The 114171-nt window shown below is 59.4% G+C and carries 104 protein-coding genes and 3 pseudogenes; 33 read left to right on the plus strand and 74 right to left on the minus strand.

Features of this window, described 5'->3' with window-relative positions; all coding sequences use genetic code 11:
- From ACKLKD_RS04405 to hrpA, 3 genes and pseudogenes are all read right to left on the minus strand, one after another.
- Positions 1 to 387 (minus strand): annotated as a pseudogene (locus ACKLKD_RS04405) (hypothetical protein); the annotation flags it as partial.
- 124 nt (positions 388 to 511) lie between these two features.
- Positions 512 to 1189 carry a hypothetical protein gene (locus ACKLKD_RS04410; RefSeq protein WP_117140942.1) on the minus strand — a complete coding sequence of 226 codons (678 nt, stop codon included), beginning with the start codon at positions 1187 to 1189 and terminating at the stop codon, positions 512 to 514.
- Between the two features lie 240 nt (positions 1190 to 1429).
- Positions 1430 to 5332: an ATP-dependent RNA helicase HrpA gene (gene hrpA, locus ACKLKD_RS04415; RefSeq protein ID WP_087805470.1), complete on the minus strand. Its 3903-nt coding sequence runs from the start codon at positions 5330 to 5332 to the stop codon at positions 1430 to 1432.
- 204 nt (positions 5333 to 5536) lie between these two features.
- On the opposite strand from hrpA, the gene azoR reads away from it, so the two are divergent.
- The 3 genes from azoR to nadS all read left to right on the plus strand — a co-directional run bounded on the left by azoR (position 5537) and on the right by nadS (position 7003).
- A complete protein-coding gene (gene azoR / locus ACKLKD_RS04420; protein ID WP_002902889.1) occupies positions 5537 to 6142 on the plus strand; it encodes an FMN-dependent NADH-azoreductase in 606 nt (201 codons plus the stop codon).
- 242 nt (positions 6143 to 6384) lie between these two features.
- Positions 6385 to 6717 (plus strand): type II toxin-antitoxin system RelE/ParE family toxin, encoded by a 333-nt coding sequence (locus ACKLKD_RS04425; RefSeq protein ID WP_087805472.1) that lies wholly within the window; start codon positions 6385 to 6387, stop codon positions 6715 to 6717.
- A 1-nt stretch (position 6718) separates the two neighbouring features.
- Positions 6719 to 7003: a NadS family protein gene (gene nadS, locus ACKLKD_RS04430; RefSeq protein WP_025713684.1), complete on the plus strand. Its 285-nt coding sequence runs from the start codon at positions 6719 to 6721 to the stop codon at positions 7001 to 7003.
- Positions 7004 to 7035: 32 nt separating this feature from the next.
- Here the strand turns inward: nadS and paaY are convergent, their stop codons facing one another.
- The 13 genes from paaY to paaA all read right to left on the minus strand — a co-directional run bounded on the left by paaY (position 7036) and on the right by paaA (position 18178).
- Entirely contained in the window at positions 7036 to 7632 is a 597-nt protein-coding gene (gene paaY / locus ACKLKD_RS04435; RefSeq protein WP_025713683.1) for a phenylacetic acid degradation protein PaaY, read from the minus strand.
- A 9-nt stretch (positions 7633 to 7641) separates the two neighbouring features.
- The gene (gene paaX, locus ACKLKD_RS04440) at positions 7642 to 8568 is read right to left on the minus strand and encodes a phenylacetic acid degradation operon negative regulatory protein PaaX (RefSeq protein WP_025713682.1); all 927 of its coding nucleotides are present in this window, start codon (positions 8566 to 8568) and stop codon (positions 7642 to 7644) included.
- Between the two features lie 91 nt (positions 8569 to 8659).
- The gene (gene paaK, locus ACKLKD_RS04445; protein ID WP_008805116.1) at positions 8660 to 9976 is read right to left on the minus strand and encodes a phenylacetate--CoA ligase PaaK; all 1317 of its coding nucleotides are present in this window, start codon (positions 9974 to 9976) and stop codon (positions 8660 to 8662) included.
- Positions 9977 to 10002: 26 nt separating this feature from the next.
- Complete coding sequence (pcaF, locus tag ACKLKD_RS04450; protein ID WP_087805474.1) at positions 10003 to 11208, minus strand: 3-oxoadipyl-CoA thiolase; 1206 nt, start codon at positions 11206 to 11208, stop codon at positions 10003 to 10005.
- Entirely contained in the window at positions 11208 to 11630 is a 423-nt protein-coding gene (gene paaI / locus ACKLKD_RS04455; protein WP_080897151.1) for a hydroxyphenylacetyl-CoA thioesterase PaaI, read from the minus strand. The genes pcaF and paaI overlap by 1 nt, the downstream gene beginning before the upstream one ends.
- Positions 11620 to 13041 (minus strand): 3-hydroxyacyl-CoA dehydrogenase, encoded by a 1422-nt coding sequence (locus ACKLKD_RS04460; protein WP_087805476.1) that lies wholly within the window; start codon positions 13039 to 13041, stop codon positions 11620 to 11622. The genes paaI and ACKLKD_RS04460 overlap by 11 nt, the downstream gene beginning before the upstream one ends.
- A 3-nt stretch (positions 13042 to 13044) precedes the next feature.
- Positions 13045 to 13833 carry a 2-(1,2-epoxy-1,2-dihydrophenyl)acetyl-CoA isomerase PaaG gene (gene paaG, locus ACKLKD_RS04465; RefSeq protein WP_087805478.1) on the minus strand — a complete coding sequence of 263 codons (789 nt, stop codon included), beginning with the start codon at positions 13831 to 13833 and terminating at the stop codon, positions 13045 to 13047.
- A 2-nt stretch (positions 13834 to 13835) separates the two neighbouring features.
- Entirely contained in the window at positions 13836 to 14603 is a 768-nt protein-coding gene (gene paaF / locus ACKLKD_RS04470) for a 2,3-dehydroadipyl-CoA hydratase PaaF (RefSeq protein WP_087805480.1), read from the minus strand.
- A complete protein-coding gene (gene paaE, locus ACKLKD_RS04475; RefSeq protein WP_025713677.1) occupies positions 14600 to 15670 on the minus strand; it encodes a 1,2-phenylacetyl-CoA epoxidase subunit PaaE in 1071 nt (356 codons plus the stop codon). Before paaE ends, paaF begins: the two co-directional genes overlap by 4 nt.
- A gap of 7 nt (positions 15671 to 15677) precedes the next feature.
- Positions 15678 to 16175 carry a 1,2-phenylacetyl-CoA epoxidase subunit PaaD gene (gene paaD / locus ACKLKD_RS04480; RefSeq protein WP_025713676.1) on the minus strand — a complete coding sequence of 166 codons (498 nt, stop codon included), beginning with the start codon at positions 16173 to 16175 and terminating at the stop codon, positions 15678 to 15680.
- An 11-nt stretch (positions 16176 to 16186) separates the two neighbouring features.
- On the minus strand, positions 16187 to 16942 hold the full coding sequence (gene paaC, locus ACKLKD_RS04485; protein WP_087805482.1) for a 1,2-phenylacetyl-CoA epoxidase subunit PaaC: 756 nt from the start codon (positions 16940 to 16942) through the stop codon (positions 16187 to 16189).
- 7 nt (positions 16943 to 16949) lie between these two features.
- The gene (paaB, locus tag ACKLKD_RS04490; RefSeq protein ID WP_004224492.1) at positions 16950 to 17237 is read right to left on the minus strand and encodes a 1,2-phenylacetyl-CoA epoxidase subunit PaaB; all 288 of its coding nucleotides are present in this window, start codon (positions 17235 to 17237) and stop codon (positions 16950 to 16952) included.
- Between the two features lie 11 nt (positions 17238 to 17248).
- Entirely contained in the window at positions 17249 to 18178 is a 930-nt protein-coding gene (paaA, locus tag ACKLKD_RS04495) for a 1,2-phenylacetyl-CoA epoxidase subunit PaaA (RefSeq protein WP_025713674.1), read from the minus strand.
- A 286-nt stretch (positions 18179 to 18464) separates the two neighbouring features.
- On the opposite strand from paaA, the gene paaZ reads away from it, so the two are divergent.
- Both paaZ and tynA read left to right on the plus strand, forming a co-directional pair.
- A complete protein-coding gene (gene paaZ / locus ACKLKD_RS04500) occupies positions 18465 to 20510 on the plus strand; it encodes a phenylacetic acid degradation bifunctional protein PaaZ (RefSeq protein ID WP_087805484.1) in 2046 nt (681 codons plus the stop codon).
- Between the two features lie 279 nt (positions 20511 to 20789).
- A complete protein-coding gene (gene tynA / locus ACKLKD_RS04505) occupies positions 20790 to 23057 on the plus strand; it encodes a primary-amine oxidase (protein ID WP_025713672.1) in 2268 nt (755 codons plus the stop codon).
- Positions 23058 to 23059: 2 nt separating this feature from the next.
- Here tynA and ACKLKD_RS04510 read toward each other — a convergent pair whose 3' ends face one another.
- From ACKLKD_RS04510 to ACKLKD_RS04540, 7 genes are all read right to left on the minus strand, one after another.
- Positions 23060 to 24043, minus strand: a complete 984-nt coding sequence (locus tag ACKLKD_RS04510; RefSeq protein WP_165931802.1) for a zinc-dependent alcohol dehydrogenase family protein — start codon at positions 24041 to 24043, stop codon at positions 23060 to 23062.
- 22 nt (positions 24044 to 24065) lie between these two features.
- Entirely contained in the window at positions 24066 to 24884 is an 819-nt protein-coding gene (locus ACKLKD_RS04515) for a phytanoyl-CoA dioxygenase family protein (protein ID WP_032754209.1), read from the minus strand.
- Between the two features lie 24 nt (positions 24885 to 24908).
- On the minus strand, positions 24909 to 26081 hold the full coding sequence (gene argE, locus ACKLKD_RS04520) for an acetylornithine deacetylase (RefSeq protein ID WP_375547487.1): 1173 nt from the start codon (positions 26079 to 26081) through the stop codon (positions 24909 to 24911).
- Positions 26059 to 26733, minus strand: a complete 675-nt coding sequence (locus tag ACKLKD_RS04525) for a DUF1028 domain-containing protein (protein ID WP_080897156.1) — start codon at positions 26731 to 26733, stop codon at positions 26059 to 26061. The genes argE and ACKLKD_RS04525 overlap by 23 nt, the downstream gene beginning before the upstream one ends.
- Positions 26730 to 27164, minus strand: coding sequence for a RidA family protein (locus ACKLKD_RS04530; protein WP_023279978.1), 435 nt, complete (start codon positions 27162 to 27164; stop codon positions 26730 to 26732). The genes ACKLKD_RS04525 and ACKLKD_RS04530 overlap by 4 nt, the downstream gene beginning before the upstream one ends.
- Positions 27165 to 27188: 24 nt before the next feature.
- Positions 27189 to 28448 (minus strand): flavin-containing monooxygenase, encoded by a 1260-nt coding sequence (locus tag ACKLKD_RS04535; protein WP_025713668.1) that lies wholly within the window; start codon positions 28446 to 28448, stop codon positions 27189 to 27191.
- Between the two features lie 168 nt (positions 28449 to 28616).
- Positions 28617 to 29531, minus strand: coding sequence for a LysR substrate-binding domain-containing protein (locus tag ACKLKD_RS04540; protein ID WP_025713898.1), 915 nt, complete (start codon positions 29529 to 29531; stop codon positions 28617 to 28619).
- Positions 29532 to 30019: 488 nt separating this feature from the next.
- Here ACKLKD_RS04540 and ACKLKD_RS04545 point away from each other — a divergent pair, with 488 nt between their 5' ends.
- From ACKLKD_RS04545 to ACKLKD_RS04560, 4 genes are read left to right on the plus strand one after another with little or no spacing between them, the layout of a single operon-like run.
- A complete protein-coding gene (locus tag ACKLKD_RS04545) occupies positions 30020 to 31540 on the plus strand; it encodes an amino acid ABC transporter permease/ATP-binding protein (protein WP_023279975.1) in 1521 nt (506 codons plus the stop codon).
- 26 nt (positions 31541 to 31566) lie between these two features.
- Positions 31567 to 32439, plus strand: coding sequence for a phytanoyl-CoA dioxygenase family protein (locus tag ACKLKD_RS04550; RefSeq protein WP_023279974.1), 873 nt, complete (start codon positions 31567 to 31569; stop codon positions 32437 to 32439).
- 23 nt (positions 32440 to 32462) lie between these two features.
- On the plus strand, positions 32463 to 33293 hold the full coding sequence (locus ACKLKD_RS04555) for an ABC transporter substrate-binding protein (RefSeq protein ID WP_023279973.1): 831 nt from the start codon (positions 32463 to 32465) through the stop codon (positions 33291 to 33293).
- Positions 33294 to 33298: 5 nt separating this feature from the next.
- Positions 33299 to 34030 carry a class II aldolase and adducin N-terminal domain-containing protein gene (locus ACKLKD_RS04560; RefSeq protein WP_025713901.1) on the plus strand — a complete coding sequence of 244 codons (732 nt, stop codon included), beginning with the start codon at positions 33299 to 33301 and terminating at the stop codon, positions 34028 to 34030.
- 17 nt (positions 34031 to 34047) lie between these two features.
- Here ACKLKD_RS04560 and ACKLKD_RS04565 read toward each other — a convergent pair whose 3' ends face one another.
- Positions 34048 to 34938, minus strand: a complete 891-nt coding sequence (locus ACKLKD_RS04565; protein ID WP_025713902.1) for an oxidoreductase — start codon at positions 34936 to 34938, stop codon at positions 34048 to 34050.
- 124 nt (positions 34939 to 35062) lie between these two features.
- The gene (locus ACKLKD_RS04570; protein ID WP_087805488.1) at positions 35063 to 36562 is read right to left on the minus strand and encodes an aldehyde dehydrogenase family protein; all 1500 of its coding nucleotides are present in this window, start codon (positions 36560 to 36562) and stop codon (positions 35063 to 35065) included.
- A 235-nt stretch (positions 36563 to 36797) separates the two neighbouring features.
- On the opposite strand from ACKLKD_RS04570, the gene feaR reads away from it, so the two are divergent.
- A complete protein-coding gene (gene feaR, locus ACKLKD_RS04575) occupies positions 36798 to 37700 on the plus strand; it encodes a transcriptional regulator FeaR (RefSeq protein WP_080897159.1) in 903 nt (300 codons plus the stop codon).
- Here the strand turns inward: feaR and ACKLKD_RS04580 are convergent, their stop codons facing one another.
- The 3 genes from ACKLKD_RS04580 to ACKLKD_RS04590 are packed head-to-tail and all read right to left on the minus strand — an operon-like array spanning position 37701 to position 40853.
- On the minus strand, positions 37701 to 38024 hold the full coding sequence (locus ACKLKD_RS04580) for a YdbL family protein (protein WP_012541948.1): 324 nt from the start codon (positions 38022 to 38024) through the stop codon (positions 37701 to 37703). It lies immediately after the preceding gene.
- A 7-nt stretch (positions 38025 to 38031) separates the two neighbouring features.
- The gene (locus tag ACKLKD_RS04585; protein ID WP_004140145.1) at positions 38032 to 38217 is read right to left on the minus strand and encodes a YnbE family lipoprotein; all 186 of its coding nucleotides are present in this window, start codon (positions 38215 to 38217) and stop codon (positions 38032 to 38034) included.
- Complete coding sequence (locus tag ACKLKD_RS04590; RefSeq protein ID WP_087805490.1) at positions 38214 to 40853, minus strand: YdbH family protein; 2640 nt, start codon at positions 40851 to 40853, stop codon at positions 38214 to 38216. The genes ACKLKD_RS04585 and ACKLKD_RS04590 overlap by 4 nt, the downstream gene beginning before the upstream one ends.
- A 206-nt stretch (positions 40854 to 41059) precedes the next feature.
- Here ACKLKD_RS04590 and ACKLKD_RS04595 point away from each other — a divergent pair, with 206 nt between their 5' ends.
- The 3 genes from ACKLKD_RS04595 to hslJ all read left to right on the plus strand — a co-directional run bounded on the left by ACKLKD_RS04595 (position 41060) and on the right by hslJ (position 43260).
- Positions 41060 to 41560: a DedA family protein gene (locus tag ACKLKD_RS04595; RefSeq protein ID WP_025713906.1), complete on the plus strand. Its 501-nt coding sequence runs from the start codon at positions 41060 to 41062 to the stop codon at positions 41558 to 41560.
- Between the two features lie 147 nt (positions 41561 to 41707).
- Entirely contained in the window at positions 41708 to 42697 is a 990-nt protein-coding gene (locus ACKLKD_RS04600; protein ID WP_002902515.1) for a 2-hydroxyacid dehydrogenase, read from the plus strand.
- 122 nt (positions 42698 to 42819) lie between these two features.
- Positions 42820 to 43260, plus strand: coding sequence for a heat shock protein HslJ (gene hslJ, locus ACKLKD_RS04605; RefSeq protein WP_042929713.1), 441 nt, complete (start codon positions 42820 to 42822; stop codon positions 43258 to 43260).
- Between the two features lie 36 nt (positions 43261 to 43296).
- Here the strand turns inward: hslJ and ACKLKD_RS04610 are convergent, their stop codons facing one another.
- Positions 43297 to 43560: a DUF333 domain-containing protein gene (locus tag ACKLKD_RS04610; protein ID WP_004140155.1), complete on the minus strand. Its 264-nt coding sequence runs from the start codon at positions 43558 to 43560 to the stop codon at positions 43297 to 43299.
- 362 nt (positions 43561 to 43922) lie between these two features.
- On the opposite strand from ACKLKD_RS04610, the gene nifJ reads away from it, so the two are divergent.
- The 5 genes and pseudogenes from nifJ to ttcA all read left to right on the plus strand — a co-directional run bounded on the left by nifJ (position 43923) and on the right by ttcA (position 50970).
- Positions 43923 to 47450 (plus strand): pyruvate:ferredoxin (flavodoxin) oxidoreductase, encoded by a 3528-nt coding sequence (nifJ, locus tag ACKLKD_RS04615; RefSeq protein WP_025713908.1) that lies wholly within the window; start codon positions 43923 to 43925, stop codon positions 47448 to 47450.
- A gap of 356 nt (positions 47451 to 47806) precedes the next feature.
- Positions 47807 to 48931 (plus strand): porin OmpK37, encoded by a 1125-nt coding sequence (gene ompK37, locus ACKLKD_RS04620; protein ID WP_025713909.1) that lies wholly within the window; start codon positions 47807 to 47809, stop codon positions 48929 to 48931.
- A 142-nt stretch (positions 48932 to 49073) separates the two neighbouring features.
- Positions 49074 to 49286, plus strand: coding sequence for a KTSC domain-containing protein (locus ACKLKD_RS04625; RefSeq protein ID WP_008805148.1), 213 nt, complete (start codon positions 49074 to 49076; stop codon positions 49284 to 49286).
- Between the two features lie 81 nt (positions 49287 to 49367).
- A pseudogene (gene uspF / locus ACKLKD_RS04630) lies at positions 49368 to 49801 on the plus strand (universal stress protein UspF).
- Between the two features lie 233 nt (positions 49802 to 50034).
- Positions 50035 to 50970, plus strand: coding sequence for a tRNA 2-thiocytidine(32) synthetase TtcA (gene ttcA, locus ACKLKD_RS04635; protein ID WP_080897166.1), 936 nt, complete (start codon positions 50035 to 50037; stop codon positions 50968 to 50970).
- Between the two features lie 45 nt (positions 50971 to 51015).
- Here ttcA and dbpA read toward each other — a convergent pair whose 3' ends face one another.
- The 3 genes from dbpA to zntB form a co-directional block, all read right to left on the minus strand.
- A complete protein-coding gene (dbpA, locus tag ACKLKD_RS04640; RefSeq protein ID WP_004151591.1) occupies positions 51016 to 52389 on the minus strand; it encodes an ATP-dependent RNA helicase DbpA in 1374 nt (457 codons plus the stop codon).
- 14 nt (positions 52390 to 52403) lie between these two features.
- On the minus strand, positions 52404 to 52580 hold the full coding sequence (locus tag ACKLKD_RS04645; RefSeq protein ID WP_369707647.1) for a hypothetical protein: 177 nt from the start codon (positions 52578 to 52580) through the stop codon (positions 52404 to 52406).
- A 334-nt stretch (positions 52581 to 52914) separates the two neighbouring features.
- Positions 52915 to 53898, minus strand: coding sequence for a zinc transporter ZntB (gene zntB, locus ACKLKD_RS04650; protein WP_008805152.1), 984 nt, complete (start codon positions 53896 to 53898; stop codon positions 52915 to 52917).
- A gap of 278 nt (positions 53899 to 54176) precedes the next feature.
- On the opposite strand from zntB, the gene ACKLKD_RS04655 reads away from it, so the two are divergent.
- The 3 genes from ACKLKD_RS04655 (at position 54177) to ACKLKD_RS04665 (ending at position 56434) form a co-directional block, all read left to right on the plus strand.
- Positions 54177 to 54920, plus strand: coding sequence for a DeoR/GlpR family DNA-binding transcription regulator (locus tag ACKLKD_RS04655; protein ID WP_087805492.1), 744 nt, complete (start codon positions 54177 to 54179; stop codon positions 54918 to 54920).
- On the plus strand, positions 54883 to 56001 hold the full coding sequence (locus ACKLKD_RS04660) for an oxidoreductase (protein WP_132312379.1): 1119 nt from the start codon (positions 54883 to 54885) through the stop codon (positions 55999 to 56001). Before ACKLKD_RS04655 ends, ACKLKD_RS04660 begins: the two co-directional genes overlap by 38 nt.
- Positions 56002 to 56239: 238 nt before the next feature.
- Entirely contained in the window at positions 56240 to 56434 is a 195-nt protein-coding gene (locus ACKLKD_RS04665) for a hypothetical protein (protein WP_025713227.1), read from the plus strand.
- A gap of 111 nt (positions 56435 to 56545) precedes the next feature.
- Here ACKLKD_RS04665 and ACKLKD_RS04670 read toward each other — a convergent pair.
- The 4 genes and pseudogenes from ACKLKD_RS04670 to ACKLKD_RS04685 all read right to left on the minus strand — a co-directional run bounded on the left by ACKLKD_RS04670 (position 56546) and on the right by ACKLKD_RS04685 (position 60073).
- Positions 56546 to 57293, minus strand: a pseudogene (locus ACKLKD_RS04670) (hypothetical protein).
- A gap of 290 nt (positions 57294 to 57583) precedes the next feature.
- Positions 57584 to 58252: a methionine ABC transporter permease gene (locus ACKLKD_RS04675; protein WP_025713225.1), complete on the minus strand. Its 669-nt coding sequence runs from the start codon at positions 58250 to 58252 to the stop codon at positions 57584 to 57586.
- Positions 58245 to 59258 carry a methionine ABC transporter ATP-binding protein gene (locus ACKLKD_RS04680; RefSeq protein ID WP_025713224.1) on the minus strand — a complete coding sequence of 338 codons (1014 nt, stop codon included), beginning with the start codon at positions 59256 to 59258 and terminating at the stop codon, positions 58245 to 58247. Before ACKLKD_RS04680 ends, ACKLKD_RS04675 begins: the two co-directional genes overlap by 8 nt.
- Positions 59259 to 59266: 8 nt before the next feature.
- Positions 59267 to 60073, minus strand: a complete 807-nt coding sequence (locus ACKLKD_RS04685; protein ID WP_025713223.1) for a MetQ/NlpA family ABC transporter substrate-binding protein — start codon at positions 60071 to 60073, stop codon at positions 59267 to 59269.
- 220 nt (positions 60074 to 60293) lie between these two features.
- Here ACKLKD_RS04685 and ACKLKD_RS04690 point away from each other — a divergent pair, with 220 nt between their 5' ends.
- Positions 60294 to 61469, plus strand: a complete 1176-nt coding sequence (locus ACKLKD_RS04690) for an aminotransferase class I/II-fold pyridoxal phosphate-dependent enzyme (protein WP_025713222.1) — start codon at positions 60294 to 60296, stop codon at positions 61467 to 61469.
- Positions 61470 to 61515: 46 nt separating this feature from the next.
- Here ACKLKD_RS04690 and ACKLKD_RS04695 read toward each other — a convergent pair whose 3' ends face one another.
- Positions 61516 to 62550 carry an NADP-dependent oxidoreductase gene (locus ACKLKD_RS04695; protein WP_087805496.1) on the minus strand — a complete coding sequence of 345 codons (1035 nt, stop codon included), beginning with the start codon at positions 62548 to 62550 and terminating at the stop codon, positions 61516 to 61518.
- An 88-nt stretch (positions 62551 to 62638) separates the two neighbouring features.
- Here ACKLKD_RS04695 and ACKLKD_RS04700 point away from each other — a divergent pair, with 88 nt between their 5' ends.
- Complete coding sequence (locus ACKLKD_RS04700) at positions 62639 to 63187, plus strand: TetR/AcrR family transcriptional regulator (RefSeq protein WP_025713220.1); 549 nt, start codon at positions 62639 to 62641, stop codon at positions 63185 to 63187.
- A 57-nt stretch (positions 63188 to 63244) separates the two neighbouring features.
- On the opposite strand, the gene ACKLKD_RS04705 is transcribed toward ACKLKD_RS04700, so the two are convergent.
- Both ACKLKD_RS04705 and ACKLKD_RS04710 read right to left on the minus strand, forming a co-directional pair.
- Positions 63245 to 64156 carry an NmrA/HSCARG family protein gene (locus ACKLKD_RS04705; RefSeq protein WP_025713219.1) on the minus strand — a complete coding sequence of 304 codons (912 nt, stop codon included), beginning with the start codon at positions 64154 to 64156 and terminating at the stop codon, positions 63245 to 63247.
- A complete protein-coding gene (locus ACKLKD_RS04710) occupies positions 64156 to 65019 on the minus strand; it encodes an MBL fold metallo-hydrolase (RefSeq protein ID WP_165931803.1) in 864 nt (287 codons plus the stop codon). Before ACKLKD_RS04710 ends, ACKLKD_RS04705 begins: the two co-directional genes overlap by 1 nt.
- A gap of 87 nt (positions 65020 to 65106) precedes the next feature.
- Between ACKLKD_RS04710 and ACKLKD_RS04715 the strand changes: the two genes are divergently transcribed.
- The gene (locus ACKLKD_RS04715; protein WP_025713217.1) at positions 65107 to 66030 is read left to right on the plus strand and encodes a LysR family transcriptional regulator; all 924 of its coding nucleotides are present in this window, start codon (positions 65107 to 65109) and stop codon (positions 66028 to 66030) included.
- Positions 66031 to 66035: 5 nt separating this feature from the next.
- On the opposite strand, the gene ACKLKD_RS04720 is transcribed toward ACKLKD_RS04715, so the two are convergent.
- Positions 66036 to 66941, minus strand: coding sequence for a LysR family transcriptional regulator (locus ACKLKD_RS04720; protein WP_025713216.1), 906 nt, complete (start codon positions 66939 to 66941; stop codon positions 66036 to 66038).
- A gap of 138 nt (positions 66942 to 67079) precedes the next feature.
- On the opposite strand from ACKLKD_RS04720, the gene ACKLKD_RS04725 reads away from it, so the two are divergent.
- Positions 67080 to 68009 carry an aromatic alcohol reductase gene (locus ACKLKD_RS04725; RefSeq protein ID WP_087805498.1) on the plus strand — a complete coding sequence of 310 codons (930 nt, stop codon included), beginning with the start codon at positions 67080 to 67082 and terminating at the stop codon, positions 68007 to 68009.
- A gap of 25 nt (positions 68010 to 68034) precedes the next feature.
- A complete protein-coding gene (locus ACKLKD_RS04730; RefSeq protein ID WP_087805500.1) occupies positions 68035 to 68241 on the plus strand; it encodes a YdgH/BhsA/McbA-like domain containing protein in 207 nt (68 codons plus the stop codon).
- 50 nt (positions 68242 to 68291) lie between these two features.
- On the opposite strand, the gene ACKLKD_RS04735 is transcribed toward ACKLKD_RS04730, so the two are convergent.
- Positions 68292 to 69170, minus strand: coding sequence for an AraC family transcriptional regulator (locus ACKLKD_RS04735; protein ID WP_087805502.1), 879 nt, complete (start codon positions 69168 to 69170; stop codon positions 68292 to 68294).
- A 158-nt stretch (positions 69171 to 69328) separates the two neighbouring features.
- Here ACKLKD_RS04735 and ACKLKD_RS04740 point away from each other — a divergent pair, with 158 nt between their 5' ends.
- Positions 69329 to 70084, plus strand: a complete 756-nt coding sequence (locus ACKLKD_RS04740) for an SDR family NAD(P)-dependent oxidoreductase (RefSeq protein ID WP_025713212.1) — start codon at positions 69329 to 69331, stop codon at positions 70082 to 70084.
- A 4-nt stretch (positions 70085 to 70088) separates the two neighbouring features.
- Here ACKLKD_RS04740 and ACKLKD_RS04745 read toward each other — a convergent pair whose 3' ends face one another.
- A complete protein-coding gene (locus ACKLKD_RS04745) occupies positions 70089 to 70682 on the minus strand; it encodes a TetR/AcrR family transcriptional regulator (protein ID WP_025713211.1) in 594 nt (197 codons plus the stop codon).
- Positions 70683 to 70755: 73 nt separating this feature from the next.
- On the opposite strand from ACKLKD_RS04745, the gene bdcA reads away from it, so the two are divergent.
- Positions 70756 to 71469, plus strand: coding sequence for an SDR family oxidoreductase (bdcA, locus tag ACKLKD_RS04750; RefSeq protein WP_025713210.1), 714 nt, complete (start codon positions 70756 to 70758; stop codon positions 71467 to 71469).
- 63 nt (positions 71470 to 71532) lie between these two features.
- Here the strand turns inward: bdcA and ACKLKD_RS04755 are convergent, their stop codons facing one another.
- The 23 genes from ACKLKD_RS04755 to tssB form a co-directional block, all read right to left on the minus strand.
- Complete coding sequence (locus ACKLKD_RS04755; protein ID WP_025713209.1) at positions 71533 to 72027, minus strand: hypothetical protein; 495 nt, start codon at positions 72025 to 72027, stop codon at positions 71533 to 71535.
- Between the two features lie 107 nt (positions 72028 to 72134).
- Positions 72135 to 72677: a type VI secretion system lipoprotein TssJ gene (gene tssJ / locus ACKLKD_RS04760; RefSeq protein WP_025713208.1), complete on the minus strand. Its 543-nt coding sequence runs from the start codon at positions 72675 to 72677 to the stop codon at positions 72135 to 72137.
- Complete coding sequence (gene tssG / locus ACKLKD_RS04765; protein ID WP_025713207.1) at positions 72655 to 73740, minus strand: type VI secretion system baseplate subunit TssG; 1086 nt, start codon at positions 73738 to 73740, stop codon at positions 72655 to 72657. Before tssG ends, tssJ begins: the two co-directional genes overlap by 23 nt.
- The gene (gene tssF, locus ACKLKD_RS04770; protein ID WP_025713206.1) at positions 73704 to 75458 is read right to left on the minus strand and encodes a type VI secretion system baseplate subunit TssF; all 1755 of its coding nucleotides are present in this window, start codon (positions 75456 to 75458) and stop codon (positions 73704 to 73706) included. The genes tssG and tssF overlap by 37 nt, the downstream gene beginning before the upstream one ends.
- 79 nt (positions 75459 to 75537) lie before the next feature.
- The gene (gene tssA / locus ACKLKD_RS04775) at positions 75538 to 77130 is read right to left on the minus strand and encodes a type VI secretion system protein TssA (RefSeq protein WP_042929516.1); all 1593 of its coding nucleotides are present in this window, start codon (positions 77128 to 77130) and stop codon (positions 75538 to 75540) included.
- Positions 77130 to 80555: an ImcF-related family protein gene (locus ACKLKD_RS04780; RefSeq protein ID WP_080897176.1), complete on the minus strand. Its 3426-nt coding sequence runs from the start codon at positions 80553 to 80555 to the stop codon at positions 77130 to 77132. The genes tssA and ACKLKD_RS04780 overlap by 1 nt, the downstream gene beginning before the upstream one ends.
- Positions 80539 to 81678 carry a hypothetical protein gene (locus ACKLKD_RS04785; RefSeq protein ID WP_012968402.1) on the minus strand — a complete coding sequence of 380 codons (1140 nt, stop codon included), beginning with the start codon at positions 81676 to 81678 and terminating at the stop codon, positions 80539 to 80541. The genes ACKLKD_RS04780 and ACKLKD_RS04785 overlap by 17 nt, the downstream gene beginning before the upstream one ends.
- Positions 81675 to 81932 carry a PAAR domain-containing protein gene (locus tag ACKLKD_RS04790; protein ID WP_002902252.1) on the minus strand — a complete coding sequence of 86 codons (258 nt, stop codon included), beginning with the start codon at positions 81930 to 81932 and terminating at the stop codon, positions 81675 to 81677. Before ACKLKD_RS04790 ends, ACKLKD_RS04785 begins: the two co-directional genes overlap by 4 nt.
- Positions 81933 to 81952: 20 nt before the next feature.
- Entirely contained in the window at positions 81953 to 84406 is a 2454-nt protein-coding gene (locus ACKLKD_RS04795) for a T6SS phospholipase effector Tle1-like catalytic domain-containing protein (RefSeq protein WP_087805505.1), read from the minus strand.
- Positions 84394 to 84915 carry a T6SS immunity phospholipase A1-binding lipoprotein Tli1-KP gene (gene tli1, locus ACKLKD_RS04800; RefSeq protein ID WP_012968404.1) on the minus strand — a complete coding sequence of 174 codons (522 nt, stop codon included), beginning with the start codon at positions 84913 to 84915 and terminating at the stop codon, positions 84394 to 84396. Before tli1 (ACKLKD_RS04800) ends, ACKLKD_RS04795 begins: the two co-directional genes overlap by 13 nt.
- Positions 84916 to 84983: 68 nt before the next feature.
- A complete protein-coding gene (locus ACKLKD_RS04805; RefSeq protein WP_025713202.1) occupies positions 84984 to 85577 on the minus strand; it encodes a DUF3304 domain-containing protein in 594 nt (197 codons plus the stop codon).
- A gap of 68 nt (positions 85578 to 85645) precedes the next feature.
- Entirely contained in the window at positions 85646 to 86176 is a 531-nt protein-coding gene (tli1, locus tag ACKLKD_RS04810; protein WP_025713201.1) for a T6SS immunity phospholipase A1-binding lipoprotein Tli1-KP, read from the minus strand.
- A gap of 67 nt (positions 86177 to 86243) precedes the next feature.
- Positions 86244 to 86774, minus strand: a complete 531-nt coding sequence (tli1, locus tag ACKLKD_RS04815) for a T6SS immunity phospholipase A1-binding lipoprotein Tli1-KP (protein ID WP_012541976.1) — start codon at positions 86772 to 86774, stop codon at positions 86244 to 86246.
- A 67-nt stretch (positions 86775 to 86841) separates the two neighbouring features.
- Complete coding sequence (gene tli1, locus ACKLKD_RS04820) at positions 86842 to 87369, minus strand: T6SS immunity phospholipase A1-binding lipoprotein Tli1-KP (protein WP_420061964.1); 528 nt, start codon at positions 87367 to 87369, stop codon at positions 86842 to 86844.
- 63 nt (positions 87370 to 87432) lie between these two features.
- Positions 87433 to 88212, minus strand: coding sequence for a DUF4123 domain-containing protein (locus ACKLKD_RS04825; protein ID WP_012541978.1), 780 nt, complete (start codon positions 88210 to 88212; stop codon positions 87433 to 87435).
- Positions 88213 to 90582 carry a type VI secretion system Vgr family protein gene (locus tag ACKLKD_RS04830; protein WP_165931873.1) on the minus strand — a complete coding sequence of 790 codons (2370 nt, stop codon included), beginning with the start codon at positions 90580 to 90582 and terminating at the stop codon, positions 88213 to 88215.
- A gap of 1 nt (position 90583) precedes the next feature.
- Complete coding sequence (gene tssH / locus ACKLKD_RS04835; protein WP_080897182.1) at positions 90584 to 93238, minus strand: type VI secretion system ATPase TssH; 2655 nt, start codon at positions 93236 to 93238, stop codon at positions 90584 to 90586.
- Positions 93239 to 93502: 264 nt separating this feature from the next.
- Entirely contained in the window at positions 93503 to 93994 is a 492-nt protein-coding gene (gene hcp, locus ACKLKD_RS04840) for a type VI secretion system effector Hcp (protein WP_002902160.1), read from the minus strand.
- A 4-nt stretch (positions 93995 to 93998) separates the two neighbouring features.
- Positions 93999 to 95705, minus strand: coding sequence for an OmpA family protein (locus ACKLKD_RS04845; RefSeq protein WP_087805969.1), 1707 nt, complete (start codon positions 95703 to 95705; stop codon positions 93999 to 94001).
- Positions 95702 to 96391: a type VI secretion system protein TssL, short form gene (gene tssL, locus ACKLKD_RS04850; RefSeq protein WP_087805971.1), complete on the minus strand. Its 690-nt coding sequence runs from the start codon at positions 96389 to 96391 to the stop codon at positions 95702 to 95704. The genes ACKLKD_RS04845 and tssL overlap by 4 nt, the downstream gene beginning before the upstream one ends.
- Positions 96388 to 97731 carry a type VI secretion system baseplate subunit TssK gene (tssK, locus tag ACKLKD_RS04855; protein WP_025713196.1) on the minus strand — a complete coding sequence of 448 codons (1344 nt, stop codon included), beginning with the start codon at positions 97729 to 97731 and terminating at the stop codon, positions 96388 to 96390. The genes tssL and tssK overlap by 4 nt, the downstream gene beginning before the upstream one ends.
- A gap of 9 nt (positions 97732 to 97740) precedes the next feature.
- Positions 97741 to 99285 carry a type VI secretion system contractile sheath large subunit gene (tssC, locus tag ACKLKD_RS04860; RefSeq protein ID WP_080897184.1) on the minus strand — a complete coding sequence of 515 codons (1545 nt, stop codon included), beginning with the start codon at positions 99283 to 99285 and terminating at the stop codon, positions 97741 to 97743.
- 42 nt (positions 99286 to 99327) lie between these two features.
- A complete protein-coding gene (gene tssB, locus ACKLKD_RS04865; RefSeq protein ID WP_025714937.1) occupies positions 99328 to 99819 on the minus strand; it encodes a type VI secretion system contractile sheath small subunit in 492 nt (163 codons plus the stop codon).
- 599 nt (positions 99820 to 100418) lie between these two features.
- Here tssB and ACKLKD_RS04870 point away from each other — a divergent pair.
- Complete coding sequence (locus ACKLKD_RS04870; protein ID WP_080897185.1) at positions 100419 to 100985, plus strand: DJ-1/PfpI family protein; 567 nt, start codon at positions 100419 to 100421, stop codon at positions 100983 to 100985.
- 197 nt (positions 100986 to 101182) lie between these two features.
- Here the strand turns inward: ACKLKD_RS04870 and ACKLKD_RS04875 are convergent, their stop codons facing one another.
- Both ACKLKD_RS04875 and ACKLKD_RS04880 read right to left on the minus strand, forming a co-directional pair.
- Positions 101183 to 102715, minus strand: coding sequence for an HD domain-containing protein (locus ACKLKD_RS04875; RefSeq protein ID WP_087805973.1), 1533 nt, complete (start codon positions 102713 to 102715; stop codon positions 101183 to 101185).
- A gap of 215 nt (positions 102716 to 102930) precedes the next feature.
- On the minus strand, positions 102931 to 103692 hold the full coding sequence (locus ACKLKD_RS04880) for an SDR family NAD(P)-dependent oxidoreductase (RefSeq protein ID WP_087805975.1): 762 nt from the start codon (positions 103690 to 103692) through the stop codon (positions 102931 to 102933).
- A gap of 108 nt (positions 103693 to 103800) precedes the next feature.
- Between ACKLKD_RS04880 and ACKLKD_RS04885 the strand changes: the two genes are divergently transcribed.
- The gene (locus ACKLKD_RS04885; RefSeq protein WP_087805977.1) at positions 103801 to 104715 is read left to right on the plus strand and encodes a LysR family transcriptional regulator; all 915 of its coding nucleotides are present in this window, start codon (positions 103801 to 103803) and stop codon (positions 104713 to 104715) included.
- 302 nt (positions 104716 to 105017) lie between these two features.
- A complete protein-coding gene (locus ACKLKD_RS04890) occupies positions 105018 to 105206 on the plus strand; it encodes a hypothetical protein (protein WP_008805199.1) in 189 nt (62 codons plus the stop codon).
- Between the two features lie 53 nt (positions 105207 to 105259).
- Here the strand turns inward: ACKLKD_RS04890 and ACKLKD_RS04895 are convergent, their stop codons facing one another.
- From ACKLKD_RS04895 to ACKLKD_RS04910, 4 genes are read right to left on the minus strand one after another with little or no spacing between them, the layout of a single operon-like run.
- Positions 105260 to 105703, minus strand: coding sequence for an ATP-binding protein (locus ACKLKD_RS04895; protein ID WP_025714189.1), 444 nt, complete (start codon positions 105701 to 105703; stop codon positions 105260 to 105262).
- 19 nt (positions 105704 to 105722) lie between these two features.
- Positions 105723 to 106061 carry an STAS domain-containing protein gene (locus tag ACKLKD_RS04900; protein WP_025714188.1) on the minus strand — a complete coding sequence of 113 codons (339 nt, stop codon included), beginning with the start codon at positions 106059 to 106061 and terminating at the stop codon, positions 105723 to 105725.
- Positions 106051 to 107247, minus strand: a complete 1197-nt coding sequence (locus tag ACKLKD_RS04905) for a PP2C family protein-serine/threonine phosphatase (protein ID WP_227686748.1) — start codon at positions 107245 to 107247, stop codon at positions 106051 to 106053. The genes ACKLKD_RS04900 and ACKLKD_RS04905 overlap by 11 nt, the downstream gene beginning before the upstream one ends.
- Before the next feature lie 26 nt (positions 107248 to 107273).
- Positions 107274 to 107528, minus strand: coding sequence for a hypothetical protein (locus tag ACKLKD_RS04910; protein ID WP_080897190.1), 255 nt, complete (start codon positions 107526 to 107528; stop codon positions 107274 to 107276).
- 106 nt (positions 107529 to 107634) lie between these two features.
- Between ACKLKD_RS04910 and ACKLKD_RS04915 the strand changes: the two genes are divergently transcribed.
- A complete protein-coding gene (locus tag ACKLKD_RS04915) occupies positions 107635 to 108069 on the plus strand; it encodes a globin (protein WP_025714185.1) in 435 nt (144 codons plus the stop codon).
- 2 nt (positions 108070 to 108071) lie between these two features.
- Complete coding sequence (locus tag ACKLKD_RS04920; protein ID WP_087805979.1) at positions 108072 to 110756, plus strand: hybrid sensor histidine kinase/response regulator; 2685 nt, start codon at positions 108072 to 108074, stop codon at positions 110754 to 110756.
- Positions 110757 to 110763: 7 nt separating this feature from the next.
- Here ACKLKD_RS04920 and ACKLKD_RS04925 read toward each other — a convergent pair whose 3' ends face one another.
- The 3 genes from ACKLKD_RS04925 to ACKLKD_RS04935 form a co-directional block, all read right to left on the minus strand.
- The gene (locus ACKLKD_RS04925) at positions 110764 to 111633 is read right to left on the minus strand and encodes an aldo/keto reductase (RefSeq protein ID WP_087805981.1); all 870 of its coding nucleotides are present in this window, start codon (positions 111631 to 111633) and stop codon (positions 110764 to 110766) included.
- Positions 111634 to 111711: 78 nt separating this feature from the next.
- Positions 111712 to 112914 carry an MFS transporter gene (locus ACKLKD_RS04930; protein ID WP_042929794.1) on the minus strand — a complete coding sequence of 401 codons (1203 nt, stop codon included), beginning with the start codon at positions 112912 to 112914 and terminating at the stop codon, positions 111712 to 111714.
- A gap of 72 nt (positions 112915 to 112986) precedes the next feature.
- Positions 112987 to 114123, minus strand: a complete 1137-nt coding sequence (locus ACKLKD_RS04935; protein WP_025714180.1) for an alpha/beta hydrolase — start codon at positions 114121 to 114123, stop codon at positions 112987 to 112989.
- Positions 114124 to 114171: the final 48 nt, after the last annotated feature.

Genomic DNA, 114171 nt, shown 5'->3' on the forward strand with positions numbered 1-114171 from the left:
GAACTGCTCGCGCATGACCATTTTTCTGATATTCCCGTTCACATTTCGGGTCTGCCTGATATATTCCCGTACCCATCCTTTATCATTATGCCAGCGGACATTATCTCTGACTATCGTTGAGTCATTCGCGGTATTAAAGGTTTTTGCTCTCTCATAACTTACCAGCCGACGGCACTGGGAAAAACGCAGCGTGCCTGCGTCGTTATTTTGCTTACCGTCAATTTGCACGCTTTGCACATCGCCGTTCAAAGGAGAAAGATAAGTGAGAATAAAAAAATTGGCATCATTAATGGCACGCTGTGCTTCATCGCAGGGCGAAGAGTCAGAAAACGGTTTACATGCCGCGACAAGAACAATGGCGGGGAGTAGCATTAGCGGTTTATACATATCATCTCGTATTAAAAGGTGGTAAATAACGTCGCGGACGGGGGCGATGACAAATCACAGGATGTCTTGCCACCGCCGCAGTGACATCGTATTACACGGCGTATGCGGCTGTTCATCTGAATTATTATCGCCAGTCATAGATGGCAAGCGCGAGCAGTTGAAAAGGCGATGTGACAATATCAACAACAACGGCCACCGGATAAAGGACGCGCGCCGCTGACAGGCCATTCTTTTTATAGAAGGTCACCGGGTAGGGCTGTTCAAAATAGCGAATAGCGCGGTTGTCCGGGATTTTGCCTTTCTTCTGGATCGTACCCTGCAACGCGTTAACAGGCAGATAACAAGGCCCGGTATTCACCCCATAGCCATAGCATTCGAAGCCATTTTTCGCGAGAACATCGCGCGTCGTTTCATCTATTATTCGCTGCCCATAGCGAAACCGGATATTACCTGAAAATTCGCTACGTGTTTTCCCCATCATAAAACTCTTCAGATCGGTAATCTTTAGCTCAGGCAAATAATTTTCTTTCAATAGATAAATCTTCGTAATTTTTTCCCCGCCGCGCTGTAGCGGGTAATCAAAGCGTTCACCAATAAATGCTACTGTGCTGTTTGCTTTCCCATCCTGGCTCAATGTGATCCCGACGAGGCTATCATTCGCATATACGTTAACTTGTGATTCCTGACCTCGGATATATTCCTTAAGACAAAGCGTGCTGCATCCTGTTATCCCTAAAATCATTACCACACAACATGTCACTTTAATGAATAATAAATATTTTTTATATATCGAGTTAGTCATCAACACTCCGTGTCCTGTTTGACTCTTTGCGAAAGGCTAAAAATACGCGAACAAAGCAGGTTACCCAAGCCACCTTCCCGATTTTCAGATTCCATTAATTCTATGACCGAGAGAAACCCTGCGGGTAACGTCAGGTACGGGGAATTGACCGCCAGGGCAGGCTTATTCGCGGCGGCGGGGAACTGTCTCCCTTCAGCAGACCCGGCAACACGGTGCCGCCGGGCCTGAGGAAGGATGTTACTACGGCGTAATCTGCTCCATCGCCTGCAGCACACGCTTGTCCGAGATAGGATACGGGGTGCCCAGCTGCTGGGCGAAGAAGCTCACCCGTAGCTCCTCGATCATCCAGCGGATCTCCCGGACATCGTCGTCCTCACGGCGGTTCGGCGGCAGCTTATTCAGCCACTGCTGCCACGCCTGCTGCACGCTCTCCACCTTCAGCATCTGCGCGCGATCGCGGTGCGGGTCGATAGCCATCTTCTCCAGACGCTTTTCAATCGCCTGCAGATAGCGCAGCGTATCGCCAAGACGGCGGAAGCCGTTGCCGGTGACAAAGCCGCGATAGACCAGGCCTGCCATCTGCGCTTTGATATCCGACAGCCCGAGCGCCATGGTCATATCCACGCGGCCCTTCAGCCGTTTGTTGATATTGAACACCGCGGTGAGGATCTGCTCGACCTGTTTGGCGATCTCCACCACTGTGTCGTTTAGCTCGGCTCGCACTTTATCGTGCAATTGACTGAAGCCCGCTTCCGTCCACACCGGGCCGCCCGCTTCGTCGATAAGCTTATCCACGCCGCAGGAGATGCAGTCGTCAATCAGATCCAGCACTTTGCCGTACGGGTTAAAGTAGAGCCCAAGCTTGGCTTTGTTCGGCAGTTTCTCGTGCAGATACTTAATCGGCGACGGGATGTTGAGCAGCAGCAGGCGACGCAGACCGCGCCACATGGCCTGCTGCTGTTCCTGTGGATTATCAAACAGCTTGATGGCCACGCTGTCGCGCTCATCCACCAGCGCCGGCCAGGCTTTCACCTTATAGTTGCCGCGTTTCTGTTCGTAACTTTCCGCCAGCGTGCCAAAGCTCCAGATATGCAGCCCGCTCTGCTCGATGCCGTCATCGGCCACCGCCGACAGCGTCTCCTGAACTTTGCCCTTCAGCGCGTCTTTCAACGCCTGCAGCGAGCGCCCTTCCTGCAGCTTCTTGTTTTTATCATCCACCACCCGGAAAGTGATTTTCAGGTGATCGGGCACCTGATCCCACTGCCAGGCCTCGCGGTCGATGGTCACGCCGGTCATCTTACGCAGCTCGCGCTCCAGCGAATCGAGCAGCGGCAGCTCGAGCGGCGTCGCCCGGCCGAGAAACGCTTCCGCATAGTTGGGAGCCGGGACGAAATTGCGCCGCACCGGCTTCGGCAGCGATTTTATCAGCGCGATGATCAGCTCGCGACGCAGGCCGGGGATCTGCCATTCAAAGCCGGCCTCTTCCACCTGGTTGAGCAGCGGCAGCGGAATATGCACCGTCACCCCGTCGGCATCAGCGCCTGGTTCAAACTGATAGCTAAGCCGCAGCTTGAGGTTGCCCTGATGCCAGAAGTTCGGGTAGTCCAGCTTGCTGACCTGCTCCGCCCCCTCTTTAATCAACATGCTCTTTTCAAAATTGAGCAAGTCTGGCGTTTCGCGGCTGGCCTGCTTCCACCAGGCGTCAAAATGACGGGCGGAGATGACGTCGTGGCTGATGCGCTGGTCGTAGAACTCGAACATTGTCTCGTCATCCACCAGGATGTCGCGGCGGCGCGATTTATGCTCCAGCTCTTCGATTTCCGCCCGCAGCTTCAGGTTTTCCCGGAAGAAGGCATGCCGCGTCTGCCAGTCGCCCTCCACCAGCGCGTGGCGGATAAACAGTTCGCGGCACAGCGCCGGGTCGATCTGGCTGTAGTTGACCTTGCGTGCGCCAACGATCGGCAGGCCGTAGACGGTGACCTTCTCCGTCGCCATCACCGCGCCCTGCGCCCGCTCCCAGTGCGGTTCGCTGTATGAGCGCTTGATCAGGTGCTGCGCGACCGGCTCAACCCACTCCGGCTCAATGCGGGCGGCGATGCGCCCCCACAGCCGGCTGGTTTCCACCAGTTCCGCCACCATCGTCCATTTTGGCGGCTTTTTAAACAAACCGGAACCCGGGAAGATGGAGAAGCGGGCGTTGCGCGCGCCGGTAAACTCCTGCTTATCGGCATCCTTCATGCCGATGTGCGACAGCAAACCGGTCAGCAACGCGGTATGGATCTCGCGATATTCCGCCGGCTCGCTGTTGATCGGCAGGCCGAGCTCTTTCACCACCTGGCGCAACTGGGTGTAGATGTCCTGCCACTCGCGCACGCGCAGATAGTTAAGAAAATCGACCCGGCACTGGCGGCGGAACTGATTCGACGACAGTGCCTTCTGCTGCTCGCCAAGGTAGTTCCACAGATTGACGAAGGCGAGGAAATCGGACTCTTTATCGTGGAAGCGGCGGTGCTTCTCATCGGAGGCCTGCTGTTTGTCCATCGGCCGCTCGCGCGGGTCCTGAATCGACAGCGCGGAGGTGATGATCATCGCTTCCCGCACGCAGCCGTGCTTCTGCGCCTCCAGCACCATGCGCGCCAGACGGGGATCCACCGGCAGTTGGCTGAGCTGGCGGCCCATCGGCGTCAGCTTATAGGCGGTGGCCTGCTCATCGGTGGTGATGGCGCCCAGCTCTTCCAGCAGGCGCACGCCGTCCTGGATATTGCGCTTATCCGGCGCTTCGACAAACGGGAAGGCGGCGATATCGCCTAAGCCCAGGGCGGTCATCTGCAGGATGACCGACGCCAGGTTGGTACGCAGAATTTCCGGGTCAGTAAACTCCGGGCGCGACAGGAAATCGTCTTCCGAATAAAGACGAATACAGATCCCTTCCGAGACGCGGCCGCAGCGGCCCTTACGCTGGTTGGCGGACGCCTGGGAAACCGGCTCGATCGGCAGGCGCTGCACCTTGGTGCGGTAGCTGTAACGGCTGATACGCGCAGTACCGGGATCGATAACGTATTTAATGCCCGGCACGGTCAGCGAAGTTTCCGCCACGTTGGTCGCCAGCACGATGCGTCGGCCGCTGTGCGGCTGGAAGACGCGGTTCTGCTCGCTGTTGGACAGGCGGGCGTACAGCGGCAGCACTTCGGTATGGCGCAGATCCAGCTTATTCAGCGCATCAGCGGTATCGCGGATTTCCCGCTCCCCGCTCATAAAGATCAGAATATCGCCGGGCCCTTCGCGCCCCAGTTCGTCAACCGCATCAAAAATCGCCTGTAACTGATCGCGCTCGGTGTCGTCCGCCTCTTCCACTATCGGCCGGTAGCGGACTTCCACCGGGTAAGTTCGCCCGGAGACTTCGATAATGGGCGCATTATTGAAATGCTTTGAGAAGCGTTCCGGGTCGATGGTCGCCGAAGTAATGATGATTTTCAGGTCCGGGCGACGCGGCAGCAGCTCTTTCAGATAGCCGAGCAGAAAATCGATGTTCAGGCTGCGCTCGTGCGCTTCATCGATAATGATGGTGTCGTACTGCATCAGCAGGCGATCCTGCTGGATCTCGGCCAGCAGGATACCGTCGGTCATCAGCTTGACCATAGTGTTGTCGCTGACGTGATCGCTAAAGCGGACTTTATAGCCGATACAGCCGCCCGGCTCCGTTTGCAGCTCTTCGGCAATGCGGTTGGCGACGGTTCGCGCCGCCAGGCGACGCGGCTGGGTATGACCGATCAGCCCTTTCAGCCCGCGCCCCAGCTCCATGCAGATTTTAGGCAACTGGGTGGTTTTGCCCGAACCGGTCTCCCCGGCGACGATCACCACCTGGTGGTCACGCACCGCCTCGAGAATTTCTTGTTTTTTCTGGCTAACCGGCAGGTTTTCCGGATAGGTAATCGCCGGGCGCGCCGCTTCGCGCAGCAGGACTTTACCGGCTGCCTGGCTTATCTCCTGCGCCATCTCCTGCAGAATGGCCTGTTGCGATTCAGGATTTTTAACCTTCTTCACACCGTGCAGACGGCGGGCAAAGCGCGTCTTATCGCGCAGCATCAGGCCGTCGAGCTGTTGATAAAGCTGGGAGAAGGTGATTTTTTGTTGTTCTGTCATAGCGTTATCGGGCAGAGCTCTGCCGGTAAAATCTCTTTTGAAGTATTGCCTTAGAGTACCACATCTGTGTCATCCGCGCCTTGTTCAAAAAATCTGAACATAGGATTCGATATATTGCGCTATCTCTGTGGCGCGATTGTGAATACAGTGTCAACAAGCACCAGGGCATTGACCCGTCAATCACATTAATAAAAGGAAACACCCATGAGCAAAGTATTAGTTCTGAAATCCAGTATTCTGGCAGGGTACTCACAATCTGGTCAGCTTTCCGACTATTTTGTTGAACAATGGCAGGAAAAACACCCGGGCGACGAGATCACCGTGCGTGACCTGGCCGCTAATCCAATCCCGGTTCTGGATGGCGAACTGGTTGGCGCCCTGCGTCCGAGCGACGCGCCGCTGACTCCGCGTCAGCAGGAAGCGCTGGCCCTTTCCGACGAGCTGATCGCCGAGCTGAAAGGCAACGATGTGATTGTTATCGCTGCGCCGATGTACAACTTCAACATCCCGACACAGCTGAAAAACTATTTTGACCTGGTGGCTCGCGCCGGCGTCACCTTCCGCTACACCGAAAAAGGGCCGGAAGGTCTGGTGACCGGTAAACGTGCGGTCGTCGTTACCAGCCGCGGCGGTATCCATAAAGATACCCCGACCGACCTGGTCACTCCGTACCTGTCCACCTTCCTCGGCTTCATCGGCATCACCGACGTGAACTTCGTGTTCGCCGAAGGTATCGCTTACGGCCCGGAAGTGGCGGCCAAAGCGCAGTCTGACGCGAAAGCGGCCATCGACAGCGTGGTTGCAGCCTAAGATTTCACTCCCACCGCCCGGTGGGAGTATTTTTTCCCCCACGCCCGTTTCCCTTTTACGAGCCGCCTCGTAAATTCACGCATCAATCCAACGCCTTAAGCATCCAGCCTGTACCATCGCTGTCGCCGCGCGAATCTGGCTCACTCCCGCTCGCTGATGGCAACCGTTGTCATGGTCAAAAACAGGAGTGCGTACTATGTACACTCAATGGTGTACATGGTACCTTAGCAAGGAGTGTTTTCGTGTGTCATGCCATTGAATTTATCGAAACGTCGCTATTTACCCGCCAGATAAAACAGCTGGCCAGCGATGAAGAGCTGAGGGCACTGCAGAGGCTACTCATAGGCAACCCGGATTTTGGCAATCTTATCCAGGATACCGGCGGGTTACGGAAAATAAGAATGGCGACAGGCTCACAGGGGAAAAGCGGCGGCGTGCGGGTGATATATTTTCTGGCAACCTGCGAGATCATCTATCTGGTCTTAGCCTACTCTAAGCACACCAAAGAGAGCCTGAGCGCAGCGGAAAAAAACGAACTCCGGAAACTGACCCGGCGACTAAAAAATGAGGTTTGAAATGGGTTACTTTGACGAGCTTAAAGCGTCTCTGGAAGAAGCTATTGAGATCAAAGACGGCAATAAGGCCCCAGCCCGGACGACGCGCTATGAAGTTGCTGATGTGAAAGCCATCCGCGCGCAGCTTAATGTTTCACAGGCGGAAATGGCAAAAGCGCTGGGTACCAGCGTGGATACCATCAAAAGCTGGGAGTCCAGGCGGCGCAACCCTACGGGCCTGGCAGCAAAAGTACTGGCGGTTATCCAGGCCAACCCGGCGTTCTTTCGCGAACTGGCTGAGCACTAATCCACTCAGCCTCTCCGGGCTGCCCTGGGAAGTTAGCGCGGCGATTTTGGCCGCAGGTTGTCATCAAATTCCAGTCGCTTACGCCCCTCTTCCACTTCCCGCAACGGCTCCACCTGGTGCAGCGTCTGCTTGCAGCGCTCCACCAGCGCCTGGTATTCACGGGTACCCTGTTTTTTCCACGCCAGCTCCTGTTCGCTCAGGGTGCGAATCGCTTTTGCCGGGCTGCCGATAATCAGATGGTTGGCGGGCATTTCGGCGTTGGCTTTGACAAAGGCCGAAGCGCCGACAATGCTGTTTTCGCCAATGACCGCCCCGTCGATAATCACCGCGCTCATCCCCACCAGCGCGTTGCGGCCAATCACGCAGCCGTGCAGGATAGCGCCGTGGCCGATGTGGCCCTCCTCTTCCACCACCGTATCCTGGCCGGGGAAGCCGTGCATGACGCAGTTATCCTGAATATTGGCGCCGTCTTTTACCACGATGCGGCCAAAGTCGCCGCGCAGGCTGGCGTTGGGTCCGACGTAGACCCCTCTGCCGAGGATCACGTCGCCAATCAATACCGCGGTTGGGTGGACGTAGCTCTCCTCCGGCACCACCGGCGTCAATCCATCAATCTGATAAATCGGCATGCAACCTCCTTATGCGCCCGGCAAACCGCCAAAGCGCTGATAATAGAGCGGGCCCGGCGCCGGAAGCTCGCCCACCGAGCTTTCCCCTTTCTCGCTAACGAACGCCAGCGCGCCGGAACTAACACGTTGATAAATATTGATACACAGCTGACGGGCGCTCTGCCCGGCCCAGTGCGCGGGCAGGAGCTCCTCCGGCAGCAGCGGATCTTTGAGCACCACCCGGCGATAGAAATGGATCAGCAGCAGCTGGATGTGGAAGCAGCGCGCCGGCGTCAGCTCTGACGGTTCGCTGTCGCGCAGCAGCGGCAGTAACGGTCGGAACAAGGCGATAAACGCCTCGTACATCTCGTTTTGTTCGGTGAGGTGCCAGCACTCCTCCACCCGGCTGCGCAGCGCTGCCCTGGAGAGCGCCAGCGGCGAATGGGCTTCAAAACAGATGACGTTTTCGGCGACGCCCGCCTCGTGGAGCAGCGACTGGACATCCGCCAGCTTTTGCGACGGCGAGGCTAACAGGCTGGGCGCCAGTGCGCCAAAACCCTGCCACAGCAGCTGCTTTTTGACGTCGGTAAGCACATTTTTTTCTAACCCTTCCGAGAGCAGCAGCAGCCAGGTGCCGTCCCATTCCGGTGCGCTGGCGCGATAGATCTTGTGTTCCGCGCGCCGGGTCAGACGTAGCCCTTTATCGCTCAGGCGATAGAAGCTGCGCCGGCCGATGCGCACCACATCAAGCCACTCTTCTTTATTGAGGCGAAACAGCGCGGTGCGCACAAAGCGCTCGCCGAAGCCTAATCCTTCCAGCAGCGCCGCGACGCTGCCCAGCCACACTTCCCCACCGCGTTGTAATAAGGCGTCGCCATACAGCGAGGCAATTAATGACGTGCCGCTGATCGGCATCGCCGTCACCGCTTGTTGAATAAAGGCGTCGAGTTTACTCATCTGATTCATTCTGTTGTTATATTTTTCCTTTATGAATCATAGCACAGGAAATTCCCCGGCTGACGGCGTCAGACCTTAGCCGGGGAGAGATTTAACCGCTAACCACCGCTTTACGCAGGTCGAATACCCGACAGGCTTTTCCTTCAGAGCGGGGAATGCTGCCGCAGTTGACGATAGTAATATCGGTAGAGATCCCGACCATTGACTTAATGCGGTGACGCAGCTGATGGCAAATCTGGCAGCGTTGTTCGTGGCTCAGCGCCAGCCCGCTCTCTTTCAGCTCAACGCGCACCGCCAGCGAATCAAGATGACCGCGGCGATTCACCTCCAGCTGATAGTGCGGCGCCAGGTGTTCAAACTTGAGGATCTCCTCTTCCAGCTGCGAGGGGAAGACGTTAACTCCGCGGATAATCAGCATATCGTCGCTGCGTCCACTGATGCGATCCATGCGGCGCATGGTCCGCGCGGTGCCCGGCAGCAGGCGCGTCAGGTCGCGGGTACGATAGCGGATCACCGGCAGCGCTTCTTTGGTCAAGGTGGTAAACAGCAGTTCGCCATGCTCGCCATCTTCCAGCGGCGTACCGTCGTCCGGGTTGACGATTTCCGGGAAGAAGTGGTCTTCCCAGATGGTCGGGCCGTCAACGGTTTCCAGACACTCCATCGCTACGCCCGGCCCCATGACTTCCGACAAACCGTAAATATCCAGGGCGGTGATCCCCAGGCGGCGCTCGATTTCCGCGCGCATCGCCAGCGTCCACGGCTCGGCGCCAAACACGCCGACCCGCAATGAACAGCCGCGGGCATCGCCGCCCATCTGGCGTTCCAGCTCTTCAATCAGATTCAGACAGTAGGACGGCGTCACCATGATCATATCCGGCTGAAAATCGCGGATCAGCTGCGCCTGTTTTTCGGTCTGCCCGCCGGACATCGGGATCACCGTCGCGCCTAAACGCTCCGCGCCGTAGTGCGCGCCAAGGCCGCCGGTAAACAGGCCGTAGCCGTAGGCGACGTGAATTTTATCTTTCGCCGTGCCGCCGGCGGCGCGCAGCGAACGGGCGACGATATTGGCCCAGTTATCAATATCGTTCTGCGTGTAGCCCACCACCGTCGGTTTGCCGGTGGTGCCGGAAGAGGCGTGAATGCGCACCACCTGCTCCATCGGCACCGCGAAGGTATCGAAGGGATAGTTGTCGCGCAGATCTTGTTTGGTGGTACAGGGGAATTTTTGCAGATCGTTTAATTCCCGAAAGTCGTCAGGGTGCACGCCGGCGGCGTCGAATTTGCGGCGATACATCGGCACATTGTCATACGCATGCTTCAGCGTCCATTTCAGGCGCTGGGTTTGCAGGGCCTGCAGTTCGTCACGCGATGCGGTTTCAATCGGATCTAATTTTGTAGTAGTTATCATTGTAGGGTACTCGCAGGTAAATTAGCTCACACTCGCTCGAGGATCATGGCAATGCCCTGACCCACGCCAATACACATCGTACACAGCGCATAGCGCCCGCCCCGGCGTTGCAGCTCAAGGCTGGCGCTCAGCGCCAGTCGCGCGCCGCTCATGCCCAGCGGATGACCTAACGCGATGGCGCCGCCGTTGGGATTCACGTGCGCCGCATCATCCGGCACGCCGAGTTGTCTGAGCACCCCCAGCGCCTGCGCGGCGAAGGCCTCATTCAGCTCTATCAGATCCATATCGTTAATATTGAGTCCGGCGCGCTCCAGCACTTTACGCACCGCCGGTACCGGCCCCAGCCCCATCAGGCGCGGTTCAACACCCGCCGTCGCCATCGCCACGATACGCGCCCGCGGCGTGAGCCCCTGTACGCTGGCCTGCTGTTCACTGGCGATAATCAGCGCCGCTGCGCCATCATTAACGCCGGATGCATTCCCGGCCGTAATGACTCCGCCTTTCCGGAACGGCGCTTTTAATAGCGCGAGTTGCTCAAGCGTGGTTTCCGGGCGCGGATGCTCATCATCGCGTACCGCGCTGACCGCCCCTTTCTTGCCGATGATCTGCACCGGCACGATCTCCTGCGCCAGAATGCCATCGCGCTGGGCCTGCGCCGTGCGCTGCTGGCTGCGCCAGGCGAAAGCGTCCTGGTCGGCCCGGCTGATATTTAACAATTCAGCTACATTCTCGGCCGTTTCCGGCATGCTGTCAGTTCCGAAGTGTTGCGCCATGAGCGGGTTCACAAAACGCCAGCCAATCGTGGTATCGAAGAGTTCCGCCTGACGCTGATAAGGTGCGCTGGCTTTTCCCATCACGAACGGCGCGCGCGACATCGATTCCACGCCGCCGGCAATCAGCAGATCGGCCTCGCCGGCTTTGATCGCCCTGGCGGCAAAACCGATCGCATCCAGACCCGAGCCACACAGGCGGTTAATCGTGGTGCCCGGCACGGTATGCGGATAACCGGCCAATAGCGTCGCCATATGCGCCACGTTGCGGTTATCTTCACCGGCCTGGTTAGCGCAGCCGAAAATCACATCATCAATCGCTGCCGGGTCGAGCCCGGGATTGCGGCTCAGCAGCTCACGCAGCGGGATCGCCGCCAGATCGTCGGCGCGGACGCCGGCCAGCGCGCCGCCGTAGCGGCCAATCGGCGTGCGGATCCCGTCACAAATAAAGGCGTCGCGCATTACACGTCTCCTGTGATTGTGCCGCCGATACGGTGCGATTTGCCGCGGAACAGGGCCACAATCTTTTGCTGTTGATTAACAATTTCGATGTCGTAGACGCCGGTCAGCTTGCCCTGCTGTTTGACTCTGGCGGTGGCGATCAGCCGGTCGCCGGCAAACGCCGGACGAAGAAAATCAATGCTCGCCGCCGAGGCCACCGCCGCCAGCCCCTGGCTGTTACAGGCGTAAGCGAAAGCGGTATCGGCAAGCGTAAATAGCTGACCGCCGTGGCAGGTTTGATGGCCGTTAAGCATGTCCGCCGAGACGGTCATGCTCATCTGCGCAAAACCGTCGTCCATTTCGATAAGTTCAATCCCCATCTTTCTGGCGCAGGTATCTTTTTCGTACATCACGCGCGCGTTGCGCCACGGATCATTGCTCATGGTGCTTCTCCATCAGCGCCTTCTGGCGCAACAGGGAACAGGGGCGATAGCGCTCCTCGCCATAATGGTGTTGCAGGTTCTCCAGCAGGTGCAGCACCCGTCGCCAGCCGAGGCTTTCTCCCCACGCCAGCGGGCCGTGCGGATAGTTGACGCCAAGGCGCATCGCGGTATCGATATCCTGCGGGCTGGCGACCCCTTTTTGCAGCGCATCCAACGCTTCGTTGATTAGCATCGCCACCGTGCGCCACACGAGTAGTCCGGGATAATCGGCGATACGTAGCACTTTCTTGCCCTGCTGCTGGAAGTAATGCACGGCCTTATCAGTGGCCGCTGGCGCGTTGGTCGCCGCTGCGGCCAGCACCACCGTATCGCTGGCGCACAGGTCATACACCACCACCGGGCGGTGGTGCTTCACACTCAGCGCCAGCGCCGTCTCGCCTGCGGTCTCCAGCAACAAGAGCTCATCTAATTCAGTGACGTTGTCACTTACAACCGTAATGGATTGAGCGCCAGTAGAGACCGACGGCAGCGCCGCGTCCGGCTGCGTCTCCGCGGGCCAGCGATAGACGCCGTGGCCGCTCTTTTTACCCAGCCGCCCGGCCAGCGCCAGCTCTTGCTGGAGGAGCGACGGCAAGTAACGGCGGTCCTGCCAGAAGGCGTTAAACACCGAACAGGTCACGGCGAAGTTGACGTCCTGGCCAATCAGGTCAGTCAACGCCAGCGGCCCCATCGGAAAACCGCCGCCGTCACGCAAAGCGGCATCGATAACCTCAGGGGCGGCAACCTGCTCTTCCAGCGCGCGCCAGGCCTCGGCGTAGAACGGACGCGCTACGCGGTTAACGATGAATCCGGGCGTTGAGCGGCAGCGTACCGGCTGTTTCCCCCAGCCGCTTACGCACTGGCACAGCTGCTCCACCACTTCTGTGGAGGTCGCAAGGCCACTCACCACCTCGACCAGCTTCATCACCGGCGCCGGATTAAAAAAGTGCAGCCCGGCCACCCGCTCCGGGTTTTTGACCCCGGCGGCGATGGCGGTAATCGAAATAGACGAGGTATTACTGGTCAACAACGTTGACGGCGCGCAGATCTCCGCCAGCTGCGCGAACAGCGCCGTTTTTACTTCCAGACGTTCAGAGGCCGCTTCGATCACTAAATCTGCATCGGCAAGCGCGGCTAAATCGTGGGCCGGATGCAGGCGCGCCAGCAGTGCGTCGGCCTGCTCAGGGGCCAGTTTGCCCCGCGCAACGCGCGACGCCAGACGCCCGGCGATACCCTCTATCGCCTGGCCTACGGCCTTACGGTTAATATCAAAAATACGCACCGGATGTCCGGCTGCGGCGGCCACTTCAGCAATACCAGCGCCCATGGTGCCGCTGCCGATCACTGCCACCGTGGATAAGGATGTTGTCATGGCCTATTTCCCGCTGAACTGTGGTGGTCGTTTGGCCAGAAACGCGCTGACCCCTTCGCGGTAATCATCGCTGCGCCCGGCCAGACGCTGATAATCGCGCTCCAGGTCCAGCTGCTCGTCGAGACTGTTGGTTTCAGAAGCCAGCAGCGCCTTTTTAATCAGCCCAAGACCAAACGTCGGTTGCGCCGCCAGATGGCGCGCCAGCTGCAGACTGGTATCCGCCAGTTCTGAATCGTCCACCAGCTGCCAGATCATTCCCCACTGCGCGGCTTGTTCCGCGCTGAGGCTGTCGCCCAGCAGCGCCAGCCCCATTGCGCGAGCGCGACCGGCCACCCGCGGCAGGAACCAGCTGCCGCCGCAGTCCGGCACCAGGCCGAGCTTACTGAACGCCATCACAAATTTGGCCGAACGCGCGGCCAGCACGATATCGCAGCCCAGCGCCAGGGTGGCGCCTGCGCCAGCGGCCACGCCGTTGACCGCGCAGATGACCGGCTTCGGCAGCGCCGCCAGACGGCGTACCAGCGGGTTATAAAAGCGTTCTACCGACAGGCCGAGATCCGGCGGCGGGCCGCTGGGGTCGACATTGCGGTCGTTCAAATCCTGGCCGGCGCAAAAGCCGCGACCGGCGCCGGTGATCAGGAGGCAACGTATGCCGTCATCGCGCTCGGCCTGCTTCAGACATTCCGCCAGTTGGTGATGCATCAGGTCGTTAAAACTGTTGAGGCGGTCCGGGCGATTGAGGGTAATGGTCATGACGCCCTGTTCCACTGCGCTGAGAATGAAAGCTTCCACGATTAGCGTCCTTTAAATTCCGGTGTACGTTTTTGTAAGAAGGCGTCGATGCCTTCGCGGCGGTCCTCGGTGGCGCTCAGCAGGCTAAACAGCTGGCGCTCCTGTTGCAGACCGGCCTGCAGGCTGACTTCCTGCGACAGGCGCAGCGACTGTTTTGCCGCCCGTAGCGCCAGCGGCGAATGGCGGGCGATGGTGGCAGCCAGTTTCAGGGCGTACTCATCGGTTAACGCCGCCGGATGGATATCGCTGACCAACCCGGCCTGCTGGGCCTGGCGGGCGTCAATACTTTCGCCGCTCAGCACCATCCGGCTGGCCAACGCCTTACCTACGCTGCGGATCAGCCGCTGGGTGCCGCCCGCACCCGGCATAATGCCGAGGGTAATTTCCGGCAGGCCAAAACGGGCGTTGTCACCGGCGACAATCAGGTCGCACAGCAGGGCCAGCTCGCAGCCGGCGCCGAGCGTGTAGCCGTTGACCGAAGCGATGAGCGGTTTAGTAAAGGCATCGATTCGCCCCCACAACCGTGGGCGAATATCATCCAGGGTGGCAGGCAGATCTTTTTCAGCCATTTCGTTGAGGTCAGCCCCGGCGGCAAAGAACCGCGGATTGCCGCTGATAACGCAGACGCTGACGCTGCCATCGACTGCCGCCGCCTCCAGCGTCTCGGCAATCTGGGTTAAGAGGGCATTGTTCAGCGCGTTGCGGGCCTGCGGGCGGTTCAGCGTCAGCTGTAGCACCCGGCCATGACGGTGGATCAGCAGGTCACTCATGCCATCCCCCGCGCGTCAAAGTCGACCACCACATCGCCGCTGGTCGGCAACGACTGGCAGCTCAGCACGTAACCCGCCGCCAGCTCATCCGCTTCCAGGCTGTAATTGGCGGCCATCGCCACTTCGCCGCGCAGCACTTTACATTTACAGGTGGCGCATACCCCGCCCTTACAGGCGAACGGCAGATCGGCGCCCTGACGCAACGCGGCATCCAGAATGCTGTCGTCTTCAGCGCTGAGGGCGATCAGCCGGTCGCGCCCGTCCTGGCGGATGGTCACCGTGCGCCCTTCCGCCTGCACGCCGGCGGCGCGCTTCACATTGCCGCCAGGTGTATTAAAGCGTTCGAGATGAATGGACTTCTCCGGCATGCCAAGTTCGCGTAGCGTCGTTTCCGCCTCATCCATCATCGCCGCCGGCCCGCAGATAAAGGCGTCATCGAAACGGCTGAAATCCAGTAAATGCGCGGAGAGCTGGCGCAGTTTGTCGCCGTCAATGCGCCCCTGTAACAGATCGCTGTCCATCGATTCCTGGCTAAACAGGTGTATCACCTGCAGGCGCTGCGGATAGCGGTCTTTTAAATCGGCCAGCGCCTGGCGGAACATCATGCTATGGCTGCTGCGGTTGCCGTAGATCAGCGTGAAGCGGCTTTGCGGCTCGGTCGCCAGCGTCGCGCTAATGATCGCCATCATCGGCGTGATCCCGGAACCGGCGGCAATCGCCAGATATTCACCCTGTCGTTCAGCCTGCGGTTGATAACCGAAATGCCCCTGCGGCACCATCACGTCCAGCTCCATACCCTGCTGGATATCGTGCTGGGCGTAGCGCGAAAAGCGCCCGCCGTCGATAGCTTTGACCGCGACGCTAATTTCGCCGGGCGTGCGGCTGCGACAAATGGAATAACAGCGGCGCAGTTCTTCGCCGCCCAGACGGGCTTTTAGCGTCAGATGCTGGCCCGGACGAAAGCAGTACTCCGCCTGCAGGGCTTGCGGGATCGCAAAAGTGATGGTCACCGCATCGCGGGTTTCCGGCTCGACTCTCGCCACCTTAAGCGAATGGAACGTCGTCATGGCAACCTCAAATACATTTAAAGTAATCAAAAGGTTCGCGGCAGCTGTCGCAGCGATAGAGCGCTTTGCAGGCCGTGGAACCGAATTCGCTAATCAGCGAGGTATGGATGCTGCCGCAGCGCGGGCAGCTCACCTCGGTGGGCATGTCCGCATGGCAGGCGTGCCCCTGGGGCGGGCTGATGCCGTACTGGCGCAGGCGCTCGCGAGCATCCTGGCTCATCCAGTCGGTGGTCCACGGCGGATCCAGCTGCAGGACGATATGTACCGGCACAAAGCCATGCTCGCTCATGACCGTGCGGATCTCGCCCAGCAGATGCTCTGTCGCCGGACAGCCCGAATAGGTCGGGGTAAAGCCAATCACCCAGCCGTCGCCGTGGCGCGCGACGCTGCGCACCATCCCGAGGTCGGTGATGGTCAGTACCGGCACTTCCGGATCCGGGATCGCGCTTAATAATCCCCAGATGGTGCGAACCTCTGCGGGAGCGATGTCGGCAAGACGTTGCATAGTCACCTCATTTACCACTGCAGTCCGGGATGCGAACGCTGCAGATACTGCATCTCCGCCAGCAGCGGGCCGAGATGTTCACTGTGCAGCCCCTGTTTGCCGCCGCTGCGGAAAGCCGCTTCCTGCGGAATCTGTAAGCCGGCGTCGAGCAGCGCCGTGTGTACCGCGCTTTGCCATTCGGCCTGCAGCTCGCGCGGATCAACCGCAATGCCCTGCTCAACCAGGCTGAGCTCCACTTCATCAGCCAGGAACAGTTCGCCGGTGAAGCGCCACAGATTGTCGACCGCCTGCTGCATTTTGCGATTTGATTCCTCGGTGCCGTTACCGAGACGCTCCAGCCAGCCGCGGCTAAAGCGCTGGTGGTAACGCACCTCTTTCAGCCCTTTAGCGGCAATGGCCGCCAGCTGCGCGTCGCGGCTGTTCACCAGACGGCTGAACAGGGCGATGTGCCAGACGTCGATAAAGAACTGGCGGGCGATAGTGTCGGCAAAATTACCGTTGGGCTGCTCCACCAGCAGCAGGTTGCTGAACTGGCGTTCATCGCGGCCAAAGGCCAGCGTATCTTCGTCGCCGCAGCCGTTAAGTTCGGCGGCATAGCTTAAAAAGTTGCGCGCCTGGCCGAGCAGGTCGAGGCCGATGTTGGCCAGCGCAAGATCGATCTCCAGCTCGGGCGCATGGCCGCACCAGGCGCCTAAACGCTGGGCCAGAACCAGACCATTGTCGCCAAGACGCAGGGCGTAGGTGGCTACGGGGTTAGGGGTATTCATCGCCGCCTCACATATGTTCCATGCCGTCCGGCACGGTATAGAAAGTCGGATGACGGTAGACTTTGCTTTCCGCCGGGTCGAAGAATTCGCCGCGCTCTTCCGGCTGCGAAGCAACGATTTCGCTGGCCTTCACCACCCAAATCGAGCAGCCTTCGCTGCGGCGGGTATAGGCATCGCGGGCGTTCTCCAGCGCCATTTGATCGTCGGCGGCGTGCAGACTGCCAACGTGGCGATGGGATAATCCCTGTTTGCTACGAACGAACACTTCATATAACGGCCAGTAAACTTTGCTCATGTTCTCTCTCCTCATGCCGCGCTGCGGGCCTGCTGTTTTTGCGCATGGGCCAACGCGGCTTCGCGCACCCACTCGCCCTCTTCCCAGGCCTTACGCTTGGCGGCCAGCCGTTCGTGATTGCAAATCCCACGGCCGCTAATCACCTCGTTAAATTCCTGCCAGTCGATTTCGCCAAAGCGGTAGTGGCCGCTGGCTTCATCAAAGCGCAAATCCGGGTCCGGGACGGTCATACCGAGGATCTCTACCTGCGGCACGGTGTTATCGACGAAGCGCTGACGTAGCTCGTCGTTGGAGTGCAGTTTGATTTTCCACGCCATACTGCGGGCGCTGTTCGGCGAGTTGTCATCGTTGGGGCCAAACATCATCAGCGCCGGCCACCAGAAGCGGTTAATGGCATCCTGCAGCATCTGCCGCTGCGCGTCATTGCCCTGCGCCAGCGCCATGCAGGCTTCAAATCCCTGACGCTGGTGAAAGCTCTCTTCTTTGCAGATTTTGACCATCGCCCGGGCATAGGGGCCGTAAGAGGTCCGGCACAGCGCCACCTGGTTGACGATGGCCGCGCCATCGACCAGCCAGCCGATCACGCCGATATCCGCCCAGCTGAGGGTCGGGTAGTTAAAAATGGAGGAGTATTTCATCTGCCCATCGAGCATTTTCTGATACAGGTCTTCCCGCGCGCAGCCCAGCGTTTCCGCGGCGCTATAGAGATAAAGCCCATGCCCGGCCTCATCCTGTACCTTAGCCAGCAGGATCGCTTTGCGGCGCAGCGTCGGCGCGCGGGTGATCCAGTTGCCTTCCGGCAGCATGCCGACAATTTCCGAGTGCGCGTGCTGGCCTATCTGCCGAATCAAGGTCTTACGATAGGCATCCGGCATCCAGTCCTGCGGTTCGATGGCCGTTTCCTGCGCGATGCGCTGGTCAAAGCGTTGTTCTTCTGTCACGTCATCACCTTTATGATTCCGATATTCACAACAAAAACATTTATGTGAATCACTTTGTTTATTGAAGGTTACATATTGGTTAAATAAAACCACAAATTTTGTTTATTCTTTTTGTGATGATAACCGCAAAACCTTTTGTAAATGGCAGATAAAACAGCGATATAAGCACAACAGCCAATTAACCACCGATCACAATGTTAATAAAATATTAAATACGGGCTTGATTTTTATGATTCATAAAAGAACTATTTATAGATATCACACGTAACATATTTGGAGATTTGCGATGCAGCAGTTAGCCAGTTACTTATCCGGCGCCTGGCAGACCGGCCGGGGCCGCGCCCGTACTATCCATCACGCCATTACCGGCGCGGCGCTTTGGGAGGTGACCAGTGAAGGACTGGATATGGCGCAGGCGCGCCGCTTCGCGATTGAACGCGGTGGCAAAGCCCTGCAGGCGATGACCTTTATTGAACGTAGCGCGATGCTGAAAGCAGTGGCGAAACACCTGCTGGAGCAGAAAGCCGAGTTCTACGCTATCTCGGCGCAAACCGGCGCCACCCGCGCCTACAGTTGGGTGGATATTGAAGGCGGTATCGGTACTTTGTTCACGTATGCCGGGCTGGGTAGTCGCGAACTGCCGGACGATATCCTGTGGCCGGAGGACGAACTCATTCCGCTCTCCAAACAGGGCGGTTTTGCCGCACGTCACGTGCTGACCTCGAAGTCGGGCGTCGCCGTACATATCAACGCCTTCAACTTCCCGTGCTGGGGAATGCTGGAAAAACTGGCGCCCACATGGCTTGCCGGTATGCCGGCTATCATTAAACCGGCAACCGCTACCGCCCAGCTCACCCAGGCGATGGTAAAAGCGATTGTCGACAGCGGCCTGGTGCCGGAAGGCGCCATCAGCCTGATTTGCGGCGGCGCGGGCGATCTTCTCGACCATCTCGATAGCCAGGACGTGGTGACCTTTACCGGCTCTGCCGCCACCGGCCAGCAGCTACGGTCGCACCCTAACCTGGTGGCCAAATCCATTCCCTTTACCATGGAAGCAGATTCGCTCAACTGCTGCGTATTAGGCGAAGATGTCGCCCCGGAGCAACCGGAATTCGCGCTGTTTATTCGGGAAGTGGTCCGCGAGATGACGGCGAAAGCCGGGCAAAAATGTACCGCTATCCGCAGAATCATTGTGCCACTGGCGCAGATTAATGCGGTTAGCGATGCACTGATCTCCCGCCTGCATAAAGTAACCGTCGGTGACCCTGCGCAGGAGGGCGTTAAAATGGGGGCCCTGGTTAATAGCGAACAGCGTCAGGATGTGCAGGATAAGGTGAATAAACTGATTGCCGCCGGCTGCGAAGCCCTGCTTGGCGGACAGGCCGATCTTAATGCTGACGGCGCATTCTTCCCGCCGACCCTGTTGTACTGCTCACAGCCGGATGAAACGCCGGCAGTCCACGCCATTGAAGCTTTTGGCCCGGTGGCGACGCTGATGCCATATCGTGACCGCCAGCATGCGCTGACTCTGGCGCGCGCCGGCGGCGGCAGTCTGGCCGGGACGTTGGTCACCGCCAGCGGCGAGCTGGCGCGCGAGTTTATCCTTGGCGCCGCGCGCGCGCATGGTCGTATTCAGATCCTTAACGAGGCGTCCTCGGCAGAGTCGACCGGCCACGGCTCGCCGCTGCCGCAGCTGGTACACGGCGGCCCCGGCCGCGCTGGCGGCGGAGAAGAGCTTGGCGGGCTGCGCTCGGTGAAACACTATATGCAGCGTACCGCGGTCCAGGGCAGCCCAACGATGCTGGCGACCATCGGCCAGCAGTGGGTGCGTGGCGCGCAGGTTAGCGAAGACCGCATTCACCCGTTCCGTAAATACTTCGAAGAGATCCAGCCTGGCGATAGCTTATTAACCCCGCGCAGAACCCTGACCGAAGCGGATATCGTTAACTTCGCCTGCCTGAGCGGCGACCATTTCTATGCGCATATGGACAAAATCGCCGCCGCCGAGTCGATTTTCGGCGAGCGGGTGGTTCACGGCTATTTCCTGATCTCCGCAGCGGCCGGGCTGTTCGTCGATGCCGGGGTCGGGCCGGTTATCGCTAACTACGGCATGGAAAACCTGCGCTTTATTGAACCCGTCAAACCGGGAGACACCATTCAGGTTCGCCTGACCTGTAAGCGGAAAACCGTTAAGCGTCAGCGCAGCGCCGATGAGAAAGCCACCGGCGTGGTGGAATGGGCGGTGGAGATTTTCAACCAGCACCAGCAGGCGGTGGCGCTGTATTCCATTCTGACCCTGGTGGCGCGCCAGCAGGGAGATTTCCCGGCGTAATCTGCAAAAAAATCGCCCGGCGGCGCTGCGCTTGCGCGGGCCTACAGACAGTCAGACCCGGTTGGGTAGGCCGGGTAAGGCGTCAGCCGCCACCCGGCAAAAAAATCGGCGCACGTTCTCAATGCCTCTGCGGAGGCATTTTTTACGTCCGTCTGGCAAAACTGACAAACAAGCTGGCAAAAGCAAACAAACGTTCCTGAGCAGCAGACTGCTAGGGTAAGCGTAACAAAGCCGACATTCGCAGCGGCAATAACAACACAACAATAAGATGAGGTCACAATGGCAAACGGCTTAATGTTTTCCCCTCGTAAAACCGCGCTGGCGCTGGCTGTCGCGGTGATTTGCGCCTGGCAATCACCGGTCTTCGCTCACGGTAGCGAAGCCCACATGGTGCCGCTGGATAAAACGCTGCAGGAATTCGGCGCCGATGTGCAGTGGGATGACTACGCGCAAATGTTTACCCTGATAAAAGACGGCGCTTACGTCAAAGTCAAGCCCGGCGCCAAAACGGCGATCGTCAACGGCAAATCCCTTGATCTACCGGTGCCGGTGGTAATGAAGGAAGGTAAAGCCTGGGTCTCCGATACCTTTATCAACGATGTGTTCCAGTCCGGTCTCGATCAGACCTTCCAGGTGGAAAAGCGCCCTCACCCGCTAAACTCGCTCTCGGCGGCGGAAATCGGTGAAGCGGTGACCATTGTTAAAGCTGCGCCGGAGTTCCAGCCGAATACCCGCTTTACGGAGATTTCCTTACACGAGCCGGACAAGGCGGCGGTATGGGCCTTTGCCCTGCAGGGAACGCCCGTTGATGCCCCGCGCACCGCCGATGTGGTGATGCTCGATGGCAAACACGTGATTGAAGCCGTCGTCGATCTGCAAAACAAAAAAATCCTCTCCTGGACGCCAGTTAAAGGCGCCCACGGGATGGTGCTGCTCGATGATTTTGTCAGCGTGCAGAACATTATCAATGCCAGCAGCGAATTCGCTGAGGTGCTGAAAAAGCACGGTATCACCGATCCTGGCAAAGTGGTCACCACCCCGCTCACCGTTGGCTACTTTGATGGCAAAGATGGCCTGCAGCAGGATGCGCGTCTGCTGAAGGTCGTCAGTTATCTGGATACCGGCGACGGCAACTACTGGGCGCACCCGATTGAAAACCTGGTGGCGGTGGTCGACCTTGAAGCGAAGAAAATTATCAAAATTGAAGAAGGCCCGGTGATCCCGGTGCCAATGGAACCGCGCCCTTATGATGGCCGAGACCGCAACGCCCCGGCGGTGAAACCGCTGGATATTACCGAACCGGAAGGCAAAAACTATACGATTACCGGCGATACCATCCACTGGCGGAACTGGGATTTCCATCTGCGCCTTAACTCGCGCGTCGGGCCCATTCTCTCGACGGTGACTTACAACGATAACGGCACAAAACGCCAGGTGATGTATGAAGGTTCCCTCGGCGGGATGATCGTGCCCTACGGCGACCCGGACGTCGGCTGGTATTTCAAAGCCTACCTCGACTCCGGCGATTACGGCATGGGCACCCTGACCTCGCCGATTGTCCGCGGCAAAGATGCGCCATCGAATGCGGTACTGCTGGATGAAACCATCGCCGATTACACCGGCAAACCGACCACGATTCCAGGCGCGGTCGCCCTATTCGAACGCTATGCCGGGCCGGAATATAAGCATCTGGAAATGGGCAAACCTAACGTCAGTACCGAGCGCCGGGAGCTGGTGGTGCGCTGGATCAGTACCGTCGGGAACTATGATTATATCTTTGACTGGGTGTTCCACGACAACGGCACCATCGGCATCGACGCCGGCGCCACCGGGATTGAAGCGGTAAAAGGCGTGCTGGCGAAGACCATGCATGACCCCAGCGCCAAAGAGGATACCCGCTACGGGACGCTGATCGACCATAATATTGTCGGCACCACCCACCAGCATATTTATAATTTCCGCCTCGACCTCGACGTGGACGGCGAAAACAACACCCTGGTGGCGATGGACCCGGAAGTGAAGCCCAACACCGCCGGCGGCCCGCGCACCAGTACCATGCAGGTGAATCAGTACACCATTGACAGCGAGCAGAAAGCGGCGCAGAAATTCGACCCGGGCACCATTCGCCTGCTGAGCAACACCAGCAAAGAGAACCGCATGGGTAACCCGGTCTCTTATCAGATTATCCCTTATGCCGGCGGCACGCACCCGGCGGCGACCGGCGCGAAGTTCGCCCCGGACGAGTGGATCTATCATCGTCTGAGCTTTATGGATAAACAGCTATGGGTGACGCGCTACCACCCGACAGAGCGTTATCCGGAGGGGAAATACCCGAACCGCTCCGCCCAGGATACTGGCTTAGGCCAGTACGCGAAGGATGATGAGTCGCTGACCAACCACGACGACGTCGTGTGGATCACCACCGGCACCACCCACGTGGCGCGCGCCGAAGAGTGGCCAATCATGCCGACCGAGTGGGCGCACGCCCTGCTCAAGCCGTGGAACTTCTTTGACGAAACCCCAACGCTTGGCGAGAAGAAAAAGTAATCTTAACCCGCGGTGAAATCGAGCAGGATTTTACCGCCTCTGCCCGGCTGGCCGGCGGCGGCAATCGCCTCCCGCCAGTCGTTCAACGCGATTCGCCGGGCCGGCGGCTGCGTGGTCGTCGGCAGGCGCTGCCAGATTTCGTCGAACGCCGCCCGCCACGCCGCCACGCTGAGTGTCGGCAGCGCCTCCCGCAGATGAAACTTGCGCACCGTCGCGCTACCGCGCGTCTGGGTCAGCGGCTGCCCGGATAACAGCCCATAGGAGATCAGGATCGACGATGCGGGCAGCACCGACAGCAGCGTATTCGCCAGTTCGCCGCCCACCGCGTCAAACACCAGATCGCTGTGCTGGCTGACCTTCTCCATCAGCGCCCGGTCGGTATCGAGGATCGGATAGATCCCGGCCTGTTCCAGGCGCGCCCGGTGCTGCGGCGAGCGAATAATCCCGCTCACCGAGCGGGCGCCCATCGCCAGCGCCCACTGTCCCAGCAGACTGGCGCAGGAGGACGATGCCGCGGTCAGCACAAGGTGTTTTCCGGCAACCGGCCAGCGCTTGAGCATCAGCATAGCCGTCAGCGGATTGATATACCCGCGGGCGGCCAGCAGATCGTCAACCGCTGGCGGCACCGGCACCAGCCAGGTCTCATCCAGATCGATAAACCGCTGCCAGGTGCCGCCTCCGCGCAGAGGCAGTACCCGCTGTCCCGCGGACAGCCGGCTGCCGTATGGCGCGGCGACCACCTCGCCAAGGCCTTCATAGCCGGCGACGGCCGGCAGTCGGGTGCGGTGGCGATAGGCGCCGGTCACGGGGATCAAATCCGAGGGATTCACCGGGGCATAGCGCATCCTGACCCGCACCCGTCCGCCCGCCAGCGGCGCCAGCGGCAGGCGTTTCAGGGTCAGCACGGCGGCCGGCGGCCCGTAGCGATCATAAACAATGGCGTCGTTGAACATCGACAGGCTCCAGACAGCGAAAGGCGGGATCATAGCAGATCCCGCCGCCAGTGGCTCACGCCCGCGGCCAAACCTGGGGGAACAGCGGGGAATCCAGCGGGTCGCCGTCCCGCAGGGTCAGCTCGGGGAACGGTGGCGATGTCACGCCACCGCGATCGGCAAACGCGGCGTCATCCCCCACCCAGCGGGCGGAGAAGACCCGTCGCGCCCGCGCGCCGGGGTTGCCGCGGGCGCCATGGACGGTGCGGAAATGGAAGGCCACCGCATCCCCCGGCTCCAGCGCCCAGCTGACGATATCGTATTCGTCCTCATGGGCGTCGATATCCGGCAGCGCGCTGAACCGGGTGTGCTCGTAAAGCTTAGTGCCATTGAAACGGGTAGGACTGAACTCCTCCTCCCAGCGATGCGACCCGCGAATGCAGCGCAGCGAAGTGGCCTCCGCCACCGGGTCCAGCGGGATCCAGAAGCTGACGTTCTGCCTGCCGGAGACGCAATAGTAAGGCTGGTCATGATGCCAGGGAGTCACCGTGCTGCCTCCGGCCGGTTTGACCAGCGTATGTTCATGGAAAAATTTCGCCGTCTGCGACTGCATCAGCGCCGCCGCGATCTCGGCGGCCGCTGACTGAAAGACAAACTCGCTAAACGCCGGGATCCGCGACCAGTTGCAGTAGTCCTGAAAAAAAGGCGGCGAACCATCTTTGGGGATCACCGTGCGCGCATGACCATACTCGCTGGGGCTGGCCATCAGCGCCGTGACCCCCTCGGCGAGGCGATCGACCCAGGGGGTAAAGACGCCTTTTAATAACACCGCGCCATCCGCCTGCCAGCGGTCGATGGTCGCTTGATCGATGTGGGGAGAGTGTTGATTGTGCATCGCTTGGGTTCCTGTGTTGAGGGATCAGGTGAGCGGTTCCGCCGGTTCGGCACGCATCCACGCGCAAAGCTGTCTCAGCATCCTCATACAGCGCTCGGTCTGCGCGATGCTGATGTACTCATCGGCCTTATGGCCCTGGGCCATGCTGCCCGGTCCGCAGACCAGGGTCGCGACGCCCATCTCATCGAACAGCCCCCCTTCGGTGCCGAACGCCACGGTGGAGAAGCGATCGCTGCCGCACCACTGTGACAGCCAGCGGGCGAAGTCGGACAGCGGATCGCTGAGCAGCGGCGGATAGTGGCTTAACAGCTGGAACTGGATGTCGCTCCCGCTGCCGACCCGGCGCATCTCAGGCAGCAGCTGGCGACGGGCGTAGGCCGCCAGCGCCTCGGTGACCGCTTCGGGACGCATCCCCGGCAGGTAGCGGATCTCAAAATCAAAGCGGCAGGACTGCGGAACAATGTTCAGCGCCGCCCCACCCTGAATGGTGCCCACCTGCAGCGTGCTGAAGGGCGGCGAAAAGCGGCTGTCCTGCTGCCGGGCCAGACGCGCGCCCAGCCGATCCAGATGGTTGATCAGCCTCGCCGCGTAGCGGATAGCGTTCACCCCCTGCGGGGCATAGGCCGAATGGCAGGCCTGCCCCTCGATGCAGCAGCGCATGGCCAGTTTGCCTTTATGTCCGAACACCGGCTGCATCTCCGTCGGCTCGCCGATGAGGCACAGCGCCGGTTTCTCCGGTGAGGCCTGCAGAAAATCCACCAGGCTGCGCACGCCGAGACAGCCGACCTCTTCGTCATAAGAGAAGGCCAGATGCAGTGGCATGCGCAGCGGCGCCGCCAGAAAGTCATCCACTGCCGCCAGCACGCAGGCGAGAAACCCCTTCATATCAGCGCTGCCGCGGCCATAGTAGCGGCCATCGCGCTCGGTCAGGCTGAACGGCGGCACGCTCCAGGCCTGGCCGTCCACCGGGACCACGTCGGTGTGGCCCGAGAGCATTACCCCACCGCCACCGGACGGCCCCAGCCGGGCGTAGAGATTGGCCTTGCCGCCCGACGGGTCATAAAAACGACGCGACGCCACGCCGCGGTCAGCGAGAAAATCGGCGATCCAGTCGATCATCGCCAGGTTCGAATGGCGGCTGGTGGTATCAAAGGCCAGCAGCGCGGCGAGGATGTTATTCATCGCCGGGGACGCCATAGGCGGGCGCCTCGCGCGGGTCGAGCGCCCGGGTAATATAGGCGTCCATTTGCGGCTCCCAGGCCAGCCACAGTTGCTCAAGGGCCGCCAGCGGATCCGTCTCCGCCCAGTCAATGCGCAGATCGACCACCGGCCACGGGTAATCGTCCACCACCTTCACCGCCGCCGAGTGGACCGGGCCGGCCTCGCCCCCGGCGGCAATCCCTGCGCGCAGCCCGGCCAGCAGCCGGCTGGCCAGTTCACCGGTGGCCGCCTCGAAGGCGGCCACCATCGCGGCGATCACCTCGTGACTGGCCAGCATGTTGCCCGCCGCCACGCAGTTATCTCCCGCAAGGGTGCCACCGATCCCGAGAGTATGTTCCCCGCTGAACGCCGCCACTTCACCGTTGGCGTCAATCGCCGCGACCTGGCGATATTCGCGGAAGCGGTCCTCCGCCAGAGCCTGCTTCAGGGCCTGCCCAACGCTGGCCCCCGCCTCGAGCGCGCTGAGGATCTGCGGCCCCAGCGACGGTAACGTGATGTTCTGACTGGCGACCGCGCCAACGCCAGGCAATAGCCACGGACAGCGCGATCCCACGGCCATGCTTGACGAACTAATGGCAATGCCCAGCTGACCTGATTCCGGGCAGCGGGCGCTAATAGAGAGAGTCATTCCGCCGCCTCCCCCTGCCAGTCGTCAGGGATCACCGCCGTGACGTCAATCTCCATCAGCCACTGCGGCTGCGCGAGGGCCGACACCACCACCCCGGTGGAGATGGGAAAGACGCCTTTCAACCATTTGCCCACCTCCTGATAGACCGGCTCGCGATAGCGGGGATCGATCAGATAAGTGGTGGTCTTGACGATATGCGAGAGGTCGCTGCCGGCCTCTTTCAGCAACTGCGCGACATTCTTCATCGCCTGCTCCGCCTGCGCCCGCGGGTCGCCAAGGCCAATCAGATTGCCGGCGAAATCGGTGCCAACCTGGCCGCGAACGTAGACGGTATTGCCGGCCCGCACCGCCTGGCACAGATCGTTGTTCAGCGCCTGGTTCGGGTAGGTCTCTTTGGTGTTAAACATGCGAATACGGGTATGAGTTGGCATCAAAGCACTCCTTACGGACAACGGTTAACAGGACGGCTGGTAACGCTGGTACTGGCGCTGAATGGCGATCTGGTCGGCAATATATTTGGCATCGTGCCAGACGCCCCAGATAAAGGTGGACCCGCGCCGCGAGAGCCAAGGCAGGCCGAGGAAATAGACGCCCGGCTCCGTCGATACGCCGCGGTGATGCTGTGGCCGCTGTGCGTCATCGAAGGCGTTGACCTTCAGCCAGCGATAGTCGGTGGTGTAGCCCGTCGCCCAGATGATGGTGCCGATCCCGGCCTCCGCCAGATTGAGACTGAGCAGCGGGTCGGTAACGCAGGCCGGATCGGGCAGAAATTCGCGGGCGGAGGGCTCTTCGGGCAGGTCCATACCGTTGCGGGCCACCCACGCGTCCGCGGCGTCGAGCAGCGCAAGGTAGGAGGCATCGCCGCGGCGGATATTCTCCGCCAGGTCGTGGTGAAACAGTGCTTTGTCACCGTCAAAGCCACGGGTCTGCCCCACTAACGTGACCCCCTGATGCGCCAGCTGGCGAAAATCGACGGTATGGCCGCCGCGCGCGCCGCTCACCGCGATAGTGACATGCTCTTTACCCGGCGCATTGGCCGCGGCATCCCACATTCCCAGCACCCCGAGCCACCAGCAAAAATCGCGCTGACGATAGCGACGCGGCGGGCGGTCGTGCGCTCCCACCGACAGCCACACCGCGCGTCCGGCTCGCTGTAGCTCATCGGCAATCTGCACGCCGGAGGAACCTGCGCCAATCACCAGCACACCGCCCTCCGGTAGCTGCTGCGGGTTAAAATAGTGCGCGGAGTGGAGCTGGTGAATAGCCGGACTCTGCGGGGCGATGGCCGGGATCGCTGGCCGCTGAAACGGCCCGGTGGCCGCCACGATGCGCTGCGCTTCAATCACCCCCTGCGAGGTGTCGACACGAAAGCCCGGCCGTCCGACGAGGCGTTCGGCGCTGAAGACCTCCACCCCGGTACGGATCGGCGCATTGAAGCTGCGGGCATAGGCGGCAAAATAGTCTGCCACCTGCTCTTTGCCGACAAAGCTGTCTGCCGGGCAGTCCGGGAACACCATGCCCGGGAACCGATCGTGCCAGGCCGGACCGTTGGCGACCAGCGAATCCCAGCGTCCGCTGCGCCAGGCCTGGGCAATACCCTGCTTTTCCAGCACCAGGTGGGGGATATCCAGCCGGGTCAGATGCTCGCTCATGGCGACGCCCGCCTGCCCCGCGCCCACCACCAGGGTATCGATCTCGGTAATCTGTTCAGTCATTTCGCTATCCTTCAAGCACAGTTGCCGACGACGTCGCCGGAATTGACGGCTTTCAGGTTATTTAACTGTGACGAATTGGTAAAATATTATAAAACGATCGACTGAATAGAAATTTACGAGGCTGAGTGACGACAAAAAATAATGCCTGCCGGATCGACAGGCATTATTTCAGGCGTGAGTTGGGGTTAATTCAATACTGCGACAATAATCCATAAACAGTTGCGTCGGCCGCGTGGGTTCATTATTTGCGAGATGCGCCATAATTAAGGTCGAGGCGGGCATCTCATCGGCAATATCCCGCTGCACCACCCTTTCGCCATCATAGGTCATATCGCAGCAGGGCCGGGTGACCAGCACCGAAAAACCCAGCCCCTGGCCCACCATACAGCGCACCATTTCAATGGAGGGGGAGCTGTAAGCCACTTCCGGGTGATAACCCTTTTCCTTAAAGATGGAGATAAAATAATTTTTACTCGGGACCGCATCGAGGAGGATCATCGGTTCGCGGCTCAGCTCCTGCAGCGTCACCTGCGCCTTTTGCGCCAGCGGATGCGCGGCGGGCAGCAGCGCGTAGGGTTTATGCGGGGCATTGAGCCGCTCTTTATTGATCGAATGACCAAGCTCCAGATCGTAAACCAGCGCCAGGTCGAAGCGGCCGCGGTGCAGGCCATGCATCAGCTCATGCTGTTCGCCGTCGTACAACTGCAGGGTGATGTCCGGGTAGCATTTTCTAAACCCGGCCACCAGCTTCGGCATATACAGCGGGGCCACCGATTCAAAGCAACCGATGGAGATCATGCCGGAAACCAGCTCTTTATCCGCTCGCGAATTCTGTTCGAACTCCCAGGACAGGCGCAGCAACTCTTTCGCTTTATCGTAGATCCGCCGGCCGCTGGAGGTGAGCGAAACGCCCTGCGCATGGTGGCGAATAAACAGCTGCTGGTCGAAGGTGCTCTCCAGATTCTTGATGGCAATCGAAATCGACGGCTGCGCAATGTGCAGCTGGCGGGAGGCCTCGGCGATACTCTCCGTCTCCACCACGGTGACGAAATATTTGAGCTGCTTCAGGGTAAATCGGTTCATAGCATCACCATTGATAAAATATGGTCCGGCGCACAGGCGGAATAGTTTTCCTCTACGTCGCAAGCAATCCGCGTGCCACCCGCGGAAAAGAGCGGCGCATTGCCCGCCAGGGGGCAACAATATTTTTTATCGCTCTGCGTCTGCATCGTTTATTTCCGCCGTTGCACCATCATGCATCACGCTGCACATTGGGCAGGCAGCGGTCGCCCCAGTTTCGCGCAAAATACCTTTCCCCCACAAAATAGAGTTATTGAATTACAGTCATTGTTTTTAAATTGTTTACGCAAAGTATCTTAACAATCACTTTAAATTCCATATCGTTAATATCGCTGTATAGTTTTTTTAAACTTAAAGGCCAAAAATTTACTAATTGCCTCTGAAAGCTTCCTGCCAGCATAGTGTATTCGCACGATGAATAACGGTGGCGCCCCATTACGGCACAGCCGAGCCACTTTCATTTTTGATAATTATGACGAGTGAAATAGCCCATGACGTTTAACTGGAACTACATGTTAAGCCTGCTCAGCGATGCCGATTTTTGGTGGGCCACCTGGACCGTCATTAAATTAAGTCTGCTGACCTGGGGCTGCAGTATTGTGCTCGGATTTATTCTGGCGCTGGCCAAACAGTCGCCGCGCGGCTGGTTATCCACCCCTGCCCGGCTGTATATTTGGTTATTTCGCAGTATGCCGCTGCTGGTCCTGCTGATTTTTGTCTACAACATGCCGCAGGCGCTGCCCTCCTTCGCCCCGGTGCTCAACGATCCCTTCTGGGCCGGCCTGCTGGCGATGGTTCTCAGCGAAGCGGCCTATATCGCCGAGATCCACCGCGGCGGGTTGCTCTCCATCCCTCGCGGGCAGAGCGAAGCCGCGCGGGCCCTGGGTTTACGCTACGCCGGGATCCAGTGGCGAGTGATCATCCCTCAGGCGCTGCGCGTCGCCCTGCCGGCGCTGGCCAATGAATATATCGCCATCGTGAAGCTCAGTTCGCTGGTGTCGGTGATCTCCCTGACCGAAATATTGATGGTCGGCCAGCAGCTCTACTCGCAGAACTTTCTGGTCATGGAGACCATGACGGCAGTGGCGCTGTATTACATCTTTATCGTCACGGTGTTCGATTTTCTGCTGAAACGGCTGGAGAACTACCTTGACGTGACCCAGCGCAACACCGCCCGTCCGGTGGATGCCGAGATGCAGCGGCTGGCCAGCGCCCGCCGCCCGGCGATGGCGCGCAGCGTTACCCCGAGTCATGAACCGGCGCTGCAGGCCTCTAAGCTGCATAAGGCCTACAACAACGTCGAAGTGCTGGGGGCGGTAAGCCTGCAGATCCAGCCCGGCGAGGTGGTCTCGGTCATCGGCCCGTCGGGCTCGGGGAAAACCACCCTCATTCGCCTGCTGAATGGTCTTGAGCAGATCGACAACGGTGAAATTCAGATCAACGGCCAACCCTTTATTCACCTCGACCGCCAGGGACAGCAGAAGCCGCGCTTTATGGAGAATGCCGAACATCGCCTGAACATCGGCATGGTGTTCCAGAGCTTCAACCTGTTCCCGCACCTGACGGTGTTCGGCAATCTGCTGCTGGCCCCGCGCTATCACCGCCTGGCAAGTGACGCGGAGCTGCGCCAGCACGCCTGCGAACTGCTGCACAAAGTGGGCATGCTGGAGCACGCCTGGAAGTATCCGCACCAGCTCTCCGGCGGTCAGCAGCAGCGGGTGGCGATCGCCCGCGCCCTGATGATGCGTCCGCAGATCATGCTGTTCGATGAGCCCACCTCGGCGCTGGATCCGGAAAAGGTGAATGAAGTGCTGCAGGTTATCGAATCCCTGGCCCACGAAGGCATCACCATGGTCATCGTCACCCACGAGATGAACTTCGCCTTCAAAGTATCCGACCGGATCGTGTTTATGGAGAAAGGCCGGGTGGTGTGCGATGACACGCCGCAGGCGATGCGCAGCGGGCAACACCCGCGCGTCGAGGCCTTTCTCAAAGATGTTTCTCTGGCTTAACTATCGGGACGTGAAGAGGAAAAATTATGATTGCGCAGTGGCAAATTGATCAGTTTCATCAGCAGGGTTTTCTGGTGGTCGAAGGGGTGCTTTCCGCGACGGAGATCGCCGCCCTGCAGAGCGATTTCGACGGCTGGGTGGAGGAGAGCCGCGGTCACGCGACGGTGTGGGGAGAAACCCTCGACGGGCGGCCGCGCTTCGATATCGAGCGCGACCATGCGCCTGACCATCCGTCGCTGCGCCGGGTCGCCTCCCCGACGGAGATCTCCGAGGCCTATCGCTACACCGCGCTGAATTCGCGGATGGCGACCATCGCCGCGCAGCTGATCGGCGGCAGCGGTACCCGTTTTCATCACAGCAAAATTAACTCCAAGCTGCCGCACACCGCCACCGAGGTGAAATGGCATCAGGATTTCCTCTTCACCCCGCACAGCAATGACGACATTATCACCGCCCTGCTGATGGTCAGCGAGGTGACGCCAGAGAATGGCCCGCTCAACGTGGTGCCGGGCAGCCATCAGGGGCCGCTGTGGTCCCACTGGCAGGAGGGACGCTTTACCGGCGCGGTGGATGACGACGTGGTGACCGCCCACTGCCAGCAGCCGCAGGCCTGTTTTGGCCCGGCGGGCTCCGTCTGCTTTATGCATACCCGCCTGCTGCACGCCTCCAGCCCCAACGAGACCGCCCTGCCGCGCACCCTGTTCATCAGCGTCTACGCTGCGGAGGATGCGCTACCCTACGGCGAAAACCCGCTGCCGAGCCGCCATGCCGGCCAGCTGGTCGCCGGAGAAGAGAGCGGCCTGGTGCGCAGCACCGGCAATCAGCTTCGTCTGCCGCAAAAGCCGCGCGGCGCTTCATTTTTCGTTCAGCAGGCCGGTGCCGATCGCGCCAGCATGTAATTTGCCCACCCTCCGGAGGTTTTATGACACGCTTTTTCGCACCACGCCCGCTGGCCCTGCTGCTCTGCGCAGCCGGCGCGCTGACATCTTTTAGCGCGCTGGCTTTTCAGCAAAACGGCAAAATCACCGCCGGTTCGGACATGACCTTTTTCCCCTACGAGTACATGGAGAACAATAAGCCGGCCGGGTTTGACATCGAGCTGCTCGATGGTCTGGCGAAGACTATGGGCCGTGAAGCAGTGAATATCGATACCCGTTTCCCCAACCTGATCCCCGGGCTGCAGGGCGGGCGCTTCGATATCACCAACTCGTCGATGTACATTACCGCCGAACGCCTGAAGGTGATCGATATGGTGCCGTACCTGAAAAGTGGGGAAGCGATCCTCGCCCGCAAAGGCGACAACTACCAGCCTAAGACCCCGGAAGCGTTCTGCGGCCATAAAATCGGCTCGATGGGCGCCACCTCCTGGCTGGCTCAACTGCAAAAGCTCTCCACCGACTACTGCGTGAAGAAGGGGCTGCAGCCGATTGCGCTGAGCGTTTATACCACCGACCCGCAGACCACCCAGGCGCTGCTGTCGCGCGCCGTCGATGCGCAGATCACCGACGCCGCCGTGGCGCGCGGGGTGGTGGAAAAGCTGGGTGACCGGGTGGTGATCTCCTCTGACACCCTGATCTACCCGGTGCTGAACGGCTTTGGCGTCAAAAAGGGCAACACTGAGGTGAAAACCGCCCTCGAAGAGGGGCTGAAAAAATACAGCGCGACGCCGGAATATGCCGCCCTGCTGAAGAAATATCACTTCCAGGCGCCGACGGCGGACGATCTGCAGACCCTGATGCCGAAAGCGGAGTAATGCCCATGCGCGATACCGATGAAGAGCAGATCCGCATCGACCTGGCGGCCACCTTTCGCATTATTGCCCATCTCGGCATGCATGAGGCGGTGGCCAACCATTTCAGCGCCGCGCTCTCCGCCGACGGGAAAACGTTTTTACTCAACCCGAAGTGGAAACACTTTTCGCGCATCCGCGCCAGCGATCTGCTGGTGCTGAACGCCGATGATGAAGGTTGCGCCGCGCGCCCTGACGTCGATGCCACCGCGTGGGCTATTCACGGGCAGATCCATCAGCGGCTCCCGGACGTGCGGGTGGTGCTGCATCTGCACCCGGTGTACACCACCAGCCTCGCCTGCCTGGCGACGCCGCAGATCCTGCCCATCGACCAGAACACCGCCCGCTATTTTAACCGGGTCGCCGTCGATACGCTGTACGGCGGGATGGCGGACACCGCGGCAGAAGGCGCCAGGCTGGCGGGCCTGCTGGCGGATAAACGCCGTCTGCTGATGGGGAATCACGGGGTGCTGGTGACTGCCCCGACCATCGGCGAGGCGTTCGATGATATCTGGACCCTGGAGCGCGCCTGTCAGATCCTGATCACCGCCTGGTCCACCGGCCAGCCGCTGAAGGTGCTGTCAGACGCGGTGGCGGAAAAAACCGCCCAGGACTGGGAGAAGATTGCCGATTTCTCGCGGCAGCATTTTGCCGAAATGAAGCAGTTGATGATCGACCTCGATCCCTCCCTGGTGGACTAACCCCGCCCCTGCCCGGGTCAGCCCGGGCCGTCGCTGGCCGCCGCCAGCAGCGGCACGATGATATCGCTGAGCGGTGTCGGAATGCCGTGCTGACGCCCGCGACGCTGCACCACGCCGTTACGAATATCCCACTCCAGCGGCCGGCCATTGAGGCGATCGATCAGAATAGAGGTGCTTAAGTCGGCAGGCGCCCGGTGAAAGCCGGCGATAATCTCCTGCGGCACGCTGTCGCCCAGGGCGGCCCCTTCCGCCCGCGCTACCAGCAGACATTCGTGCAGATAAGCCAGTCCGAGGGCAGTGATCTCCTCCCGGGCGAACATCCCGGCGCGGCGTCCGGTCAGCACCATCAGTCCGGCGACGGCGTTCTGCAACAGTTTGCGCCAGGCCACGGTGATAAAGTCCGCCGCCAGCTCCACCGCGCAGCGGGTCCCCGCCAGCGCCTGCTGCACTCGCTCTGCCCCCGGCAGATCCGGGAGGGTCAGTCGCGGCGTGGCGCGCAGCCAGACAGAGGCATCGGCATCGCGCTGCGCCGGAAACCAGACCACCGAGGGCAGCACCGTCGCGCCGCCGGTCAGGGGGGCAAACTGCTGGCGCTGCTCAACGCCGTTTTGCAGCACGCACACCACGGTGTCTGCGGAACACAGGGCCGTCAGCCAGGGGGCGATGGCCTCCGTCTGGGTGGTTTTCACCGCGACAAACACCAGGTCGAAGGGGGCGGCTATCGCCGTCGGGTCGGTATGCACCGGGCCGGGCACCACGATCTCGCCCTCGTCAGTGCGCAGCACCAGCGCCGAATGGGCGGTACGCCCGCAGACCATCGGCGCCCTCCCCACCTCAAACAGGGCGGCGGCGATCGTCGTGCCGATGGCGCCGGGACCAATAAGTGCAACCTTAGGAAATGCTGTCATGCCGAAGACCTCCGGGTGATTCACCGCCCTGGTTGGGCAAAGAGTGCCCTCCACAGTAGCGGGAAAGACCGGAGGTCGGCAAGCGGCGCAGCGGGAAAGGCCCTTCGCCTTTCCCGACAGAGGATTAGTAACGTACGCAGACGGATTTGGTTTCGCACCAGCCGTCGAGCCAGTCAGGGCCGAAATCGCGCCCGGTACCGGACTGCTTCATGCCGCCGAAAGGCAGGTTGGCGTCAATCAGGGTATGGCTGTTGACCCACACCGTCCCCGCCTGCAGACGGTCGGTGTAGTTCAGGGCCTGGGTCAGATCGCGGGTCCAGACGCTGGCGGTCAGACCAAAATCGCTGTCGTTGGCCAGGCGCAGCGCCTCCTCGCCGTCGGCCACCCGCACCAGGTTCACCACCGGGCCAAACACCTCCTCACGGGTGAGGCGCAGTCCGGCGTCCGGGTTAACCACCAGCGTCGGCGGAATATAGTACCCCCCCGTATCCGGTCCGGTACTGCCGCTGATAAGCTCTGCCTTCTGCTGGCGAGCCTCTTCGAGGTAGGCCGCCACCTTGTCACAGTGGGCCCGGGAGACCACCGGGTTGATCTGCGCCGTCTCCTGCATCCCCGGCCCCACCTGCAGCGATTTCACCGCCTGCTCGAAACCGCTGACCAGGGTGTCAAACAGCGGCGCTTCGATATAGATCCGCGAGCTGGCGGCACAGACCTGTCCCTGATTGAGGAAGCTACCGGTCATCAGCCCCTCAATAACCCACTGGGGATCGGCATCTTTGAGCACAATCGCCGGGTTCTTGCCGCCCAGCTCCAGCGTCACGCGGGTCAGGCGGTCGGCGGCCACGCGGGCAATCTGTTTCCCGGTCGCCGTCGAGCCGGTAAAACTGACCTTCGCCACCTGCGGATGGGCGGTCAGCGCCGCGCCGCAACCGGCGCCGCTGCCGGTGACCACGTTAAACACCCCGTCAGGAATGCCCGCCTGGGTCGCCAGCTCCGCCACCCGCAGCAGGGTCAGCGGGGTGGTTTCTGAGGGTTTGATAACGATCGAACAGCCCGCCGCCAGCGCCGGCATGGCCTTCCACATGCCGATCATCAGCGGGAAATTCCACGGGACGATGCCCGCCACCACCCCGACCGGCTCTTTTTTGGTCCACGCCTGGTAACGCGCCCCTTGCGGGAAGGGGATCGAAACGTCCAGCGTCCGGCCGCTGATCTTGGTGGACAGCCCCGCGGTGTAGCGCATCCAGTTCAGGGTGCAGCCAACCTCAAAGGCGCGGGAGATCGCAATGGATTTGCCCTGCTCGAGGGTTTCCAGTTGCGCCAGCTCTTCGCCGTGCTGCTCCACCAGATCGGCAAAACGCAACAGGATGCGTTCACGGTCGGCCGGAGTGCGCCCGGCCCAGCGGCGATCGACAAAAGCGCGCCAGGCGGACATCACCGCCCGATCGACATCCGCCGGGCTGGCGTCGGCGGTGGTGGCAATCGCCTGCCCGGTGGCCGGATCCCAGACGGTTAACCGGTTTTCGCTCTGCGCATCGCAGGGAGCGCCGTCGATATACAGGCCATGCTGACGGTCTAAGAACTGCTGGACGCTGGCAAGCAGCGCTATCTGAGAGCTGGACATACCCTTTCCTTATTCTTCGCGGATAGTGCTTTCAGTCTATGTCCGCTTGGCGGCTGGCGCTTTTTTCTCCGTGACATTCGTTTGCGCCGCTGTGACAGTCACCGCAATTCCGTCGTCTGCCCGCGCAGAAATGTGCCGCGGGTAATAGTTCTTTCATATACCCGTCATCGCACCCTTGCCTGAGGCGACATAAATGCAACAATGCAGACACATTGTTTTCACAGGGAGACGGCGAATGATCACCACGGCAGAGGGGGGGCTGGCGTACCAGCGCTGGCTGGCGACGATCAATCAGGTCTGCGGGCATTTTGCCGCCCGGCCGCTGGAGGGACGCTTCCACGGCGAAATTGACGCTCGCTATGCCGGTAGCCTTAAAGTGAGTACCGTCACCGCCGCCGGCGTCAATCTCTACCGCACCCGCGATGAGATAAAACGGGATAACGACGCCTGGTTTTATACCGTGTTTCAGCTCGCCGGCGAAGCCATCATCGAACAGGACGATCGCCAGGTAACGCTGGCGCCGGGCGATATCACGTTAATCGACGCCGCCCGCCCGTGCTCGATTGTCTGGCAGCAGACCTCGCGTCAGGCCTCGCTGCTGCTGCCGCGCCAGCGGGTGGCGCCGTCAGGCGACATCGCCACCGCCTGCCGGCTGGACAAATCCCTGCCGATGGTGCAGCTCAGCCAGCGCCTGCTGCTGGAAAGCATGGGCGGCACGGCGCTCTCTGCCAGCGAGAGCGAAGCGGCGCTGGAGGCAATAGCCTGCCTGTTGCGCCCGGTGCTGCATCAGCGCGAGCCCACGCCTTCCCGGCGGGAAAAGCAGTTTCAGAAGATTATTGCCTTAATCGATGCGTCCATTCAGTCGGAGCATTTACGCCCGGAGTGGCTGGCCAGCGAGACGGGGATGTCGGTACGCAGTCTCTACCGGCTGTTTGCCGACAAAGGGCTGGTGGTGGCGCAGTATATTAAGAACCGACGGCTGGATTTGTGCGCACGGGCGCTACAGAACGTTCATGACGACGAAAAGCTGGCGGGGATCGGCTACCGCTGGGGCTTCAGCGATCACAGCCATTTCTCCACCGCCTTTAAACAGCGCTTTGGCGTCTCGCCGGGGGAATACCGTAAGCGCTGTCGCTAATTATTTGCGCCGCCACTGGCCGTTCAGCCCCTGGACGTACTCCCCGGGCTGCGCGCGGGCCACCAGCTTCTGCCCGGCCATTTTCGCCACTTCATCCACCGGCAGATTGTTGTCATCGGCCAGCTGCTGGTAGCTTTCGCTGCGCGCGGCATTGATCTGCTTCACCAGCGCTAAGGTCTCTTTATCCTGGCGCAGCGGCGCCAGATAGCCGTTCAGCGTCTCCCCTACCCGCCCCTGCTGACGCGCTTCGCTCAGGGTCAACGCCAGCGCGGGCGCGCTGAGTAAGGTCAGCGCCAGCGCTGCGCTTAACAGTCGTTTTCTCATCGTCGCCTCAGAACAGATCGCTGCGGGATTTCAGCAGATTTTCCACATCCTTATCGACCTTGATATGGATCTCATGCTCAATTTTGACATTCATATTGATGGTGATGGGCTCTTTCGATGCCGCGATTTCGATGCGCGGCGTACAGCCGGCGAGCAGCATCGACGCCACCATGGCCAGTAACAGCTTCTTCATTTAGGTTCCTTACACGTCTTACCGTCCGTACAGCGCCGCACGGGCAGCATGGCATTCTGTTCGAGCCACGCCTGTAAATTGTCGCCAAAGCGTAAACTGCGCCACAGATCGAAAATATTCTCTTCATGAGCGTAGTTTAGCTGCACGGTACTGCTTTTCCCTTCCACCCGGCTGGTGCCGTTAATGGTAGCCTTTAGCGTCAGCACGCCCAGATTATCGAGATTAATCCGCGTCGAAGAGCGGGAGATCTTCATATAGCGCAGCCAGTTGATCGCCGCCCCGGCGGAGACGTTGTCCGCCACCAGCGCATCGGCGGTGTCTTTATCCAGTCGCAGGGTCATCGGCCCGTCATTACGCAGCCAGCCGTCGTGGATAATCCACTGGTTATTTTCCAGCCACAGCGGCAGCGCGCCGCTCACCGCCCCGGACATGGCGAACTGCTTCACTTTGACCGCGCTGGTCAGCTCGCTGCTGGAGATATGCTGCAGGCGGATCAGCGCCGGGTCGCGCTGCGGCATGCGCAGCTGCAGCAGCGTCAGCTTACCGCCTAACAGATCGACGCTGACGTCGCTGAGCTGCAGCGGATTGGCCTCACTCCACGGCCAGGTACCCTGCAGGTCCGCCGTCAGGTTGCGCGCGGTGACCTGGTTGACGATTTCGCCAATGCGCAGGGAGACCGGGCGACGGGTGCCCAGCTGCCAGTGGCCGTCGCTGAAACGGAATGGCAGTACGAAGTCGACGCCGTTAATCTGATTATCCGGCATCCAGGCGCTGCCGCCCTTCAGCACACCATGGCCGCCCGCCTCAAATCCCTGCCCGGCTGCCGCTGAAAAGGCCACCTGGGCATAGAGGCTGCCTTCCCGGAGGTTCATCTTCCAGTCCGGCGGCACCAGCGGCTGGAACACCGTCAGCGACTGTTTTGGCCACCACGCCTGGCCGCGCAGCCGTTCGCCATCCCAGCGCCCGGTCAGCCGCACCGGGCCAATAGCCTCGGCGTGCAGGGCGCCGGTGAACTGGAACCATGTCGGGTCGCGACCGTCGAGAGCAAATTTCAGCGTTGACGCCGGGAGATAGCTGCCGCCGGAGAAGGTGGTTATTGCCGCGTCCAGCGACAGCGCGCCGGTCAGCCGCGGATGTTCGGCATCGCGCAGCCAGCGGATCGGCTGCTCGAGCGTCAGACGCGGCGTACTGACCCGCATCGTGCCGTACTCGAGCTTATCGAACCCGGTGGAGAGGCTGTTCAGGGTAATAGCATTGTCGCGCCACTCCCCGCTGCCCTTCACATCCCAGCGCGCCTGCATTGGCGTAAAATGCCCCTCGCCCCAGTAGCGCCACTGCCAGCGGCCGCTGTCAGGCAGAAAATCGTTCGCCTGGCCGTCCAGGTGCAGCGTAAAGTCGCCCATCTGCTGCTCATGGGCGCGGAGGATCGCCTGCAGGCGGCCATCGACGCCCTGCTGCGTGACCTTCACTCCGGCCAGCGGCCAGCGAATTTCGTCAATATTCAGCGCATCGATCACTCGTCCGCGCGAGCGCAGCAGCGCTCCGGGATGAAACGCCAGCTGCGGGCTGACCAGCGGCCCGCTGAGCTGGGCCGGCAGCGCCGCGTAGAAGATCATCTCTCCCAGCTTGGCCTCGCCGGTGAGCCGCAGCGGCAGGTCGCTGTTATCCATGCTCAGTTTGCCCGGGCCGATATTCAGCACCGCATTACCCTTCCCGGCATGCCCCTCGGTGAGAACATTCAGGCGACCGCTGACGGTCATCTGCTCGGTCCCCTGCTGCCAGTTACCCACCGACAGCGCCACGCGGCCACTCAGCGGATACGCCTCGTAGCGGGTGCGCCAGCGTCCGTCGCTGATGGTGATCCGCTCCGGGGTGATCTCCCACGGCAGATCCAGGATTGGCTCCACCTCGCCGCGCGGCGTCACCAGCAGCTGACCGCGATTGTGCTGCCATTCGAGCTCGGCATCGATCCATTCCGCGGTCTGCGGAAATTCAAAGGTACCCTGCATCTGGCCATCGACCGGCAGACCATCCGGTACCAGCGGCAGATGGAAGGTCCCCACCAGCTTCACCGGCGGCTGATCGTCAGTCAGCCGGGCGCTGAACTGGCTAACGGTGAGGGCCTGGCCGCGCAGGCGCGCCTGCAGACTCAGTTCCTTACCGGCAAAGCCGATGTCCTGCTGAGCGGGCGTCAACGACATCACCAGCCGCCCCTGCCATTTCTCCCACGGCGACAGCCGCAGGTTGTCAATGGTTAACCAGCTATAGGGCAACATCGATTGCCATTCGGCGAGGGTGCGCGGCGACCCCGGCGCAGGATCGCTGGCCGGCAGTTTGCTCAGACAAGCGCTATTGATATCCAGCTGGTCAATATGCAGGCGCCAGCGGCTGGGGCGCGAGAGGCGGGTATCGGTCACCCGGGCGAGTTCACAGTCGCCCACCAGATAGCGCAGATCGGGGATCAACAGGGCCGACCGCGTCAGGCGCGGGCTCTCCTGCAGCGAGATACGTGTGCCCACGGGCAGCCAGATACCCGCCAGCGTCGGCACCCAGTGGGTCAGCGTCAACAGCAGCGTTAGCGGTAATAACACCAGAACTAACACCAGCGCGATGGCGGCTTTATATTTACCCTTCATGGGCAGTTAATATCCTGATTCAACATAAGTAAAAGCCGAAAGGCGCCCATTGTGACACGTTCGACCAGTGAGTGAAAGTTTGCGACCTGTTAAAGCATAGTTGCCAGTCGGTATCGCGGCGCGGCGATTGCTCGTCACTATTTAGCTTTTGTTTAAGCGCCCCCTGCCACACTCCAGTCAGATCGGAATGGCTTGCGGGAGAGACGGTGTCGTTAATTATCTCGCTCATTGAGCGCGCACAGGACCACTATCCATGGGTATTGCTGATTGTTTTTCTGCTTACCTTCACTAAATCCTGCGCGCTGGTGTCGCTGGCGATCCCGGGCACCTCCGGCCTGCTGCTGCTGGGGACTTTTGCCTCCGCCAGCCTCGGGCATTTCCTGCTAATGTGGTCCAGCGCCAGCCTTGGCGCCATCGGCGGATTCTGGCTCTCGTGGTGGCTGGGCGTTCGCTACCGTCACCGACTGGCGCATCTGCGCTGGCTGACCGCTGAGCGGCTGGCCCGCAGCCGGCTCTTTTTTCAGCGCTATGGCCTGTGGGCGGTCTTTTTCAGCCGTTTTCTCTCACCCTTGCGCGCCACCCTGCCTTTCTTCAGCGGCGCCAGCGGTCTGCCGCTATGGTCGTTCCAGCTGGCCAACGTCACCTCCGGCCTGCTATGGCCACTTCTGCTGCTCTCCCCCGGGGCTTTCAGTTTAAGTTTGTGGTGAAAAAACTTTGTCTTTCAAAGAGATTCCGCAATTCCGCGATATGCTCTAGAATTAGGATTAGCACCTCCTTACTAAACTATTTTTTAATAATTGTACGATTATTTTAAATATGCTACCGTGACGGTATAATCACTGGAGAAAAGTCTTATGAAAATCGCGGTTTATAGTACGAAGCAGTACGATAAAAAGTACCTGCAGCACGTTAATGATGCATACGGCTTTGAACTGGAATTTTTCGATTTCCTGCTGACAGCAAAGACCGCTAAAACCGCCAACGGCTGTGAAGCGGTATGCATCTTCGTCAATGACGACGGCAGCCGCCCGGTGCTGGAAGAGCTTAAGGCCCACGGGGTGAAATACATCGCCCTGCGCTGCGCCGGATTTAACAACGTCGACCTCGAGGCGGCGAAAGAGCTTGGCCTGCGCGTGGTGCGCGTGCCGGCGTACTCGCCGGAAGCGGTCGCTGAGCATGCGATCGGCATGATGATGTCGCTCAACCGCCGCATCCATCGCGCCTACCAGCGTACCCGTGATGCCAACTTCTCCCTCGAAGGCCTCACCGGTTTCACCATGTACGGTAAAACCGCCGGGGTGATCGGCACCGGGAAAATTGGCGTGGCAATGCTGCGGATCCTCAAAGGTTTCGGCATGCGCCTGCTGGCGTTTGACCCGTACCCGAGCGCCGCTGCGCTGGAGCTGGGAGTGGAATATGTTGACCTGGCCACGCTGTACAAGGAGTCGGACGTGATCTCCCTGCACTGCCCGCTGACCGACGAGAACTACCACCTGCTCAATCGTGAGGCGTTTGACCAGATGAAGGACGGGGTGATGGTGATCAACACCAGCCGCGGCGCGCTGATCGACTCCCAGGCGGCCATCGACGCCCTGAAGCACCAGAAAATTGGCGCGCTGGGGCTGGACGTTTATGAGAACGAACGCGATCTGTTCTTTGAAGACAAATCCAACGACGTTATCCAGGACGACGTCTTCCGCCGCCTCTCCGCCTGCCACAACGTGCTGTTCACCGGCCACCAGGCGTTCCTCACCGCTGAGGCGCTGATCAGCATTTCGGAGACGACCCTGGGCAACCTGCAGCAGGTCGCCAACGGCGAAACCTGCCCGAACGCCATCGTCTGATTCCTTTCCCTTTTGTGCTCCTCTCCCGGGGGGAGCACATTCAGATAATCCCCACAGATCCCCGCTGCGATACCGTTACACTGGCTTGGTTTTATTAGTCATGTGAATGTTTTGGAGTGAAAATGAACAAATTTGCGGCGCTACTGGCGGCAGGTATGCTGCTGTCCGGCTGTGTCTATAACAGTAAGGTGTCCACCGGCGCGGAGCAGCTGCAGCATCATCGCTTCGTGCTGACCAGCGTCAACGGCCAGGCGGTCAACGCCAGCGACCGGCCGCTGGAGCTGAGCTTCGGTGAGAAGATGGCGATTACGGGCAAGATGTCTGTTTCAGGCAATATGTGCAACGGCTTTAGCGGCGAAGGTAAGGTGTCGGACGGCGAGCTGAAGGTGAACTCGCTGGCGATGACCCGGATGCTGTGCAACGATGCCCAGCTCAATACCCTTGACGCGACGATCGGCAAGATGTTGCGCGAAGGCGCGCAGGTCGATCTGACGGAAAACCAGTTGACGCTGGCGACCGCCGACCAGACGCTGGTCTATAAGCTCGCCGACCTGATGCACTAGCCGACGCTGCGGTGCCGCTGACGCCGGGGGCCGCCGTTAGTAGCCGCAGCTGCCGCCCGCCAGCGCCTGCTCGCTGCAGCGTTTGCCGTTCGGTAGCGCGCACATGCCAATCGCCGAACCATCGAGCTGACGAGCCACCGATAACGAGCCGCCTATCATGGCGCAGTTGGCCTGACCGGCGTCGCTCATCGCCGCCCGCATGCCTGGCGTGACGTGCGCCGCCGTGGCCTGCTGAACGGGTTCACTACTGCACGCCGACAGCAACAGCGCCGCACATCCTACTAACATCGCAGCTCGCATTCTCTCTCCCCTCGGAAACGTCTTAAAAAAGCAAACCCAAGAATAATAGGCAGCGTGCTGCGCGGCGTCGAGAGGGTAAACACGTATTTATGCGTCTCATTAACATTTTCTAGCAAATTTTTGCCTAAAGCTTGATCTGCCCCGGGTACGGAGTGAATCGCATGGTGTTCCCCCCTCGGCAGGCAGCCATTTTCTCCGCGAACGAGGCAAAATATTGATCTGGGCACGGGTACCTGCCCTATTGAGGACACAAATGCAAAAATGGCGGCGTCAACGGTTTGCTAAACTAGCACTTATATAATTACAGGGCGCGTCGCGGTTTCACGCGTCCATTCTTTTGCGCAATGTAAGGGTGTCTTCATATGATTACGATTGATGGTAATGGCGCGGTCGCTTCCGTCGCGTTTCGCACCAGTGAAGTTATCGCCATCTACCCGATCACGCCCAGTTCAACGATGGCGGAGCAGGCCGACGCCTGGGCCGGTAATGGACTGAAAAACGTCTGGGGCGATGTTCCCCGGGTGGTCGAAATGCAATCGGAGGCGGGCGCTATCGGTGCCGTGCATGGCGCGCTGCAGACCGGCGCCCTCTCCACCTCCTTTACCTCATCGCAGGGCCTGCTGCTGATGATCCCCACGCTGTACAAACTGGCCGGCCAGCTGATGCCGTTTGTGCTGCACGTCGCCGCCCGCACCGTCGCCACCCACGCGCTATCGATCTTCGGCGATCATTCCGATGTGATGGCCGTGCGTCAGACCGGTTGCGCGATGCTGTGCGCCAGTAGCGTCCAGGAGGCGCAGGATTTTGCGCTGATCTCGCATATCGCCACCCTGCAAAGCCGGGTGCCGTTTATTCATTTCTTTGATGGTTTCCGCACTTCGCACGAAATCAACAAAATCGCCCCGCTGGCGGATGACACCATTCGCGCCCTGCTACCGCAGGATAAAATCGCCGAGCATCGCCAGCGCGCGCTCAATCCGGAACACCCGGTGATCCGCGGAACCTCGGCCAACCCCGACACGTACTTCCAGTCCCGGGAGGCCACCAATCCGTGGTACGACGCGGTCTATGACCATGTTGAGACGGCGATGAACGACTTCGCCGCCGCCACCGGCCGTCAGTACAAACCGTTTGAGTTTTACGGCCACCCGCAGGCAGAGCGCGTGATCGTCATTATGGGTTCGGCCATCGGTACCTGCGAAGAGGTGGTTGATGAACTGCTGAGCCGCGGCGAGAAAGTCGGCGTGCTGAAAGTGCGCCTCTATCGCCCATTCTCCGCCGCCCACCTGCTGGCAGCGCTGCCGGAAAGCGCCCGGGCGGTAGCGGTGCTCGATCGCACCAAAGAGCCTGGCGCGCTTGCCGAGCCGCTGTATCTCGATGTGATGACCGCCCTGGCGGAAGCCTTTAACCGCGGCGAGCGCGAGACGCTGCCGCGCACCATCGGCGGCCGCTATGGCCTCTCCTCCAAGGAGTTCGGCCCGGAATGCGTGCTGGCGGTATTTAGTGAACTGCAGTCCGCTCAGCCGAAGCCACGCTTTACCGTCGGTATCTATGATGACGTGACCAATCTGTCACTGCCGCTGGGAGAAAATACCCTGCCCGCAGAGGCCAAGCTCGAGGCCCTGTTCTACGGTCTCGGCAGCGACGGCAGCGTGTCAGCCACCAAAAACAACATCAAAATCATCGGCAACTCGACCCCGTGGTTCTCACAGGGCTATTTTGTCTATGACTCGAAGAAAGCGGGCGGCCTCACCGTCTCGCATCTGCGCGTGAGCGAAAAACCGATTCGTTCTTCGTATCTGATTTCGCAGGCTGATTTCGTCGGCTGCCACCAGCTACAGTTTATCGATAAATACCAGATGGCCGAGCGGCTGAAGCCCGGCGGTATTTTCCTGCTCAACACGCCGTACAGCGCCGATGAGGTCTGGTCTCGCCTGCCGCAGGAAGTCCAGGCCACTCTGAATCAGAAAAAAGCGCGTTTTTACGTGGTCAACGCGGCGAAAATCGCCCGCGAGTGCAGCCTCGGCGCGCGCATTAATACCGTGATGCAGATGGCGTTCTTCCATCTCACCCGCATCCTGCCGGGCGACAGTGCGCTGGCAGAACTGCAGGCAGCCATCGCCAAAAGCTACAGCAGCAAAGGCCAGGAGCTGGTGGAACGCAACTGGCAGGCGCTGGCCCTGGCCCGGGAATCGCTGGCGGAAGTGCCGCTCCAGCCAGTGAACGCCAGCAGTCCGAACCGCCCGCCGGTGGTTTCCGACGCCGCGCCGGATTTCGTCAAAACGGTCACCGCCGCGATGCTGGCCGGCCTCGGCGATGCGCTGCCGGTCTCCGCCCTGCCGCCGGACGGCACCTGGCCCATGGGCACCACGCGCTGGGAGAAACGCAATATCGCCGAAGAGATCCCCATCTGGAAGGAAGCGCTGTGTACGCAGTGCAACCACTGCGTCGCCGCCTGCCCGCACTCGGCGATCCGCGCCAAAGTGGTCGCGCCGGAAGAGATGGAGAACGCCCCTGCCAGTCTGCACTCGCTGGACGTCAAATCCCGCGATATGCGCGGACAAAAATACGTTCTGCAGGTCGCCCCGGAAGACTGCACCGGCTGCAACCTGTGCGTTGAAGTGTGCCCGGCGAAAGATCGCCAGAACCCGGAGATCAAGGCTATCAATATGATGTCGCGCCTGGAGCATGTGGAAGAGGAGAAGGTCAATTACGATTACTTCCTCAACCTGCCGGAAATCGACCGCACAAAACTGGAGCGGATAGATATTCGCACCTCGCAGCTGATCAGCCCGCTGTTTGAATACTCCGGTGCCTGCTCCGGCTGTGGCGAAACGCCGTATATCAAACTGCTGACCCAGCTGTATGGCGATCGGATGTTGATTGCCAATGCTACCGGCTGCTCCTCCATTTACGGCGGCAACCTGCCCTCGACGCCGTATACGACCGACGCCAACGGCCGCGGCCCGGCATGGGCCAACTCGCTGTTTGAGGATAACGCTGAATTCGGGCTCGGCTTCCGCTTAACCGTCGACCAGCACCGTCAGCGCGTGATGCGCCTGCTGAGCGAATTTGCCGACAAACTGCCGGCAGAGTTGAACGCGGCGTTACATGCCGAGGCGACGCCGGAAGTACGCCGCGAACAGGTGGCGGCCCTGCGCCAGGCGCTGGCCGGCGTGGACGGCGCTGAAGAGCTGCTGACCGATGCTGACGCGCTGGTGGAGAAATCCGTCTGGCTGATCGGTGGCGACGGCTGGGCCTACGATATTGGCTTCGGCGGTCTGGATCATGTGCTGAGCCTGACGGAAAACGTCAACATACTGGTGCTGGATACCCAGTGTTACTCCAACACCGGCGGGCAGGCGTCAAAAGCCACGCCGCTGGGGGCAGTCACCAAGTTTGGCGAGCATGGCAAACGCAAGGCGCGCAAAGATCTGGGCGTCAGCATGATGATGTACGGTCATGTTTATGTGGCGCAAATTTCGCTGGGCGCGCAGTTGAACCAGACGGTGAAAGCGATTCAGGAAGCGGAAGCCTATCCGGGGCCATCGCTGATCATCGCCTACAGCCCTTGCGAAGAGCACGGTTACGATCTGGCGCTCAGCCACGACCAGATGCGTCAGCTGACCGCCACCGGCTTCTGGCCGCTCTACCGCTTCGACCCGCGTCGGGCAGACGAAGGCAAGATCCCACTGGCGCTGGATTCCCGTCCGCCATCAGACGCGCTGGCCGAGACGCTGCTCAATGAGCAACGTTTCCGCCGCCTGAACGCCCAGCAGCCTGAAGTGGCGGAGCAGTTGTGGAAAGACGCCGCCGCCGATCTGCAAAAGCGCTATGACTTCCTCGCCCAGCTGGCAGGCAAAGCGGAGAAAGCGCCAGGCGAAGGTTAACCGCCCCGTCACCTTCGGCCATAAAAAAAGCCCGAACATAACGTTCGGGCTTGTCGTTTTACCGATAAACAAAATCATTCCGTAGAATGAGACGGCAACAATAAATTATTGGCATGACAATAAAGGCATATAACGCGCAAATAATACGTGATTAGCCCGGGCATGTATAATTTTTATTTTGTATATTACCCATGAATGTATTCAGCATAATTATCACCATTTCACTGGTATTATTTATTTTAGATTTTACTTATATCGTAACAATTGAGTCTTACCGGATCTCAGACCGCTCCTTTAGCATGAGTTCACTTCCTTCCCGGAAGCTAAAACATAAAAACAGTTAAAGGAATTTCTTCATGAAAAGAAAAGTACTGGCCCTCGTCATCCCGGCTTTATTAGCTGCCGGTGCCGCTCACGCAGCGGAAATTTATAATAAAGATGGAAATAAATTAGATCTCTATGGCAAGGTAGATGGTCTGCATTATTTCTCCAGCGACTCGAAAAAAGACGGCGATCAAACTTATTTGCGTTTTGGCTTTAAGGGCGAAACTCAGATCAACAATATGCTGACCGGCTATGGTCAGTGGGAATATAACGTTCAGGCCAACAACACCGAGAGCTCCAGCGATCAGGCGTGGACCCGTCTGGCATTCGCGGGTATCAAAGTCGGCGATTACGGCTCCTTCGACTACGGTCGTAACTACGGCGTGCTGTACGACGTCGAAGGCTGGACCGATATGCTGCCGGAGTTCGGCGGCGACTCCTACACCTATGCGGATAACTTTATGGCAGGCCGCGCCAACGGCGTCGCGACCTACCGCAACAGCGATTTCTTTGGCCTGGTGGAGGGTCTGAACTTTGCCCTGCAATATCAGGGTAAAAACGAAGGTCAGAACGCACAGGATATCAACGTCGGCACCAATAACCGCAGCAGCGACAGCGATGTTCGTTTCGACAATGGCGATGGTTTCGGCCTCTCCACCTCTTATGACTTCGGCATGGGCATCAGCGCGGCGGCAGCCTACACCTCTTCTGACCGTACTAACGATCAGATGACCCAGACCAACGCCTACGGTGATAAAGCGGAAGCCTGGACCGCCGGTCTGAAGTACGACGCCAACGATATCTACCTGGCGACCATGTACTCTGAAACCCGCAATATGACCCCGTACGGCAACGACGGTGTGGCCAATAAAACGCAAAACTTCGAAGTCACCGCGCAGTATCAGTTCGACTTCGGTCTGCGTCCGGCCATCTCCTACCTGCAGTCCAAAGGCAAAGATCTGTACAATAACGGCCGCTATGCCGATAAAGATCTGGTCAAATATATGGACGTTGGCGCGACCTATTACTTCAACCGTAATATGTCCACCTATGTTGATTACAAAATCAACCTGCTGGATGGTAACGACAAATTCTACGAAGACAACGGTATCTCTACCGATAACATCGTCGCTCTGGGCCTGGTTTACCAGTTCTGATGCGCCTGCCCGCCGGTTCCGGCGGGCTTCCCCCACCCGCCTCGCTGCAGATAAAACAAAACGCTATATCTTACGAGCTAAAATAGCCGTCCGTTTAATGATATAGTCATGGCCAGTCAGTGCTTGCCCGAGGACGTCCATGATGCACCACCATCCGGTAAAATCTTCCCGAATTATCTCCGTCGCCTACGATGACGCCTCCGCCACACTGGAAATCTATTTTTATCACCAGCCGCCATTACAATATACCGGCGTTCCACCGCGTATTTTTCGTGACTTTTTACAGGTGGTTTCAAAAGGGCGATTTTATGACGGCGTGATTAAAGGAAAATTCCCCGAACGCAAGCCACGTTAATGTCAAAATGTGACCGCGGTCATGATACAAAATGTGCCATATTGCCTTACAATATGAGGGGATACTTAAACAGGAGGTTTTATGAGCAGAATGATTCTTGTCCCTATCGATATCTCTGATAAAGAATTTACTGAACGCATTATCAGTCACGTTGAATCGGAAGCGCGGATTGCGACGCCGAGGTCCATTTCCTCACCGTGATCCCTTCTCTGCCCTATTATGCCTCACTGGGAATGGCCTATACCGCTGAGCTTCCCGGCATGGATGAGCTGCGTGAGGGTTCTGAAACGCAGTTGAAAGAGATCGCAAAGCAGTTCTCTATCCCGGAAGACCGGATGCATTTTCACGTCGCGGAAGGATCGCCAAAAGATAAAATCCTTGCTCTGGCCAAGTCGCTGCCAGCCGACCTGGTGATCATCGCCTCCCACCGGCCTGATATCACGACTTATCTGCTGGGCTCCAACGCCGCCGCGGTGGTTCGTCACGCCGAGTGCTCGGTCCTGGTAGTCCGCTAACGCCACAGCCCGCCGCCCGGCGGGCTGTTAATTTCCGCATCAGCCGGCCCCGCCCGGCTGCTCGCTGCGGAAAGTGCCGGAAAGATGCTGACATTCCGCCCCTGAATCCGTACCATACACGCCACGGTTGCCTGTCAAACCTCAATAATTGCTACGCGCCAGCGCCACGTTGTTCAGCGGCTGGCAGAATGCGTGCTCTTCTGATGCCACACTATGAATTGAGCCACTATTACATGCTGCAAAATCAAGAAATCAGTAAAAAAGAAAAATACAACATCGATAAGCTGCAGAAACGTCTGCGCCGCAACGTCGGTGAGGCGATTGCCGACTTCAATATGATTGAAGAGGGCGACCGCATTATGGTTTGTCTTTCAGGCGGCAAGGACAGCTATACCATGCTGGAGATCTTGCGTAATCTGCAGAAAAGCGCGCCCATCTCCTTCTCGCTGGTGGCGGTCAACCTCGATCAGAAGCAGCCCGGGTTCCCGGAGCATATTCTGCCGGCGTATCTGGAGCAGCTGGGCGTTGAATACAAGATTGTCGAAGAGAACACCTACGGCATCGTCAAAGAGAAGATCCCGGAAGGGAAAACCACCTGCTCGCTGTGCTCTCGCCTGCGCCGCGGCATTCTCTATCGTACCGCCACCGAGCTCGGGGCGACCAAAATTGCCCTCGGCCATCATCGCGATGACATCCTGCAGACGCTGTTTTTGAATATGTTCTACGGCGGAAAAATGAAAGGCATGCCGCCGAAGCTGATGAGCGACGACGGCAAACACATCGTCATCCGCCCGCTGGCCTACTGCCGCGAAAAGGACATCGAGCGCTTCTCTCAGGCGAAAGGCTTCCCGATTATTCCGTGCAACCTGTGCGGCTCGCAGCCAAACCTGCAGCGTCAGGTGATCGCCGATATGCTCCGCGACTGGGATAAGCGTTATCCTGGGCGCATTGAAACCATGTTCAGCGCGATGCAGAACGTGGTGCCTTCACACCTGAGCGATGTCAATCTGTTTGATTTTAAAGGTATCACCCACGGCTCTGAAGTAGTGGATGGTGGCGATCTGGCGTTTGACCGGGAAGATATTCCCCTGCAGCCTGCCGGCTGGCAGCCGGAAGACGAAGACGCCCGTCTTGATGAGCTGCGTCTGAACGTGGTGGAAGTGAAGTAACCCTCACGCGTCTCAGGCAGCCGCCTGAGACGCACTCTCCTGCCCTTACTTCAGCAGCCGTACGCGGCAGGATTTCCCTTTAATCTTGCCGTTTTGTAACTGCTTATACGCCTTCTGCGCCATATTCTGGCGGATCGCCACATAGACATGAGCCGGATGAACGGTAATTTTGCCGATATCGGCGCCATCAAAACCCATATCCCCGGTCAGGGCTCCCAGCACATCTCCCGGGCGCATTTTCGCCTTTTTACCGCCGTCAATACACAGCGTGGCCATCTCCGCCGTCAACGGTGCGATGGTGTTGCCCGTCGGCGCCGGCAGCCAGTTCAGGGAGAGCTGCAGCATGTCGGCCAGGATCGTGGCGCGCTGCGCCTCTTCCGGCGCACAGAAGCTGATGGCCAGCCCTTGTTCGCCGGCGCGGGCGGTACGGCCGATGCGGTGAACATGCACCTCCGGATCCCAGGCCAGCTCGAAGTTCACCACCAGCGCGAGGGATTTGATGTCGAGGCCGCGGGCGGCGACGTCGGTCGCCACCAGAACCCGGACGCTGCCGTTGGCGAAGCGCACCAGCGTCTGATCGCGGTCGCGCTGCTCGAGATCACCGTGCAGCGACAAGGCGCTCTGCCCGGCGGCGTTGAGCGCATCGCAGACCGCCTGGCAATCGCGTTTGGTGTTGCAGAACACCACACAGGATGCGGGCTGATGCTGGCTGAGCAGGCGCTGCAGCAGGGCAATCTTACCGTGGCGGGAAACTTCAAAAAACTGCTGCTCAATCGCCGGGAGCGCATCGACAGTGTCGATCTCAATTGTCTGCGGATTGCGCTGCACCCGGCCGCTGATCGCCGCGATTGCCGCCGGCCAGGTGGCGGAAAACAGCAGGGTCTGCCGGTCAGCCGGCGCGAAGCGGATCACCTCGTCGATGGCGTCGCTGAAGCCCATATCGAGCATGCGGTCCGCTTCATCCATCACCAGGGTCTGCAACGCGTCAAGGGAGACCGTCCCCTTCTGCAGATGATCGAGCAGACGGCCCGGGGTGGCGACGATGATATGCGGGGCGTGCTGGAGTGAATCTCGCTGGGCGCCAAAGGGCTGCCCGCCGCAGAGCATCAGAATCTTGATGTTCGGCAGGCAGCGCGCCAGGCGACGCAGCTCACCGGCAACCTGATCGGCCAGCTCGCGGGTCGGGCACAACACCAGCGACTGGGTCTCAAAGCGCGCCGGATCGATATGCTGCAGCAGACCCAGCCCGAATGCGGCCGTTTTTCCGCTGCCGGTTTTTGCCTGCACGCGCACATCTTTCCCCGCAAGGATCGCCGGCAGGGCGGCGGCCTGAACCGGGGTCATCGACAGATAACCCAGCTCATTAAGGTTGGCTAATTGGGCGGCAGGTAAAACAGTCAGGGTAGAAAAAGCGGTCACAATGTATTCTCGTATTAAAGGACGGACAATCTGCAGGCGCGTATCCTCGCAGATCTCCGCGCCTGATGCGACAATTTAATCGGCTCTTCGTCAGGCGGCGGATCGGGCTGCGGCTGCGGACGCGGTCGTGGGTCGGGTAAAGGAGCCGGATCGTTCGGCTCGGGTGAGATGGGGATAGACTGGGCTGTCAGCCCTGAAGCGTAATGCATAGAGGCCTCCCGGAGAGTAATACGGGCGTACCCGCAGGCTTAACGGCCTGAAGACCGTCGGGTGTCTTAGTAAGCGTAGAAGCTGGTCCGGAGAGCGCAAAAAAAAAGCCGACTCAACAAAGTCGGCGTCGTACGAATCAATTGTGCTATGCAGTAATTCAAAAAAGGAAGTAAGACAATATGGAGCGCAACGCCCATCGCTTGACGTTGCATTCACCTGCGAGAGAGATATTGCCCTGAATGGGTAGGTGGTTTATTGATTTCGCTCAAACATTGCCGGGTTTTCCCGGCAATGCGGCCGCTAAAAGGCGATTCTTTACAACCATTTACTGCGATGTAACCACCATGCAACACCGCCGATGACAACGACTAACATCAGGCAGAAGAGGCTAAACCCCAGATGCCAGCTGTTGCCCGGGATCCCGCCAAGGTTGACGCCGAACAGGCCGGTTAAAAAGGTGCTGGGCAGAAACACCATCGCCATCAACGACATCGTATAGGTCCGCCGCGCCAGCGACTCCTGCATTATCTGGGCGATCTCATCGCTCATGATCGCCGTCCGGGCGATACAGCTGTCGATCTCATCCAGACCGCGCCCCAGCCGCTCAGCGATATCCTGCATCCGCCGCCGCTGATCGTCACTCATCCACGGCAGCCGCTCGCTGGCCAGTCGGGCGTAAACGTCGCGCTGCGGCGCCATATAGCGGCGCATCACAATCAGTTGCTTACGCAGCAGCGCGAGAAAACCCCGCGGTGGCACCTGTTGGTCAAGCAGGTCATCTTCCAGGTCGATAATGCGGTCGTGCAGCTGTTCGATAAACTCGCTGGCATGATCGGTCAGCGCATCGCAGACTTCCACCAGCCAGCTGCCGCCGTCCGTCGGGCCATTGCCCTCCTTCAGGTCACCCAGCACATCGTCCAGCGCCAGCACCTTGCGCTGACGGGTGGAGACGATCAGCCGCTCGTCCATGTACAGGCGCATCGCCACCAGCTGGTCGGGACGCTCATCAGTACTGCCGTTAATGCAGCGCAGGGTTATCAGCGCCCCGTCGCCGATCCGCGTCACCCGTGGCCGGGTGCTCTCTCCCGCCAGGGCGTCACGCACGTTATTGGGCAGCAACGGGGTGGCCGCCAGCCAGTCGGCGCTGTCGCTGTGGGTATAATTCAGATGCAGCCAGCAGGGCTTGTCTTTGTCGATAATATCGTTATCGGTGAGCGGCTTCACGCCCCCCTGCCCGTCGAGCACCCACGCGAAGATCGCGTCCGGTATTTGCAACTCCGAGCCTTTAATCGCGTCCACTCAACCTCCGTTAATCCATACCTGTCACATTGCGCGCACTCTCTATAAGGTACGCGAAAGCGCGCTTTTTCGCTTTTTATTGCCCGGTAAGTAGGGCTAATAGCTTCATTAAAAAGCGCTTTCGCCCCGGGTCGCGCTGCACTCTTCATTTAACGTTAAAGCGTAGTGAAATCAAGTTCTTCCCGTTTTGCCGATCTCACTGCGCTTTTTTGCGGTTTATTTTGCCACTCATTGCTGTATTATGCTGTTTATTGCGTTAATTTGCGGGGTCACTTGCCATGCATAAGCTCGCCAGACAAAAACACATCCTCGACAGGCTGAGTGAAAACGGCCAGCTAAGCATCAGCGAACTGGTCGAAGGGCTCCAGGTCTCCGCCGATACCATTCGCCGGGATCTGAGCGAGCTGGAAAAACAGGGTGTCCTGCAGAAAAGCCACGGCGGCGCCATCGCTCTTAACGTCCCGGCGATGACGCGCCAGGGAAGAAATGCCCTGCTCACCCAGACGAAGCAGCGTCTCGGCGAGCTGGTCGCCGCCCATATCCCCCAGGGCTCGACGCTGTTTCTCGACGCCGGAAGCACGCTGCTGGCGGTCGCCGCGCAGCTTAAAGGGCCGTTGACCGTGATCACCGCTTCTCTGGATATCGCCCAGCTGTTCAGCGATCGCGCCGACATTCAGCTGATCCTGCTTGGCGGCCAGTGGGACAGCGAACAGCGGCTCTTCGCCGGCAGCGCCACCCTGTCGCTGGTCGCCCGCTACCGGGCCGATATCGCGATCCTCGGCGCCTGCGCCCTGCATGCCGGGCTGGGCCTGAGCGCCAGCCACGAAGCCGATGCCGATGTTAAACGCGCCATGCTGGCCGCCAGCGCCGAGCGCTGGCTGGTAGCAGATCATACCAAAGTGAACCACTGTGAGCCGTGGCTGGTGGCCGGGCTCAGCGACATTCACCATCTTTTTCTTGATCGTCCCTGGGCTGAGCTGGGGGATGATCCCGCCCTCTCTGTACATATTGCTGACGCTTAACAACGTGGAGAACCTGATGAGTAACAACACGATAAATATCGCCCTGATTGGCTATGGCTTTGTCGGTAAGACCTTCCACGCGCCGCTTATCCGTTCGGTGCCGGGGCTGAACCTGGCGTTCGTCGCTTCCCGCGATGAAGAGAAGGTCAAACGCGACCTGCCAGACGTCACAGTGATAGCCTCCCCGGAAGCAGCGGTTCAGCATCCGGATGTCGACCTGGTGGTCATCGCCTCCCCCAACGCCACCCACGCACCGCTGGCCCGTCTGGCGCTGAACGCCGGCAAACATGTGGTGGTGGATAAACCTTTCACTCTCGATATGCAGGAAGCCCGGGAGCTGATCGCCCTGGCAGAGGAAAAACAACGCCTGCTCTCCGTCTTCCATAACCGCCGCTGGGACAGCGACTATCTCGGGATCCGTCAGGTGATTGAGCAAGGCACCCTCGGCGCGGTGAAACACTTCGAGTCGCATTTCGACCGCTTTCGCCCGGAAGTCCGCGTCCGCTGGCGCGAGCAGAACGTCCCGGGCAGTGGCTTATGGTTCGACCTGGGGCCGCACCTGATTGACCAGGCGCTGCAGCTGTTTGGTTTGCCGCAGTCGGTGCAAGGCAACATCGCGACCCTGCGCGACGGCGCGGAGATCAACGACTGGGCGCATGTGGTACTAAACTACCCGGCGCATAAAGTGATCCTGCACTGCAGCATGCTGGTCGCGGGCGGCTCATCGCGCTTTACCGTGCACGGTGATAAAGGCAGCGTTATCAAAGCGCGGGCCGACCAGCAGGAGAGCCAGCTGCTGGCAGGCGTGGCGCCGGGAAGCGCTGGCTGGGGTGAAGATGATGACCCGCTGGTTATCTATGATGCCGCGCTGCAGGCCCGCACTCAGGCCACTCCGCAGGGCGATCAGCGCCAGTACTATATGCAGATCCGCGAGGCGCTGAACGGTCAGATTGCCAATCCGGTACCGCCGGTAGAAGCGCTGGCGGTGATGGCCGTGCTGGAAGCGGCGGTACGCTCCGCGGAAAGCGGCGTGGTACAGCCCCTGGACCTGACCGAGGACGAGCGCAACGCGCTGCGCTAATCCTGCCTGTTTCCCCCGGTTACCTGCGCAACTGCCGGTAATCGGGTCGGCTTCGCCATTGTCAGCAAAAATCACTACCTGTCCGCATATTAGCCCTTCATTATCCTGCCCTCAGGGGCAAACCTCCGCTGGAAATTTCAGCCATTTGGGAGGAGGATAGAGAACAGATCGATCGTGATGAGAACAAGGTTGCTGACGCTGTGGACGCGGCAACCGCATTACTGGACAGGAGAAGCTCATGTATTACACGTTAGGAGATACCACTCTCCATTTTTATCGCTATCAGTGCAAATTCTACGTCGCCCACTGGGAAGGGGGTAACGTGATGACCGAAAAATTTAAATCGTTTATCGAACAGATCACTGAAAAGACCGGGCTGGATGCGAAACGCGTCGAGACCGCTGCGCGCGATTATTTTACTAACGTGGATTAACAGGTCGGCTGATGCTGTTCGCGAGGGGGGGGTTGGCTGATGCGGTAGCCGCGTATGCTAACCCTCTCTTTCACCGCCAGGGCGCCTGGCGGTTTATCAACCCCACCCGCGTTAAACGGTAGTCAGTTTTGCCAGAATGGCGGCAAAGGCGTCATTAACGTTATCGCCAGCCAGCATCTTTTTTGCGCAGTATAAAACTCCTGCCGCTGGACGGGATCAGCAGCCGAACTTTCGCATCATTATTGCTGCGCTCAACCACGACCACGTCACGCAAGGGAATAACGTAAGTATCAGCATAAAGTCCTGGCGTAAATATCATCGACTCGCCGCTCACGCCAATCACCACGCGATTTTGCAAACGGTAGCCATTGCACAGCGCAACAATACCGGCAGCAATAAATACGCCGCCGATACCCATACCAATCATTAAAATAATGATCCCGGCGATGAGCGCCAGCGCCCCCTGAGGATAAAAGCCCGAGGCGTTAAAGGTTAACAGCTTGTGGTTATCATCTGTTCCTGCTTGCGCAGTTGACTGCCACGGCGTAAATCCGGCGTTAATTCGCGTTTGCAAGCTGAACAGACTGCCCACCAGAAAGATCACGCTGGCGGGCACCATCACGATACCGCCAACAAACGCCAGGACGATGGCCAGATAAGGATAGCGGCCTGACAGCATTATGCTGACGGCCTGAACCACCACGGCAATAAACAGGGCCAGCACCAGCCAGGACCACATGCTATCCACTCCACGATGGAAGTTCAGTTGTCCCTCCTCTAATAATAAATTACGCGAAATAAAACAGATTACGATATTAACGAACAGGCCAATCCAGACCAGCTTATGTACATGCTTCATGCCATACTCCATGAGGTATTTTTACATTCCATTCTCGGGCATTATTAATAACATTCAATGCCGCCTGGATAGTAGCAAAGCCCCCGGCAAGATCAATCAAAAAGCGCGCAATCCCCCTTTCCGTTATCTATTTTCAGATTGCTATCATCAGTGAGTATTTATGGTGATTATATAATCCATTATATATATTCTCAGAATTTGTTTACGGCAAAATAAGATCGCCCTGCCATCCTGGAGGGCGTTGAAGATTAACAAGCCTTTAGTGCGCGGCTCCCGGCGCGAAATGGCCGTTATTCACGGCGCAGTCGACGAGCTAAACGGGTGCCCAGCGTCTGGATCAGCTGGACAATCACAATCAGCACCAGAGCGGTGGTTAGGGTGGCAAAGGCGTCGAAGCGCTGATAGCCGTAGGTGATGGCGAGGTCGCCAATCCCGCCGCCGCCCACCGTTCCCGCCATGGCGGTAGCGCCAAGCAGGCCGATCGTCGCCGTAGTGAGGGCCAGAATCAGCGACGCCGCCGCCTCCGGCAGCATAAAGAGCCAGACCGTCTGCAGGGGCGTGGCGCCCATGGCATCCGCGGCCTCCAGGATCCCCTCATCCACCTCCAGCAGCGAGCTCTCCACCAGCCGGGCAATATAGGGAGCGACAAAGACGATCAGCGGCACGATGGCTCCCGCCGTGCCGATCGTGGTGCCCACCAGCAGTCTGGTAAAGGGCAGGATCACAATCAGCAAAATGATAAACGGCAGCGAGCGCAGCACGTTAATCAGCGGATTCAGCGCCTGATGCACCACCGGATGGGCTACAATGCCGCCGGGACGGCAAATCACCAGCACAATTCCCAGCGGTACGCCAAGCAGCGCGCCAAAACCCAGTGAAACGGCGACCATAATCAGAGTGTCATGCAGCGCCAGCAGAAACTGATCGCCGGTGATAGCGGTATCTATAAGATCAAACATGGATGATTTTCACTCCTGCATCAGCAAGATGGGTGATGGCGCGTTCGGTTTCGTCAGGCTCGCCGAGGAGTTGCACAATCATAAATCCCAGAATCCGGCCCTGAACTTCGGACATACTGGCGAACAGGATATTGACCTCGACCGCATATTCGCGGATCAGGTGATTAATGATCGGCTGCTGCGCCGTCGCGCCGATAAATTCGAGGCGTAAAGCCCGGGCGCCGTTATCGCGCTGCAGGAGCGACGCCACCCGTTGCGGCAGGCGGTCGTGCACCACCGACTGAACAAAACTGGCGGTGACCGGGTGCTGCGGCTGGGCAAAGAGGTCGAAAACCGTTCCCTGTTCAACGATACGGCCCGCCTGCATCACCGCCACCTTGTGACAGATTTTCTGGATCACCGACATTTCATGGGTGATCAGTACGATGGTGATGCCATAGCGGCGATTTATCTCCTGCAGCAGAAGTAAGATCTGCACCGTGGTGTGGGGATCGAGCGCCGAGGTAGCTTCATCGCACAGCAGCACCGACGGGTTAGTGGCCAGCGCCCGGGCAATACCGACACGCTGCTTTTGCCCTCCTGACAGCTCATTGGGGTAGCTGTGCATTTTGTCGCTCAGATCGACAAACGCCAGCAGCTCCGCCACCCGCGCCTGAATATAGGCCTTGTCACGCCCCTGCAAAATAAGCGGGATGGCGATGTTATGGAAAACGGTTTTCGAATTCAGCAGATTAAAATTCTGAAAGATCATGCCGATATCTTTTTTGATCGCCTGCAGACGCTGGCCGTTGCAGGCCTGTAACGACTCGCCGTTCAGCAGCACGTCGCCCTCGCCCGGCGTTTCCAGACGATTAATCAGCCGCAATAAGGTGCTTTTTCCTGCGCCGCTGTAACCAATAATGCCGAAAATATCGCCCCGCTCAATGCTGAGATTAATATCCTGTAAGGCCAGTACCGGATGCCCTTTCCTGGAAAAGGATTTACTGACGTGGCGAAATTCAATCATCGCGTTATTCATTTTAAATAATCAGGCAGCAGGTAACCATCATACTGCGGATGGCTAAGAATATATTTTTTGAAATCGGCAGAGTGATAGCCGGCAATAATATCTTTGGCAAACTGCGCGTTTTGGTTTTTACCGGCGACGGTCACGACATTAATAAAATGGCTGGTGGCGGTCTCCAGCTTTAATGCCGAGGTGAGCGACATGCCGCTGGATACGGCGAAATTGCCCTGAATCAGGCCATAGTCGACGTCCGGCAGCGCGCGAACCTGCTGGGCATTATCCATCTCTTTGAGAACAATTTTGTAGGGATTATCCACGATGTTACGCTGCGAAAAAGTGGCCGGATCGCTGTCTGGTTTGATTTTCACCCAGCCCAGACTCTCCAGCACCAGTACCGCGCGATACTCATTCGACGGCTGGTTTGGTACCGACACGACGGTGCCTGCCGCCGGGGTACCCAGGGTGGTTAGTTTCCCACCATACAGCCCCATCGGCGGCGTCGGTACCTGCACAATGCCCACGTTATCAATCCCCAGTCGCTCATTAATCGCTTTCAGGTATACCGGATGCTGCATGATATTTGCTTCGATAGCGCCGCGGGCCACCGCGTCATTGATCTGAATACCATCGCTGAAATCTTTATATTCGATTTTATACCCCTTACTCAATAAATAGGGCGCGACGCCTTTTTCAAATTGTTCTTTATACGGTCCGGGGTTAAAGCCGACGCGAATAAGATGATCGTCGGCGGCGGCGTAAAAAGAGCTAGCGGACAACAGGATGAATGTTATCCCGAACGCAACTGATTTGTTCATAAGGTATTTTCCCCGAAGGTTGGCGATAATGAGCGATTAAATCACAGCCGACTGTGGGTTGTAAGCCAGAACGCCGGTTTTCCTTTTGCCTATTCTTCATAACCTTTTATCATGCTGGCATATCCTGAAAACAATAATGCTTTGCAAATTTTGTTATTTAGCTCGCGGCAATAAATCCTTTAAAGATGGCGGATTATTTACGATCTGAGCCGGAAATTTTATGCCTGATTTTACTGCTTCACCGCTGGTGGACGCCCTGGAAGAGAATTTATTCAGTGTTCTGGAAAAACTGGCCGCCGAGGTCAACACCGAGACACTGCCGCTGATCGATCTCTCCAGCGGTAGCCCGGATCAGCCTACCCCGCCCGAAGTGATTGATGCATTGCAAAGCGCTATCCAGCGTCGTGAAAACCATGGCTATCCGTCGTTCTGGGGCAAGCCGCAGGTCCGCGAGGCGATCGCCCAGTTCTATCGCCGGCAGTATGATGTGGAACTCGATCCACATAGCGAAGTCGCCGTGTTTCAGGGTTCCCATATCGGCATTGGCGGCATCCCGCGGGCGCTGCTCAGCCCCGGGCAATACCTCATCTCCACCGATCCGTGCTATCCGATTTACCGCTCGGCGGCGCTGCAGTCTCAGGCGGCGTTTTTTGGCCTGCCGCTGAGGGCGGAGAATCAGTTCCTGCCGGATTTTGACGACCTTCCTCAGGAAGTGGCGGACAAAGCAGGCCTTGTGGTGCTCAACTACCCGCATAACCCGACCGGCGCCCTCGCCACGCCGGCGCTGTTCGCCAGCGCCCTGCAGTTTGCCCGTCGTCACCATGTGCCGATCCTGCACGATTTCGCCTATGCGGCCATCGGCAGCACGGCTGGCGACGCGCCGCTAAGCCTCTTCTCCCAGCCCGACGCGAAAGCGTGGGGAGTGGAAACTTATACCTTTTCCAAGACCTTTAACATGGCCGGCTGGCGCTTCGGCTTCGCGGTCGGCAACGCCTCGATTATCCGCGCGTTCAAAAAGCTGCATACCCATAGCTACAGCACGGTGTTTGGCGCAATCCAGGATGCGGCGATCGCCGCGCTGAACCTGCCGGCGGAGCGCATTGCGCAGCTGACGGCGGTCTATCATCAGCGCCGGACGTGGGTTTTGCGTCGACTGGCCGCGCTGCGCTGGCCGGCTCGTGCCGCCCAAGGCACGTTCTTTCTATGGCTGGGCGTGCCGCCAGGATACAGCTCACAGCAGTTTGCCCAGCTGCTGTTGCAGGACGCGCATATTCTGGTGGCGCCGGGCAGCGGTTTTGGCGAAGGAGGAGAAGGGTTTATTCGCATTAGCCTGACCGCAGGGGACGACGCGCTGAGCAACGCGCTGGACCGTCTTGCCCGGCTGGCGCTGTTTTAGTCCGCCGCCGGGAAGAAGCCAAAAACGCAACTCTGGCCGCCGGGCCTTACTCTGCTGACGGGTCAATCACCGACAGTACGATTTTGCCCTCAAGATGGCCCTGCGCTGCCCGCTCGTGCGCCCTGCGCGCCTGTGCAAGCGGGAAAACGCTGTCAACAGCGACCCGAATGGCGCCAGCATCCAGTAGATCCGCAAGTTGAGCGAGCTGCGCGCCGCTGGAGCGCACCTGGGTAGTCGAAACGGTCACGCCGCGCTGCCGTGCCTCTTCCGCCCCGGCAAAGCCGAGCGGGAAGATCGGGTACAGCACGCCGCCGCGCCGCAGGGTACGCAGAAAACGGCCGCTGTCCGGCCCGCCCGGCGCATCGATAACCAGATCCAGGTCACGCACCGTCTCCTCGACCGCTGTGGTCGTATAGTCGATAAAAGCATCGGCGCCGAGCTGACGCAAAAAGGCTTCATGGCGGCCCGCGGCGACGGCAATCACCTCGGCGCCCTGCCACTTCGCCAGCTGCACGGCGAAATGACCAACGCCGCCCGCCGCACCGTTGACCAGGACGCGTTTACCCGCCAGCGGCACCGGCCGATGCGGCCCCGGCTGCAGCGGATTCGCCACCTCATGCCCGGGATCGATCATGAACTGCCAGGCGGTGAGGAGCGACATCGGCACCGCGGCGGCCTGCTGATGGCTTAACATCCGCGGTTTGCGGGCCAGGTCGCTGACCGGTACGCTAACGTACTCGGCGTAAGCGCGGCTGCCCCCTGCCGCCCCTTCAGGAAATCGCGCCATGGCGTACACGTCGTCGCCGACCGCCACCTCCCGGACGTCATCCGCCCGCGCCACCACCACCCCGGAGAGATCGGTCCCGAGGATCAAGGGAAAGCGGACTTCGGGCCGCCACTCCGGGGGCAGCTGTTGATAGCCATCGCGCAGATAGCTGTCCGGAGGGTTCACGCCCACCGCGTGCACCTGCACCAGCACCTCGCCGGCCTGCAGCACCGGCAGTGGCGCATCCTCATAGCTCAGGACTTCCGGGCCGCCAAAGGCGTGCTGTTGAACAGCCTTCATCATCTGCGTCGACATCGCTTTCTCCTCACAGGGAAATGCGTTATATTTAACGGAGCACTGTTCCGAATATATGGAGCAGTGATCCGATTGTCAAGGAACGCCAATGAGAGCTGATGCCAGAAAAAATTATGATCTGTTGATCGACGTGGCCCGCGAGGTTTTTGTGGAGCAAGGCGCCGAAGCGTCGCTACGCGATATTGCCCGCCGGGCGGGCGTCGGAATGGGAACCCTTTACCGCCACTTTCCCAACCGCGACAGCCTGCTGGAAGCCCTGCTTCGCAGCCGCTTTGCGGCGCTAACCGCCCGGGCTGAGTCGCTTCTGCTCGCCGCCGATCCTGGCGCGGCCCTGCTGGAGTGGCTGGCCGAGAGCGTGGCGTTTACCCATCAGCATCGCGGGATCATCGCTCCGCTGATGAGCGCCATCGACGATCCTGAGTCCGCCCTGCACAGCGCCTGCGTGACTCTGCGCGCCGCCGGCACGTCGCTGCTGACCCGCGCGCAGCAGACCGGGCAGGCACGGCCAGATCTCAGTGGAGACGAACTGTTCGATCTGATTGCCGCACTTGCCTGGCTACGGGAGCAGCCGTCCCATGCCCCGCGCGCCGAGCGGATTTTCGCGGTGCTGGCCGACGCGATCCTGACTGCCGGCTAGCGGCGGTCGGTCACCGGCGAGACAGCACGCCTGGCGGGTGACCGGAACCTCCGTTTGTTAACGATCAAACGCCCAGCTGGCCGCGCTGGTCAGCGCTCGCTCGAAGGCAGGACGGCCGGGGCCGGCCAGCCAGCCGGCGAAGGTGTACAGCTGCGGGTGCAGCCGGCGCATGGCGTCGAGGTCGGCATGCCCGGCCAGCCGCCCGTCGTCCACCAGCCCGGTCAGCTTATGCAGAAAAGGACTGGCGGCCAGCACCTCGTCGGAAAATCGCGAATAGGGGATCGGCCGTCCCGCCTGCGCGGAAAATAACGCCTCGAGCTGACGACCGGTCACGCTGTCGCTGGCGATCTCGAACGTCTTGCCGGCAAACCGTGCCGGCGCGGCAAAAACCGCGGCGACCAGGTGGCCGATATCCTCCACCGCCAGCACCTGCATCCTCCCCTCCGGCAGCATAAAAAAGTGAAAATGCCCTTCATCAAGACCAAAACCGGGCATCACCAGCAGCTCCATAAAGGTGGCGGGCCGCACGATGGTCGACGCCAGCGGCAGGCCGCGGATATGCCGTTCAATCGCCGCTTTGGTGTCATAATGCGCTACGCCGGTCGGCGTATCGCCCGCCGCACTACCGGAGCTGTACACCAGATGCTTCACCCCGCACTCGACGGCGAGATCGGCGATGGTTATCCCGTAGCGTACCTCCTGCTCATCGGTCACCGTCCCTCCCGGCGAACTGGGCTGGACGCTGAAGACGCCGTCGACCCCGGCCATCGCCGACCGCATTGCCGCCCGGTCTTCAAAGGTACCCTCCACCAGCTCGGCTCCCCGCGCCGCCAGCGCGACCGCCCCGACGGAGAAAGGATCCCTGACCAGCGCCCGCACCTGCCAGCCGCGGTGCAGCAGCGCCCGCGCCACCGAGCCGCCCTGCTGACCGGTGGCGCCAAAAACCAACACGCTTTGCGCATTATTCATCACTCTTCCCCTTTATCTGCAGCCTGTTGCCCGGCCTCTCGCCAGCGATATTCACCTTGCTTATCCTCCTCCAGCCAGCCGCAGGAAGGCCCGGCAAAATGCCCGGTGAACCATTGAGCATGATGGCTTGTCCCCCACGCCATCATCTCCCGTCGCGAGGCTTCCGCCAGCCGGGGATCGCCGCAGAACGCCGAATTCCACTGCGGGTGGGCAAACTGGAGCGGGGAATGCAGAAGATCGCCGGAGAAACAGGCGTAGTCATCCCCGGAGGCGAGGATCAGCGCGGCGTGGTCGGGACTGTGGCCGGGCGTGGGGATAAAGTCGATCCGCCCGCCGACCCGCGGTCGGGTCGCCACATCGACGGTTTCCAGCTGGCCGGCCTCGATCACCGGCAGCAGGCTGTCGAGCCACAGCGCCCGGTAGCGTTCGCTGTTTTTCACCCGCGTCAGCTCTTTTGCCGAGCACAGATAGCGCGCATTCGGGAACAGCGGCACCCAGCGATCGTCCTGCCACACGGTATTCCATCCAACATGGTCGGTATGCAGGTGGGTCAGTAGCACCAGGGTCACGTCCTCCGGGTTCACTCCCGCGGCGCGAAGATTCTCCAGATACGGCGTGTTAAGTTGATGATAGAGCGGATTACCGCCGCGCTCCCGACCGTTGCCGGTGGCCGTATCAATAACAATCAGATCGTGGGGGGTCTGCACCACCCAGCTGTGGATCGACAGCGCAATCGGCTGAATGACGGCGTCCGCCTCCGCTACCGGGAACGCCTCTGGATAGAGCGCCGCCGGCTGCAGGGTAATCTCGCGCTCCGGCACTTTGAAAATCAGGCTATCGCCTGTCTGGTACGTTTGCATCACTCCCTCCGCGCGCATTGCGCTGGTTGATTTATCGGGGTGATATTCACTATGCTGCCAGGATAACCCACATTCAAATTGATTATCATAATGAAGAAAATCATTGAAAATGATTTTAGTCGTATCGATCTGAATCTGTTGACGGTCTTGATGGTGCTGTACCGCGAAGGGAGCGTCACTCGCTGCGCAGAGGCACTGCATCTTGGCCAGCCGGCCATCAGCGGGGCGCTGAAACGGCTGCGCGAGATGTTTGACGACCCGTTGTTCGTGCGCAGCGCCAGGGGCATGCTGCCGACGCCGCGGGCGCAAGCGCTGATGACCGACCTGCAGCCGCTGATGGAAGAGCTGCATTCGGCGATGTTTGGCGCCGGAGAGTTCGTCCCGGCGCGCGCGCAGCAGCTTTTTCGTATCGGCCTCAGCGACTGGAGCGAACACTGGCTGATGCCCCCGCTGTTACCCGGGCTGATGCAGGAGGCGCCCGGGGTTTCGTTGCAGACGATAGCCGCCGACCCCTTCCAGGTACGCCAGCTGCTGGAGGAGGATCGCATTGATGTCGCAGTGTCTCTCAACAAACAGAGCCGCGGGGAGATCGTCAGCGAGCCGGTGATGACCATGGGGGTCACCACCCTGTGGTCGCCGCAGCAGATCCTCTGTCGCGGCCCGCTGTCGGTGGGCGACTTTGTCGCCTGGGAACACGTAATGGTGGCCTATCGCGAAACCGGCCACGGTGAAATTGACCGCCAGCTCGCCAGCCAGGGGCTGGCGCGGCGCGTGCGCTTTGCCACGCAGAATTTCTCCACCTTTCCCCTGCTGCTGACCACCCTGCCGCTGTTCGCCACCGTCCCGCAGGGGCTGGCGCAGCGCTGGCAGGCGCAGTATGCGCTGCGCGCGGAGGCTCCGCCAGTGGCATATCCGCAATTTACCTTGTGTATTCTGCGTCACAAACGGCGGGCGCAGGATCCGGCGCTGAACTGGCTGGTGGCGAGACTGAAACAGGCCATGCGCGGCGAGTAACGGGGTCAGCGTTCGATGAGCGGAGGCTCCAGAACGCGCCTGCTCCAGTCATAAAACGCGCGCACCGCTGGCGGCAGATAGCGGTTTTGCGGATAGACCAGCGACAAGGGAAGATCAGAAGCGGCCTGCTCCAGACAGGCGACCAGCGCCCCGCTCTGCAGATAAGGTTGCGCCAGATAGCTGGCGACGCGGATCAGGCCCAGCCCCTGAATGCCGGCCTGAATGTAGGCATCGGTATCGTCGACCACCAGCGTCTCCCGCATGCGGATCGCGCAGTCGCCTTCATCGAGGGAGAAAAGCCAGTCGATGGTCCGCCCGGTACGGTGATTCAGGTAGCCCACCGCCCGATGCTGGTGCAGTTCGTCGATGCTCTGCGGCCGGCCGTGGGCCGCGAGCCAGGCCGGCGAGGCGAGGACCATCCAGCGGTAGCGGGCCAGAGGACGCGCCACCAGGGTGGTGGAATCTTCGATCCGTCCGGTACGGATCACGCAGTCGAATCCCTCCTGAATAATATCTTCCACGTTGTCGCTTGAGCAGAGGATCAGCTCCAGATCGGGATACTGCTGCAGAAACTCGCCGATCCTCGGCAGAATGCAGTGGCGGGCAAGGGATTGCGGCATCCCCACTTTGAATCGCCCGGCGGGCTGAGCCGAGCGCCCGGGAAAAGAGGCTTCCATCGCCGCCATCTCGGCCAGCAGCCTTTTACACTCCTCATAATACCGGCGACCTTCCGCCGTCACGCTGAGCTTGCGGGTGGTGCGCTGAAGAAGCTGTGCCCCAAGCCAGGCTTCCAGCTCCTTCACTACCCGCGACACCGTGGAGCGCGGCTGCCCGAGCACCTCCGCCGCACGGGCGAAGCTGTGGGCATCCACAACCGTAACATACAACTGCATGGCATCCAGTCTGTCCATTTCGTACTCCCCCGGCAATTATTATCCCATTATCACGAACAGTCTAACCCGAAATCCTGTTCTTATCGAATGATGCCCGCCCCCCTACACTGAGCCTGTAGCCCGTCAATACAAGGCTTAACTGAGCAAGGAGTTAAAATGAAAACTGATAATCTTAATCATGAGGAAAAGGTATTGGTGCTGGGAGCGGGACAACTGGGCGCCGCCGTTCTCGATGCGCTGGTGCCTGCGGTGATCCAGCGCCAGGGCGCGGTCTCGGTTATCGTCTCGCCGGCGGCCAGGGATGAAGCCGGCCAGCTGCGGTCGGCAAACCATCAGGCGCTGGCCGACGCCGGAGCCACCCTCCTCGCCGTCGACATCGCCGGTAGCGCCATGGAGACGCTGGCCGATCAGTTTCGCGGATTCACCACCGTGATTAACTGCATGGGGTTTGTCGCCGGTCCGGGGACACAGCTGAAAATTACCCGCGCGGTGCTGGCGGCCGGGGTACCCCGCTATTTTCCCTGGCAGTTTGGCGTCAATTACGATGTGGTTGGCAAAGGCAGCGGTCAGCCGGTCTGGGACGAGCAGTACGATGTCCGGACCCTGCTGCGCGCGCAGCAGGCCACGGAGTGGGTCATTGTCTCCACCGGGATGTTTACCAGCTTTCTCTTCGAACCAGACTTCGATGTAGTGAATTTATCCAACCGAACCCTTCACGCCCTTGGCAGCTGGGATACCCAGGTGACCGTCACCTCACCGGCGGATATTGGCCGCCTGACCACGGCGATTTATCTGCATCAGCCGCGGATCGTCAACGAGGTGGTGTTTGTTGCCGGCGAAACAACTTCTTACCGGCAGCTGGCAGACACCGTAGAGCGCGTAACGCAGCAAACGTTCAGCAAAGCTGTTCATACCCTGCCCGCCCTGCTGGACCAGCTGCGGGCGGACCCGGAGAACACCATGCTGCGCTATCGCGCCGCCTTCGCCCGGGGCGACGGCATGTGGTGGCCGATGGAGGATACCTGGAATGCCCGGCATCATCTGCCGACCCAGAACGTTGCCGGCTGGCTGCAGGCCGCGCGCTGATTTTCTCTCACAGGACAGAATAACGATGAAAAAGTTAATTCCACTGATCGTAGTGAGTTGTCTGCTGCCGCTGGCGGCAAATGCCAGAACCATCACCGCCACCGGCGATACCCTGGACCATGCGGAGAGCAAAATCCGCCAGCAGGCCGCCCGCGAGGGCACGACCGCCTATCGCATCATTGAGGCGCGAATGGGCAACAACGTACATATCACGGCGAAAATCGCGGACTAATTCCCCGGCATCAGGCTCAGGGAGGAGCCGCCGCCAGCCCGCGCGCCAGGTCAGGCGCTCATTTTTTCCCGTCGACGATCGCGGCCCGGCGGCGCGCCGTACAGGCGAGCATACTCCCGGGTGAACTGCGACACGCTGATATAGCCCACCTCCCCGGCAGCCTGCGCAATGCTCATGCCTTCCGCCAGCATCAGGCGACGGGCGTGGATCAGGCGCAACTGCTTCTGAAACTGCAGCGGCGACAGCGTGGTCATGGCGCGGAAATGACGATGAAAGACCGAGACGCTCATCCCGGCGGCATCGGCCAGCGCGTCGATGCTGACGGGCTGCATAAAATCCCGGCGCAGCATCGCCACCGCCCGGCGGATCCGCGCTGAATGGCTGTCTACGGCGCCCAGCGTCCGAATGGCCGGCCCATGGACACTCTGCAACAGCCAGTAATGCAGCTCCCGCCGCAGACCTTCTCCCAGCACCGCCTGCGCCCCCGGCTGATCAAACAGCCTTGCCAGCCGGTAAGCAGCGTCCGTCACATCGGCGTTCATCGGCTCGATACCGACGCGGGGTACTTCATCCGGTCCTGACGGCCCGGCCTCCGTCAGCTCGCGCAGGATAGCCAGGTCCAGCTCCAGCACCAGCGCGTAATAGGGAAAACGCTGACTGGCCTCGGTGATCTGGCTGGTGGTGGGGACATCCGCGGCAATCACCATTGCCTCGCCCGGACCATAGTCAAAGCTTGTCAGGCCGGTAGTCACCTGCTTTCGCCCCTGCAGCAGCATGGCCACCAGCGGCCTGGCGATGGCCGCCTGCAGATCGCCGGGGTGCAGAGCCCGCACCAGGGTGATACCGGGAACCGGGGTAACCGCCACCCCGCTGCTATCGACATGAGCATCGGCAAACCGGCGGCAGTGATCGAACAGGGCGTCGCGCATACGTTCCTTTCAGGCAAGTTTTAAAGCCTGAGTATGCGCTATTTCCCGGCAAAAGGGAGTGAACGGAGAGAAATGGGCAAAAAATAACAAGGATTGGGCAACCCGACCTGACGCGCGGCCCCTATTGTAGAGCCTCAACATACCAGAGAGGACAGACCATGACTAAGATTGCACTTATCACCGGCGCCAACCGCGGCCTTGGCCGTCAGACCGCACTTGCTATCGCCCACCAGGGCGGCGATGTTATTGTCACCTGCCGCGGCAGTCTCGAACAGGCGGAAGCGGTGGTCGCCGACATTCGCGCGCTCGGTCGTAAAGTCATCGCTCTGCAGCTGGATATGGCGCAGACTGCCAGCTTCCCGGCCTTCGCCGACAGCCTCGGCAGCGCGCTGGCCAGCGTCTGGGGGCGGGCCACTTTCGACCATCTGATCAATAACGCAGGGCACGGCGAATTCGCCCCGCTGGCCGAAACGCGCGAGGCGCAGTTTGACGGGCTGTTTAACGTCCACGTTAAGGGGGTGTTTTTCCTCGTCCAGACCCTGCTGCCGCTGCTGGCAGACGGCGGACGGATCGTAAACTTCTCCTCCGGGCTGACCCGCGTCTCATACCCAGGCTTCTCCGCCTACGCCGCCGCCAAGGCAGCCGTGGAGATGCTGAGCGTGTACATGGCCCGGGAGCTGGGCGGGCGCGGCATCACCGTCAATACTGTCGCCCCTGGCGCTATCGCTACCGATTTTGGCGGCGGGCTGGTACGTGACGACGCAGGGGTTAACGCGCAGTTTGCCGCCATGACGGCCCTCGGACGGGTCGGCGTTCCCGAGGATATTGGGCCGATGGTCGCTAGCCTGCTGCGCGACGATAACCGCTGGGTGACGGCCCAGCGAATCGAGGTGTCGGGCGGACAAACCATCTGACAACTCAGGCTGGCAGGAGGCGCTCCAGCGCCAGGCCAGCCAGCCGCGCGGTCTGCAGAAGACGCGGGAGGCTATCGCCCTCCCGCGCTTTCGCCGACAGGCCGAGCATCAGCGTGTCCATGTAGTCGGTCACCCGCAAAGCCTCCTGCGGGTAATGGCGGGCAATATACTCGTGGATTTTGGCCCTGGCAGCAGCATGCCATTCGCCCGCTGCCACGCGAGCGTCGGGATCCTGACAATGCTCTCCCTCCAGCACCAGGCAGCCGGCGGCAGCCGGATCGGCCACGTAACGACGGGCGGCCTCCTGCAATACCGCACTCAGCGACGCCGCCACCGGCTGGTTGTCTTGCAACAGTTCCGCGATGGGTATAGCTCCATGCTGACTATAACGTTGCAGGACGCGGGTATACAGCCCAAGTTTGCTGCCGAAAGCGGCATAAAAGCTCGGGGGGTTAATGCCGAAAGCCTGGGTCAGATCGGCCACGCTCACCGCGTCATAGCCTCGCGAATGAAAGAGACGTTGCGCCGTTTCAATAGCCTGTTCTGCATCAAACTGACGGGGGCGTCCCGGAGTACGCCTCGATTTTGTAGTGGTCACTATACTAATCCTTGACAGCCTGTTTTGCTGCAGCATATTGTAATCATCACTACAATATCACGAGGTGCGGAACATGACAGCGTTTAACAACAAATCAGTGCTGGTTTTGGGTGGGAGTCGGGGAATTGGCGCGGCGATCGTCAGGCGTTTTGCCGCCGATGGCGCATCGGTGATGTTTAGCTATTCCGGATCGCCAGAGGCTGCCGAGCGGCTGGCAGCAGAGACGGGCAGCACAGCGGTACAGGCAGACAGCGCCGATCGCGACGCGGTCATAAGTCTGGTTCGCGACAGCGGTCCGCTGGATGTGTTAGTGGTCAATGCCGGGATCGCGATTTTCGGCGATGCCCTGGAGCAGGACAGCGATGCCATCGATCGCCTGTTCCGCATCAACATTCATGCCCCCTACCATGCCTCCGTGGAAGCCGCGCGCCGTATGCCGGAGGGCGGGCGCATTATTGTCATCGGTTCAGTCAATGGCGATCGTATGCCGGTGCCGGGGATGGCGGCCTATGCGGTCAGTAAATCGGCTCTGCAGGGACTGGCGCGCGGACTGGCACGGGATTTTGGCCCGCGCGGCATCACGGTCAACGTCGTCCAGCCCGGTCCTGTTGATACCGATGCCAACCCGGAGAACGGCCCGATGAAGGAGCTGATGCACAGCTTTATGGCGATTAAGCGTCATGGCCGCCCGGAAGAAGTGGCGGGAATGGTGGCGTGGCTCGCGGGTCCGGAAGCATCGTTTGTGACGGGAGCCATGCATACCATCGACGGGGCGTTTGGCGCCTGATGGCCCAGGGCGGCGGCGCGCGCTTTGCACCGCCGCATGGGCGTACTGGCCCGCAGGGTATCATCAGGCCAGGCTGTCGACCGCCATAAAAAAGCGATCCTCGGTGAGATTAAGACGCGCCTCCGGTGGCTGGTGCGCTTTGCGGATCATCCAGCCATCGTCCGGCGCCAGGCTCAGATAATAAACCTGGCGGGTCGCCGTACCGCCGTGAGTATCAAGACTAAGGCTCACGACCCCTTTTTCAACGCCGTTCCACAGCTGCTGCGGCACAATATTGACGCTGCGCTCGCCGTTTTGCAGGCGGATAGCCGGGATATCGTACCGGCAGATGCCGCTGTTGAGGCTATAGCCGAGGGTGCTCAGATCGTGGAGGTATCGGGTCGAAACCTCCACATCGATACCTGAGCCGTCAAACCACTGGCTGATCTGCTGCGCCAGCGCCGCCATCTGCTGGCGAAAGGCGTTGATGTCCGCAGCGGCCGACCCGTCGAGGGGCAGTGTCCGCTGCGGATTTTGCTGTTGCTGCAGTTTCTTAAAAAATCGTTCCCTCGCTGTCACGTTATCTCCCTGTGCTGTGGTGAAGATGGTTATCGCCCGTTCGCTGGTTAATGAAGGTGGAGGGCGAACTGTGGCGATAGCCCCGCCACAACTGTTTGTTTTCGACGTTACTTCGCCGGTTCAGGCTTAAGCCGTAGCTGATTGTTTTCGGCGGTAAAAATACGCGGCTTGTCCGGGTCCAACTCCTCACGCGCCAGTACCTGCTTCCAGGTATTTCTCTCCAGGTCCGGATGGCGGAACAGGCCAACAAGCGCCACGAACGTCGCCTCCGCCTCCAGCGGCATATTCAGACTGGCGTCACCTCCGGGGCTGATCACCACATCGCGACTGGCGAGAAGATCGGCGGCAAGCAGGATATCCCCCTCCTCGAGCAGTTGCTGGTAAACCAGCCGGTCAAAGGTCTGGCGATCTTTAAGCTGATAGATGCGCACCACCACCGGCTCGGAAAGCGTGTGATTCTCTCTGGTGTCGGTATTGAGCGCTTCGCGGGCCGTGAAATCCAGATGCAACGTAGTAATTTTCTTATAAAAAACGGCGTTGAAAGCGGATTTTGTCCCGTCGGTGACACGTTGGGTAAGTCCGCATCCGCTCAGGCAAAACGCCAACAAGGGCAGCAGGCAGGCCGTTTTAGTCAAACTTGTACGTAACACGTCGGTTTCCTTGTGATGAGGTAGCAGACTGCAGGCCCGAATAGGTGCCCAGCTCAGTGGTAAAGGTCTGAGGAATATCGTCCTGACGCTCATCCTCCCCCACGCCCAGTACGCCATTCATGCCGAGCCAGAACGGCCCTTCCCCCAGCGGCGGGACGGCCAGCAGTCGGGTCGGCACGGTCAGGGTGATATTGGCCCGGAATCGCCAGCCCAGATAAACCCGTAGCATAATAAGGAAGTCCTGAAATAGCTGTCCGTCAGGCTTCCAGCCTTGTGCCTCCTCGGGATTATCCGTCGTGAGGGTTATCCGTAGCTGGCTGCTGGCGTCCATCACTTCATCCCCCAGAGGGGTATTACCATCCAGCAGGAAGTCGTCATCGCCGTAAAAGCCCAGCGGCTGGCTGATCGCCACCGGACGCAGGCTGTACGGGCTCACCCTGACGGTAGTCGCCGGGGCCAGCAGGGTGACCAGCGCCTGGATCCCCTGCTCGGTTTTGCCAGGCTGGCGCAGCACGCTGGTCAGCGCCAGAAAACGCGATGCCGGCGAGGCAATATGATCTGCTGTTCCAGGAATACCCAGCCCCGCCAGGCTCAGCAGCGACTGTGAAAGCTGATCGCTACCGCCGGGCTCAAAGGTGGCCGGCCAGGAGTATTTCCGCCAGATGCGGTAAAACTGCGTCATGATCCGGTGGCTGAAGATGTCCAGTAAGCCCTGCAGCGCTTCATGCCCTTCCCTGCGCTGGGCAATATCATCGAGATATGCCGTCGGGAGCGGCGAATCGACACCGTACAACCCCATAAAGGTGGTGCGAATGACCGGCGGCCTGCTTTCATCAGCCTCATCGTATTCCACGGCTTTCAGTTCGCTGGCCGGAAACCCCATCCCCGGATGCGGGTAAAACCGTACCGGATCGTCTGCCGGATGGCTGGTCGCCCCCATCAGCGGTTGGCCGGGACGCCGCTTTTCCAGAAGCTGGCAGAAGCGGTAAAAATTGATCCGCGGCAGGTCGGCCTCCAGCCGTGGGGTCAGCCGGGAATGCGGCGGCTGTGCTTCTCTTCCCATTCCAGTCGTTCTCCGGTAGGTTGCAGAATGATAATCAGGCGGTTAAACAAGTAGATATCGGTGTAGAGCGCAAAGAAGCGGCTGAGCATCTCGCCAAACAGGCATATGTCGCCTCGTCCGGCAAAGCCGTGACTGTCAAGGGTGACTTCAATCTCCACGCCGCGTACCAGATGGCCCTGTGCGAAGCGTTCTATTGCGCTGTGCTTCACGTCAAGGATGGCCTCCAGGCGTCGACGATTCATCTCGCTGTCGGTCCATTCATACAGCGCCAGGGTACCGCGCAGGACCTCCGCGTTATCCATCAGGGAAAGAAAGCTGCTGCCCAGATGGCTCAGCACGCGCCAGTGAAAGCGGTCCTGAGCAGGGGGATAGCACGGCAGCGTTGGTGCGCAGAGGTTGCGAACCGCGACGCTGGCCGAGGTGGTTTTCATCACTGTATCAAGCACGGTGCTCTGCAGCGCGCGCCGCGGCAGCTGGCCGTTAGTTCCGGTGAGGGTCAGCGACAGGCTTTCATCTTCCGGTACGGTATGATTGTCAAAGGCTTCCCCGCCGACGATAAGCCAGGTGTTGTACAGCCCGGAGGGGCCACGGCGCACCCGGGTATGATAGTAATAGTCCGCCGCGTCATGACGCATCATGCCGCCTTTGTGGCGAAAACTTGAGAACGGCGCGTAAACCTGCTGGTGCGAGGAGATCACGGAATCGACGGTGTAAATTTCGGTGTGGCCGTCCTGCACGCGCATCGGGCGCAGCGGGTATTCGGTCTGCAGGGAATTGATGGTCAGCGGATCGGACTCCAGCGGAAACAGGTTGATCACTGGCACGCAGTGCAGGCGCAGCTGCTTTTCGCTGAAGCGGAAGTCATGTTCCCAGCGTTCCGCCAGCACGACGTCGATTTCAAACCACGCCAGTCCGGCCGGAAAAGCCACCGTCTCCAGCCCGCGCAGATCGATGAACATGAACTTTTCGCGGAAGGTAAAATACTCCAGCAGCAGCTGGTAACCGCGAAAACTGCGGCCATCTTCAGGCCAGAGGCTGTCCTCCTCGCCAAATCCCAGCGCGCTGAAATACCCGTCCAGCGGCCTTCTGTCCACCTCATCGGACATGCGCAGCCACATCCGGGCCACATTGAGGGTAAAGGCCTCGTGCATGGCGCAGGCCAGCGGCGCATCGGCGTTGCAGTAGAGCGGGATATGACTGAGATCGACCCGGCGCCAGTCCGTCAGCTGGCTGCAGTTAAAGCGCAGCGTGATCACCGACCGGCCATCCGTATCGGTGGCCAGCCGGGCGTGCTCAAGAGATAACGGCTGCAGAGCGATCGCTTTGGTGGTGGTGTACCGGCAGCGCGTGCCCTTTTCACCGATCGGCCGGGAAAGCACTTCAAAGCCTTTGGCCATCGTCATCGGCTCTTTCATTTCCGGCCAGTCGGGGGTGAACTCCACGACCGACATCGAGGGAATGGTACGTAAATAATGTGGCCACAGCAGACTGACCACGCCTTCGGTCAGCTCAGGCAGATCGTCATCGAGCTTCTCGCGCATGCGGCCCATCAGGAAGGCAAAACCTTCAAACAGGCGCTCGACAAAAGGGTCGCGGGCGCCCGCTTTGTCGAGATTGAGCATTGCCGCCTGCTCGGGATGCGCGCGGGCAAACTCTTCACCCGCTTCCAGCAGGTAGCGCATTTCAGCGTCGTAATAACGCAGGGTTAAATCGTCCATAAATCACCAGAATGAGTAATAGCTTTCAGATATGCAGAGAACCGCAGGTGCAGGGAGTGCAATGTGAATGAAGTGTGAATTATGCGCACAGCACCGCGGCGCGAGCGGGATCCAGAGCGATGAGCCCGGCAAGCAATGACTCCAATTCTGGCAGCAAGCGATTTTTTTCTGCCTCACTGCGCCCGGCCTTGCCTCTGAGCAGCCGGAGTCGGCGGGCTTTGACCTCAAAGATAAGCTCCGGCTTCCATTGTTCGAGCGTCATTTCCCGGGCGCGGCTGTCGAGTTCCGCCAGCAGATGCAGCGCCATTTCATTTTTTCCGTACTGCTCGCTGACCCGCGCCATCAATAAGCGCATCAGCCACCGATTGCGGCTGGTGGTATAGCCCGGCTGCGCCTGTAACCAGTTCAGCGCCGACTCAATACCTTCATCGTCCGCGCGGGTGAGCACTTCTGGCTCCAGCGACAGCACCTCATCAGCGCTGGTCGCCGCCATTACCGGCTCATCTTGCCATCCGGCCATCTCATCCAGAACACGCTCGTTAAGCCAGTTGAGCGTTACTTCATCGGCGAATGGCGTACCATCGTTAAATGCCAGGGTTTCCAGCCCCGGCAGACGAGCCAGTAGCCCTTTCATATCCCGGCACAGGATATCGGCACGTACACTGTCAGCATCCAGTTTCAGCAGCGCCTGCCAGGCATACCACTGCACATCCAGCCACAGATGGTTGACGCCTTGCGCCAACAGCGTGTCCGTATGCTCCAGCAGTTCTGACCAGCTTTTCTGTAAATACAACCGCTTAAGATGGGCTTTACTCTCAGGCTTTGGAGGCAATAGCCGGGTCCGACCCGAGGCATCCAGCGGCGGTAACTCCGTTAACGTATCCCAACGCACACTCTTCATCAGATGATGACCTGCCAGCCATCCGCCGGGACACTCACGCAGGTATTTCGCCAGCACCTTAGCCTGATCGAGCAAATCACGACCTGACGTGACGGTATGCATTACCGGTGCGGCGTCCGTATGTTGGGGCAGCAGATCGTGTTCTTCGCGGCTGGTCTGCGGCACCAGACTGTGGGCTCCGCCGCTTTGCACCAGGCGGTTCTCCAGTATCTGATATAGCCCGGAAAGATCGGGGCGAGATGCTTCAGCCAATCCGGCAAAAGAGGCTTCCGTCAGCAATAACGCCCCGATAATGACCTGCATAGTGGTCATGTCGACTTCCGGATAAAGAGACAGACTGTCCAACATCCGGCGACTGCCTAGCCATTCCAGCGCCGATTTGCAGCTACGTTCACGCTGGGGATGGAGCATAGCCCCAAACCGCTCAAGCATTGCCGCCAGCAGCGTAACGCCCTCCGCCAGACCGGTTTCGCCATCGCGCTGCAGACGCGCCCACACGTAAAAGGTGATGACGCGCAGATCCTTGCAGGTCTGAGTCAGCAGTTTTTCTGCCAGCTGGCAAATGAGTTCGGTATCGACACCGGAGATCTTATTGACCTCCTCGCGGATACGCTGAAAATCATCGTCATAGCCCGGATCGCTCCCGGTGGGCTGGCTATCACTGATTGGCGCAAGCCATGACTGCCAGTTCTCCTGGCGTGACCGGGCCTGCTGGCGCAGTACGCTTTCATCCAACTGACTGGCGGCAACCAAATTTTGTAAAATGCTCATTATTCTATCCCATCCATGTCATTATCTCCTGAAGCTGTCGTCAGAGCCTGTGCGCTCTCAGCCGCATCGACACTAAAAATCTGATCCGGCAGGGTCAATCCGCGCAGCGCCAGAAGCACCAGTGGGCCGCTCCCAAGCTGAGAGCGCAATACCCACTGCAGGGTACGACCATCCGGGGCAGTGAAGCTCATCATCCACTGGCTGCGTTCGAGCTGCTGGCGCTTACCCTGCTCCAGCCAGCGAATAAAACCCCAGGTACCGCTGTAGTCACCAAACAGGCGCGTGCCCGCATTGACGGTGGTCCAGGTCAGCAGAGTGCCGGGTTTATACGTCTCTCCCGGCCAGCGAAAAGTCTGCCAGTCGGCCATCTGGTTGAAATAGCGCAATTTTTGGCCGTCTATCGTCAGCTGTGTCTCCACAACCTCCGGGGCAGGCCTGGCCTGTAACTCAAAGCTGATCCCCTGGCTGCCGTCGGTAAAAAGAATGTCGGACAGCTGGCTTAGCTGGTTGATGGCGCGCAGGAAGGCCGGATTAAAGACCAGGCCGTGACTGTTGACCTTATCCGGCACCCACTGACTGCCTTCTTTATGCAGGACACCGTTCAGCTCCGTCGTGAGAAAACGTTCGATTCGCCCGCTGTCCTTGCGCACAAACTCAGCCAGCATCGGCAGCGAGGCGTCGCTTTTGCTGGCGGCAAACGGAAAGCGTCCGTCAAAGGCGGTGTGCCAGTTGGCCACCACCGAGCGGCGCCATTTATCATTCAGACTGACCGCCGACGGCAGAAGCACGGTTTCCCATGCCTGGGTCAGCGGTTGCACAAACAGAGTGTTGCCGAAGCCACTCCACTCTTCGCCAAGGCTTGCCGAAATCAGGCTACCGTACTGTTGCGTGTCGGTCAGGTCGACGCTTTTCCCCTGGAAGACGGTCTGCGCCAGAATCTGCATCATCTCTTGCGGATCGGAGGCATTCGCAACCTGCTGCAGGCGCAGGCGCACGCGGGTGATACGGGTTAGATAGGTTTGCAGGCTCAGGGTGCTATCGGCCGACATGACGTTGCTGCCGGTGTTTTTCCCCATCAACTGGAGCAGTGGGCCGAAGGTGTCATCCAGAGGCCCCTGCGGGCCGGCGGCCGACTGGTCGATGACCGACTTGTCTTTCCCGCCCACCAGATCTTTGGCCGATTTAATAAGGCTGTCCGACAGCCCCTCCCTTTGTTGCCCCGCCTGCCCCTGCCAGGCAAGGGTATTCATCAGGGCAATCAGCGGCGACTGGCGGACATCGCTTATCAACGTGAGCTGGTCGGTAACATCGGCGATATTGGTCGCCGGGTTGAGTCGCAGACTGTTGAGAAAATTCAGCCAGCTGCCGGCGAAATCGGTGAAGTAGCGTCGGGTCAGACGCGCTTTCAGCGCCTGCGGCGACAGGTCTGTCGACACCGTTTTGCGCGAATCGCTCAGCACCCAGTCGATTTCCTCCCGGCGCGAGCTGGCTGCCTTATCAATGGCTTGCTGAATGCCGCCTTCCCATGCCTGGCGGGTAAACATCCCCTGGACCACTTCATCGGAGGTAAACAGCCGGCGCGCATCGGTGCCACTGGTCATGTCTTCCAGCGACACATCGGCAAAATTACGACGCACGGATTTAAGCATGTTCTCATATAAGGTGCTTTCGGCATTGCGGCGACCTAGCTGCTGCAACAGAACCTGACGGCTCTGACTGACCAGTTGCGCATCCGGAGTTATCTTCCACTCTGGCCGCTCGGGCAGCAGGGAGAGGTAAAAGGCCCACAAATCCGGCGCCAGACTTTGCCACAGACCGGTCGAGATCCCCATTCGCGTCGGCTGGACCGTTTTCATGGTCTGCGCGAAAAATGCGCCATCGGCTTTATCCGGACGAGCCATCATCAGCCAGGCTTTCAACTGGTCATAGCCCGGTTTCGCCAGCTGGGCTCGCTGGTCGCTGTTGGGGGCGGAGTTCACCAGCACGCTGAGCGCCTGCTGCAACGCGGCATTGGCCGGGTCACGTATCAGGCGATGATTTGCCACGCCGTACCAGGGCAGGACGGCGTCCAATAGCTGCTGATGATGGTCCAGACCAAAGCGCCGGTACCAGGGAGCGCCCTTCTGCCCATCGTGCACGAGACGGCCGGCTTCGTTGCGCAGGGCATGCAGAGCCGTCAGTTGATAGTCAGAAACAGAGGGGTGCGCTACCAGGTCGCGGGCTTTTCCCGCTACCGAAGCAATCTGGTTGTAATTGAGAGCGAAGGAGAGCAGCAGTCCCGCCGCCCACAGGCCGAGGATGGCCATCAGACCACACGCCAGTCCCCGTTCCCACGCCATTCCCACGTGATGCCCGCGTAAACGGCGGCAGTCATCAACGATCCCCTGCCAGGTGGCGGGCAGCGTCAGGAGATGAGGCTGGCCCGCAGGCAGGGCATCAGCTTCCTGATACGGATCCACGGCGCGAGGTTCTGGCAGGCTAAACATCAGGCCTCGCAGCGCAAACCGCTGCCGCGAGGCGGTCAGCCACGGCGCCAGCTGCCGGCGCCATTGCGCGATCCCCCCGTCGATAAGCCGCTGCCCCAGACGCAGCAGGAAGTCGTGGCGGGTATCTGCTGCGATCTGGTGCATCCCCTGCTCACGCAGCGTGGGCAGCATCTGCACAAGCTGACGGGCGACATCGTCCTCGGCGGCGCGTAACGGGAAGCTAACCCCTACCGCCTGCACCGCGCGGTCAGCCTGCGGCCACTCACTGTCGCACAGTTTCCACAGCCAGACCGGGGCGGCATAGCCCAGCAGTTCGCTGATTTTTTCCAGCCCACGCAGGTCGCTCTCACTTATCTGCGGCGTCAGGGTGAGAGACGACGGCATCACCCGCACAATTCCGTCCAGAGGACGACCACGACGCAGCTTGCGCAGCGCGGCGTATTGCTGGCGATCGGGTTCGGAGAGCAGACTGCCGCCGTAAATCAGAACGGTACGCTGGCCCTCAAGCCAGCGCTGCTGACGCAGACCAGGCACCAGTTGTTCGATTGCCGCCTCGTCGCCGGTGACCAGCAGCAGGCGGACTTTGCGCCGCCAGTGCAGGCGATAACGTGCGTGAAGGTGCTTTTTCAGCGGGGCATAAAAGGCTTCGCGCCCTGGAGGCCTGGCGGGTTGCCGCACAGGCGCGGCTGAAGGCTTAATCTTATCTTTTATCAGCAGTCGAAAGGCCATAAACCCCAGTACCAGCAGGCTGAGCGCCATACCCCAGATAATAAAGCCCGTGGCGATAAGCGGGCGCAGCGTTTCCCACTGCGTGGCACGGTCAGCCGCCCACAGCCACCATGCCAGCCCGCCCAGGAGCACCAGAAGCGTGACCGCAGCAATACAGACGATAACCGTAGCCGCCACAGAGATAGCGGCAGGTTTATTGACGTTGTCCATCAGGTTTTACAATTCCAATTGCGAGGGTATTCAAGGGATCGCGGGCTAGCCAGCCACACGGTTGTTGGTAGTGTGCGGCGTAGATCGCCGCCAGCGACAGAACGGTCAAGCCTTCCATCTCGCCGATGTCTCCCCAACAGGCATCCTGGCGATACAGGTTAATATCCCAACCGCTGTGCGCCAGCGCTTCCAGTCCCGGCTGAAAAAACAGCGCACAGGCTTCCGGGGGGCCGCTCAGTTCGTTCTGCTCCAGCACACGAGCGGCTACAGCAGTCAGGGCCTCCCCTTTTTCTGCGCAATAGGTTTCCCCCCTGGTCAGGTGCACCGGACCGTCCCGTCCGGCGAGCCACAGTACCGCAGACTCTCCGGCGGGTTGCACCGCCCCCGTCCGGGCGACAACCACCTGACATCCGGCGATAAGCACAGTGTCATCGGGGTCAGCTTCCGCCAGAGTGTGTGCTATCTCCGCGAGGCTGGCCTCCCCACGCCAGGCATACGGGCGTGAGGGTAGTGTCATCTGCGCAACAGTGAGGGTCATCTGTGCACGAAACGCCTGCCAGGCGAGCTCCGTTCCCTGCCAGTAGCAACGCAGCGGCGGCGTAAGCGTTCTTTCACTGCGCTGTCGTTGCCATTCCATCACCAGTAGTTCCGCCAGCCGTTTTTCGCGGGCGATAGCCTCAGAAACTGAAAGGTATGGCGCTCGCAGCGCCCTGCCGCCGCCCTCGTTCTCTTCCTCTGGCGGACGCTGGTGACGGCTTAGCACCCGCAGCCAGTCAGTGGTCGTTTTGCCCATGGGCCCCAGCAACAGACCTTCCTGTAACCCGATCGGCTGCCGATGCTCCGCCCACCATTGCTGTTGTTCGTATGCTACCAGTTGGTCATAGAACCTGGCGTTATGCACGCTCATGCGGTAGTACAGCAGCCGGATCAACCAGCCGGTACCCGCCAGCACCAGAGCCAACAGGATCCCGGTGGCGGCCAGGGCGCTTTTTCCTTCTGCCGAGGGAAGTAAAGCGCTGACCCCGCCGCTAAGCAGGACCAGCAGGGCCGAAGCCGATAGCCACCTGGCCGTACCAGGCGGTCGCGCGTCTCCGTACGGGGGATACTCCGGTACCGGCCTCACTGATCAACCCCGCAGTCTGGGTTAGAGCTGACCAGCGTGCAGCCGCAGGCGCAGCGATGACCGTGCAGCGCAACCGGCTGGCCATCAATCGTGGTTCGTGCGCTGCCTTCAGCAATGGTCGTCATACCGTGTTTGTTACACTTGACCGGGTCGCCCTTGCAGGCGAATCCCAGACCAAAACACTGATAATGCCCCATCAGCACCCTGCCCCCATACTCCCGCAGGGTATCGCCTTTGCGAATGACTTTATTCATCGGATCCTCCTTATCCGCGTTCAGACCGTTGTCGTCAGAACGTCCTCCAGCCAGCTGGCCGGCAGCGCGGCTTGCCCCCGCGCCAGCTGCTGTTCCGCTTTCCGCGCCTTTTGCTGTGCGACAACGGTTCCCGGCTCGTGGGTAAATGCCCGCAGCTGCTCCCCTCCGGGCAGCTCCGGCAGCGCTTCCCCGGTTATCTTGTCCAGCACCGCCACCTCCAGCGAGCGCACGGCGCCTGTCGCGGCCAGCCCGGCCAGCTTGCCGGTCAGGCGCTTTTGCCGGAAACTGAGCACGACACCCGCGGTCACGGTCGCAAAACCCACCAGGTCTCCGGCGAGCACCAGCGGCGAGAGCGGTTTACTGCAGCGCTCGCTGAAGTAAATCATCCGGTAGCGGAAGTAACCGGTCCACATCTCGCGCGTGCCGAGCGCGGCATACATAAACCAGGCGCGTGAGTCATGCACCTGGTCATCAAACAGCGCCCTCACCAGCCCGGCAGGCTGCTCCGCGTTGCTGGCCTCGCCGGCATCGGGAAAGAGGACGGCCACCCGGGCCTCTCCGTCACGCTTCATGCGCCGGTATTCCTGCGCTTCATCATCGGTATTGAGGACGAAAATCACTGGCTGCAGCACGGTATCCAGCACCAGCTGCGCCAGGTTATCCGGAATACGGTAACCGTCGTGGTAATCCTTTCCGAACTCCTTCGCCGCGTCGAACAGCTGGGTTTGATCCATCTTTGGGTCAAAATCCTTCACGCCCGGCTGCAGAACCAGTTCATCCATCCTGTCAGGAGGCTGGTTTGCTATCTGGTCCTGGCGAGCCCTGAGCACCTTCTCCTGTGCTTTATCACGAATCTCTTCTGCCGCCTTACGCGCGGCAGGCAGCGCGTCGGTATTCTTGGCGCGCTGATAGAAGGGCGTTTTCAGCATCGAGCCTCTGGCATAGCGGTCGATGCGCCAGGCGGTGATCCAGGCCATTTGCTCAGCAATGACGGTTTCCAGACTGCCGCCGGCGGCAGGTGGTTCGTAGTGAGAGGCTGCTTCGGGATCGAACGTTTTCGGCGTGGTTTGGCCCAGGGTGAGTTCACGCCAGGCGTTGAAGCGTGATATTAATTCCGGTGCAGCGACAAAATCTCTAATTTGCTCAGCATCAAGAGCGCGCCAACTATCCTTTCTTAAACTCTCCGGTAAACTAAATTTATTGACTTTCAGTGGCGCGCCAGCAGAAAAAGCGCTTGAATACAGGTCATGCAACACTATTTGTGACAACAGATAGCCATCATGTTTAGCATTCGCCTTCCCCTGATCCCCCGGCGGATATCCTCCACCGATATCCGAGTGCATCCCCGGGTAAACCACCTCAGTGGCACAGGGCGGGTATTTGCCGTTTGCCCGCCGCACCGAGTCCAGCGGAAAGCAGAGACGCTGCTCATGCCCGGAAACCAGGTGAACACATTTTTTTATCAGCCCGCCATAGGTTTCATCATCCGGCAGCTCCATCGTGCCGTCTGCCCAGGACATATGCCCGTCGGCAACCGGCACCACATGCGCCACCCCGACGGAGGCCACCGTATCCAGCAGCCCGAGAAACTCCACGCTGACGGGCAGCTGCATCCCGCCTGTCTGCAGGCACTGCGGCGGTTTTTCACCCTCCGCCGCCGGCGGGGGCAGCAGTTCGCTCAGCCAGCGCACAAAGGTGCGCGCCGCTGCCGCGCCGCGGGAAAAACCATAGACATACAGCTTGATGCCTGTCAGTTTCGGCTTGCCCGGCTCAGGCTGAATAATCAGGGGCTTCAAATCAGAGGCCAAATCATTCAGCAAACGAGTGAACTCTTCATAGCGGTTATGGCTGCCGCCAAACCACAGCCGGTTCCAGCTGGTACCCATTTTTTTGAGGGATTCACGGCTGGCTCCTTCGGACAGCTTTATGCTGTTGTTTTCCTTGTCCTTACTCAGGCGCATTAGCACATCAATAATCCGCAGCAGCGCCCAGTTAATCCGATCCTCACCCTTAACTGCCCCCACCAGACCCATGGTGGAATAGTCCGGGTCATTCACTTCCGGGAACGGGGTGCCCACGCCGGGAATATAAAACTTGAAGTATTTTCCTCCACTGTCTTTTACCCCATCCAGCGGCATCTTTTTGGTATCAGTGACGCCGCCGGCGGTGCCGTCGCCAATGGTGGCGCGAAACAAACGCGCGATATTGGTCGGGTGCTTCGGGTTCGCGATAAAAAAGTCATGATTTAAGTTATTGCCGGTACCGTCGAAAAACAGGCTGATGTGCAGTGTCTTGCAGCACGGCGGCTCCACGCGCCGTCCGGCAGCCAGGCACAGTTCCTGGTGATAGCGCCGCTCGTCGCTGTTCTGCTGATGGCAGTTCTGCCCAACCTGCAGCGCCCGGCACGGCAGACGTCCCTGCGGCGGAAACGGCGGCGGGACCCAGGCGGCATGGGTTTCGGTTATTTCGGACATACGGCGGGCTCCTTCATCCTGACGGGCTCTTTTATCGGGTACGACAGACTGCCGTAGGTGTAACAGCTGGTGGTCACCTTCACGTCATCGCAGGGTAAAAAGTGCACCGTAATGCCGCACACATCCTGGCCGTTATAGTCGGGCAGCGGGACAGTTTTGCTGTGCTGCCGATGACTGGCTTTTATTTTCTTTTCCCATTCAAGATATTTATTCCAGTTTTCATATCCCGGGAAATCATCAGTTGAAGCTTCCCCACTTTCCCAGTCAATGCGTACCGTCATACCCGGCGTCCAGCGGGCGGGCACGCTGAAGCAGCAGCCGCCACCGCCACCCTGAAACGGGCCTATAATGTCGATCCCCGACTGGCCGTTGACACTGAAGTGGTTTATTGCCCATTTTGTGTGGTTGATGGCGTCAATGGTGCCGCCGCCGGCCCGGGCGGCTGGCTGTGCGCAGCCAGTTAACAGCAGCAGACCCGCCAGCAGCGGGCTGATTAATGCAGACTTCATCGGACTCTCCCTGTCGGTTTGAGGGTGATTAAGTGAGGGTGATGCCATCCCGGGGAAACGGAGGCGAGCTACTCCGGACATACGGCGAGCTCCTTCATCCTGACAGGCTCTTTTATCGGGTACGACGGACTGCCGTAGGTGTAACAGCTGGTGGTCACCTTCACGTCATCGCAGGGTAAAAAGTGCACCGTAATGCCGCACACATCCTGGCCGTTATAGTCGGGCAGCGGGACGGTTTTGCTGTGCTGACGTTTTAGTGCTTTGATTTTTTTATACCAAACTCTTTTTTGTTGGTTATATTCTGCTATTTCTTCGGTCCAGACTTTATTATCCTGCCCTTTATAATTCGGATAAGCAGGTTCAGGAATTTCAGGAATGTCTCTGGCAAATGCGACTCCACTTTCCCAGTCAACGCGCACCGTCATACCCGGCGTCCAGCGGGCGGGCACGCTGAAGCAGCAGCCGCCACCGCCACCCTGGAACGGACCTATAATGTCGATGCCCGACTGGCCGTTGATACTGAAGTGGTTGATCGCCCATTTTGTGTGGTTGATGGCGTCAATGGTGCCGCCGCCTCCGCCTCCGGCCTGTGCGGCTGGCTGTGCGCAGCCGGTTAACAGCAGCAGACCCGCCAGCAGCGGGCTGATTAATGCAGATTTCATCGGACTCTCCCTGTCGGTTTGAGGGTGATTAAGTGAAGGTGATGCCATCCTGAATAAACGAAGGCGGGCTACTTCGGACAGACGGCGGGCTCCTTCATTCTGACGGGCTCTTTTATCGGATAATTCGCATTTCTCGGTGACCAGCAGCTGGTGGTCACCTTCACGTCATCGCAGGGTAAAAAGTGCACCGTAATGCCGCACACATCCTGGCCGTTATAGTCGGGCAGCGGGACGGTTTTGCTGTGCTGCCTCTTTTGGGCATCAATTCCTTTTTTCCAGGCAAGGTATTTTTCCCTATCCTGATACCCCGGAAAGTCCATGGAGTACCCCACCCCGGTTTCCCAGTCAACGCGCACCGTCATACCCGGCGTCCAGCGGGCGGGCACGCTGAAGCAGCAGCCGCCTCCGCCCCCCTGAAACGGGCCTATAATGTCGATCCCCGACTGGCCATTGACACTGAAGTGGTTAATTGCCCATTTTGTGTGGTTGATGGCTTTTATTGTGCCGCCACCGCCGCCTCCGGCCTGTGCGGCTGGCTGTGCACAGCCCGTTAACAGCAGCAGACCCGCCAGCAGCGGGCTGATTAATGCAGATTTCATCGGACTCTCCCTGTCGGGTGAGGGTAATGAAGGGATGGTGATGTCACCCCGGGGAAACGAAGGCGTGCTACTTCGGACATACGGCGGGCTCCTTCATCCTGACGGGCTCTTTTATCGGATAGTTCGCATTTCTCGGTGACCAGCAGCTGGTGGTCACCTTCACGTCATCGCAGGCTAAAAAGTGCACCGTAATGCCGCACACATCCTGGCCGTTATAGTCGGGCAGCGGGACAGTTTTGCTGTGCTGGCGGTTGTTTTGTTTTAAATTATCTCTCCACTCTCTGTATTTTTTTGAATCAGCAAATCCAGGAAAACCTTCAGTCGATGCCTCACCACTTTCCCAGTCAACGCGCACCGTCATACCCGGCGTCCAGCGGGCGGGCACGCTGAAGCAGCAGCCGCCTCCGCCGCCCTGAAACGGGCCTATAATGTCGATCCCCGACTGGCCGTTGACACTGAAGTGGTTGATCGCCCATTTTGTGTGGTTGATGGCTTTTATTGTTCCGCCACCGCCGCCTCCGGCCTGTGCGGCAGGCTGTGCACAGCCGGTTAACAGCAGCAGACCCGCCAGCAGCGGGCTGATTAATGCAGATTTCATCGGACTCTCCCTGTCGGGTGAGGGTAATGAAGGGATGGTGATGTCACCCCGGGGAAACGAAGGCGTGCTACTTCGGACATACGGCGGGCTCCTTCATCCTGACGGGCTCTTTTATCGGATAGTTCGCATTTCTCGGTGACCAGCAGCTGGTGGTCACCTTCACGTCATCGCAGGCTAAAAAGTGCACCGTAATGCCGCACACATCCTGGCCGTTATAGTCGGGCAGCGGGACAGTTTTGCTGTGCTGGCGGTTGTTTTGTTTTAAATTATCTCTCCACTCTCTGTATTTTTCGTAATCAGCAAATCCAGGAAAGCCTTCAGTCGATGCCTCACCACTTTCCCAGTCAACGCGCACCGTCATACCCGGCGTCCAGCGGGCGGGCACGCTGAAGCAGCAGCCGCCTCCGCCTCCCTGAAACGGACCTATAATGTCGATGCCCGACTGGCCATTGATACTGAAGTGGTTAATTGCCCATTTTGTGTGGTTGATGGCGTCAATGGTGCCACCGCCGCCTCCGGCCTGTGCGGCTGGCTGTGCACAGCCGGTTAACAGCAGCAGACCCGCCAGCAGCGGGCTGATTAATGCAGATTTCATCGGACTCTCCCTGTCGGTTTGAGGGTAATGAAGAGAGGGGTGTACTCAGCCAGACCAGGCTTTTCATTCTGAAGGTCTCTCACTGGTTTTTACGTCCGCAAACCACTTCTTCATTACCCAGTCTTCACGAGCGTCATCCAGAAGAAGACCCTGGCGTGTCGCCTCCACCATGCCCTGGTAACAGGCCGAAAACAGTGACTGTCTTGAGTCAAACATGCCCGCAGGCGGAGCACAGTGCGACAACATGACGATGACATCGCTGATACACATCAGATGCTCAAGCTGGCGATCGCTGAGTTCTATTTTGGGCGCATTTTCATCGCGTTCCGGCGGGAGACCACTGCCTTTGATGCCTTTCGCCTGGCCGTCAAAATCCTGCCACGCCCAGAACAGGGCCGGACGCATCAATGGCTCTTGCTGCTCTTCACTGAGAATGTGTGTAAACAACAGCGGAAATACCCGGGTATCGTAAAAGCGTAAAATTCCGCTGCGCCCTTCCTGCAGAATATCCATACACTGCGTGAGCCAGTTCGCCAGCGCCGAAAAGGGCCAGTATGTGCAGAACAGGAGCAGCGGCGCCTGGATGGCAAGTTGCTGGCTGATATCCTGTAACCAGCGCATTTGCTCATGATCATCAAGCGTAAAGCGCGCCACCAGCGGAGCATCATCGACAATAAATGCTTCCGGAAGTCCATGAAAAAGCGACTGCCACTCAACTGACAGCGAATTCAGCGCCGGAATAACGGAAAAATCCACCCCCGCCTGATCGATAATGACATGCAGATAATCCGTTTCGAAAGCCCGACAGGTTCCGGCGACCTCTTCAATCCATTGTCTGGTCATCTATGCCTCCCGCGGCACGAAGCCCTGCGCCAGCGCCTGGGCTTTTTTAAGGCACTCTTTACACACCGATGCCGGTAGCTCAGGCAAGGGAAACGCCTCGCTGGCCGGCCCCTGCAAATCATGCTGCCCCTTAAGGCTAATCACCCCCGGTCCGTGGATCTGTACCTCTCCCTGCGGGGTAAGACGGATATATGCACCGCCGCACCCCAGGGTGATGCCATTTTTAGCCGTCAACTGCAGATGCCCCTGGGTTGACTGGATGGTGATATCTTTTAGCGCGGTCAGCGACAGAATATCGCCGTGCGACTCTACTTCCAGCGGGCCTTTGGCAGAGACCAGCCTCATCCCCTCCTGTTGCGCCAGCAGTGAAATAGCCTGGCTGGCATTCAGTGAACAGCGCTGTGCCGTGGTGATGTTGACCTCCCCCAGGCTCTGCAGATACAGCCCGTTACCGCTGTGCAGGAGGGTTGTTTCCGGTGTGACTGCGGCAATCCCCTGCGGGGCCGACATCAGCAATGTCGGCTGTTTAAGATCGCTGGTGCTTGTGGTCAGTGCGCTTAATGGGCCGGTGTCTGGGATAACATTGTGATGGGTTTGCGTAATACTTCCCCATTCCGTGACCTGATTCACCGCACCTTTTAGCAAACTGACCGCTGGCTCCATCGCCAGCACCTGCCCCTTAGCCTGCTCCTGTCCGTCCGCGCTGATAAATATCCCTTTCTGTGCCCGGATGGCGCCCCGGCTGTCGGTTCTCAGCTCAAAGCCTTCGCCGCGCGGCTGCCTGTCGCTGTCCACCAGGTGCCCCAGATTCAGCTGGCTCTTGCCGCCATACTCCGTCGACACCTTGATATGCTCTTTCCCGCGCTCATCGTCGAGGCGGATTTTGTTGTTGGCCGGGGTGCGCAGGACGTTACGTTTGTCATTGCGGATGGTGACGTGGTCGCCGTGCGCCGAGTCGTGCAGCACGCCCGCGATATACGGCCTGTCGGGGTTACCGTCCTCAAAGCCAATCGCCACCTCCGTCCCCGCCAGCAGCGGCAGGTGCAGGCCGTAAGTGTCTCCGGCATACGGCCGCGACTGACGGACCCACAGGCTCTCGAACCCGGTTTCCCAGCGCGCCCGGTCAAACAGCATATTCACCCGGTAGCGCCCGTGTTTATCGATATGCCCGTAGGTGTCGTTTTCCCGGGTGCTGGTCACGCGGGCCGGCAGCGTCCCGGCCATCACCGGACGCGCGCCGGGCTCAGGCCGGTAGCCGACGTCCGGGCTGTCCGGTATGCCGGCAAACTCCACCGCAAAGTCCGCATCGCGCCGGGCGTGACTGTGCATCGCCGTGACGAGCACGCCATCAGCAAACTCCCCGGCCACCTCCTCTCCGCCGGTGACCTTCAGCACCTGCCCCGGGCAGAGCGTCGGGCAGCTGGTGGTGGCCTGCATCCGGGTCTGGCCGTTCAGATAACGCTCATGGCGAAGGCGGGCGTAAAACGCCCCGGACTCCGGCGCCGGATGCCGGTCATGGGCATTCCCCGCCGTCAGGTAGTTATCTCCCCAGTGGTAAGCCTCACCGAAGGTGGTGGTCTCCCCGCGGGTGACATCCACCTGCGCGCTCATGTCCGCCGTCGCCTCGCGGTAGTTGTAGTCGCGGGTACTGACCTGCTGCTCCACGACACGGTGGCGGCATGCCATCTCCCACACCGCGTCCACCCCGGCCGACTGCTGCCCGGACGGCGGGACCGAAGGCAGCGTCAGCCCCTTCTCATAGCCCTGCTGACTGTCGCAGAACTCAACGACGTCGATGTGCAGCCGCGTGTCGGCGGTAAAGCGAAACCAGATCCCCACCTCACCCAGCAGCCGGGTGATAAAGTGCAGGTCATCCTCGCCGTACTGCATCACCTGCTCGCGGCGCGGATACGTTTTTGTCAGCGAGAACAGAAAATCCTGACCGCGCAGGCCGTGGCGCTCGCGGAGGATTTTTTCCACAATCTGCGGAACGGACTGGTCCTGGTAAATGGCGTTCTGGTGCGAGCGGTTAAGCAGCGCCAGGCGTGGCTGAAGCGTCAGCGCGTAGTGCGTTTCATCCCTGGAGGTACTGAGCCGTTCAAACCCCGTCACCACGCCCTGGATCACCCGCACGGGTTGCTGAACATTGATGCCGAAGCCCTGAGCCACCGGCGCCTGCAGCGTCAGGGAGGCTGCCTTCATCAGCATCATCTCTTTGCTGATGGCATGGTCTGCGCTGGTGAATTCAATACGGTAGCGGAACGGCTGGCTCAGGGCTTCATCGCCCTCGAAGGCCAGCACATCAAGCCCGGCTTCACATCCCTTCACCGAAAGCAGGTGGTGGTTATGGCTGAACAACAACGATTTCACGCTACTCATCGGATATTGTCCCCTCGTCAAACGCCATCATGACGCCTTCCTCTTCGTGATACCCCAGCGTCACCTGGCGCGGTTTCTGCCCCGCCGCCATATGGCTCAATAGCTGCTGACTCAGTGCCGGCAGGATCTGCTGATTGAGCAGACTGTCGACGTTACGGGCGCCAGTATCCGGCAGCAGGCAGGCCTCGGTCAGGGCGTCGAACAGGCTCTCGCTGAGGGTGGTGGTGATTCCGTAATGGCAAGCCAGACGCTGACTTACCTGCCCGAGCTTCATGCCGACAATGGCGCGCAGCGCTCCCGCCGGCAGCGGACGGTAAATCACCGTCTGGAAGCGGGCCAGCAGCGCCGGCTGGAAGTGGCCGCGCAGCACCGGGCGCAGCAGCTCGTGCAGGTCTGATTCGCTGGCCTGCGGCTGTTCATCCAGCAGCTGCATCAGGAGGTCGCTACCGAGGTTGGCGGTCATCAGGATCACGGTGTTGCGAAAGTCGATTTCACGCCCCTCGCCGTCGCGCATTACCCCCCGGTCGAAGACCTGGTAGAACAGGTTCATCACATCGCGATGGGCCTTTTCCACCTCATCGAGCAGCACCACGCTGTAGGGGCGTTTGCGCACCGCCTCGGTCAGGATCCCGCCCTGGCCGTAGCCGACGTAGCCGGGCGGAGAACCCTTCAGCTGGCTGACGGTGTGCGGCTCCTGGTACTCGGAGAGATTGATGGTGATCAGCGCTTTCTCGCCGCCGAACAGCGCATCGGCGAGGGCGAGCGCCGTTTCCGTTTTGCCGGTGCCGCTCGGCCCGACCAGCAGGAACACCCCTTGCGGACCGTTCTCCGGCGTCAGGCCGGTTTTCGCGGCGCGCAGGCGCCGGGCAATAGCGCTCAGGGCCGCCTCCTGGCCAACCACCCGTTTGCCGAGACTCTCTTCCAGACTCAGCAGCTCCGTCTGCTCATCTTTCATTAGCGAGGAGAGCGGCACGCCGGTCCAGTCGGCAATCACCGTCGCCACGGTGCGGACGTCGACGTCCAGCCCGAGCAGCGGATTGCCCTGCTGGACGGCGATAAGCGCGGTTTGTAGATCGCTAATTTCCGCCTGGCGGGAGATATCGCGGCGGCAGGCGAGCAGCGCTTCCGTCAGCTGCAGCTCCTGACCATACTGAGTTTCAAGGGTATCCAGCGCCAGAATAAGGCGGATCTCCTCCTGCTCAATGGCCGCCAGCCGATCGCCGCGGGCGCTGTTGCCCAGCGCAATATCTTCCAGCAGCGCCTGCTTCTCCATTGCCAGCGCGGTGAGCTGCGCCTTCATGCGGGTCAGCGGCTCAGGCACGGTATCCAAACTCATACGCAGGCGGGCGGAAGCGGTGTCGAGTAAATCCACTGCCTTGTCCGGCAGCTGGCGACCGGTGAGATAGCGTCGTGACAGCGTCACGGCGGCGCGCACCGCATCATCCGTGATATGCACGCCGTGGTGGTCGGCATAGCGGGACTTCAGGCCGCGCAGCATCAGGCAGGCGGTGTCGTCGTCCGGCTCATCCACCTTGACCATCTGAAAGCGGCGCTCCAGCGCGGCGTCGCGCTCGAAGTACTGCTTGTATTCACTCCAGGTAGTGGCGGCGATAGTCCGCAGTTCGCCCCGGGCCAGCGCCGGCTTCAGCAGGTTGGCGGCATCCGCGCCGCCCGCCTGATTACCCGCACCGATGATCGTGTGCGCCTCGTCGATAAACAGCAGCACCGGCGAAGGCGACTGCTGTACCGCCTCAATGATATTTTTCAGCCGCTGCTCGAACTCGCCTTTGACCCCGGCGCCGGCCTGCAGCAGACCGAGGTCGAGGGTGCGCACCGACACTGGCTTCAGCGCGTCGGGGACGTTGCCTTCGGCTATGCGCAGCGCCAGGCCTTCCACCAGGGCGGTCTTGCCCACGCCCGGCTCACCGACGAGGATCGGGTTGTTTTTACGTCGACGGGAGAGAATATCCACCATCTGGCGGATTTCCGTGTCGCGTCCGAACACCGGGTCAATCTGGCCGTCTCTGGCTTTGGCGGTGACGTCGAGAGTGAATTTGTCCAGCGCGTTCTGCAGCGCCGGATTGAGCCCATCCGCATTCAGTTCGCTGCCCGCAGGACGCCCCACAAATTCCACGTCCCCGCCATGGGGCTGCGCCAGCGCCGCTTCCTGCTGCGCTGGCGGACGTTCGTCGGACTGGGCATCAAGCAAGGGGCGCAGGCGTTCCAGCTGACGCTGGCCCAGCGTTAACAGCGGCCACAGCCCATCGCACTGGATCAGATTCTGTTTTTCAACCAGCGCCATCAGCAGGTGAACACTGCGGATCTGCGCTTCGCCGCTGAGCGAGGCAATCAGCCAGGCCTCCTGCATCAGCCTCAGGGTATGGTCAGAGAGCTGGGGACGATGACGTACCGAGCGCGGCTGTTTATCCAGCCAGTTCAGCAGATCCTGCCACAGCGCATCCATATCCCATTCATAGCGCCGCGCCAGCACCGTCAGATCGCCTTCCCCCTGTTCCAGCAGCTTAAGCAGCCAGTGCTCGGGCAGGATCTCGGCATGCGCCCGGGTCTGGCACAGGGAGGCCGCCCCCTCCATTGCGCGGGCACAGCAGGGATTAAGACGGCGTAACAGGCTGGCTGGATTTTCCATGAGATCCTCTCTTATTGGTTCCGGACACGCTACCGCCCGTCGCTGTTCCTGAACAGGAACCCCAAGCGCACAAGGTCAGGCAGACAGATTGTGTTTTTCTTTGCTGAGACCCCGTATCTCAGGCGCTCAGCAAAAAACGGCGGGCAGAGAAACGCTGCCCGCATCAGGCGATCGCCCGCAATAATCCCCGGCCGCAGAGATAACGATGCGGCCGGGATGAGCGAACGTCGCCTGCGCGCCAGCGGCGCGAAATATGACGGGCAATTACGCGGTGGCGCGTTCGTTCCAGCTATCGGAGTGAATGATGTTGCCGTCTTTATAGGTCCAGGTGATCTTCTCGTAGCGCAGCTCAATCTGTTCCAGATGGTTGTGCTTCTCGTAGGCGGGGTTTTTGATGTCGTGCATCAGGGGATTCACTTTCACCACCTTGACGTTCTCAAGTTTGGTATTGAAATACTCCACTTCCTGGCCGGCATCGTTGATTCGGTACCACTTGAACTCAGCGGATTTCAGGGTCTGGCCGGTGGTCACTGCCTTGTACAGGTAGGGGCTGGAGGAGTCGATCTCCTTGGTGAACAGGAACGGCGTATGAATACGCGTGCCGGTCAGTTTGCCGGTGTTGTTATCGGTCGGGATGTACAGGTTATGCTCCTGGGCCACCACTTCGATACTGCCTTCACGATCCTGAACGTCGACAGACCCTTTAATGTCCGCGCCGCCGTCGTCTTTCAGCCAAAGATAAACAGGAATTGCCATGGAATTACTCTCCATTGTGTAGTGAAGCGCCATCATCCTGGGATGACGCAGAGGGTTGGTCCGGTAACCGGCAGGCGTCTACCTGCGGCACCAGACTGATTTCGACACGGCGGTTCAGCGCACGGCCTTCCGGCGTATCGTTTGTTGCAATTGGTCGGCTTTCGCCATAGCCCTGAACGGCAAAGCAGCTGTCCGGCACGTCGCCGGTATCGCGCATCCAGTCGCGGACCGATTCCGCACGTTTCAGCGACAATAGCTGGTTGGCTTTTTCCTCACCCACGCTGTCGGTATGGCCCGCCACCACGATCAGCCACCCGGGCCTGGCCTTAATGTCCATCAGCGAGCTGACCAGCCGCTTTGTCGAACCAGGCTTCAGTACCCATTTCCCGGTATCGAATAGCGACATGCTGTCAAGGCGGATGACGTTCGGCGCGACGCGCTGCACCGGCCTGGGCGGCGGCGGAGGCGGCACGTAACCGCGAATCGCCTCCAGCAACGGCAGGCGAATCTGCTCCCCGTGATACAAGCCCAGACTCAGGCGCAGCGGGACGCCGTTACGCGCCCAGCTATCAAGCAGCGCGGCATCTTCACGCAGCACCCTGACAGCGCTGGCTTTTGGTTCATAATCATCCATCGCAATCCGCTCATAACGGGCAATATCGACGCCCACGCGCTGCAGCAGTTGTCGATTGTTCCAGCCACTGCTGAGCAGCGCGGCGATAGCTGCGAGGGTGAAAATAGCGAGCGCCGCGCGCCAGGTCCTGCCCCGTGGCGTGAGCCCCCGTCCCGCCGGTAATTGCGGCAGGATAAAATCCGGCAAAGCTGAAGCGTCCCCGGTGTCGCTCTCATCTGGCTGCCAACCCGCTACCCGCGACAGGCCGCTATGTCGGGATAACCACGCCGTCCAGGCCGACGACGCCAGACTTCCGGGCAGCGAGGGTCCGAGGCCCCACAGCACAGCCGCCGGGGTCAGGGGCGGCAGGTCGGTATTCTCTTCCGTAAACACGCCAGTGACGTGCTGTTCAAACCAGCCCATCAGGCTGTTCATCAGCACCTGCTGCTCCAGCGCGACCGCCCCGCCGGCGCTTACCCAGGCCGGTATGGAACAGGGGGCGCAGGAGGGCTGCCAGACTTTCACCGCTTCACCCGGCAGCGCCGCCTGCCAGAGCAGGATGGGGCTCATCGCGCTGCCCACCAGCCCCTGCAGCGCCAGCGGTACGGCATACCCCGTCTGCTGACGCAGCTGGCTGAGTTGCCAGCGCAGGGCCAGCAGACGGCTGGTAAGCCGCTCGCTTTGCGCGTGCTGCTGCGGGCAGACGCAGAGCAGCACCGACAGCTGAGGCCCCCATTCCGGCCGCTGGCTCAATACCTGGCGCGCGATCTGCTGCAGATCCTCCGTCTTTTCCACGCGGATCCAGCAGCCCTGTTTGACGACCCGCACCGGTGACGCTTGCGGCCAGACACACGGCAGATCGCCGCAGACGAGGACCACCGGCTGGCGATAAGCGCCCTCCGGGAGAGGGGCCAGGGTTGATGCGACGTTACGTCGGGTACGACGACTGGCGATGCGCCAGAACCCGATGATCAGGGCCAGCGTGACCAGCAGAATGAGCCACGCCCCCCAGCGGGGAACCGGCAAAAATAGCAGGCACACCAGCGCACTCAGCAGACTGGCCCACAGCGCCAGCCCGCGGTGTTGCGCCGGGCTCATTTCACCTCCCCCGGTAACCGGGTTAACAGCAGGTGATCGAGCCAGTGGTTAAGCCCCCACCACAGGGCGAGTATCACCACCACGCTCAGGCCAATACGTACCGGCCATGAAGCCAGCCAGCCGCTTATCCCCAGACCGGCTAGACTTTCTACCAGTACGGGAGCGGTTGACGGGCACTGAAAAGGTGGGACATGCTCACTGAGCGCGTTGATCAGCTTCAGGCGCTCGGGATCGTTGAGGGAGCGGAAGCTGCCAAGAAACCCCAGCAGCATCACCCGCTGAAAACAGGTCACCACGGCCAGGTTGGGCGCCGGTTCACGCAGGACTTCCCGCATCCGCTCACAAAGGGTGTCGCCGGCATCCATGGTGCCGAGGAAGTGTCCCTGCAGCGGAATGTCATACCACTGCAGGCAGGCATCATCCTCCACGCCGCGCCCCTTTACTGCTTCATCGAGCAGCGCGCACTGGGCGGTAAGAATATGCTCACAGCTGCGCTCATCAAGCCCGCTCGCTTTCAGCTCATGTTGCACGCGTTCGACATCAGCAATACAGCGCTGCCATAGCGTGTACCCTTCCTCATCGCGGAACTGCGGGCCGTGGCGCAGGCTGATAACCTGCAGCCAGGTGTCCTGCAGAAGGGCATCAATATCAATCGAGGCAGCAGAGCTGCGTTCAGGCTCACTCATGTTCTCAATACCGCAAAGAGTTCAAGTTCAGGCTCGCCGAGCATGCCCGGGACGTAAAACATACAGGTGCCGCTCTGCAGCATTTCCGTCGCCAGAGGGTGGGTGACATCGAGGCTGAAATACTGATTTTCCAGACGCAGCGGAATGGCGGCCGGCACATGACGCAGCGGCGTCAGCGGCACGCCCACCCGGGAGGAGTTGACGATGGCTTTGACATGGTCCGGGCTGCCCACTTTGCACTGGCGCGGAAACTGCTCCTGCAGCCGGGCAACCGGTACCGACGAACGCACTGACAAATAGTAATCAGCCCCTTCCCGCAGCCGGGCATCGTGCAGACGCGCCTGCCAGAAGTGCAGCCGTTTATCATGTTCCAGCGCAATCGCCACCACCCGCGACGGCAGGCTCGCCTCCAGCAGGTCGCTCAGTAAATCAAACAGCGGCGGAAAGACCGCGTTCAGCTGGTCATGCTGATAGACCGGGACGGCATTCGCCTGGTGGGTCAGCGAAAAGGTCAGCAGGCTACCGGCCAGGCGCGCCAGCTCCGGATAAAGGCGCTCCGGCGGGCTCTGCCGGTAACGCAGAAAGTATCCCAGCACCGGCTCAGCGCTGTTCAGCGCATTCAGCAGCCAGAACAGTGAAACATCGGCCACGGCAAAATCAGCCATCCGTTCATTGCTCTCGCGACGCATGGCCATCAGGCGCGCCAGGCGAGCCCGGAGCTGGGTGAGCAACTGTTCAAGCTGCGTCGTCAGCCAGCGGCTTCCCTGGATTTGCAACAGCGGCGGGATAAAGGTCTCGTCGATAAACCAGGTGCCCTGCGAATCCTGCCGCAGGCGAACAAGCGGACAGGTCAGGTAATCGCTGTTGTCCTGATGAGAAAAGCGCAGGGACAGCTCCGGCTGCATTACAGCGATCTGCCGGGTATCATCGCCGAACTGGTTGCGGACATCGTGCCAGCGCTGCCGGAAACGTACCGGCCTTTCGGCCACCTCCTCAGGCTTCAGGCAGTTGCCGCCATTCGCCTGCATCAGCGGCAGGGCCAGCACGATCACCGCCTCGCCGGACGCGCCGTCCAGCGACAGCGCGGACGGCAGCGCATCGGCATTGTCCGTATCAATCATCGCGCCATCCTGGAACCGGACCTGCAGCCTGTGAGCCTGCAGACGGCCCAGTTTCAGCATCTCTGGGTCGAAGGTCGCCTCCATCACTCCCCAGGGATGATTCAGCCCCATCCGGGCAATCACTTCCGCAGTCCAGGCTGCATACGCAGCCTGCTGTTGAAAATGCTGGGGCGACACCATAACGCCCCGGCCCCATAACGGACGTTCCGTCTTGATCATCGTCCGGACCTACGCCTTCGCCTTCGGCATCTGGCTGACCAGCGACAGACTGACGTCCATTCCCTCGACCTGAAAGTGCGGCACCGCGTACAGCTTCACGCGGAAGAAACCCGGGTTGTCCTCGATATCTTCCACCACCACGCTGGCATCGCGCAGTGGATGTGAGGCCTGCAGCTCGTCGCCCGGGTCGGTCATTTCGGTCACCAGGCTGCGCACCCAGGTGTTCAGCTCCAGCTCCAGCAGACGCCGGTCCTTGGTGGTGCCGATATTCTCGCGCTGGATCATCTTCAGGTAGTGCGCGATGCGCGACAGCAGGAAAATATAAGGCAGACGCGCGTTGATACGGCTGTTGGCGGTGGCGTCGGCAGTATCATACAGCGCCGGTTTCTGCGCGGAGTTGGCCGAGAAGAAGCAGGCATAATCGCGATTTTTGTAGTACGACAGCGGAATAAAGCCCAGGCTGGCGAACTCAAACTCGCGCGTTTCCGGGATCATCACTTCAGAAGGGATCTTCACCTGGTTGCCGGTACCCAGATCGTACAGGTGGATGGGCAGATCTTTCACCGCGCCGCCGGCCTGCGGACCGCGGATCTGCACGCACCAGCCGTTATTGACAAAGCTCTTCACCATATTGGAAGCGAAGGAGAACGCTGCGCTGGTCCACAGATACTTTTCGTGGTCCGGACCTTTCACCTGCTCGACATAGTTGAAGCTGCGCACCGGCACGGTGTCCGGACCGTACGGCAGACGACCCAGCACGCGCGGCATCACCAGACCGATGTAGCGGGCATCGTCGGTTTCACGAAATGATTTCCAGCGGATATATTCCGCGCGATCGAAGTAGTTGCCTATATCCTTAATAGCAGCCACCTCTTCCATGGTCTCTTTCAGGAAGAAGGCCGGGCCGACGGCGCCGATAAACGGCATATGGGCGGCCGCAGAGACGCGGGAGATATTGCGCAGGAGCGCCACATCCTGCGGGCTGGCGTCGAACTCATAGGCCGAGATCACCGAGCCGATCGGCTCGCCGCCGGGAGTGTCATACTCCGCGGTATAGGTGTGCCAGTAGAGGCCGCTCTGGATAAGCTCCGGCGCGTCCTCAAAGTCCTGGCGCAGATCGTCTTTGGCGACGTCCAGGATCTCCGTTTTGACGTTCTGGCGATAGTCGGTGTTGTCCACCAGCTGTTTGAGGCCGCGCCACAGGGATTCGACCTGCTGAAACTCCTGGTGGTGCATCACCGCGTCCAGCTGGCGGCTTATCTGGAAATCCAGTTCGGCGATATGGTGATCAATCAGCGTTTTGTCGAGCTTGTCCACCCGCTGGCCGGACTGTCGGATGCGCTCCATAAACACCTGCATCGCCGCGGTGAGACGTTCTGCCGCCGGCGCCTCGGAGAGCGCGGCATCGTCCAGAAAGTCGTTGATATCCCCGAGGCGAGACGCCGGGGCGAGATTAATTTTTTCAAACAGCGAGGCGTAAACGCCCTCGCCCGCCCTATTTTCCTGCAGCGTGGTTTGCCCCTGAACAGGAGCATTTTCTGTGGTAACAGACATTAGCATTTTCCCGGTTAATCCATTAACAGACTTGCCTCGAAATTATTTCGGGGCAAGTGCACTCATTTCGTCACGTAATTCCTGGGACAGCGCCGGATCTTTCAGGATTGCCTCAAGCTCTTTTCTGAAAGTGGCGTTATCGAGAAGATTGGATTTGAGATCGCGTAATAAATTTCGCATTGCCAGCATGGCGCGGAGTTGCGGAATTTGTCGGGCAACCTGCTCCGGTTCAAAATCTTTGATATCGGTAAAACGCAGCCTGACATTCTCCTCTTCGCCGTTGCCGGTCAGCGTATTTGGCACCGAGAGGTTTACTTCCGGGCTAAATTCCGAAAGTACGCTGTTGAAGTTATTTTTATTGACGCTGATTTTTTCTCTTTCCGATAATGGCCGGTTTTCCCTGCCATGACTAAAATCACCGACGGTAAGCAGCTTGAGCGGTAGTTCAACCTTTTTTTGCGCGCCGCCGGTATGGAGAGATAATTTGAGATTAATGCGAGCCTTGGGGACTTCATTCTGGAACGTATCAGCCATAGCAGTTCCTTTCCTTAGGGAATAATGAGTAAAGAGTTGACAGTGTAAAACGCGGCAATCATAAAACAAAAATAGATTATCGATCAACTTAACAAGAAAATTTATTAAATATATTCATAAGATGAAGATATTTTCTCTTAACAACAAGAATTACACATGTTCATTAATGGATGATAAAAAATCAATGATAAGAATAATAGATTTTGATACAGATGATATTTATGCAAAATATTAAAGCACCCATAAAAATATAAAATATATGAATATAAATAGCGATGCCATTGTTAGCATTATTCTCTCCAGATAGCACCGCGCGTTCGTAACCCCTTGTCGCAAGGTAGGTGGATCGCGGACAACGCACCTGCGCGAAACGGCGCCGTACGCAAGGGCTTTGGTTCTTCTCAACCCCGACCGGGGCACAGTTGACGTCGTATCGTGGGCGGCCACAGGGGCTGGCTAAAAAGAGCGCCATTGCCGGAAAAACATGATGCTGATAACAAGACGCTCATGTCGCTGTCGCCTCGCTTCAGGACAGTTCGCATTCTGCGGAGCGCCAGGCTATATCTAAGACACCTTTTCTCCCACAATGAGTAACCACGATGAGCAAGAAGATCCTGATGCTGGTCGGTGATTATGCCGAAGATTACGAAACGATGGTCCCTTTTCAGGCACTGCAAATGATTGGCCACCAGGTCGATGCCGTCTGCCCGGATAAAGCCGCCGGCGACTATGTCATGACCGCGATCCACGACTTTGATGGTGCCCAGACTTATAGCGAAAAGCCGGGCCATCGCTTCACGCTGAACGCTGACTTCGCCGCAGTAAAGGCCGAGAGCTACGATGCGCTGGTGATCCCCGGCGGCCGGGCGCCGGAGTATCTGCGCCTGAATGAGGAGGTTATTAAACTGGTACAGGCGTTCGACGCCGCGCGTAAACCTATCGCCGCCGTCTGCCATGGCCCGCAGCTGCTGGCCGCCGCCGGTATTCTCCAGGGCCGCACCTGCAGCGCTTATCCCGCCTGTGCCCCGGAAGTGCGCCTGAGCGGCGGACACTATGCCGAGATCGGTATCGACCAGGCATATGTGGACGGTAACCTGGTCACCGCTCCCGCCTGGCCGGCCCACCCGCAGTGGCTGGCGAAATTCGCCGCCCTGCTGGCGGAATAATCATACTGAGCCGGCGTTTTTGCTGAGCCACCCGCCGCCCTGAGGAGGATATGCCTCAGGGCGTTGTAAAGTAACGGACGGTAGTGCTGTTTTATGCAATCCCGACAGCGACGATGCACCACGATTTCTCGCTTATCTCCAGGGTCCGGTAAACAAGCCAGACCCTGAAAGGTTTATCGCTGCCCTGGCGGGCATCATCAATTCAGCAACGCGATCTGCTTTACCACTATTTCATTGATTTTATAGATTATTTCAGGAGTTACGCGTGCTTTGATATCGCGGTCAACAAATACCCGAATGCAATATTTGATGATTTGATATTGATTTAACTTATCACCACATTCAATTAACGGTTTTATTTCGTAGCGGTTCTTAAGATCTTTCACCAAAAGCTTAACTTCGGTTTTATCCAGGTCTTTAAAGGCGCAGTCGGAGACAATATCAACGGCAAATTCATGTGGTTTGAAATGAGGCTGTAATACAGAAGTCAATAACCCGGTGAGTTGACTCTTCCACGCCTTATTTTCCTTGTCAGCGATGTTAGCTTTATAAACAGAGTGCTTGGCCTCATAGACCTTCGACCATGGGTGTCGGTTAATAATGTCATCAAGTATTTTTTTATTAACCGCTTCGGTATTGCTGATATCTATCCATTCACCAAGCTTTTCATTCAAAAAATAATCATCACTGCATGCTAAATAAAAATCCTTCAGCACGTCAATGAAGCTTTCAACGCCAGGGTCAACAATACGGTCGCTAACATCGGTGATAATGACATTTTGTGGATCCTTGCTTTGCATAAGCTCGCATAACTTGCTCAACATCGTCGCAAAGGCGCGGTTTGTTTTATGGTAATACACCTGTGAGAAAAGGCTTGAGCGCGCCCCGATAAACTCAGCGATCGAGTCAATTCCACTCTCTTTGTAAGCGAGGTACAGTTTTCCCTCTTCCTCGACAGGCACAATAGACATAAACAAGCGATTGTAATCGTAGATGCCACATTTAACCCCGGAGAAATAGCCGTCTCTGAGCAAGTAATCCATCCGATCGGCATCGATCGGACAGGAAGAGATAATCGAGGTCATTAACGGCAGGATATCTGTTGCCTCTCCATTAATTTCCTCAATGATCTGTTGGTCACCGTATCTTTTTTCGATGATTTTTAGCACGTTTTCTATTTTTATTTCGTCATCGACCTTACCCTGTTTTCTCAGATCATCATAAATCATCAGGCTGAACAGCAGCGAGAGCTGTTCATGTTCAACTTTCTGATCTGGCTTGCTTAATACATCGATGACCGAATGGAAGGCTTTAGGGAGAACATCGGAGAATTCGTGCTTACTGGGCATAAAACTCTCAAACTGGTGGGATACAGGCCCATGCCCGATGTCATGCATCAGCGCAGCCAGTCTCAACTCCTGAATGTTGTGTTTTGGTATCTGATCGATATGACAAAACACATGGCCATCATCATATTTCTTTTGATAGCGTATCGCATTGAGACGTAAATTATTGAGTATTTCACTTGATAAATGCAGTACGCCAAGAGAGTGTTCGAAGCGGCTGTGCACCGCAGAGGGAAACACCTTATATAAAAAAGAGTTCTGTTTAATATTGCGTAAGCGCTGGAACAGGGGGTGATTGATAAATGCAATCTCGAGCATCGTCAAACGAATAGTGCCATGAATGGGATCAAGAATCTTGCTGGTCAATTCATTTTCAAAATCCATATCTTTAATCCTATCATAAGTGTATTAAATATATTTAGTATATTGGCTGTTTATTCAACAATAATCTTGCGCATTCAGGCAATAAGGTCAATCACTACTCTTTAATGAGCAACGCGGCAGATTTTATTTCCTTCTCTCTGCTCAGCGTTGCGCGATGCCGGCATCCTCTGCCACACCGATTGACTAAGGATGAAAACGGCAGCGGTTTTCTCCGCTCAGATGCGCATTCCCCCGGAGACTTCAATTCGCTGGGCATTCACCCAGCGATGATCCTCAGATAGCAGCGAGGCGATCATCGGCCCGATATCTTCTGGCAGGCCAGGCCGGCCCAGCGCTGTCATCGCGGCGACAGCCTGGGCGACCTGCGGGTTATCCCGCACCGCCCCGCCGCTGAAATCGGTGGCGATGGCGCCGGGCGCCACGCAGTTAACCGAGATCCCGCGACTGCCCAGCTCAAACGCCATATAGCGGGTCAGGGTTTCCACCGCGGATTTCATGATCGCATAGGGCGCCCGGTTCGCCATCACGATGCGGGTCAGTCCGGACGAGACATTCACTATTCGCCCGCCGTCTGCCAGCAGCGGCAATAGTTTTTGGCTGAGGAAAAAAACGCCCTTCACGTGGATACGATACAGCGCATCGAATTCCGCTTCCGTGGCGTTAAGAAAACCCATGCCGCTGGCGTTGCCGGCGTTATTGACCAGATAATCAAATTTACCGGCACCCAGCTCCGCCAGCGCGCCCTGAAAGGCGCTAACAAACGCGTCAAAGGTGTCGATGTCGCCGGCGCTGAAGGGCAGCGCGATCGCCCGGGCGCCCAGTGCTTCAACACGTTTAACCACCTCGCTCGCCTCGACAAGACGCGTTTTGTAGGTCAGTACTACATTTACGCCGCGCTGAGCCAGCGCTTCAACGGTCGCGCGCCCCAGGCCGCGGCTGCCGCCTGTCACCAGGGCAATTTTTGCGCTATTGTTCATGTTTCCCCCTTTTATCTCTGCTGAAAACATGAGCGATTATAGGCTTCTGCATGCCGACGATAAGACCGCGTTGCGCGACAGGATTGTTTTGCCAGCTGGAACAATGTCATGGATAGACTGGATACCCTGACCCTGTTCGTGCGCATCGTCGAACGTGGCTCATTCAGCGCCGCGGCCGCGGATCTGGGGGTTTCCCGGCCGGTGGCGACTGCGGCTATTAAGGCGCTGGAGGCAAGCCTCGGGGCCCGGCTGCTACAGCGCACTACCCGACACGTAACGCCGACGGCGGAGGGCTCGCTGTATTATCAGCGCTGCGTGTCCATTCTGTCTGCGCTTGAGGAGGCCAACCGCAGCGCCGGGGGGAGCATTTCCGGCACTATTCGGGTAGACGTGGCGGGTAACCTGGCGCGGACCCTGCTTCTGCCCGCGCTGCCGCAGTTTCTCGCCCGCTATCCTGACATTACCCTGCAGATCGGCGAAAGCGAGCGCGACGTCGATCTGGTTCGCGAAGGTGTCGACTGCGTCATTCGCGGTGGTCATCTTCCCGACAGCGAGATGATCTGCCGGTCACTCGCCAGGCTGCAGGAGATCACCTGCGCCAGCCCGGCCTACCTCGCCCGGTACGGTACGCCGAAAACGATCGACGGGCTGGCGGATCACCAGATGATTGGATTTGTGTCATCGCGTACGCACCGTACCTTGCCGCTGACCTTTACCCTGGATGGCCTTCAGACCGAGGTCAGTTTGCCCTGCCGGCTGCTGACCTCAGATGCCGACGTCGGCGCCGAAGCGGCAAGGCTTGGCTTTGGCCTGTACCAGGCGCCCTTGCCCCGTCTTATGGCCGATCTGGCGGCTGGCGCATTAGTTGAAATTCTCGCTGATTATCGCCCTGCGCCGCTGCCGCTGTCACTGCTCTATCCCAGCAGCCGGCAGCTCTCTGCCCGGGTACAGGTATTTATCGACTGGGTGACGGCGCTGATGAAGGCACCCCTGACACAGCAGGCATCCGGAAGGCTAAAATAATATTTGCTATTATTCGCGGCACGTGCGTTAATCGTTGTGTCGATTTACCAGACGAAAAGTTATTATCTGAGTACGAGTTCTCATCTCCAGGCGTTATCCCTGATACCACCTTCCTTTGAGCAGTCCCGTTAGTATTTTGCTTTTTCTGTAAACAGGCCCTGTCAGATCCCCTATCGGCTCACGAAATAAGCCGCCATCTGACCCAAAACCCGGCTTACCACTAACAAAAAATAGCCGCGTTAATTTTCCTGAAAACGACCATTGTCTTTTCAACAGAACATTACCCATACAAGGTTTATATTATGATCGAACATATCCATTTTAGATGCCCATGCTGCCATGGCTCCCAGTACCGAACCTCTCAGTTTGACGTGACGGAAAAAAACCCTTTCGGTGCAAAATGTATTTTTTGCAAATCGGCGATGATGACATTTGATGCTATCCGCCCTCGTCATCTGGGCGCGCAGTCCACTGCACAGGCACAACAATAAGTATGCGTGGGTAAAGTATGCCTGTTATCCGCCAGGCGGATGGTGTCTTTTTATCAACCGCCGTTTTTGTCGGTTGAATGATTAACAGCGGGACCAGGCAACGCTTTTATCAGGGTGGTAATATTCTTCCCTGCATTAATTTCAACGTCAAAACAGTCCACCGCACGCAGAATAAGCCGCAAGCCTCTACCGCTTTCCGCTAACGGATCGACATCAAAGTGCTCATCACTACGCGCCAGCGCCAGGCGCTCGGCGGGAAAGGTTTCCCCCGCGTCGGTAAAGCGCAACGTCACCCGTCGGTCCACGACCCTAAATTCCACACCAAAACGACGTTGCCCATCCTCATGCAGCGCATAGCGAATAATATTCGTCGCCGTTTCACAGGCGGCGAGATCGAGCGCGAAACGCCACTCCTCCCCGACAGGCAGCGGAGCCATTTGCTGGGCAAGCCACTCCGCCAGCGGTGAAAGCGAGGTGAGTTCGGCAGGAAACATCATGATGCTATTCACGGGCACATCACTGATTTAACTGCGCAAGCGCTGAAATGCGATCCTCGCAAATACGGAAAATACGATCCATACGGGTCAGCGTGAACATATTGCGGATGCCAGGGTTCAGCGCGCACAGTGTCATCTCACCTTTTCCGTTCATCATTTTCATCAGAGAAACCAGCGTTCCCAGACCACTACTGTCGATAAAATCAATTTTGCTGAAATCAACAATCAGATCGCCGGGCGCTTCGCCTATCTCCTGGACGATTGCCGCTTTAAAGGCCACTGCGACGGAAGCATCCAGCCGCCGCACAACCGGCGTCAGGATCGTGACCGAGGCCTGCCGTTCAGTATCAATTTTCATCACTGTCCCCTGTACGTTCAATAATCAAGAGTGACACATCATCAGCCATTGCCTGCGGTTCACGGCCATCACCATTGCGCCAACGAGTGAGATGCCCGGCAAATTCCGCCAGCAGCGTAGGTAGCGAAAGCCTCACGCCATCCTGCAGACAACCCTGCAGGCGCACGTCGCCAAACTGTTCGCCGCTCAGGTTTTCACATTCGGTAATACCGTCGCTGAAGAGGCACAGCCGCTCCCCCGGCGCCAGCGAGAAGCTGACATCTGCCCATGAGAGATTGTCTATCAGCCCCACCGGCGCGCCACCGCTGCCGACCCGCCGAACACTTCCATCCAGGCTAACAATAAAGGGGGTAGGATGACCGCCCTGACACAGTTTACCCGCGCCGGTCTTCATGTCGATGACGCCATAGATCAGGGTGAAATAGCTGACGATATCTGCCTCGTCGCTACAAAAACGACCATTCAGGATCTGCACCACCTCGGCTGGTGACGCCGGCTGGTTGTCTGCAGTAAAAAGAAAACGCTCAACCGCCCTGCCATGCAGAAACTGGCGGGCGACGGCAAGCGACATCATCGCCGCCCCTACGCCGTGCCCGGAGACATCCACGCAGTAAAACCCGAGATGATCCCCCAGTGGGAAAACATTAAAAATATCCCCCGATACCCAGGCCGACGGCAGGAATATCCAGTCGGAGAAAAAACCCTGATGGCACAGCTGATGGGCGGGGAGAACCGACTGTTGAATGCGCGCCGCCAGCTCCAAATCGTGCTCAATCTGCCGCAGCGCTTCGCTCAGCCGCGCATTGCGCGCGGCGAGGTCAGACTCCAGAGAGAGGATCCGCGCCCCGGCATGCAGCCGCGCCCGCAGTTCACTCTGCTCCACCGGCTTACTGAGAAAATCGTCGGCCCCGGCCTCAAACCCCAGCGTTAAATCGCCCGGATTTTCGCGGGCGGTGAGCAATATCAGATAAACGTAGTGGCCAAAGTGGCGGCGGCGAACTTCCCGGCACAGCGTCAGGCCATTCATCTCCGGCATTTCCCAGTCGCTAATCACCAGGCTGACGGACTGGTTCTCCAGGATCGCCAGTGCAGCGACGCCGTTTTCCGCCTCACTGACGATATAGCCCCACTGCGTCAACATTCGGCTCAACAGCCGACGATAAACCAGCGAATCTTCAACAATCAGGACGTGCTATGCCGACATTGCGCCTCCTAAATCGGCAGGAACCAAATCAGGCTGACCGTGCCTTCACGAAACTTGCCGCTGTACGTTATCAGTTTAGTCAGTAGCGGGTTGGCTTGCTCATCAGCAACGGGGTTGTCAACCAGGCTATACTCCAACCTGACGGCAACGCCAATCGACTGTAGCGACAAACCGGCGATAAATGGCTGGTCAGCAAAAGTATCGTGTGGCTGATGCTGGATAAAGACGGGTGAGCGGCGGCCCGCTTTACCGCAGAATGGCAACGAGGAAATCCTGTAAGGGGAAAACTCATGCATGGCCAGCGCGTGTCGCCTGCGGATCCTAGCCCGCCCGGCCGCTGCCGGGCGAACGGGTCATGAGGAACGCACCATGAAGTTTTATCGCGATCTTTTTGAAGCCAGTCTGAATCGCGTCGTACCGGAGCACGATAAAAAGCGCTTTTTTCAGGCCTTCTACAGCACCTTTATCCATATGTCGCCCGAGACGGAGCAGCACTTCTCACGACGCCCGGGCGAGGAAGGCCAGCAGATGATCTTTAAAAGCTTTTTCGCCATGCTGGCGGTCAACGGCGACCTCTTTGTACCCGATTTTCTGGAACGGCTGGCACGCGAGCAGAGCGAGGAAGGCCTGCGTCTGCCGCCGCGGTTTTTTGCGCTGTGGCGAGAAGCAATGCTCAAAACCGTCCGCGCCAGCGATCCACTGTGCGATGAAGAGATCCTCACTGCATGGGCAATGGCGATCGCCCCTGGTCTTGAGTATCTGCGCCGCCAGGCGGAGCTCCACTATCAGACCGCAGGTCAGTGATCATGCGCGCCGATAACCGTGTCGACCTCAACGTCCTGCCCTCAGCGGTGATGATCTACGATGATCGCGAACGACTGCAGGCCTGGAATGATAAGGTGACGCTGTTTTATCCAACGATCGCGCCCTGGCTCGCCGTCGGCGCTCCCCTGGAGAGCCTGGCGGAGAAGTTCATTGATGCCGGGTATAACATCGACCCTGGCCGGCAACAGACGCTACGCGAGACGATTATCCGCAACTGCCGCCAGGCGAACCATTGCGAAGTCAGGCAATCGGGAAAACGTCGGCTGTACGTCCAGCATCAGCGGCTGGGGGATGGTGGAATTGTCAGTCTGCATACCGACATCACCGAGCTTGACGACGCCCGACGCGCACGTCACCAGCTTCACGACGATTTTTTATTCACTGCGGAGTCGATCCAGATTGGTATCTGGGACTGGCAGGTCTCCCACGACAATCTCCAGGTGAATGACACCCTGCTGGCGATGGTCGGCCAGTCGCGGACACAGTGGCGCTATCCGCTGCGTTTTATGCTCAATCTGGTCCACGAGGACGATCGCACTACCCTGCAACAGGCGATGATCGCCTCGCAAAACGAGCATATGCCGGTTTTTGAATGTGAACTTCGCGTCCAGCACCCGACGCAGGGCTGGCGCTGGATGCTGCTCTCCGGGCAAATCGTCACCCTCAATATGCAGCAACAGGCAGAGCGAGTGATCGGGACGTTGCAGGATATTACCCGGCGCAAAGCCGCAGAGCTGCTGGCCATTGAGGCGGCGAAGGAGGCCCGCGAGGCAAACGAGGCCAAAAGCGCCTTCCTCGCCAATATGAGCCACGAAATCCGCACCCCGATGAACGGCATTCTCGGCATGACGCAGCTGTGCCTCGACACGCCGCTGACCGCGGAGCAACGGGAGTACCTTTCGCTGGTGATGAGCTCAGCCCAGTCGCTGCTGCACATTATTAACGACATTCTTGATTTCTCACGCATTGAGTCGGGCAAGATGCAGGTGGACGAAGAGCCGCTGGAGATCCGCCCCTTTATTCAGTCGCTGATCCGCCCGCATATGCCCGCCGCCAGCGAAAAGGGTATTGAGCTGCTGGTGGATATCTCCCCTGCGGTACCGGAGGTGCTGATCGTCGATGGCCCCCGGCTGCGGCAAATCCTGACTAACCTGTTGGGTAATGCGCTGAAGTTCACTCATCAGGGGGAGGTTCTGCTGGCGATAGCGCCGGCCGACGACGAAAGCCGCTGGCGCTTTCGCATTCGCGATACCGGGATCGGCATCGCCCCGGAGAAGCAAAAGGCGATCTTCGAAGCCTTCAGCCAGGCCGATAGCTCTACCACCCGCCGCTACGGCGGCACCGGGCTGGGGTTAACCATTTCAGCCCGCCTGGTCAGCCTGATGGGCGGCGAGCTGATGGTGGAGAGCCAGCCCGGGGCGGGCAGCGAATTTGCCTTCACCCTGCCGCTGGCAGGTCTGCACACCGCCTCCGCTAACGCCCCGCCGGGACGCTTCAACAATGAGCGGGTGCTGGTGGTTGACGACAACAGCACCAACCTGCGCCTGCTCGACACCATGCTTCGCCAGATGGGACTGATACCGACCTGCGTGGACAACGCCGGCGAGGCGTTACGCCGGGCCGCCGAAGGGCCGCCCTGGCCGCTGATCCTGCTCGACGCGCAGATGCCGGACATGGACGGCGTATCGCTGGCGCTGGAGCTGTCCGCTCTGCCCGAAGCACGGCAGAGCCAGATCATTATGCTCAGCTCCATGAGCCGTCATTTTGACGCCAATATGCTTAAGCGCATCGGTATCGCCCACTATCTGCATAAACCGGTGGCGCAGCGCGAACTGCATCAGGTTATCGCCGGTATTCTGGTCCCCACGCCAGTGGCGACAACAACGCCAGCCCCCGTTGCGGCGCCGGTCAGGGCCCAGGCCGGGCTGCATATCCTGCTGACCGAGGACAATCTGGTTAACCAGAAGGTCGCCAGACGGCTGCTGGAGCAGCTTGGTCACCGCTGCGAGGTAGTGAACAACGGCCGGGAGGCGCTGGAGCGCTGGCGCGCCGCCTGCTGGGATCTCCTGCTGATCGATCTGCAAATGCCGGAGATGGACGGTGAAACCGCCATCCGCCTGCTGCGCGAAGAGACGCTGGCGCGGGGCCGGGAGCACCAGCCCGCGATGGCCATGACCGCCCACGCCATGCAGGGCGATAGAGAGCGCTGTCTGGCGATGGGCTTCGACGGCTATATCGCCAAACCGGTGAGTCAGGAGGCGCTACGGGAAGCCATCGCCCTCGTCGGCGCAGCGGAAGATTGCGGTCTGGAGGAAGGGGAAGGCCTGCCGGACGAGGCCCACCTGCTAAAACAGTGCGCCGACGATCCTGAGCTGGTCGAGGAGCTGCTGGGACTCTTCGCTGAAGGGCTTGATGCTGCGGTCATCGCCCTCACCCACGCCATTGATGCTAATGACCGGGAGACGCTGCGCCGTACCGCCCACAAGCTGCGCGGCGAGGCGGTCACCCTCGGCTTTCAACGCCTTGCCGGGGTGCTCCAGCAGCTGGAGAGCCAGGCGACGTCGCCCGACCAAACCGTGTCTGACGCTCTGCGCGACGCGCTGGCTGAGGCGATCACAGGCTGCCACTTGTGGCTGCGGCGCAGAGCGCAGGCGGCTTCACGCTAAGCTCCTCTCAGTCGTGGATTTTCACCCCCAGACAGCTGCGAACAAATTCAGGGTTAAAGTGTTTCACCGCTTCGCCAACGTAACCTAAATCCAGGGCGCCGATCTGCGCCATTTCGCTCGTGGTGAGCGAGAAATCCCAGATGGCAAAGTTCTCTTCAATACGCTCCTGGCGGGTGGATTTAGGGATCACCGTGACGCCACGCTGCACGTTCCAGCGCAGGATAACCTGCGCAATGGTTTTTTGATGGGCATCGGCAATCCCCTGCAGCATCGCCTCTTGATACGGATTATGTCTGCCACCGCCTAACGGCGCCCACGCTTCCGGCTGAACGTGATAATGCTTCATGGTTTCCAGCGCCGCAGGCTGCGCGAAATAAGGATGCAGTTCAACCTGGTTCACCATCGGCCTGATTCTGACGGTTTCGCAGAAGTTAGCTAACACATGGGGGTAGAAATTGGAGACACCGATCGCTTTCAGGGTACCGACCTCATAAACCTCCTCCAGCGCGCGCCAGGCGCTGAAATAATCCCCCATCGCCTGATGTAATAGATAAAGATCGAAGTATTCCAGGCCCGATTTTTTTAATGACGCCGCAATACCGGCTGCCGCTAACTCGCCGCTGGCCATATCCTGAACCCAGAGTTTAGAGGTAATAAAAAGCTCCTCGCGGGTACACAGACCTTGTGCAATAGCTTCACGGACGGCGTCACCGACGGCGTCTTCATTGTCATAGACGGCGGCAGTATCGATGAGGCGATAACCGGTGCGAATGGCGTTCAACACCGCCTGCTTACACTCCGCTTTATCGGTCACTTTGAAAACGCCAAAACCCAACATCGGCATTTTGCGAGCATTACTTAATACTGAATAGTCCACGGTGAAGCCCTCATCATGTAAAAAAGCAATGGTAAGCCAAAAACGCCGTCACGATTAGACGGTCAATCCTGATTTGACCTATGCATCCAGTTCATTAATCGCGTTGCGCTGAGATGACCTGTGTTTGACAGAGAGCAGGACGCTCCCTCCCGCGGCACCCAGCAGTAACAAACCGCTCAGTGCAAAAGTGCTGTGCCATCCCAGACGATCAAACGCCAGGCCGCCTGCCGTTGACCCGAGGGCTATCGATAGCTGGATCACGGCGACCATCAGCCCGCCGCCCGCCTCCGCATCCTCGGGCAGCGTCCGCGCAATCCATGTCCACCAGCCGGTGGGCGCCGCCGTCGCCAGCAGCCCCCACAGGCTTAACAGTACGGCGACCGATCCCGTGTGGTGTCCGGCCAACAGAAGCGTTCCGGCAATTGCGGCCATCAACAAAGGGATAGCCACCAGCGTCGGATAAAATCGGGCATTCAGAACGGTCGTAATAAGCAGCGTGCCGACAAAACCGGCGATACCCATTGCCAGCAATATCAGGGACAGACCAGAAGGACTGACTTGGGTCACCGTCTCCAGAAACGGTCGCACATAGGTAAATAAGGTAAACTGTCCCATAAAGAACAGTCCGCAGGCCAGCAATCCCAGGGATAGCGTAGAAAGACGGAACAGACGCAGCACCGATCCCTGCCGCTGTGGTGCGCGCGGACTTTTCATCGACGGCAGGCTAATGCATTGCCAGACGAAGGCCAGCACCGCCAGCGGGACAAGACATATAAAGGCGCCGCGCCAGCCGACGGTGGCCCCCAGGTAGCTGCCCAGCGGCGCTGCCACAACGGTGGCCAGCGCGTTGCCGCCGTTAAAGATGGCCAGTGCGCGGGGGACCTGGCGTTGCGGCACCAGCCGAATGGCCGTTGCCGCCGACATCGACCAGAAGCCGCCGATGACGATCCCGATGAGCGCTCTGCCCAGCATATAAAACGGGAAACTGGACGCCAGGGCAATAATCACCCCAGAGGCTGCCATCAACGCCGTGAGCCCCAGCAGCAGCCATTTACGGTCCAGCGATCCGGTAAGACGGGATATCGTCAGGCTGGTCAGTACCGCCAGCGCGCCAGAAAGCGCAATGCCCTGACCGGCTAATCCCTCGGTAATGTGTAAATCACCCGCGATGGGTGTCAACAGACTGACCGGCATAAATTCTGAGGCAATGAGCACAAATACGCAGAGCGTCATCGCCAGGACGCCGCTCCAGTGTGCCCGGGTGTGACCTAATGCAGACATTATTTCTCTCCGACAAGACAAAGCCGCCCGCAGGCGCGTGGCGGCTTTGGGGATGTCTCCGGCACAGGAGATCTATTTCAGGTTGGTTTTGAAAAATTGCGCGAACGTCGCAAAGGGAATTTTGCCCGCGACGTTGTCATAGAGATCGACGTGGTTTGCGCCTGGGACAATCACCAGCGCTTTCTCTTTACTGCCGATGGCCTTAAAGGCATCTTCGGCAAAATAGCGTGAATGGGCTTTTTCGCCGGTCACGATAAGCGTCGGAATAGTCACTTCGCTGGCGTAACTCAGCAGCGGCATATTCATAAACGACAGCGGCATCGTTGCATTCCAGGCCCCGGTTGAATTAACCGAACGCGGATGGAAACCACGCGGCATACGGTAATAATCGAAGAACTCTTTCAGGACCGGGTTGGGGTTGGCGGGCAAGGTTTCCGGCAAAATACGATCGGCAGCGCTGACGTTGCCCTTATCATCAACATAAATGTCATGCCCACCGGGGGCGAAGGTGCCGTTTGCCGCATCTTTCCAGCGCTGCACGTTCAGATAGCGCAGTACGGCGCGACGATCGGCAGTGGTATAGCGGTCTTTGCCATCGCCCACCCCATGCCCCATCGCGCGGCTCATGTCATACATTACGCTGGTCGCCACCGCTTTGACGCGTGTATCCATCGCCGCGTCGTTTAGGGCCATACCGCCCCAACCACAAATGCCGAGCAAACCGATACGGTTGCGATCCACCTCTTTTTGCAGGCCCAGAAAGTCCACCGCGGCACTAAAATCCTCGGTATTGATATCCGGTGAGGCCACGTTGCGTGGGTAGCCACCGCTTTCGCCCGTATACGATGGGTCAAACGCCAGGGTGACAAAACCTTGTTCGGCCAGCATCTGGGCATACAGGCCGCTGGACTGCTCTTTTACCGCGCCGAAGGGACCGCTCACGGCAATGGCTGCCAGTTTGCGTTCACCGCGATCCTTCGGCAGGTAGAGATCGCCAACTAAGGTTATCCCGTAGCGGTTCTGGAAGGTCACCTTACGGTGATCCACTTTCGAACTCTCAGCAAAAGTTTTGTCCCATTTTTCAATCATTGAAACAGGCGCATTCGGGTTAGTTGTCTCAGCAGAGCTCATCGTTGTGACTCCAGTTAATGAGGCGCAAAGCAGCATGGCGGGTATCGCGGCTGTCAGTTTTTTGGTGAAAACCGTCATCAAAATTCCCCTAAATAAACGTGATCAATGCAAGTCTTCAGTAGACAA

The sequence above is a fragment of the Klebsiella sp. 10982 genome, assembly GCF_048589245.1.
In the GTDB taxonomy this organism is placed as follows: Bacteria; Pseudomonadota; Gammaproteobacteria; order Enterobacterales; family Enterobacteriaceae; genus Klebsiella; species Klebsiella quasivariicola.

Coding starts and splice junctions, on each gene's coding strand:
- ACKLKD_RS04895 (WP_025714189.1), bottom strand. CDS start 105,703: ATGATGTTTCCTGCCGAACTCACCTCGCTTTCACCGCTGGCGGAGTGG.
- ACKLKD_RS04805 (WP_025713202.1), bottom strand. CDS start 85,577: ATGAAATCTGCATTAATCAGCCCGCTGCTGGCGGGTCTGCTGCTGTTA.
- nadS (WP_025713684.1), top strand. CDS start 6,719: ATGGGTTACTTTGACGAGCTTAAAGCGTCTCTGGAAGAAGCTATTGAG.
- ACKLKD_RS04845 (WP_087805969.1), bottom strand. CDS start 95,705: ATGAGCCCGGCGCAACACCGCGGGCTGGCGCTGTGGGCCAGTCTGCTG.
- tssH (WP_080897182.1), bottom strand. CDS start 93,238: ATGGAAAATCCAGCCAGCCTGTTACGCCGTCTTAATCCCTGCTGTGCC.
- ttcA (WP_080897166.1), top strand. CDS start 50,035: ATGCTGCAAAATCAAGAAATCAGTAAAAAAGAAAAATACAACATCGAT.
- ACKLKD_RS04920 (WP_087805979.1), top strand. CDS start 108,072: ATGCGCGCCGATAACCGTGTCGACCTCAACGTCCTGCCCTCAGCGGTG.
- ompK37 (WP_025713909.1), top strand. CDS start 47,807: ATGAAAAGAAAAGTACTGGCCCTCGTCATCCCGGCTTTATTAGCTGCC.
- ACKLKD_RS04780 (WP_080897176.1), bottom strand. CDS start 80,555: ATGGACAACGTCAATAAACCTGCCGCTATCTCTGTGGCGGCTACGGTT.
- ACKLKD_RS04695 (WP_087805496.1), bottom strand. CDS start 62,550: ATGTCGACGCAGATGATGAAGGCTGTTCAACAGCACGCCTTTGGCGGC.
- tssG (WP_025713207.1), bottom strand. CDS start 73,740: ATGGGAAGAGAAGCACAGCCGCCGCATTCCCGGCTGACCCCACGGCTG.
- paaY (WP_025713683.1), bottom strand. CDS start 7,632: ATGCCGATTTATCAGATTGATGGATTGACGCCGGTGGTGCCGGAGGAG.
- ACKLKD_RS04690 (WP_025713222.1), top strand. CDS start 60,294: ATGCCTGATTTTACTGCTTCACCGCTGGTGGACGCCCTGGAAGAGAAT.
- paaF (WP_087805480.1), bottom strand. CDS start 14,603: ATGAGTGACCTGCTGATCCACCGTCATGGCCGGGTGCTACAGCTGACG.
- ACKLKD_RS04870 (WP_080897185.1), top strand. CDS start 100,419: ATGAGCAAGAAGATCCTGATGCTGGTCGGTGATTATGCCGAAGATTAC.
- ACKLKD_RS04660 (WP_132312379.1), top strand. CDS start 54,883: ATGATCCCGCCCTCTCTGTACATATTGCTGACGCTTAACAACGTGGAG.
- ACKLKD_RS04885 (WP_087805977.1), top strand. CDS start 103,801: ATGGATAGACTGGATACCCTGACCCTGTTCGTGCGCATCGTCGAACGT.
- ACKLKD_RS04875 (WP_087805973.1), bottom strand. CDS start 102,715: ATGGATTTTGAAAATGAATTGACCAGCAAGATTCTTGATCCCATTCAT.
- ACKLKD_RS04675 (WP_025713225.1), bottom strand. CDS start 58,252: ATGTTTGATCTTATAGATACCGCTATCACCGGCGATCAGTTTCTGCTG.
- ACKLKD_RS04600 (WP_002902515.1), top strand. CDS start 41,708: ATGAAAATCGCGGTTTATAGTACGAAGCAGTACGATAAAAAGTACCTG.
- ACKLKD_RS04585 (WP_004140145.1), bottom strand. CDS start 38,217: ATGAAGAAGCTGTTACTGGCCATGGTGGCGTCGATGCTGCTCGCCGGC.
- pcaF (WP_087805474.1), bottom strand. CDS start 11,208: ATGCGCGACGCCTTTATTTGTGACGGGATCCGCACGCCGATTGGCCGC.
- ACKLKD_RS04560 (WP_025713901.1), top strand. CDS start 33,299: ATGCGCGATACCGATGAAGAGCAGATCCGCATCGACCTGGCGGCCACC.
- ACKLKD_RS04685 (WP_025713223.1), bottom strand. CDS start 60,073: ATGAACAAATCAGTTGCGTTCGGGATAACATTCATCCTGTTGTCCGCT.
- paaZ (WP_087805484.1), top strand. CDS start 18,465: ATGCAGCAGTTAGCCAGTTACTTATCCGGCGCCTGGCAGACCGGCCGG.
- ACKLKD_RS04720 (WP_025713216.1), bottom strand. CDS start 66,941: ATGGACAGACTGGATGCCATGCAGTTGTATGTTACGGTTGTGGATGCC.
- ACKLKD_RS04795 (WP_087805505.1), bottom strand. CDS start 84,406: ATGTCCGAAATAACCGAAACCCATGCCGCCTGGGTCCCGCCGCCGTTT.
- ACKLKD_RS04900 (WP_025714188.1), bottom strand. CDS start 106,061: ATGAAAATTGATACTGAACGGCAGGCCTCGGTCACGATCCTGACGCCG.
- hslJ (WP_042929713.1), top strand. CDS start 42,820: ATGAACAAATTTGCGGCGCTACTGGCGGCAGGTATGCTGCTGTCCGGC.
- ACKLKD_RS04880 (WP_087805975.1), bottom strand. CDS start 103,692: ATGAACAATAGCGCAAAAATTGCCCTGGTGACAGGCGGCAGCCGCGGC.
- ACKLKD_RS04740 (WP_025713212.1), top strand. CDS start 69,329: ATGACTAAGATTGCACTTATCACCGGCGCCAACCGCGGCCTTGGCCGT.
- paaX (WP_025713682.1), bottom strand. CDS start 8,568: ATGAGTAAACTCGACGCCTTTATTCAACAAGCGGTGACGGCGATGCCG.
- ACKLKD_RS04725 (WP_087805498.1), top strand. CDS start 67,080: ATGAAAACTGATAATCTTAATCATGAGGAAAAGGTATTGGTGCTGGGA.
- ACKLKD_RS04935 (WP_025714180.1), bottom strand. CDS start 114,123: ATGACGGTTTTCACCAAAAAACTGACAGCCGCGATACCCGCCATGCTG.
- tli1 (WP_420061964.1), bottom strand. CDS start 87,369: ATGAAATCTGCATTAATCAGCCCGCTGCTGGCGGGTCTGCTGCTGTTA.
- ACKLKD_RS04550 (WP_023279974.1), top strand. CDS start 31,567: ATGATTGCGCAGTGGCAAATTGATCAGTTTCATCAGCAGGGTTTTCTG.
- paaE (WP_025713677.1), bottom strand. CDS start 15,670: ATGACGACGTTCCATTCGCTTAAGGTGGCGAGAGTCGAGCCGGAAACC.
- paaD (WP_025713676.1), bottom strand. CDS start 16,175: ATGCAACGTCTTGCCGACATCGCTCCCGCAGAGGTTCGCACCATCTGG.
- ACKLKD_RS04570 (WP_087805488.1), bottom strand. CDS start 36,562: ATGTCCAGCTCTCAGATAGCGCTGCTTGCCAGCGTCCAGCAGTTCTTA.
- ACKLKD_RS04825 (WP_012541978.1), bottom strand. CDS start 88,212: ATGACCAGACAATGGATTGAAGAGGTCGCCGGAACCTGTCGGGCTTTC.
- tssF (WP_025713206.1), bottom strand. CDS start 75,458: ATGGACGATTTAACCCTGCGTTATTACGACGCTGAAATGCGCTACCTG.
- ACKLKD_RS04590 (WP_087805490.1), bottom strand. CDS start 40,853: ATGAAGGGTAAATATAAAGCCGCCATCGCGCTGGTGTTAGTTCTGGTG.
- ACKLKD_RS04460 (WP_087805476.1), bottom strand. CDS start 13,041: ATGACAACATCCTTATCCACGGTGGCAGTGATCGGCAGCGGCACCATG.
- ACKLKD_RS04515 (WP_032754209.1), bottom strand. CDS start 24,884: ATGCACAATCAACACTCTCCCCACATCGATCAAGCGACCATCGACCGC.
- tynA (WP_025713672.1), top strand. CDS start 20,790: ATGGCAAACGGCTTAATGTTTTCCCCTCGTAAAACCGCGCTGGCGCTG.
- ACKLKD_RS04580 (WP_012541948.1), bottom strand. CDS start 38,024: ATGAGAAAACGACTGTTAAGCGCAGCGCTGGCGCTGACCTTACTCAGC.
- tli1 (WP_012541976.1), bottom strand. CDS start 86,774: ATGAAATCTGCATTAATCAGCCCGCTGCTGGCGGGTCTGCTGCTGTTA.
- ACKLKD_RS04540 (WP_025713898.1), bottom strand. CDS start 29,531: ATGAACCGATTTACCCTGAAGCAGCTCAAATATTTCGTCACCGTGGTG.
- paaK (WP_008805116.1), bottom strand. CDS start 9,976: ATGATAACTACTACAAAATTAGATCCGATTGAAACCGCATCGCGTGAC.
- tssB (WP_025714937.1), bottom strand. CDS start 99,819: ATGGCTGATACGTTCCAGAATGAAGTCCCCAAGGCTCGCATTAATCTC.
- tssA (WP_042929516.1), bottom strand. CDS start 77,130: ATGAGCATTTTACAAAATTTGGTTGCCGCCAGTCAGTTGGATGAAAGC.
- tssC (WP_080897184.1), bottom strand. CDS start 99,285: ATGTCTGTTACCACAGAAAATGCTCCTGTTCAGGGGCAAACCACGCTG.
- ACKLKD_RS04890 (WP_008805199.1), top strand. CDS start 105,018: ATGATCGAACATATCCATTTTAGATGCCCATGCTGCCATGGCTCCCAG.
- ACKLKD_RS04700 (WP_025713220.1), top strand. CDS start 62,639: ATGAGAGCTGATGCCAGAAAAAATTATGATCTGTTGATCGACGTGGCC.
- ACKLKD_RS04535 (WP_025713668.1), bottom strand. CDS start 28,448: ATGACTGAACAGATTACCGAGATCGATACCCTGGTGGTGGGCGCGGGG.
- ACKLKD_RS04680 (WP_025713224.1), bottom strand. CDS start 59,258: ATGATTGAATTTCGCCACGTCAGTAAATCCTTTTCCAGGAAAGGGCAT.
- ACKLKD_RS04510 (WP_165931802.1), bottom strand. CDS start 24,043: ATGATCCCGCCTTTCGCTGTCTGGAGCCTGTCGATGTTCAACGACGCC.
- ACKLKD_RS04655 (WP_087805492.1), top strand. CDS start 54,177: ATGCATAAGCTCGCCAGACAAAAACACATCCTCGACAGGCTGAGTGAA.
- tli1 (WP_012968404.1), bottom strand. CDS start 84,915: ATGAAGTCTGCATTAATCAGCCCGCTGCTGGCGGGTCTGCTGCTGTTA.
- ACKLKD_RS04565 (WP_025713902.1), bottom strand. CDS start 34,938: ATGACAGCATTTCCTAAGGTTGCACTTATTGGTCCCGGCGCCATCGGC.
- ACKLKD_RS04930 (WP_042929794.1), bottom strand. CDS start 112,914: ATGTCTGCATTAGGTCACACCCGGGCACACTGGAGCGGCGTCCTGGCG.
- paaB (WP_004224492.1), bottom strand. CDS start 17,237: ATGAGCAAAGTTTACTGGCCGTTATATGAAGTGTTCGTTCGTAGCAAA.
- nifJ (WP_025713908.1), top strand. CDS start 43,923: ATGATTACGATTGATGGTAATGGCGCGGTCGCTTCCGTCGCGTTTCGC.
- paaI (WP_080897151.1), bottom strand. CDS start 11,630: ATGAGCAATGATCCGTGGCGCAACGCGCGCGTGATGTACGAAAAAGAT.
- ACKLKD_RS04735 (WP_087805502.1), bottom strand. CDS start 69,170: ATGCGCGACGCCCTGTTCGATCACTGCCGCCGGTTTGCCGATGCTCAT.
- feaR (WP_080897159.1), top strand. CDS start 36,798: ATGATCACCACGGCAGAGGGGGGGCTGGCGTACCAGCGCTGGCTGGCG.
- ACKLKD_RS04730 (WP_087805500.1), top strand. CDS start 68,035: ATGAAAAAGTTAATTCCACTGATCGTAGTGAGTTGTCTGCTGCCGCTG.
- ACKLKD_RS04555 (WP_023279973.1), top strand. CDS start 32,463: ATGACACGCTTTTTCGCACCACGCCCGCTGGCCCTGCTGCTCTGCGCA.
- ACKLKD_RS04545 (WP_023279975.1), top strand. CDS start 30,020: ATGACGTTTAACTGGAACTACATGTTAAGCCTGCTCAGCGATGCCGAT.
- tssL (WP_087805971.1), bottom strand. CDS start 96,391: ATGAGTGAGCCTGAACGCAGCTCTGCTGCCTCGATTGATATTGATGCC.
- azoR (WP_002902889.1), top strand. CDS start 5,537: ATGAGCAAAGTATTAGTTCTGAAATCCAGTATTCTGGCAGGGTACTCA.
- bdcA (WP_025713210.1), top strand. CDS start 70,756: ATGACAGCGTTTAACAACAAATCAGTGCTGGTTTTGGGTGGGAGTCGG.
- hcp (WP_002902160.1), bottom strand. CDS start 93,994: ATGGCAATTCCTGTTTATCTTTGGCTGAAAGACGACGGCGGCGCGGAC.
- argE (WP_375547487.1), bottom strand. CDS start 26,081: ATGGCGTCCCCGGCGATGAATAACATCCTCGCCGCGCTGCTGGCCTTT.
- ACKLKD_RS04705 (WP_025713219.1), bottom strand. CDS start 64,156: ATGAATAATGCGCAAAGCGTGTTGGTTTTTGGCGCCACCGGTCAGCAG.
- ACKLKD_RS04625 (WP_008805148.1), top strand. CDS start 49,074: ATGCACCACCATCCGGTAAAATCTTCCCGAATTATCTCCGTCGCCTAC.
- ACKLKD_RS04530 (WP_023279978.1), bottom strand. CDS start 27,164: ATGCCAACTCATACCCGTATTCGCATGTTTAACACCAAAGAGACCTAC.
- hrpA (WP_087805470.1), bottom strand. CDS start 5,332: ATGACAGAACAACAAAAAATCACCTTCTCCCAGCTTTATCAACAGCTC.
- ACKLKD_RS04915 (WP_025714185.1), top strand. CDS start 107,635: ATGAAGTTTTATCGCGATCTTTTTGAAGCCAGTCTGAATCGCGTCGTA.
- ACKLKD_RS04665 (WP_025713227.1), top strand. CDS start 56,240: ATGTATTACACGTTAGGAGATACCACTCTCCATTTTTATCGCTATCAG.
- ACKLKD_RS04790 (WP_002902252.1), bottom strand. CDS start 81,932: ATGAATAAAGTCATTCGCAAAGGCGATACCCTGCGGGAGTATGGGGGC.
- ACKLKD_RS04525 (WP_080897156.1), bottom strand. CDS start 26,733: ATGACTCTCTCTATTAGCGCCCGCTGCCCGGAATCAGGTCAGCTGGGC.
- ACKLKD_RS04410 (WP_117140942.1), bottom strand. CDS start 1,189: ATGACTAACTCGATATATAAAAAATATTTATTATTCATTAAAGTGACA.
- ACKLKD_RS04715 (WP_025713217.1), top strand. CDS start 65,107: ATGAAGAAAATCATTGAAAATGATTTTAGTCGTATCGATCTGAATCTG.
- tli1 (WP_025713201.1), bottom strand. CDS start 86,176: ATGAAATCTGCATTAATCAGCCCGCTGCTGGCGGGTCTGCTGCTGTTA.
- tssK (WP_025713196.1), bottom strand. CDS start 97,731: ATGATCAAGACGGAACGTCCGTTATGGGGCCGGGGCGTTATGGTGTCG.
- ACKLKD_RS04610 (WP_004140155.1), bottom strand. CDS start 43,560: ATGCGAGCTGCGATGTTAGTAGGATGTGCGGCGCTGTTGCTGTCGGCG.
- paaC (WP_087805482.1), bottom strand. CDS start 16,942: ATGAATACCCCTAACCCCGTAGCCACCTACGCCCTGCGTCTTGGCGAC.